The sequence below is a fragment of the Pseudomonas sp. SWRI92 genome (assembly GCF_014268685.1).
GTDB classification, from domain to species: domain Bacteria; phylum Pseudomonadota; class Gammaproteobacteria; order Pseudomonadales; family Pseudomonadaceae; genus Aquipseudomonas; species Aquipseudomonas marvdashtae.
The window spans coordinates 1-115343 of sequence record NZ_JABWQY010000006.1 but is presented as its reverse complement, the minus strand read 5'-3'; the positions used below and the strand labels follow the sequence as shown (position 1 = coordinate 115343).

Here is a 115343-nt window from a genome sequence, read left to right as displayed (position 1 = left end):
GTCGTAGCCGGCCGCACGCAACGTGCGTTCGGTCTCGGCGTCCATCGGAATCTTGCTTTCGCCTCCTGTGGCAGCCTGGCGTCGGCGGCTCTGGGCTTCGATCAGCGCGCCGATGCTGTGTTGGCCGTCACCGATCACTTCCGCCGGTCGCCGGATGGCCGCTGCCACCACTTCAAAGCCGATCACCACGATTCGCAGGTCCAGCCCCTCATGGAAGCTTTCCAGCAGCACGCGGCTGTCGAATTTGCGCGCCGCTTCGATGGCGTCCTGTACCTCTTCGATAGTCCGAAGGTCCACCGCCACGCCCTGGCCTTGTTCACCGTCAAGCGGCTTGACCACCACGCGCTCGTGCTCATCGAGAAACGCCAGGTTGTCGTCGGCATTGCCCGCCAGCTGTTGGGCCGGCAAATTCAGGCCAGCGTTCTTCAACACTTTATGGGTCAGGCTCTTGTTCTGGCACAAGGTCATGCTGATGGCGCTGGTCAAGTCGCTCAGCGATTCCCGGCAGCGGATCCGTCGGCTGCCATGCACCAGGGTGAACAGCCCGGCCTCGGCATCATCCACCTGAACTTCGATGCCGCGACGGTGCGCCTCATCGACAATGATTCGCGCGTACGGATTGAATTCCGCCTCGGGACCAGGCCCGAGGAACAGCGGCTGGTTGATGCCGTTCTTGCGCTTGATGGCGAAGGTCGAGAGGTTGCGAAAGCCAAGTTTGGCGTAGAGGTTCTTCGCCAAGCGATTGTTGTGTAGCACTGACAGGTCGAGGTAGCTCAAGCCTCGGCTCATGAAGTGCTCGATAAGATGACGCACCAGCACTTCGCCAACACCGGGGCGCGAGCACTGCGGGTCCACCGCCAGGCACCAGAGGCTGCTGCCGTTTTCCGGGTCATTGAAGGCCTTCTGGTGATTGAGGCCCATGACGCTGCCGATCACCGCGCCGCTGTCGTCGTCTTCGGCCAGCCAGTACACCGGGCCGCCCTGATGGCGCGGGGTCAATCGCTGGGGATCAATGGGCAGCATACCGCGGGCCTGGTAAAGCTGGTTGATGGCTTGCCAGTCGGAATCGCCCTGGGCCCGGCGAATCCGAAAACCGCGAAACACCCGTGTGGCTTGTCGGTAGTCACTGAACCACAGGCGCAGGGTGTCCGACGGGTCGAGGAACAGGTGCGCCGGTTCCAGCCCGAGCACTTGCTGGGGCGCGGCGACGTACAGGGCAATGTCGCGTTCGCCGGGTTGTTCGTTGAGCAGTTCCAGGGCCAGGCTCGCCGGGTCCGGGAAGGTATGGCCGATCAGCAATCGGCCCCAGCCACAGTGCACCGCGATCGGGTCGGCGCCCAGCTCGCTGCCGTCTTCGGCCAGGCGTGCTTGCAGGCGTTCATAGGACGGTGGCTGGCCGCGCAACAGTCGTTGGTTGTGAAGGGTCGGGTGGGGTTTCATGATTTCAGATTCCTTGCTCGCTGAGCCACAGGTTCAGCGCCGCCAATTGCCACAGCCTCGAACCGCGCAGGGGCGTCAGCTGGCCATTGGGGTCGGTCAACAAACGGTCGAGCATGGTCGGGTTGAACAAGCCACGATCCTGGCTCGGATCCAGCAGCAACTCACGAACCCAGGCCAGCGTGTTGCCTTCCAGATGCTTGAGGCCCGGCACCGGGAAATAGCCTTTCTTGCGGTCGATAACCTCGCTCGGAATCACCCGGCGAGCTGCTTCCTTGAGCACGTGCTTGCCGCCATCGGGCAGCTTGAATTCAGCTGGCACTCGGGCTGAAAGCTCCACCAGCCGGTAGTCGAGGAACGGCGTGCGCGCTTCCAGGCCCCAGGCCATGGTCATGTTGTCCACGCGTTTGACCGGGTCGTCCACCAGCATCACGGTGCTGTCCAGGCGCAGGGCCTTGTCGACTGCGGCATCGGCGCCCGGTTGGGCGAAATGTTCCTTGACGAAGTCACCGGCCGCGTCGTTGGCCGTCAGCCATTTGGGCTGCACGGTAGCGGCGTACTCTTCGTAGCTGCGGTCGAAGAAGGCCGCGCGATAGGCGGCATACGGGTCGCTGGCGCCGTCCACTTGGGGATACCAGTGATAACCGGCGAACAGTTCGTCGGCGCCCTGGCCGCTTTGCACCACTTTGCAATGCTTGGCCACTTCCCGCGACAGCAGGTAGAAGGCGATGCAATCGTGGCTGACCATCGGCTCGCTCATGGCGCGGAATGCCGCGGGCAGTTGTTCGATGATTTCTTTTTCATCGATGCGCAACTGGTGGTGCCGGGTGCCGTAGTGCTTGGCGATCAAATCCGAATACTGGAACTCGTCACCGCGCTCGCCGCCGGCGTCCTGGAAGCCGATGGAGAATGTGGACAGGTCTTCGACGCCCACTTCGCGCAACAAGCCCACAAGCATGCTCGAATCCACGCCGCCGGAGAGCAACACGCCGACATCGACGGCGGCGCGCTGGCGAATGGCAACGGCTTCGCGGGTGCTGTCGAGCACGCGCTCGATCCAGTCTTCCAGCTTCAGATTCTGCTCGTCGGCGCGTGGGCCGTAGGGCAGCGTCCACCAGGTTTTCTGCTCCGTGGTGCCATCCGCTTCGATGCGCATCCACGTCGCGGGCGGCAGTTTCTCGATGCCCGCCAACAGGGTGCGCGGCGCCGGGACGACGGCATGGAAATTCAGATAATGATTGAGGGCTACCGGGTCGAGCACCGGATTGATGTCACCGCCCTTGAGCAGCGCTGGCAAAGCCGAGGCAAAGCGCAGGCGTTGGCCGTTACGCGACAGGTACAGCGGCTTCACGCCGAGACGGTCGCGGGCGATGAACAGCCGCTTGGCGTCGCGTTCCCAGATGGCGAAGGCAAACATGCCGTTGAGCTTGGGCAGCAGGGCTTCGCCCCAGGCGTGATAACCCTTGAGCAGCACTTCGGTGTCGCCGCTGGAATGGAAGGTGTAGCCCAGGCCTTCGAGTTCGGCGCGCAGTTCCGGGTAGTTGTAGATCGCACCGTTGAATGCCAGTGACAGGCCCGATTGATTGTCGATCATCGGCTGCGCCGAGCCGTCGGAGAGGTCCATGATCTTCAGGCGACGATGGCCGAGGGCAATCGGTCCCTGGCTATGGAACCCCCACGCGTCGGGGCCGCGAGGGGCCAAGTGATGGGTGATTCGCTCTACGGCCGCAAGGTCCGCAGGTTGTTGATCGAAACGTAACTCTCCAGCTAATCCGCACATAAGTCCTTACCGGTTTTTCCGTTGGGGAGGGGTCAAGCCGTACACGCCAGAAGGGCGGGTACTCTGAAACTGACCGGTGGGATTGCTGTGAGTTTTATATCGATGCGTTATAAGCCGACGGATGGGGCGGGGTTGTGTCAGGCCTTGCCCCGAATCAACGCCCGTAGCGCAAATCGGTTCGGATGGCAGGCTTCGGCCACGCTTCGTGGCAGTGGCAGCGGTTCGTTGTCCAGCCAGGCGGCGATCAGTTCGCCCGACAGCGGTGCGCTGACCAAGCCCCGTGAGCCGTGGCCGCTGTTGACGTACAGGCCATCGAGCCAAGGGCATGGATGGTCCGGCACTTGGCGGGCATCCTTGGCCAGGGCGCAATACGTTTCGGTGAACGCCCCGAGATCGGCCAGCGGCCCGACAATCGGCAGGTAGTCCGGACTGGTGCAGCGAAACGCCGCACGGCCTTCGAGGTGTTCAGGATCCAAGGCGCTGGCGTCCAGGCGATCCATCAGGTCGAGGGAGATCTCTTCGAGCATTTGCAGATTGCCGGCGTGCTCGGCGGCGGTGGGGATCAGGTCGTCATTCTTGAAGTCGAAGCTGGCGCCCAGGGTATGCTCGCCCATGCGCGGCGGGGCCACGTAACCTTCGGCGCAGACCACCGTCGCCAGGCTTTGACTGCGGGTGGTTTGGGGCAGGCGGGTGATTTGTCCGCGAATGCGCTTGAGGGGCAGTTCGGCGGCCGGTGCGAAGCGTTTGATTTCGGCGGCGCTGGCGAGGATTACCACCGGGGCGCTGGCGACGCAACGTTGCCCATCCCAGGCCTGCCACTGGTCGTCGACACGCCGCAGTTCCAGTACCTCATGGTGTGCAAGCAAGGCAATCGCCGAGTCCGCGGCTTGCCAGCGACACAAGGCTGGCGGATGAACCCAGCCGCCCTCGGGATAAAACAGGCCGCCACAGGCCAGGCCGATACCGGACTGCGCCTGCGCCTCGGTGCGATCGAGGATCTTCAGCAGGTCGGTTGGGAACGCGTCGGCCAGTTGCGCCTGGCGCTCGGCTTCCTTGTCGTTGAAGGCCAATTGCAGGACGCCGCAACTGTCCCAGTCAACGCCTCGCTGCAAGTGTTCCAGCAAGCGACGGGTGTAGCCGAAACCGCTGAGGATCATCTGCGACAACGCCGTGCCGTGGGCCGACAGCTTGAGGTACAACACGCCCTGGGGATTGCCGGACGCTTCCTCGGCCAACCCGGCGTGGCGTTCCAGCAAGGTCACCTGCCAGCCACGGGCCGCGAGACTCGCCGCGCTGGCGCAACCGGCCAGGCCGCCGCCAATCACCAAGGCCCGGCGCTCGCCGGCATGGGGAGCGGGGCGGGCGTACCAGGGTTTGGCCAGCGCTGGCGCCGGTACTTGCTCCGGCCAACCGAGGAACACGCCGCGAAGAATCTCCCATTTATGACCGATGCCCGGCGTGCGCTTCATCTTGAAGCCCGCCGCGTTCAGCCGGCGCCGTACCCAACCGGTGCTTGTAAAGGTGCTGAGGGTCGCTCCGGGTGCCGCCAGCCGCGCCAATTCGGCGAACAGCTCGGCGGTCCACATCTCGGGGTTTTTCGCTGGCGCGAAACCGTCGAGGAACCAGGCATCGATTGGCCCGTCCAGTTGCGGCAGTTGTTCCAGGGCATCGCCAACCAACAAGGTCAGCGTCACTCGACCGTTCGCCAGGGTCATGCGTTGGAAACCCTGGTGAATCGCGACGTACTGCCCAAGCAACTGGTCAGCCTGGCGCTTGAGCTCTGGCCATAAAGCCAGGGCCCGACGCAGGTCCTCGGGCCTCAAGGGGAATTTCTCGACGCTGACAAAATGCAGCCGCGCCCCGGCCGGTGCGCATTGTTCGAACAGCTGCCAGGCACAAAGAAAATTCAGCCCAGTGCCGAATCCTGTTTCGCCAATCACCAGTCGCCCGCCTTCTGGCAGCGCGGTAAAGCGCTCGGCCAGGTTGTTCTGCGCAAGGAACACGTAGCGGGTTTCTTCCAGGCCCGACCGGTCGGAGAAATACACGTCGTCGAAGACCCGGGAACGGGGGAGCCCCTGATTGTCCCAGTCGAGTTGTGCGTGGTGCTGGATAGGCGTCATGACAGGCTCGGTGAAAACGAAGGCGCCATTCTAGCCGATCGGACTGTCGATCGTTCCCTACGCTCCGCGTGTGAATGAAACCCGGGACGCTCTGCGCCCCAAAAAGCCGAACGCGGAGCGTCCGTAGAGGCATTCCCACGCGGAGCGTTGGAACGATCACTGCACAGGGGGGTGTCCAATCCGCTAGTCTTGCCCCCATTCCTGGAAGGAGCTGCCCATGTTCGAGTCCGCTGAAATCGGTCACGTCGTTGATAAAGAAACCTTTGAGGCCGAAGAGCCGGCGCTGCGCGAGGCGCTGCTCGAAGCGCAGTTCGAACTGCACCAACAGGGCCGCTTTCCGGTCATCGTCCTGATCAACGGCATCGAAGGCGCGGGCAAGGGCGAGACGGTGAAGTTGCTCAACGAGTGGATGGACCCTCGCCTGATCGAAGTGCGTACCTTCGACCAGCAGACTGACGAAGAACTGGCGCGGCCACCGGCCTGGCGCTACTGGCGGATGCTGCCGGCCAAGGGGCGCATGGGGATTTTCTTCGGCAATTGGTACAGCCAGATGCTGCAAGGGCGGGTGCACGGCGAGTTCAAGGACCCGCGACTCGACCAGGCGATCAACGGCGCCGAACGCCTGGAGAAAATGCTCTGCGACGAAGGGGCGCTGATCTTCAAGTTCTGGTTCCACCTGTCCAAGAAACAGATGAAGGCCCGCCTGAAAAGCCTCAAGGACGACCCGCTGCACAGTTGGCGCATCAGCCCATTGGACTGGCAGCAGTCACAGACCTACGACAAGTTCGTCAAATACGGTGAGCGAGTACTGCGCCGTACCAGTCGCGATTACGCGCCATGGCATGTGATCGCCGGCGCCGATGCTTGTTACCGCAGCCTCGCGGTCGGTCGCATCCTGCTCGAAGGGCTGCGCCAGGCGCTGGACCGGTCGAAGATCAAGCCGGAAAAGGTCAACGTGGCGCCGCTGCCGGCGCTGGACGGCCAGGTGACGTTGATTGACAGCCTGGACATGACGCTGCGCCTGGATAAACCCGATTACGAAGAACAATTGATCACCGAGCAGGCGCGGTTCGCCGGTTTGCTGCGCGACAAACGCATGCGCCGGCATGCGCTGGTGGCAGTGTTCGAGGGCAACGACGCGGCGGGCAAGGGCGGCGCGATTCGCCGGGTCGCGGCGGCGCTCGATCCGCGCCAGTACAGCATCGTACCGATTGCCGCGCCCACCGAGGAAGAAAGGGCCCACCCCTACATGTGGCGCTTTTGGCGGCACATTCCGGCGCGGGGCAAGTTCACCATGTTCGACCGCTCGTGGTACGGGCGGGTGCTGGTGGAGCGGGTCGAGGGCTTCTGCAGCCGCGCCGATTGGTTGCGAGCCTACGGTGAGATCAACGATTTCGAGGAACAACTGGCCGACGCCGGCGTGGTGGTGGTCAAGTTCTGGTTGGCCATCGACAAGGAGACGCAGTTGGAGCGTTTCCAGGAGCGCGAGGAAATCCCCTTCAAGCGCTTCAAGATCACCGAGGACGACTGGCGCAACCGCGACAAGTGGGATGCCTATCGCTCGGCGGTCTGCGACATGGTCGATCGCACCAGCACTGAAATTTCGCCATGGACCCTGGTGGAAGCCAACGACAAGCGTTGGGCTCGGGTCAAAGTCTTGCGCACCCTCAACGAGGCGCTGGAGGCCGCGTTCGAGCGCTCGGCCAAACAGGCGCGCAAAAAGAAATAGCCCGATGGGCACGCATACGCGGGGTGAATGATTGTCGCGTTCGGTTATGCAGTGGATCTATTCTCGAATCCACTCTTAACCGATAACAACAATGAGGTGCCGCCATGCGTGAAGTGGTGATCGTCGACAGTGTACGGACGGGTCTGGCCAAGTCCTTTCGCGGCAAGTTCAACATGACCCGTCCGGATGACATGGCGGCGCATTGTGTCAACGCGCTGCTGGCGCGTAACGACATCGACCCGGCCAGCGTCGAGGACTGCATCGTCGGCGCCGGTTCCAACGAAGGCGCCCAGGGCTTCAACATCGGCCGTAACGTGGCGGTGCTCTCACAACTGGGCACCGGCACGGCCGGAATGACCCTCAACCGTTTCTGTTCCTCAGGCCTGCAGGCCATTGCGATTGCGGCCAACCAGATTGCGTCCGGCTGCAGCGAGATCATCGTCGCCGGCGGGGTCGAATCCATCAGCCTGACGATGAAGAGCGTCAATACCGACAACCTGGTCAATCCATTGCTCAAGGAGCAGGTGCCGGGCATTTATTTCCCCATGGGCCAGACCGCCGAAATCGTTGCGCGTCGCTATCAGGTCAGCCGCGAACAGCAGGACCGCTACGCCTTGCAGAGCCAGCAACGCACGGCCAGGGCACAGGCGCAGGGGCTGTTCGGTGACGAAATCGTGCCGATGACGGTGAAGTACCGAGTCGAGGACAAGAACACCGGAGCGGTGCAAATACTCGATGGCGTGGTTGATCGTGATGACTGCAACCGCCCCGATACCACCTATGAAAGCCTGGCGGGTTTGAAACCGGTGTTCGCCGAGGACGGCTCGGTCACTGCGGGCAACTCTTCGCAATTGTCCGACGGCGCCTCGATGACATTGGTGATGAGCCTGGAAAAAGCCCTGGCGCTGGGCCTCAAGCCGAAGGCGTTTTTCCGTGGCTTTACCGTGGCCGGTTGCGAGCCGGACGAGATGGGCATCGGCCCGGTATTTTCGGTGCCCAAGTTGCTCAAGGCCAAGGGCTTGCAGATCGGCGACATCGACCTGTGGGAACTCAACGAGGCGTTTGCATCCCAGTGCCTCTACAGCCGTAACCGGTTGGAAATCGACAACGAGAAATACAACGTCAACGGCGGCTCAATCTCCATTGGCCACCCGTTCGGCATGACCGGCTCGCGGCAAGTCGGGCATCTGGTGCGTGAGCTGCAACGGCGCAACCTGCGCTACGGCGTCGTGACCATGTGCGTGGGCGGCGGGATGGGGGCGACGGGGTTGTTCGAGGCGGTTAGATAGCCGCTGCTTCCAACGGCTCTTGTGGCGAGGGAGCTCGCTCCCGCTCGGCTGCGAAGCAGCCGTCAATTGGTCGATAGGTGCTGCTGGACAACCGCCGGGCCGTTTTGCGGCCCGGCGGGAGCAAGCTCCCTTGCCACGGGATTTTCAGTGACCTTGGCCAGTTGCATCATTCGCTGGATATAAGCCGCTATTTCCTGTTCCGCAGCTTCGCGGCTTTCGAACGGGCCCTCCTGGGTGCCTTCGCGGGTACTGAAGTAAAACTCGCCATTAATCCGACAGATCCGGTCACTGCGGAAAATCGTCTCCGGGGCGTCGGTATCCTGCGCGCGCGTTCCAGGCATTTCGGTCTCCATAGGTGCTGCGTAGTCGTTTCAGTTGAGCATATGTGGAGTCCTCGATTCGCGCCTGCCCAGCCGATCGACGGCTGCGACCCGTACAATCCCGTCCACGGCGAAGACCTAATTGTCCCTGTGTCGCCGAGCGATCCGAGCCTAGAATGGGCGTTCATGTCTTGGCTTCGAGGGTTGCATGCACATATCGTCCGGTCGCTGGGTCTACGGGCTTTTTCTCGCCTTGCTGACCGCCCTGCTGTGGGGAATCCTGCCGATCAAGCTCAAGCAAGTGCTGCAAGTGATGGATCCGGTCACGGTCACCTGGTTTCGGCTGTCGGTGTCTGGGGGCCTGCTGTTCATCTATCTGGCGGCGACCCGACGCTTGCCCAGCCGCAAAGTGCTCGGTCCGCGTGGCGGTTGGCTGGTGGCGATGGCGGTGTTGGGGCTGGTGGGTAACTACGTCCTGTACCTGATGGGCTTGAACCGCTTGAGCCCCGGCACCGCGCAACTGGTGGTGCAAATGGGCCCGATCATGCTGCTGGTCGCCAGCCTGTTTGTGTTCAAGGAGCGTTTCAGCGTAGGGCAGGGCATCGGCTTGCTGGTGCTGCTGATCGGTTTCGCGCTGTTCTTCAACCAGCGCCTTGTCGAGCTGTTGACGTCCTTGAGCGACTACACCGCCGGCGTCTTGCTGGTGCTGCTGGCCTCGACCGTGTGGACGTTCTATGCCCTCGGCCAGAAGCAGCTGTTGACGGTATGGAATTCGTTGCAGGTGATGATGGTGATCTACCTGTTCTGCGCGCTGTTGCTCACGCCCTGGGTGCACCCGTTGGAGGCGTTGCAACTGAGCCCCTTGCAAGGCTGGCTGTTGCTCGCTTGTTGCCTCAACACCCTGATCGCTTATGGCGCGTTTGCCGAGGCGCTGGCCCATTGGGAGGCCTCGCGAGTCAGCGCGACCCTGGCGATTACGCCGCTGGTGACGTTCGCCGCCGTGGCAATGGCTGCCTGGTGGTGGCCGGACTATGTGCATGCCGAGCAGATCAATCTGCTGGGGTATGGCGGGGCGGTATTGGTGGTGCTGGGCTCGGCGCTGGTTGCGCTGGGTCCATCGCTGGTCGCCGGGCTCAGGGCCCGGCGCGAGCGGATGGTTGCAGGACGATAGAACGCCTGATGATCGTTCCCACGCAGGGCGCGGGAACGAACTCATTAACCAGCAAGACTCAGCCTTGGCTACCGGCCTCCAGCATGTTCTCCGGCCTGACCCAGGCATCGAATTCTTCATCGGTCAGATACCCCAGCTGCAACGCAGCTTCACGTAGAGTCAGCCCTTCGCCGTAGGCTTTCTTGGCGATTTCGGCGGATTTGTCGTAGCCGATGTGCGGGTTCAGTGCCGTCACCAGCATCAATCCACGCTCCAGGTGCGCCGCCATCTGCTCGGCATCCGGTTCGAGGCCGGCGATGCAGTGCTGCTGGAAGTTGCTGCAGCCGTCAGCCAGCAGGCGGATCGATTGCAGCAGGTTGTGGATGATCACCGGTTTGAACACGTTCAACTGCAAGTGACCCTGGCTGGCGGCGAAACCGATCGTCACGTCGTTGCCCAGTACCTGGCAAGCCAGCATTGACAAGGCTTCGCACTGAGTCGGGTTGACCTTGCCGGGCATGATCGAACTGCCGGGTTCGTTGGCCGGCAGCTTCACTTCGGCAAAACCGGCGCGAGGCCCGGAGCCCAGCAGGCGCAGGTCGTTGGCGATTTTCATCAAGGTCACGGCCAGGGTTTTCAGCGCGCCGGACAGCGTGGTCAGCGGCTCATGGCCGGCCAGCGCGGCGAACTTGTTCGGCGCGGTGACGAACGGCAAGCCTGACAACGCCGCCAATTCAGCGGCAATCGCTTCGCCGAAGCCATGGGGCGAATTGAGCCCGGTGCCCACCGCGGTGCCGCCCTGGGCCAGTTCGCAGACCGCCGGCAAGGCCGCGCGGATCGCCCGTTCGGCGTAGTCGAGCTGGGCAATGAACGCGGACAGTTCCTGGCCGAAGGTGATTGGCGTGGCATCCATCATGTGGGTGCGACCGGTCTTGACCAGCTTCATATGACGCGCCGCCAATTCCGCGAGGCCGCCAGACAATTCACTGATGGCCGGCAACAACTGCTGGTGCACGGCCTGGGCAGCGGCGATGTGCATGGCGGTGGGGAAACAATCGTTGGAGCTCTGCGAGCGGTTGACGTGGTCGTTGGGGTGCACCGGGCTCTTGCCGCCTCGCGGGTTGCCCGCCAGCTCGTTGGCTCGCCCGGCGATCACCTCGTTGACGTTCATGTTGCTCTGGGTCCCGCTGCCGGTCTGCCAGACCACCAGCGGGAACTGATCGTCATGCTGGCCGGCCAACACCTCGTCGGCTGCCTGTTCGATCAAACGGGCGATGTCGGCGGGCAGGTCGCCATTGCGGTCGTTGACCCTGGCGGCGGCTTTCTTGACCAGCGCCAAGGCATGCAGCACCGACAGCGGCATGCGTTCATCGCCGATGGCAAAATTGATCATGGAGCGCTGTGTCTGGGCGCCCCAATAGGCTTCATCCGGGACTTCAACCTGGCCAAGGCTGTCGGTTTCGATACGGCTCATCGGGTCAAACTCCTGTTGGTCTGAATGCGCAGTTTAGGCCCAGACGGGCGACATGGGTTCCCTCAATCTAGGAAGGGACGGTTCGGTCCGTCAATCGGGCCCTCCGAGGAACGGGGTTGAGCCCCGGCGTTTTTTAGGCGCAGAATGGTCGCCCTTGGGGTTTTGCCTCGCCTGTTAGATAAGGAAACTCGATGACCCGTCTTCGTGCCATCTGTACCGCAGTTGCTCTGGTGTGTGCCAGCGGCCCTGTTCTTGCCGATACCGCCAGCCACAACGCCAGTGCCGAAGCGTTCCTGACCCTGGCGCACGCCGACAAGCTGGGTACCCCGGTCTACATGCAAGTCCAGCAGATGTTCGCCCAGCGCTTTGAACAGACCAAGGCCCCTGAGTCGAAAAAAGCCACCCTCGAGACTTACCAGGCCAAGGCCAACGCCGCGCTCGACCAGGCCATCGGCTGGAACAAGCTCAAGCCGGACATGGTCAAGCTCTACACCAGCAATTTCAGCGAGTCCGAGCTCAAGGACCTGGTGTCGTTCTACCAGTCGCCCCTGGGCAAGAAAGTCCTGGAGAAGATGCCTCAGCTGACTCAGCAATCGGCACAACTGACCCAGGCCAAGCTGGAAAGCGCGGTGCCGGTGGTCAACAAGCTGCTGGCGGACATGACCGCCGAGCTCGAGCCAAAAGCCGCCGCCCCGGCCAAGAAAAAGCCATAAGCGGAGCCCTGGCATGAGCATGCAACAACGCATCGAATCGACCCTCGGGCTGCTGCAGCCCGAGCACCTGCAAGTGTTGGACGAAAGCCACATGCACAGCCGTGGGCAAGAAACCCACTTCAAGGCCGTGGTGGTCAGCCAGCAGTTCGAAGGGCTCAACCGGGTCAAGCGTCACCAGAAGGTCTACGGCACGCTCGGCGAGCTGATGGGTGAATTCCATGCCTTGGCGCTGCACACCTACACGCCTGAAGAATGGGCGCAAATCGACGCAGCCCCGGCTTCGCCGACCTGTGCCGGTGGCAGCAAGCACTGATTGCAGGGCGAAAAAGCTTTTGTGGCGAGGGAGCTTGCTCCCGCTGGGTCGCGAAGCGGCCCCAAGCCAATCAGCGCGGTGTTTCAGGCTGATCCAATCAGCTTTTTGGGGCTGCTGCGCACCCCAGCGGGAGCAAGCTCCCTCGCCACAAAGGCTCTCGCTCCTAAAGCCAGCATGTTTTTGCTAGAATCCGCAACGCGCCGCTCACCCGGCGCGTTTTTTTTCGCATCCGGTTCACCCCTTACGAGGGTAGCCACCTGGAGAAATACCCATGACACCACCGATTGTCGTGGCGGCACTGTATAAGTTCGTCACCCTGGAAGATTACGTCGAGCTGCGCGAGCCCCTGCTCAAGGCGATGCTCGACAACGGCATCAAAGGCACCCTGCTGATTGCCGAGGAAGGCATCAACGGCACGGTTTCCGGCACCCGCGAGGGGATCGACGGGTTGATGGCCTGGCTCAAGAACGATCCGCGCATGGACGACATCGACCACAAAGAGTCGTACTGCGACGAGCAGCCGTTCTACCGCACCAAGGTCAAGCTCAAGAAAGAAATCGTCACCCTCGGCGTGGAAGGCGTGGACCCGAACAAGCGGGTCGGCACCTATGTCGAGCCGCAGGACTGGAACGCGCTGATCAATGATCCGGAAGTCTTGCTGATCGACACCCGCAACGATTACGAAGTGGCGATCGGCACCTTTGAAGGTGCCGTCGATCCGAAGACCACCAGCTTCCGCGAATTCCCCGAGTACATCAAAGCCAACTTCGACCCGGCCAAGCACAAGAAAGTCGCCATGTTCTGCACCGGGGGCATTCGTTGCGAGAAGGCTTCGAGCTACATGCTTGGCCAAGGATTCGACGAGGTCTATCATCTCAAGGGCGGCATCCTGAAATACCTCGAAGAGGTGCCTCAGGAAGAAACCAAATGGCGCGGTGACTGCTTTGTGTTCGACAACCGCGTAACCGTGCGTCATGACCTCAGCGAAGGCGACTACGATCAATGCCATGCCTGCCGGACCCCGGTGAGCGTGGAGGATCGCGAGTCGCAACACTATGTGCCGGGCATCAGCTGCCCGCATTGCTGGGATAAGTTGAGCGAGAAGACCCGTCGCAGCGCCATCGACCGGCAAAAGCAGATCGAATTGGCCAAGGCACGCAACATGCCCCATCCGATCGGCTACAACTACAAGCAATCATCTTCCGAGGCTTGAGCCATGGCGTCGCGCCTGCTGTATGTAATGGACCCGATGTGTTCGTGGTGCTGGGGCTTCGCGCCAGTGGCCGAGGCGCTGGCCGAGCAGGCCCAGGCCGCAGGCGTGGAATTGCACTTGGTCGTGGGCGGCTTGCGCACCGGCAGCGGTTCGGCCCTGGAGCCGACGACCCGGCGCTATATTCTTGAACATTGGCAGGCGGTCACCGAGGCCACCGGCCAGCCGTTCAAGCTTGAGGGCGCGCTGCCGGACGGCTTCGTCTACGACACCGAACCCGCGTGTCGGGCGCTGGTGACGGCGCGCAGCCTGGCGCCGGACCTGGCCTGGAAGCTGTTGAAGCTGATCCAGCAGGCCTTTTATGAGCAAGGCCGTGACGTGACCCACGCCAGCGTCCTGGTGGAACTGGCCGAGCAGGCCGGTTTGCCCCGCATTGAGTTCGCCGCGGCATTCGACCGCGCCGAACAACATGCAGCCACGGCCGCCGATTTCACCTGGGTACAAGATTTGGGCATTGCCGGGTTTCCCACGCTGCTGGCCGAGCGTGACGGTCAGTTGGCCTTGCTGACCAACGGCTACCAACCCCTGGACCAATTGTCGCCGTTGCTCGGGCGTTGGCTGGAGCGCGCGGCCTGTGCCTGACCTGCCCGATGATGGCGCACCGGCCACGCGCCGCATCGATCGCTTGAGCTGGGCGGAAATTCGTCGTCTGTCCCTCACGCACAAGAAAGCCCTGTGGATCGCCAACGGCGTCGCCGTGCTGGCGACGTTGTGCAGCGTACCGATCCCGCTGCTGTTACCGCTGCTGGTCGACGAAGTGCTGCTGGGCCATGGCGATGCGGCTCTGAAAATCATGAACAATGCACTGCCGACAGCCTGGCAAAGCGCGGCCGGTTACATCGGGCTGATGCTGCTGGTGACGTTGATGCTGCGGTGCGGCGCGCTGCTCTTCAACGTCTTGCAGGCCCGGTTGTTCGCCAGTCTGGCCAAGGACATTGTCTATCGCATCCGCATTCGGCTGATCGAGCGTCTCAAGCGTATTTCCCTCGGTGAATATGAAAGCCTGGGCAGCGGTACGGTGACCACGCACCTGGTCACCGACCTGGACACCCTCGACAAGTTCGTCGGCGAAACCCTCAGTCGGTTCCTGGTTGCCATGCTCACGCTGGTGGGCACCGCCGGCATCCTGATGTGGATGCATTGGAAGCTGGCGTTGCTGATCCTGTTGTTCAATCCCTTGGTGATCTACGCCACGGTGCAGCTGGGCAAACGGGTCAAGCACCTGAAGAAACTGGAAAATGACAGCACCTCGCGCTTCACCCAGGCCCTGACCGAAACCCTGGACGCTATTCAGGAAGTGCGGGCCGGCAACCGCCAGGGATTCTTCCTCGGCCGACTGGGGATGCGCGCCCGGGAAGTGCGCGACTACGCGGTGAATTCGCAGTGGAAAACCGATGCCTCGAACCGTGCCAGCGGTTTGCTGTTCCAGTTTGGTATCGATATTTTCCGCGCCGCGGCCATGCTCACCGTGCTGTTTTCCGACCTGTCCGTCGGCCAGATGCTCGCGGTGTTCAGTTACCTGTGGTTCATGATCGGTCCGGTGGAACAACTGCTGAATCTGCAATATGCCTACTACGCGGCATCAGGTGCCTTGAACCGCATCAATGAACTGCTGGCCCGGGCCGACGAGCCGCAGTACCGCGGCGGCGTCAACCCGTTCAAGGGGCGCGACACCGTCGGCATCGACATCCAAGGGCTCAGGTTCGGCTATGGCGAGGAAATGGTGCTCAATCAACTGAACCTGTCCATTTCGCCGGGGGAGAAGGTCGCGATCGTCGGCGCCAGTGGCGGCGGCAAGAGCACCTTGGTGCAACTGTTGCTGGGCCTGTATACGCCGCAGGCTGGCAGCATCCGGTTCGGCGGCGCGACCCAGCAGGAAATCGGCCTGGAAACCATCCGGGAAAATGTCGCGGTGGTGCTGCAGCATCCTGCGCTGTTCAACGACACGGTGCGCGCCAATCTGTCCATGGGCCGCGATTGCAGCGACGAGGCTTGTTGGCGAGCACTGGGAATCGCTCAGCTCGAAGAGACGGTGCGTGCGCTGCCGCAGGGCTTGGAAAGTATTGTCGGGCGTTCCGGCGTCAGGCTGTCGGGCGGGCAGCGCCAACGACTGGCCATCGCCCGAATGGTCTTGGCCGAGCCGCGAGTGGTGATCCTCGACGAAGCCACCTCGGCGTTGGACGCCGCCACGGAATACAACCTTCATCAGGCACTGGCGCGGTTCCTGAGTGGACGCACGACGTTGATCATTGCGCACCGGTTATCCGCGGTGAAACAGGCTGACCGTGTATTGGTGTTCGACGGCGGACAAATCGCCGAAGACGGCGACCACCAGCAGCTGATTGCCGATGGTGGTTTGTACGCCAGGCTTTATGGGCATTTGCAGCGGCACTGATTGCCTGGAATGTGAGCCGGTTGAAGCGCGTGCTTCAGCTCTCAAGGTTGACGGCGTTTACCCCATGTAACGTTCAACGAATCTGCTCCACGCGAATGACCGAATTCCTTCATGACGATTGCACAGGAATCGCACGGAGGCAGCGTCGTGGCAATGGTCATTGAACGGATATCTGCGTTATTGGGATATTTTTCACGGACGAAACCGACCAGCTTGCTTTCGCTGTCAGCAGAGGTCACTTGACCCAGTATGTCCGAGCGACTCGAATGTGGTATCGATAACACCCTGTTATCTTGGCCGATTGAAAGGGACGTGGGCACAATGGGGCCCGCAATATCATCCACGTTAAAGTAGTTGGTTCCATTGACTTCTACTTGTCTAGCGTTGGAACGGAACAAGGGTAAACGCCGAGTGAAATCTTTGACGCCGGAGACGCTGACATAGACTTCGGTTTTCCCTGAAGCAAGGATAAGGTGGGCGATTGCTATATTTTTTTTATAACTTGGAAGTATACCCGTTAGCTCTTTCATGGCCTCGTTTATAGAAAGGGATTCTTTTTTAAAGAGTGCGCCGAAAACGGAAGTGGTCATGTTCGTTACCTGCCATGGGGCGGATGTGGCGGGTCTCCATAAGGCGGTGCCGTTGGGTAGTTCGACTGCAATCATTCTCGTGCGATTATCAAATAGAAGTGCTTCGGCAGGGGAGGTGTCGACTTTTATCCATTTCATGTTTTTGGGCGGGTCTGGGGTGACGCCGATAGGGATTGAGACCTCGTCCATGTTTTTCAGCGCTTGTTCAACTTTTTCTATACCGTGTACCCGTGCGGCATTGTTTGCATTGAGTGAACCGTCATAGATTCGTTTCAACTCCGCTCCGTATCCTTCTTCCCACGCACTGGGCTCCTGTTTTAGCAGTTTCAATGTTTTGGTGTCATTCGTGGCGGAGAGTCTAAATGCGTAGTAGTTGTCATTTAGCCGGGTGAAGATGTAATTGAATTTCTCATCGAGAGAGGGCACGATGATTGCCCCGATTCGATGGGCGTCGTTGATACCCTCTGCGGTGCCGGTGACCCTGATGCCGGCATATATACCCGTCTGGAATTCTATCGTTACGTCTATTGTTAGCTTAGGTTTGGGGATTCTGGTAGGCAGGTAGATCCATTCTGGTTTACCTGTATATCTGATGTGCGTGCCATTTTTGAATTCGTATATCTTTCCTTGATAATTGAATATGGCTCTATCTCTAATTCTCGCTGGTTCGACGAGAACGTCGCCAAACCAGGGTGCCCAGCTCTTTTCTGAACTGACCGTTCCCAGGGCAGGACGCTCGGCGACATCGCCGGTCAGTGAGTAAAAAGTGCAAGTTTTATCTAGCGGCATGGCAATTTCCTAAAGTTTTTAGTGATGTCCAAGGTGTCGACCCTGCGCAGGGCGCCATCTTCCAATCGATAAGGAACGTCATCCAAATAGAAGGTCCGGCTACCGTCGACTTCCAGCACTTCTTTCACGCGAGTATTGTCAGGAATCTTGAAGAGGCTATCGGTTTCGGTTCTGCCCAACAGGTCGTATCGGGAGGGGCCAAACGACAACCCGGAACGTTCAGCCGTCAGGGTAGGTCCGTAGGGTTTGGTGGACAAAGGGTCGACAAAGCGAAAGTCGGATTTGCCGTGGGAGGCGATATTGCGCACCGGGGCATCTTCAATTTCATAGACCGTGGCCAGTCGATCTTTTGTCGACAGAGGACGCCATCGGCCCGGATCGGTCGCTTGAGGCACGCCTTTCAAAAGGTCGTATTGACCTGCTCGGCCGCTTAATTTCTTGAGGCTGAGATAACCTTTTTTGCTGAGTCTGAACAGGCCCAGGCCGCCCCCCTTGAGCAGCGAGGGAATACCGTCCAGTGGATTCAAGGTGGAATTGAGGAGAACGCCTACTTTTTGTGCAAGCGAAGGCAGTTTTTTTGTGAGGGTAAGTTTGCCCCCTGCTCTGATTATCTTCATGGAACCGGACGCAAATTTCCCAAACGGAAATACGAAGGCTGCGAGGTCTAAGGTTAAACCCAATAAACCTTCATTTATTTTCTTTCGTTTGCCTGAACTCAGGTTCTCTATGCTGTCCCAGAATGGAATGAATGATTTTATTACGCTTATTACCCCGTCAAGATTCGCCTGTTGGCGTTCAAATTTGGTTTGGCCGTAACAGGTGCGGCGCAACTCCGTTTCGTCAATAAAAAGGAGGCGGTCGGCAATATGTTTGGCGATCGACTGGATGGACGTTGATTCCAAGGTAGTAGGTGTAATGTGGGGGAGATCACTGTTCATTAATCTACCCAACGTGCCACCCATCTGGTCCATGATAGCTTGGCATTGCATATCTTTTTCGGGAACTGTTCCGTTGACGTGAGCGTTCCAATCAAAAGGTAGCTCTGTATTTTTATCTTGGAACGACCCAAAAAAGCCGGGGCGAATTTGTTCGGCAAGATTCATCTGCACTGCAAACGTTGTAGTGACGCCGATATGGTGCGGCATGATATCCAGCCGGGGACGAATGACACCCGCTCGCGGCAATAGTTCGTAGTACCTTGCCTTGCCGTCGTAAGTTGCTTCTAAAATAAAGCCGCAGCGAGCGCGCAGGGGTAACGTTTCCTCTGCGACTCCAATCACGCCGCCGATATCACCCGTGGGTTGTCTGAGGCTGTATAGCTTGACGATGCCGTACTCCAATGCCCGTCGATCAATCAAAGGAAGCGACGCGAGTTGGTGAATGATCAATCGCTGGTAGGCGCCGCTAATTAGCTTGATGTAATCCTTGAAGCGGGTGTCGAATATGTTTTTTATATTTGGCAGTGCTTTTCCTTTGAGCCCGCGACCGAAAAGATTGGTATTTACTGTGCCCGCTTCGGACAGGGTTAACCACGCCGAAGATGGCGGGTTGATGTACCATTTTGCCTTGCTCAACTCTCCAGAGGCATAGATATCAACAAGCGAATAATAGTGGTCGATTGGCGGTCCGCTTTTCCATGTACCACTCCCGGTAGAGAATGCGGAGGCCTCTTTCTCCAGTTTCCATTCCGTCAAGAAACGGCTATGTCCAAGTAGCTTGGTCAGCTCAAGTGTCGCGATCTCCAGTCTGTCGGGCGGACGTTTGTCGAGATCGGTGATAGCACTACTCAATTGAGTAATAGCCTCATCGAGTTTTTGCATCACCTTTTCGAGGGTCTGCACCGAGTAGTCTGCATCGGTACGTTCAGGAACGAAGCCATTGGTGATCGCCCAGTCCAGAGCGGGTTGAAGTCTGGTCAGGGAGGCAAGTTTTAGATCTTCGGCGTTGCCTTCATCCATGTATTCGGCGGGCAGGTCAATCAGTTGCTGAACGCTCAATCGTTGCAGCAGCGTTGGATCAAGGGTGTTGGCAAGCTGGACGCCATGGACAAAGTTGACCCAGACAGTCGAGCTCCGGTAGGGCAGTTCCGAGGGAATGTCCAGGATCTGGAAGTCCAGGGGAAACGATGAGCGATACAAACAGGCCAGCAGGACGGATTCATTCACCGATGAAGCGCGTTTCGAAGTAAGTAGATGCGACTCGAACGCCAGCCATATCGCTTCGTAGCTCTTGCCCCAATTGGAGGGTGCCTGCCATTGATAGCCGGCGATAGCGCCATCTTGCTCGGGTTTCCCTGCCCGCAACCAAAGATCAATGGCTTTGACCAGCAATTTGATTCGCACGCTTGGAGCACTGTCTTCGCCGTGATTACCGCCGTACCATTCCAAGGCTCGCAACAGGGCTTCCGTCAACGCCTCAGCTTCTTCTGACAACAGGATTTTTTCGAGATAAAACGATGGTTTCGCTCGTAGGTCCTGGATCGTCAGGCTGGCTATGTCTATCGAACTGAGGTGGGCCAGTAATGATGTGCGAAGTTGGGGAAGGCGTTCACGCATCGTTTCCATGATCAGATCGTCGACGGACTTGTCCTCGACGGCGCAGCCGTGACCCAGTCCGTCGAGACGGAATGCATCGCCCAGTCCCAGTGAATGACGGGCGCGCTTTTCTTCCAGTGCCTGGATCGCGGCTTCGCATTGTTGATCATCCAGCGGATCGGGGAGCGGGATCCCGTAGAACCAGGCCATTCTTGCGAACGTAACCTCGCCATTCTGACGAATCTGGCCTCCAAGTTTTAGAACGGCTTTTTCAATACTGGAAAGCCACCCGTCCCATACGGGATTCTTGCCAAGCGGAATTGCAATGGTGACTTCGCTGTCGCTCGACTGTGTTTCGTAGACGGCTTTTCCGTCTTTCAACGTGACGGTTAAACGGTGCGGTGAGGCTCCTACTGTTTTGCACGATGCCCGGTAGTCTTCATTTTGCGCCAACGCTTGTAGCGAGCGCTGTCCGGTCTCGTCCTCCAAGTACATCGGAGAACAACGCTTTGGTTTTATCAAGGTATTGGCAAGCTTCTCGGGGGATGTGTTTCGGATCAGCGAAAGCAAAGAATCGTAGTCGCCCAACAAGCCTTGATATTTTTCGTCAGGGGACGGGACCGGGCCCAGTGATGAGGCCATTGGCGGGTCGAGAGTGAGTAGTGATGACATATCCATGGTTCTCGGTGGTTAATACGGGCCCCCGTTAGCGATCATTCGCAATGTCAGGGGGAAGTATCAAAGCACTCCGAAAAAAATGGTTGTGGTACATATGTATATCGCGGCAAAACTATCGGGGCGCGAGTGTCCAAAGGCGCTGCTGATCCTTCTCTTGCGCCAGGTCCGTGGGGTTGCAGGGCAGCAAATAAATGTGCCGCCTCTTGCGGGGAACCGCTGCGCCTCCTAGTCTTGCTGGGATGACCGGCGTCAACGCCGATCGCTGCTATCTGTGCAAGGGACCTCATGAAGCAAAAGCGGACGCTCGGAACGCCACGGTTGTTGGGCATCGTCTGGCCCTTTATTGCTGTTGTGCTATTTCAAGCATTGCTTGGGGGGGTCAGCCTTTACGTATTGTCTGCGGTTCGCGGTTACGTGGCGGGGGAGAGCCTTTGGTCCAAGGGCCAGAAAGACGCCATCTATTATCTCAATCTCTACGCCGACAGCCGTGACGAGGCGATTTTTCGCAAGTATCAACAAGCCATCGCCGTACCCGAGGGCGGACATGATTTGCGCGTTGCCCTGGACCGCGATCCGCCGGATCTCGAAGCGGCACGGACCGGGATTCTTCAAGGTGGCAACCATCCGGACGACGTGTCCAGCCTGATCTGGCTGTACCTCAATTTTCGCCATTTCAGTTACCTGGAAGAAGCCATCGATTTATGGACGGTTGGCGATGGCTACCTGACCGAACTGGATAATGTCGCCCGGCAGATGCATCGCAGCATCACGGCGGGAGAGGTCTCGGACGCCGATGTCCGCGGCTGGAAAGCGCAGATTTTCGCGATCAACGATTCCGTCACGCCGGCTGCCAAGGCGTTCAGCGATGCGCTGGGCGAAGGGTCGCGTTTCATCCTGCGCCTGTTGCTGGTGACCAATTTCGCCACGGCCTTGGGGCTGATCGTCCTGGCACTGCTGCGCACGCATAAGTTGTTGGCCCAGCGACAAGTCTTCGCCAATGCGCTGCAATTGGAGAAGGAGCGGGCGCAAATCACCCTGCAATCGATCGGCGACGGTGTGATCACCACGGACGTCGACGGCGCCATCGCCTACATGAACCCCGCTGCCGAAGCGATGACCCATTGGAAAGCCGAGCATGCGGCGGGGCTGCCCCTGGCGGCGCTGTTCAATTTGCTCGACGACAACGCCCAGACCGAGGGGCTGACGCTGATCGAACACATCCTCAGCGGGCGACTTGGCGGCGGTAGCGAACATTCCAAGCTGATCCAGAGGCTCGACGGCAGCACCGTCTCGGTCACGCTGGTGGGGGCGCCGATCCGCCATGCCGGCAAGGTCAGCGGCGCGGTGCTGGTGCTGCATGACATGACCCAGGAGCGCCAGTACATCGCCAACCTGTCATGGCAGGCCACGCACGATGCCCTGACCGGCCTGGCAAACCGCCGCGAATTCGAATACCGCCTCGAACAGGCCCTGCATAACCTGACGCGCCAAATCGGGCGCCACGCCTTGATGTTCCTCGACCTGGACCAGTTCAAGTTGGTCAACGACACCTGTGGCCACGCGGCGGGTGATGAACTGTTGCGGCATATTTGTGCCTTGCTGCAATCGGGGCTGAGGGAAAACGACACGTTGGCCCGACTGGGTGGCGATGAGTTCGGCATTTTGTTGGAAAACTGCGCGCCGGAGGCTGCGGAAAAAATCGCGGAAGGCCTGCGCCAGACCGTGCAGAACCTGCATTTTGTCTGGAAAGGCCGGCCATTCGTAACCACCGTCAGCATCGGTCTGGTGCACATATCCCAGAGCCCGACGACGCTGGAAGCATCCCTGCGCGCTGCGGACATGGCGTGCTACATGGCCAAGGAGAAGGGCCGGAACCGGGTCCAGGTCTACCATGCCGACGATTCGGAACTGTCCCTGCGGTTCGGCGAAATGGCTTGGGTCCAACGCCTGCACATGGCGTTGGAGGAAAATCGTTTCTGTCTCTACGCCCAGGAAATTGCCGCGCTGGGCCCGGGTGACCATGGCGGCGGACACATTGAGATCCTGCTGCGCCTGCATGACGAGGCGGGCCGGATGATCCTGCCGGACAGTTTCATTCCAGCCGCGGAGCGTTATGGCCTGATGACTTCGCTGGACCGTTGGGTGGTGGAGAATGTCTTCAAGATCATTCGCCAATGCCTGAATGAACCGCGACAGGGGCCGTTGGCCATGTGTGCGATTAATCTGTCAGGCACAACTATAGGAGATCAGGCGTTCCTGGACTTCCTGCGTAAACAGTTTGCGGCATACTCCATCCCCCCAGAAATGATTTGTTTTGAAATTACCGAGACCAGCGCAATTTCAAATTTGGGCAGCGCGATTCGATTTATCAATGAACTCAAAGGTTTGGGCTGTTATTTTTCGCTGGATGACTTTTGCGCCGGAATGTCTTCGTTCGCTTACTTGAAACATTTACCTGTAGACTTCTTGAAGATCGATGGGAGTTTCGTAAAGGATATGCTGGACGACCCGATTAACCGGGCAATGGTCGAAGTGATCAATCACATCGGCCATGTCATGGGTAAGCGTACGATTGCCGAGTTTGTAGAAACGGCACAGATCGAACAGGCGCTGTTGGAGATCGGGGTGGATTTCGCTCAGGGGTATGTTATCGAGCGGCCACAGATGTTTACCTGTGACACCTTGCAATGCCGGCCGGCCAGGCCTCAACCGTTGTTATTCAAGGCCCCCGGCACGTTCCGCTGAAACTCTCGTTGGTCCGCAGAAAATCACAATCAAAAGGAGCCCGACAGTGATCGAGACATTCAACCGAACAGGCCCGCTCATGGACGCTGAAAGCTATCCAAAATGGGCACAACAGCTCATTGCCGATTGCAGCGAGAGCAAGCGCCGGGTTGTCGAACACGAGCTGTATCAACGCATGCGCGATAACAAGCTCAGCGCCAAGACCATGCGCCACTACCTTATCGGTGGTTGGCCGGTCGTTGAACAGTTCGCTTTATACATGGCACAGAACCTCACCAAGACACGCTTCGCCCGCCATCCCGGCGAGGACATGGCGCGTCGCTGGCTGATGCGCAACATTCGTGTCGAACTCAATCACGCCGACTACTGGGTGAACTGGAGCGCAGCCCATGGCGTGACGCTCGAGGACCTGCAAGCACAGCAGGTGCCGCCCGAACTGCACGCACTGAGTCATTGGTGCTGGCACACCAGCTCGGCGGACTCGCTGATCGTGGCCATCGCTGCGACCAACTATGCCATCGAGGGCGCGACCGGGGAGTGGTCGGCGCTGGTGTGTTCCAACGGAGTCTATGCGTCGGCATTCGCCGAGGAAGACCGCAAGCGAGCCATGAAGTGGCTGAAGATGCACGCCCAATATGACGACGCTCATCCGTGGGAAGCGTTGGAAATCATCTGCACGCTGGCGGGCATGAACCCGAGCAAGGCGCTGCAAATGGAACTGCGCCAGGCCGTGTGCAAAAGCTACGACTACATGTACCTGTTCCTGGAGCGATGCATGCAGCTGGAGCAATCGGAAGCTGCCGGAAAACCTTCGGCCGCTCGTGAGCGTCTGGCGTTAGCCGGAAGCTGATCCCCCGATAGCGTCACCCCTGTGGAAGCGAGCAACCTCGCTACCACAGGGGAGACGCGCTCCCATCAAACCAGGTCGACTGTCAGCCCGCCATAGCCAGACGGTTGCGCCCCTCACGCTTGGCCACATACAACGCACTGTCAGCCCGACGCAACAGGCTCTCGGCTGACTCGGCCGGCAGCAACGTCGAGCATCCCAGGCTGACCGTCAATTCGATCCTCGTGCCAGCAGCAAAGTAATCCTGCGCTTGAGCTGCGAAACGCAGCCGTTCACCGACCAGGGCCGCGGCATCCCGGCTGGTGTTTGCCAGCAGGATCAAGAACTCTTCGCCACCAAACCTGAACACCATGTCCACGTTGCGCAACTGATGCTTGATCGAGTCGGCAACGGCCTTGAGCACTTCGTCGCCGACGCCATGCCCGTGGCTGTCGTTGACGCGCTTGAAATGGTCGATGTCCAGCATCAACAGCGACAGCGGTTGCATGTGACGCCTGGCCATGTCGATTTCGCGTTCCAGCGTCTGGTCCATGGCGATGCGGTTGCCCGTACCGGTCAGCGGGTCGCGCAGGGCGCTCTGGGTGGCGGCGCGATAGAGCAAGGCGTTGCGCAGCGGAAAGAACAGCGTCGACAGTATCGACTCCAGTTCGCTCTGTTCCGACTCGGCGAAGCGTTGATTGCGGCGAAATACCAGTTCACCCAAGTGCTCGCCTTCATGGCTGAGGTTATAGGTGAGCTTGTGATGCCCGCGCTGACCGAACTCCAGGCGCAGATCACTGGGATTGTGCTGGTAGGTCAAGGCATCCAGAGGCACCAGCCGTTGAACTTCGCGGAAGAACAGGCCGAGGATTCTTTGTGGCTCCAGGCTTGTCTGCAACTGTTGACCCAACTGTTGGCGCAATTGGGACGGGCTGACGGGTCGCGCCACGAGCGGCGATGGCTGGGCAAAACCCAGGCGCTGCAACTTGGCGCTGTCGAAGTCAATCGCCTTGGTCTGTGTGGGCGTTTTCATATGGCTTGAGGCCCCTGAACTGAATCGATCCTGGCCGGCGGGGTGAAGCGGCTTTTAGCTGCGCGTCGTACTGATCCGTCAGTCCCGTAGGACATTGAGTTGAGTTTAGTCCGCTTTCCCTGGCGGGCGTGTCCCATCTCGATGTCCACTACTCGCCGGACATGGCGTGTTTGAAAGGATTAGAGCGAAAGTCGTGCCATTCGGTTCATCTATTAAAAAACCGTCGGCGAATCAAGAATTTGCGATCAAAAACCGACGCTGGGAGGGGGGAAGTGTGGCGGAGGCTTGGCGTTTCGCCTGGGTGTCGCCTCGAAGGAGGGCGCGTCGCGACGGTAAATCGCCGCGACGCGGGAATGGCCGTTATTGCGCGTTGAACGCCTGGCCGTTGACGCCGAGGCTGTCCGGGCCCATCAGGTACAAGTACACCGGCATGATGTCCTCGGGCGTCGGGTTGTTGAGTGGATTCTCTCCGGGATAGGCCTGGGCGCGCATGCTGGTGCGGGTGGCGCCGGGGTTGATGGTGTTGGAGCGCACCGGCGCGACCGTGTCGACTTCGTCGGCCAGCGTCTGCATCAGCCCCTCGGTGGCAAACTTGGACACGCCATAGGCGCCCCAATAGGCCCGGCCCTTGCGCCCGACGCTGCTGGAGGTGAACACCACGGACGCATCCTTGGACAGCTTGAGCAATGGCAGCAAGGTGCTGGTGAGCATGAACATGGCGTTGACGTTGACTTGCATCACCCGCATGAAATTCTCACCGGACAACTGCTCCAGCGGCGTGCGCGGGCCAATGATCGAGGCGTTGTGCAGCAGGCCGTCCAGATGACCGAATTCGGTCTCGATCATCGCGGCCAGTTCATCGTACTGATGGGGCAGGGCAGTTTCGAGATTGAAGGGGATCACCGCCGGCTGCGGATGACCGGCCGCCTCGATTTCATCGTAGACCTGGGTCAGGTTGGCCTCGGTCTTGCCCAGCAACAGCACGGTAGCGCCGTGGGCTGCGTAAGCCTTGGCGGCAGCTGCCCCGATACCGCGACCGGCGCCGGTGACCAGGATAATCCGGCCTTCGAGCAGGTCGGGACGGGCGGAGTAATCAAACATAAAAAACCTCACGAAACAGAACAAATGCGTGGTGATGCGCAATTGTGGCGAGGGGATTTATCCCCGTTGGGGTGCGAAGCTCCCCCAAAAAAGTATCTGCCACCGCGGGGTAACAGTGGACCACAGGGGGGCGCTTCGCACCCCAGCGGGGATAAATCCCCTCGCCACAAGAGCGGTATCGCAGAAGTCAGGTCAGCAACTGCACAACGCGTTATCCAGCACTTCGCGCAGCGCCAAAGGATGGTCGATCACTACATCCGCGCCCCAGTGCTTAGGGTTGTCGTCCGGGTGGATGTAACCGTAGGTCACCGCACAGGTCTTGGTGCCGGCGCTGCGACCGGACTCGATGTCGCGCAGGTCATCACCGACGAACAGCACGCTGGCCGGGTCCAGGTCGAGCAGTTTGCACGCCAGGATCAGCGGCTCGGGATCTGGCTTGCTGTTTTTCACATGGTCGGGACAGACCAGCACCTTCGAACGCTCGGCCAAACCCAGTTGCTGCATGATCGGTTCGGCGAAACGCACCGGCTTGTTGGTGACCACGCCCCAGATCAGGTTGGCCGCTTCGATGTCGGCGAGCACCTCGGCCATGCCGTCGAACAGATGGCTATGGACCGCGCATCCCTTGAGGTAGCGGTCGAGGAATTCCTGGCGCAGCTCCTCGAAGCCCGGCGACTCCGGGTCCATGGAAAACGTCACCGCGACCATCGCCCGGGCCCCGCCGGAAATCTCGTCGCGGATGTGCTGCGTGTTCATGGGGGGAAGGCCACGGTCGGCGCGCATGGCCTGGCAGATGGCGATGAAGTCTGGCGCGGTGTCGAGCAGCGTGCCGTCCATGTCGAAGAGAACCGCTTTGAGACGCATCGAGTTATTCCTCGCGCAGGGTCTGGATCATGTAGTTGACATCAACGTCGGCGGCCAGCTTGTAGTGCTTGGTCAGCGGGTTGTAAGTCAGGCCGATGATGTCCTTGACGGTCAGCCCGGCCATGCGGCTCCAGGCGCCCAGTTCGGAAGGACGGATGAATTTCTTGAAGTCATGGGTGCCGCGCGGCAGCAGCTTCATGATGTATTCGGCGCCGATGATTGCGAACAGGTACGCCTTCGGGTTGCGGTTGATGGTGGAGAAGAATACCTGGCCGCCGGGCTTGACCATCTGGAAGCAGGCCCGGATCACCGAGGAGGGGTCTGGCACGTGTTCGAGCATCTCCAGGCACGTGACCACGTCGAATTGCCCGGGCATTTCTTCGGCGAGGGCTTCGGCGGTGGTCTGCCGGTATTCCACGCTGACGCCGGATTCCAGTTGATGCAGTTGCGCAACCGCCAGGGGTGCCTCGCCCATGTCGATGCCCATCACGGTAGCGCCGCGCAAGGCCATGGCTTCGCTGAGGATGCCGCCACCACAGCCGACGTCGAGGACTTTCTTGCCGGCCAGGCTGACCCGCTCGTCGATCCAGTTGACCCGCAGCGGGTTGATGTCGTGCAGCGGTTTGAATTCGCTCTCGCGGTCCCACCAGCGATGGGCCAGGGCTTCGAATTTGGCAATTTCAGCGTGGTCGACGTTGCTCATGTGCAGATCCTCGAAAAACTTGAAAAATCGGGTACCCGAGCCTTGGCTCAAGGGTGTGTCATTCGTTCTGGCCACTGACGCGGCGTCCCCAGGCCTGGGCCGTGGCGATCAGTTGCGACTCGTCCATGCGCGTCAGGCGGCCATCCTCCAGCAGTTGCTTGCCGGCCACCCACAGGTGTTTTACGCAATGGCGGCCCGTGGCATAGATCAACTGCGAAACCGGGTCATAGATCGGTTGCTGGGCCAGGCCGGACAGGTCGAAGGCCACCAGGTCGGCGGCCTTGCCGACCTCCAGCGAACCGACCGTCGCTTCGATGCCCAGCGCCCGGGCGCCATTGAGCGTGGCCATGCGCAGCGCCCGGTGGGCGTCCAGGGCCGTGGCCGAACCGGCGACAGCTTTCGCCAGCAGCGCGGCGGTGCGGGTTTCACCGAGCAGGTCCAGGTCATTGTTGCTCGCCGCGCCGTCGGTGCCGACCGCCACGTTGACGCCAGCCTGCCACAGGCGTTCCACCGGGCAGAAACCGCTGGCCAGCTTCAGATTTGATTCCGGACAATGGATCACGCTGCAGTTGTTTTCTACCAGCAGCGCCTGGTCCTCGTCGCTGACCTGGGTCATGTGCACCGCCTGGAAGCGCGGTCCCAGCAGGCCCAGTCGCGCCAACCGAGCCATCGGCCGCTCGCCGGTGTTATCCACAGCCTGCTGCACTTCGAAGGCGGTTTCGTGAACGTGCATGTGAATGGCCGCGTCCAGTTCCTCGGCGATCACGCGGATTTTCTCCAGGTTCTCGTCGCCCACGGTATACGGGGCGTGAGGGCCGAATGCGACTTTGATCCGCGGATGGTGCTTGAGGTCGCCAAACAACTCGATGCCCTGACGAATGGCTTCGTCGGCGCTGGCGGCGCCGGGGATCGGGAAGTCGAGGATCGGGATGGCGATCTGCGCGCGGATGCCACTGTTATGCACGCGTTCGCTGGCAACCTTGGGGTAGAAGTACATGTCGGAGAAACAGGTGATGCCGCCCTGGATCTGCTCGGCGATCGCCAAGTCGGTGCCGTCGCGGACGAAGTCCTCGTCGACCCATTTACCCTCGGCGGGCCAGATGTGTTTTTCGAGCCAGGTCATCAGCGGCAGGTCGTCTGCCAGACCGCGAAACAGCGTCATCGCCGCATGGCCATGGGCGTTGACCAGGCCCGGGCCGAGCAGCATGCCCGGCAGCTCGCGGACTTCAGCGGCCGCGCACTCCAGGGCTTCGGCCCGTGGACCGATGAACACGATGCAACCGTCGCGAATGCCCAAGCCGTGATCCTTGAGCACGATACCGGCGGGTTCGACAGGCACCAACCAGGTCGGCAGCAATAATAAGTCGAGCGCAACGGCAGGCTTGGGCATCGTGGAACGGTTCCATGGGTTATAAAGGATGGCGAAGTATACCCGAGCGTCTTCGCGGAGGGATCGCTATAATCGGCGGCTTTTGTTCATGAGTGCGGGGTGAAGGATGCGCGATCGACTGTTGGCTGCGGAGAAGGTGAAGGCCATCGATTGGCGTGATGGCGCTCTTTATCTGCTGGATCAGCGTGTTTTGCCGTTCGAGGAAAACTGGATCGCCTACACCAGTGCCGCCGGCGTGGCCGAGGCCATTCGTTCGATGGTGGTGCGCGGCGCGCCGGCCATCGGCATCAGCGCCGCCTATGGCGTGGTGTTGGCGGCACGGGCGCGAGTGGCCGAGGGTGGCGACTGGCAAGCGGCGCTGGAAATCGACTTTGCCTTGCTGGCCGACTCGCGGCCGACGGCGGTGAACCTGTTCTGGGCGCTGGACCGGATGCGCGATCGCTTGGCGCGTTTGAAAGAACACGCCGAACCGCTGGCCGCCCTTGAAGCCGAAGCCATCGCAATCCACGAAAGCGACCGCGAGGCCAATCTGACGATGGCGCAGCTGGGCGTCGACCTGATCCGCAAGCACCAGGGCAACGCCCAGGCCATCCTGACCCATTGCAACACTGGCGCCCTGGCGACCGGCGGCTTTGGTACCGCCCTCGGGGTGATTCGCGGTGCGTTCCTCGAAGGCATGGTCGAGCGTGTCTACGCCGACGAAACCCGCCCGTGGCTGCAAGGCTCGCGCCTCACGGCGTGGGAACTGGCCAACGAAGGCATTCCGGTGACGCTCAATGCCGACTCCGCCGCCGCCCACATCATGAAAACCAAGGGCGTGACCTGGGTCATCGTCGGTGCCGACCGCATCACCGCCAATGGCGACGTGGCGAACAAGATCGGCACCTACCAGTTGGCGGTCTGCGCCATGCACCACGGCGTGCGCTTCATGGTGGTGGCGCCGAGCTCGACCATCGATATGAACCTGGCCAGCGGTGACGATATCCCGATCGAAGAGCGTGACGGCCGCGAGCTGCTGGAAGTCGGCGGCAAGCGGGTCGGGGCAGATGCCGATGCCTTCAATCCGGTGTTCGACGTGACCCCGGCGGACTTGATCGATGCGATCGTGACGGAGAAGGGCATCGTCGAGCGGCCAGACGCCGCGAAAATGGCACAACTCATGTGTCGCAAGCGCTTGCATTGAGGCATTTGCGTTGCCCGTCGGAGCATCGTCGCGAGCAAGCTCGCGAGGGTGCTCGCAAAGGCAGCAAATGAGCTGCAATCGTGCCACGAAACTGCATTCGCAGCGCTTCTAAGCCTCTCTCGTCCAATATCAGCCTGTCATCGGTCAACTAACTACGCACCATGCGCATCTGGGGGATAGGTGCGTGGCGGCTCTTGTGATAACATCCGGCGGTTTCCAGGGCTGCCTCGCGAGGTGGCCTTTACTGCGCAGATCCATGGCATAACTCGTTGATTTGTCGTAAGTCGCTGCACGGCACTTGTCCTGCAGCGGCGAGCTTCGTTCGTCCCATCTGGACGTGACGAGGTTTCACCAGAAAAAGGAATCAGGCTTCTCATGGGCGAACTGGCCAAAGAAATCCTCCCGGTCAATATCGAAGACGAGCTGAAACAGTCCTACCTCGACTACGCAATGAGCGTAATCGTCGGGCGGGCGCTGCCGGATGCGCGCGATGGCTTGAAGCCCGTGCACCGGCGCGTGCTGTTCGCGATGAGCGAGCTGGGCAACGACTTCAACAAGCCGTACAAGAAATCCGCCCGTGTCGTCGGCGACGTGATCGGTAAGTATCACCCCCACGGCGACACTGCCGTGTACGACACCATCGTCCGGATGGCGCAGCCGTTCTCCCTGCGCTACCTGCTGGTCGACGGCCAGGGCAACTTCGGTTCGGTGGACGGCGACAACGCCGCGGCCATGCGATACACCGAAGTGCGCATGACCAAGCTGGCCCACGAGCTGCTTGCTGACCTGCACAAGGAAACCGTGGACTGGGTGCCGAACTACGACGGCACCGAGATGATCCCGGCGGTCATGCCGACGCGTATCCCGAACCTGCTCGTCAACGGCTCCAGCGGTATCGCCGTGGGCATGGCGACCAACATCCCGCCGCACAACCTCGGTGAAGTCATCGACGGTTGCCTGGCCCTCATCGACAATCCCGAGCTGTCCATCGATGAGCTGATGCAATACATCCCCGGCCCCGATTTCCCGACGGCCGCGATCATCAACGGTCGCGCCGGCATCATCGAGGCTTATCGCACCGGTCGCGGTCGCATCTACATGCGCGCCCGTTCGACCATCGAGGACATCGACAAGGTCGGTGGCCGCCAGCAGATCGTCATCACCGAACTGCCGTACCAGCTGAACAAGGCCCGCCTGATCGAGAAGATCGCCGAGCTGGTAAAAGAGAAGAAGCTCGAAGGCATCACCGAGCTGCGTGACGAGTCCGATAAGGACGGCATGCGCGTCGTGATCGAGCTGCGCCGTGGCGAAGTGCCGGAGGTGATCCTCAACAACCTCTACGCCCAGACCCAGCTGCAAGCGGTGTTCGGTATCAACATCGTCGCGCTGATCGACGGCCGTCCGCGGATCCTGAACCTCAAGGACCTGCTGGAAGCCTTCGTGCGTCACCGTCGCGAAGTGGTGACCCGTCGTACCGTATTCGAGCTGCGCAAGGCCCGCGAGCGAGGCCACATTCTCGAAGGCCAGGCCGTTGCCTTGTCGAACATCGACCCGGTGATCGCCCTGATCAAGGCCTCGCCAACCCCGTCGGAAGCCAAGGAAGCGCTGATCAGCACGCCTTGGGAGTCCTCGGCAGTGGTGGCGATGGTCGAACGTGCCGGCGCCGATTCGTGCCGTCCCGAGAACCTCGATCCGCAATACGGCCTGCGCGAAGGCAAGTACTTCCTGTCGCCGGAACAGGCGCAAGCCATTCTCGAATTGCGCCTGCACCGTTTGACCGGCCTGGAGCACGAGAAGCTGCTGGCCGAGTACCAGGAGATCCTCAACCAGATCGGCGAGCTGATCCGCATCCTCAACAGCGCCACGCGCCTGATGGAAGTGATCCGCGAAGAACTGGAAGTGATCCGCGCCGAATACGGCGACGTGCGCCGCACCGAGATTCTCGATGCGCGCCTGGACCTGACCCTGGGTGACATGATCCCGGAAGAAGAACGCGTGGTGACCATTTCCCACGGCGGCTACGCCAAGACCCAACCGCTGGCGGCCTACCAGGCCCAGCGTCGCGGCGGCAAAGGCAAGTCGGCCACCGGCGTCAAGGACGAGGACTACATCGCTCACCTGCTGGTCGCCAACAGCCACACCACGCTGCTGCTGTTCTCCAGCAAGGGCAAGGTGTACTGGCTCAAGACCTACGAAATCCCTGAGGCGTCCCGTGCGGCTCGCGGTCGTCCGTTGGTCAACCTGTTGCCGCTGGACAGTGACGAATACATCACCACCATGCTGCCAGTGGAGGAATACACCGAAGGTCACTTCATCTTCATGGCCACCGCCAAGGGCACCGTGAAGAAGACCCCGCTGGAATCCTTCAGCCGCCAGCGCAGTGTTGGCCTGATCGCCCTGGAGCTGGACGAAGGCGACGTGCTGATTTCCGCTGCCATCACCGACGGCGAGCGTGAAGTCATGTTGTTCTCCGACGGCGGCAAGGTCACGCGCTTCAAGGAATCCGATGTCCGCGCCATGGGCCGTACCGCCCGTGGTGTGCGTGGCATGCGCCTGCCGGAAGGGCAGAAGCTGATTTCCATGCTGATCCCGGAAGAAGGCAGCCAGATCCTCACCGCTTCGGCCCGTGGTTATGGCAAGCGCACGGCCATCAGCGAGTTCCCTGAGTACAAGCGTGGCGGCCAAGGCGTGATTGCAATGGTCAGCAACGACCGTAACGGCCGATTGGTCGGCGCGGTCCAGGTGCTCGATGGCGAGGAGATCATGTTGATTTCCGACCAGGGCACCCTGGTGCGTACGCGTGTGGCTGAAGTGTCGAGCCTGGGGCGTAACACCCAGGGCGTGACGCTGATCAAACTCGCCAGCGACGAAACGCTGGTCGGGCTTGAGCGGGTCCAGGAGCCGTCGGAAGTCGAAGGCGAAGCGCTGGAAGGCGAGGAGTTCGACGGTACTCTTGCTACCGACGTTGACGACATGACCGGCGACCAACCGCTCGACGCTGCCGCAGACGAAGAAGAACCGCAGGACTAAGCGGACATGCAGGGGGCGGATGAAGATTCGCCCCCTTGTTGTTTGTCCCGTTTGAAAATTTGCGACACTGCACAGGATCGTTCCCACGCTCTGCGTGGGAATGCCGCTCGGGACGCTCCGCGTCCCATGACGCAGAGCGTCATTGGATGCATTCCCACGCAGAGCGTGGGAACGATCATCCGCAGACCAAAAGATTGATGTGACCACCAGATCAGAGCGAGATTGGATGTGAGCAAGAGAGCCTATAACTTCTGTGCCGGCCCGGCGGCGCTTCCTGAAGCGGTCCTGAAGCGTGCCCAGGGTGAACTTCTCGACTGGCATGGCAAGGGCCTGTCCGTCATGGAGATGAGCCATCGCAGCGATGAGTTCGTGTCCATCGCCACCAAGGCCGAGCAGGACTTGCGTGATCTGCTGAACATCCCGTCCAACTACAAAGTGCTGTTCCTGCAAGGCGGCGCCAGCCAGCAGTTCGCGCAGATCCCGTTGAACCTGCTGCCGGAAAGCGGCAAGGCCGACTACATCGACACCGGCATCTGGTCGCAGAAAGCCATCGAGGAAGCGTCGCGCTACGGTCACGTCAACGTCGCGGCCAGCGCCAAGCCCTACGATTATTTCGCCATCCCCGGCCAGAATGAGTGGAGCTTGTCCAAGGACGCGGCCTACGTTCACTACGCGCCAAACGAAACCATTGGCGGCCTGGAATTCAACTGGATCCCGGAAACCGGTGACGTGCCGTTGGTGGCCGACATGTCTTCGGACATTCTCTCGCGTCCTGTGGATATCTCCCGTTTCGGCATGATCTACGCCGGCGCGCAGAAAAACATCGGTCCGAGCGGCATCCTGGTCAGCATCATTCGCGAAGACCTGCTCGGTCGCGCCCGTTCCCTGTGCCCGACCATGCTCAACTACAAGGTCGCTGCCGACAACGGCTCGATGTACAACACCCCGCCGACCCTGGCCTGGTACCTCTCGGGCCTGGTGTTCGAGTGGCTGAAAGAGCAGGGCGGTGTCGAAGCCATCGGCAAGCTCAACGAAGTGAAGCAGCGCACGCTGTATGACTTCATTGACGCCAGCGGCCTCTACAGCAACCCGATCAACAAATCCGACCGTTCGTGGATGAACGTGCCGTTCCGCCTGGCTGACGATCGTCTCGACAAGCCGTTCCTGGCCGGTGCCGACGAGCGCGGCCTGCTGAATCTCAAGGGCCACCGCTCGGTCGGTGGCATGCGCGCCTCCATCTACAACGCCGTCGACATCAACGCCGTCAATGCGTTGATCGCCTACATGGCAGAGTTCGAGAAGGAACATGGCTGATGTCTGAGCAAGAACTCAAGGCGCTGCGCCTGCGCATCGACGCCCTGGACGAGAAAGTCCTGGAGCTGATCAGCGAGCGCGCACGCTGCGCCCAGGAAGTCGCCCGGGTGAAAATGGCTTCGTTGGCCGAAGGCGAAGTGCCGGTATTCTATCGCCCTGAGCGCGAGGCCCAAGTGCTCAAGCGCGTCATGGAACGCAACAAGGGACCGCTGGGCAACGAAGAGATGGCGCGGCTGTTTCGCGAAATCATGTCCTCGTGCCTGGCCCTTGAGCAGCCGCTGAAAGTCGCCTACCTGGGCCCGGAAGGCACCTTCACCCAGGCAGCGGCCATGAAGCACTTCGGCCACGCGGTGATCAGCAAGCCGATGGCCGCCATCGACGAAGTCTTCCGCGAAGTGGCGGCCGGCGCGGTGAATTTTGGCGTGGTGCCGGTGGAAAACTCCACCGAAGGCGCGGTCAACCACACGCTGGACAGCTTCCTTGAGCACGACATGGTGATCTGTGGCGAAGTCGAGCTGCGCATCCACCATCACCTGTTGGTCGGCGAGAACACCAAGACCGACAGCATCAGCCGCATCTATTCCCACGCCCAGTCCCTGGCCCAGTGCCGCAAGTGGCTGGACGCCCATTACCCGAACGTCGAGCGCGTGGCGGTTTCGAGCAACGCCGAAGCGGCCAAGCGGGTCAAGGGCGAGTGGAACTCAGCGGCGATTGCCGGCGACATGGCCGCCGGCCTCTACGGGCTGACGCGCCTGGCCGAGAAAATCGAGGACCGTCCGGACAACTCCACGCGGTTCCTGATGATCGGCAGCCAGGAAGTACCGCCAACCGGCGACGACAAGACTTCGATCATCGTCTCCATGAGCAACAAGCCTGGCGCGCTTCATGAGCTGCTGGTGCCGTTCCACGACAATGGCATCGACCTGACACGGATCGAGACCCGTCCGTCGCGCAGCGGTAAATGGACCTACGTGTTCTTCATCGATTTCGTCGGCCACCACCGCGATCCGCTGGTAAAAGGTGTGCTGGAGAAAATCAGTCAGGAAGCAGTGGCACTCAAGGTGCTGGGTTCCTACCCCAAGGCAGTTCTTTAAGGGCGGATAGCTAATGAGTGGCAACTTCCTCGCACTGGCTCAGCCAGGCGTGCAACAACTCTCGCCTTACGTTCCAGGCAAGCCTGTGGACGAACTGGCCCGCGAGCTGGACCTCGACCCGGCCAGCATCGTCAAGTTGGCGAGTAACGAAAATCCGCTGGGCGCGAGCCCCAAGGCGCTCGCGGCGATCCGCGACGAGTTGGCCGAGCTGACCCGTTATCCCGACGGTAACGGTTTTGCGCTGAAAAGCCTGCTGGCCGAGCGCTGCGGCGTCGAGCTGAACCAGGTAACCCTGGGCAACGGTTCCAACGATATTCTTGAGTTGGTCGCCCGTGCCTACCTGGCACCGGGCCTCAACGCCGTGTTCAGTGAACACGCATTTGCCGTCTATCCAATCGCCACCCAGGCTGTCGGTGCTGACGCCCATGTGGTTCCGGCCAAGGATTGGGGACACGATCTGCCTGCCATGCTGGCGGCCATCGACGCCAATACCCGCGTGGTCTTCATCGCCAACCCGAACAACCCGACCGGCACCTGGTTCGGTGCCCAGGCGCTGGATGACTTTCTACAGGACGTGCCCGAGCACGTGCTGGTAGTGCTGGACGAGGCCTACATCGAATACGCCGAAGGCAGCGACTTGCCCGATGGCCTGGATTTCCTCGCGGCCTACCCGAACCTGCTGGTCTCGCGCACCTTTTCCAAGGCTTATGGCCTGGCCTCGCTGCGGGTCGGCTACGGCTTGTCCACGGCGGTGGTGGCCGACGTGCTGAACCGCGTGCGCCAACCGTTCAACGTCAACAGCTTCGCCCTGGCCGCCGCTTGTGCGGCAATGCAGGACGAGGCCTACCTGGCTGAAAGTCGCCGCTTGAACGAGGCCGGCATGCAGCAGCTGGAAGCCGGTTTTCGCGAACTGGGCCTGAGCTGGATCCCCTCCAAGGGCAACTTCATCTGCGTCGATCTGGGCCGTGTCGCGGCGCCAATCTTCCAGGGCTTGCTGCGCGAGGGCGTGATTGTGCGTCCGGTGGCCAACTACGGCATGCCGAACCACCTGCGTATCACCATTGGCCTGCCAGCGGAAAACAGCCGTTTCCTCGAGGCGTTGAGCAAGGTCCTGGCTCGTGGTTGATGTCACCTCGCTGCAACCTGCGGCACCTATGATCGGTCGCCTGGTGGTGGTCGGCCTGGGATTGATCGGTGGTTCGTTCGCCAAGGGCCTGCGTGAAAGCGGGCTGTGCCGTGAAGTCGTCGGCGTCGACCTTGATCCGCACTCGCGCAAGCTGGCGGTAGAGTTGGGCGTGGTCGACCGCTGTGAAGACGATTTGCTGAGCGCTTGCCAAGGCGCGGACGTGATCCAGCTGGCGGTGCCGATCCTCGCCATGGAGAAACTGCTCGCCCGCTTGGCCGGCATGGACCTGGGGCAGGCGATTCTCACCGATGTCGGCAGCGCCAAGGGCAATGTCGTGCGCGCGGCCACCGAGGCATTTGGCGGCATGCCGGCGCGTTTCGTGCCCGGTCATCCGATTGCCGGTTCCGAGCAGAGCGGGGTGGAAGCGTCCAATGCCGAGCTGTTTCGTCGTCACAAAGTCATACTGACGCCGCTGGAACAGACCGATCCGGCGGCGCTGGCGGTGGTGGACCGCTTGTGGCGCGAGCTGGGTGCCGATGTCGAGCACATGCAGGTCGAGCGACACGACGAAGTCTTGGCCGCCACCAGTCATTTGCCGCACCTGTTGGCGTTCGGCCTGGTGGATTCATTGGCCAAACGCAATGAAAATCTTGAGATCTTCCGTTACGCTGCCGGCGGTTTCCGCGATTTCACGAGAATCGCGGGAAGTGACCCGGTCATGTGGCACGACATCTTCCTCGCCAACCGCGAAGCTGTCCTGCGCACACTCGATACATTTCGCAGCGATCTCGACGCCTTGCGCGACGCGGTCGATGCAGGGGACGGGCACCAATTGCTGGGCGTTTTCACACGCGCCAGGGTGGCCCGCGAGCATTTCAGTAAAATCCTGGCCCGTCGGGCCTATGTGGACGCTATGAACTCCAACGATCTGATTTTCCTGGCACAACCTGGTGGCTCCTTGAGTGGGCGGATTCGTGTACCGGGCGATAAATCGATTTCCCACCGCTCGATCATGCTCGGCTCCCTGGCTGAAGGCGTGACCGAGGTGGAAGGTTTCCTCGAGGGCGAAGATGCCCTGGCGACGCTGCAAGCGTTCCGCGACATGGGCGTGGTCATCGAAGGACCGCACCACGGTCGAGTGACGATTCATGGTGTCGGCCTGCACGGCCTCAAACCCGCGCCGGGCCCGATCTACCTGGGCAATTCCGGCACCTCGATGCGCCTGTTGTCCGGCCTGCTGGCCGCCCAGGATTTCGACAGCACCTTGACCGGCGATGCCTCGCTGTCCAAGCGTCCGATGAACCGCGTTGCCAACCCGTTGCGGGAAATGGGCGCGGTGATCGAGACGGCCGCCGAAGGTCGTCCACCGATGACCATTCGCGGTGGTAACAAGCTCAAGGGCTTGACCTACACCATGCCGATGGCCAGTGCCCAAGTGAAATCCTGCCTGCTGCTGGCCGGCCTCTATGCCGAGGGCAAGACCACTGTCACCGAGCCGGCCCCGACCCGCGACCACACCGAGCGCATGCTGCGTGGTTTTGGTTATCCGGTCACGGTCGAAGGCGCCACGGCGTCCGTCGAGTCAGGTAATAAGCTGACCGCGACCCACATCGAAGTGCCGGGCGATATCTCATCCTCGGCATTCTTCCTGGTGGCGGCGTCGATTGCCGAAGGCTCCGACCTGGTACTTGAACACGTTGGCATCAACCCGACCCGTACCGGCGTGATCGACATCCTGCGCCTGATGGGCGCCGACATCACCCTGGAAAACCAGCGGGAAGTCGGCGGTGAGCCGGTGGCTGACTTGCGCGTAAGAGCGGCTAAACTCAAGGGTATCGAGATTCCCGAGGCGCTGGTTCCGCTGGCAATCGACGAATTCCCGGTGCTGTTCGTGGCGGCTGCGTGCGCGCAAGGCCGCACCGTACTGACTGGCGCCGAAGAGCTGCGGGTCAAGGAATCGGATCGCATCCAGGTGATGGCGGACGGCCTGCTGGCGCTTGGCGTCAAATGTGAACCGACGCCGGACGGCATCATCATCGACGGCGGCCAGATTGGCGGCGGCGAAGTCCATGGGCACGGCGACCATCGCATCGCCATGGCATTCAGTGTTGCGTCCCTGCGCGCCAATGCGCCGATCCGCATCCATGATTGCGCCAACGTCGCCACGTCGTTCCCGAACTTCCTGGCGCTTTGCGCACAGGTTGGTATTCGAGTAGCACAAGAGGCACAGTCGTGAACATCAAGGCACCGGTCATCACCATCGATGGCCCAAGCGGCTCGGGCAAAGGCACCATCGCCGGCATGCTGGCCAAGCAATTGGGCTGGAATCTGCTCGATTCCGGTGCCCTGTACCGTTTGCTGGCCTTCGCCGCCGCCAACCATGGCGTCGACCTGACCAACGAGGAGTTGCTCAAGGCACTGGCCGCGCACCTGGACGTGCAGTTCATTGCGGCCACTGATGGCCAGTTGCAACGGATCATCCTGGAAGGTGATGAAGTCAGCGACGTCATCCGCACCGAAAGCGTCGGCGCCGGGGCTTCCCAGGTTGCCGCGCTGCCGGCGGTGCGCGAAGCGTTGCTGCAGCGCCAGCGGGCATTCCAGGAACCGCCGGGCCTGGTGGCTGATGGCCGGGACATGGGCACGGTGGTGTTTACCGATGCGCCGCTAAAGATCTTCCTCACTGCCAGTGCCGAGGAGCGGGCTCGCCGCCGTTATTTGCAGTTGAAGGGCAAAGGCGAGGATGTTAGTCTGTCGAGTCTGCTAGATGAGATCCGTGCACGCGACGAGCGTGATACCCAGCGCGCAGTAGCCCCGCTAAAGCCGGCGGCCGATGCGATACAGCTGGATTCCACGGAGTTGTCCATCGATCAGGTGCTGCAACGCATCATGAGCGAGATCGCACTCCGCGATATCGCCGGGTGACAGGAAGCTCCGCAGGGGACCAGTCATAGTCCTGCGGCGCTTCTTTTATATGAAACTAACCCACATCGTCTGGGGTGTGGAGATGGGCGTTTACTTCGCCCTAATCAACAGGAATTAAAATGAGCGAAAGCTTTGCGGAACTCTTTGAAGAAAGCTTGAAAACCCTGAACCTTCAGGCAGGCTCCATCATCACCGGCGTCATCGTTGATATCGATTACCAAGCTCGCTGGGTAACCGTCCACGCTGGTCTGAAGTCTGAAGCGCTGATCCCGCTTGAGCAGTTCTACAACGACGCTGGCGAACTGAACATCAACGTCGGTGACGAAGTTCACGTGGCGCTGGACTCGGTTGAAGACGGCTTTGGTGAAACCAAGCTGTCCCGTGAAAAAGCCAAGCGTGCCGAGTGCTGGATCGTTCTGGAAGCGGCCTTCGCAGCTGAGGAAGTGGTCAAGGGCGTTATCAACGGTAAGGTTAAGGGCGGCTTCACTGTCGACGTTAACGGCATCCGTGCGTTCCTGCCAGGTTCCCTGGTTGACGTCCGTCCAGTGCGCGACACCACGCACCTGGAAGGCAAAGAGCTGGAATTCAAGGTCATCAAGCTGGACCAGAAGCGCAACAACGTTGTCGTTTCCCGTCGCAGTGTCCTGGAAGCCGAGAACTCCGCCGAGCGTGAAGCTCTGCTGGAATCGCTGCAGGAAGGCCAGCAGGTCAAGGGTATCGTCAAGAACCTCACCGATTACGGCGCATTCGTCGATCTGGGTGGCGTCGATGGCCTGCTGCACATCACCGACATGGCCTGGAAGCGTATCAAGCATCCTTCGGAAATCGTCAACGTTGGCGACGAGATCGATGTCAAGGTTCTGAAGTACGATCGCGAACGCAATCGTGTTTCCCTGGGCCTCAAGCAACTGGGTGAAGATCCATGGGTCGCTATCAAAGCCCGTTACCCAGAAGGCACCCGCGTCACCGCTCGTGTTACCAACCTGACCGACTACGGCTGCTTCGCTGAGCTGGAAGAAGGCGTTGAAGGCCTGGTACACGTTTCCGAAATGGACTGGACCAACAAGAACATCCACCCTTCGAAAGTCGTACAAGTCGGCGACGAAGTGGAAGTCATGGTTCTGGACATCGACGAAGAGCGTCGTCGTATCTCCCTCGGCATCAAGCAGTGCAAGTCCAACCCATGGGAAGACTTCTCTGGCCAGTTCAACAAGGGCGATAAAATCTCCGGCACCATCAAGTCGATCACCGATTTCGGTATCTTCATTGGTCTGGACGGCGGCATCGACGGCCTGGTTCACCTGTCCGACATCTCCTGGAACGAAGTGGGCGAAGAAGCCGTACGCCGTTTCAAGAAGGGCGACGAGCTGGACACCGTTATCCTGTCGGTTGACCCAGAGCGCGAGCGCATCTCCCTGGGCATCAAGCAACTGGAAAGCGATCCGTTCTCCGAGTACGTCTCGGTTAACGACAAGGGCGCTATCGTGACCGGTACCGTGAAAGAAGTTGACGCCAAAGGCGCCATCATCGTTCTGGCCGACGACATCGAAGCTACCCTGAAAGCCTCCGAAATCAGCCGTGACCGCGTTGAAGACGCGCGCAACGTTCTGAAAGAAGGCCAGGAAGTTGAAGCCAAAATCATCAGCGTTGATCGCAAGAGCCGCGTAATCCAGCTCTCGATCAAGTCGAAAGACGATGCTGAAGAGAAAGAAGCCATCCAGAGCCTGAAAGCAGCTCCGGAAGGCGAAGCAGCTGACACCACTATGGCGGCACTGCTGCGTCAAGCAATGGCCAAACAGAACTGAGTTCTGCTTGATCATTAAAAAGGGCGACTTCGGTCGCCCTTTTTTGTGGCTGCGATTTTTCAAGCTTTGCGAGGTGAGCTACTTTCGCTGGGCTTTCCAGGCGATGCGAAACCACCGATCAGCCGGGTTGTCTCTTTTATGAAGCAGATCAAAAACATTCGAGGCAGCATCTGTCTCTCATTATAAGGATCTGAATGAATAAGCTCTTACTAGCAGCGATTGTCCTGATGCTGGCAGGCTGCGCAACCAGCGCCAAGACCCACGCGGTGCGTGGCGTCAGCGGCATCGAGATCGATTGCTCAGGGTTGGGCTCCGGTTGGGAGAAGTGCCACAAGCGCGCGGCCAAGGAGTGCAAGGGCGCAGGCTACAGGGTGATAACCCGGTCCGATGACGCAAAGGACGAGGACCAATATCCCTTCGGCTTCAATCCGGCGGGTTACCTCACCCGCACAATGCTGGTCATGTGCCGCTAGTCGGCTGAATCTCTACTGCCTGCACAGAAAAGGGGCATCAGGGCGCGCGGTAGATATGTCAATAGTTGGGCTGTTCAAATTCCTCCGGGCATGCTAAAACCTTTGAAGCGATTTTCCTAGCTGCTTGAAAAAGAAGGGAAAAACATGACGAAGTCGGAGTTGATCGAACGAATTGTCACCCATCAAGGACTGCTCTCGTCCAAGGATGTGGAGCTGGCCATCAAGACCATGCTTGAACAAATGTCCCAATGCCTGGCAACCGGAGATCGTATCGAAATCCGTGGGTTCGGCAGCTTCTCCCTGCATTACCGCGCCCCGCGTGTTGGCCGTAACCCAAAGACCGGCCAATCCGTCAGCCTCGATGGCAAATTTGTCCCACATTTCAAACCGGGCAAAGAGCTTCGCGATCGCGTGAATGAGGAGGAGGGCGATGAGCTCTGACGCAACCCCCAGGAAAGAGGTGTCCATGCGGAACTTTAGGCGCGTTGCGTTTGTCGTACTTGCGGTGCTCGTGGCTTCAGCTATCGTACTGTTCGTACTTGAAAACAATCAGCCTGTCGCGCTGTTGTTCTTGGGATGGTCGGCACCGCAACTTCCTGTTTCGGTTTTTTTGTTGCTGGCGCTCCTCTCTGGAATGATCATTGGCCCCCTGTTGGCGTGGTTCGCCGGGAGAGGTCGGCGACTGAAATAAAGGACGTGTGAGCCCAGTAGTCTCGGAGTAAGGATCACTGCCGCAATTTTCTGACTATGGGTGTGTGTTTTTGTATCTAATAAATCCTATACAAACGACCGTCGTGTCCGCCGGGGACTTGCCCGTCTTACCTTTTAATGCGTCCAGCCTGTCTGTAAGCGCAAAGCTGAGAAAAGGGAGCGAGGCTATCCATGCAAGATAATCGTATTGCAGTGCGCGACGACGATGAAATCGACCTCATTGCCCTTGCGCGCGGTCTTTGGGCGCAAAAGTGGTTGATCATCGCCATTACCCTTTTGGTCACTGCTGGCGCAGCCGCCTACGCGTTCCTCAGCAAACCTGTCTATGAAGCAAAGCTTTTTATCATGCCGCCCACTCAGAACGGTATTGCTGAGTTGAACTATGGCCGTGGTAAAAGCACCGAACTCGAAACTTATTCCATCAAACATGTTTACGAGGTGTTTGCTCGTAACCTACAAGGCGAATCCCTTCGCCAGACCTTCTTTAACGAAATCTACCTCCCCTCGCTCGATGAGTCCCAGCGAAAGGGCGCGCTCGATCGCCTGTATGACCGGTTCTCGCGAGAGCTGGTGGTCAAGGGGCCAGGCAAGGATACCCCTGATCGTTTCTCGGTCACGGTTCAAAGCGGCGATCCGGTAAAGGCTACCGAATGGGCCAAGGCCTACGTAGCGCGGGCTAGTCAGGCGGCCGAGTCGGAGCTGATCAAGAACGTCACGACCGAGGCCTCCGTGAGAGCTCGTAATCTGGAGCAGCGTATCGTCAGCTTGCGTGAGACTGCGCAGCGGATACGCGAGGACCGGATTCAACAGCTGCGTGAAGCACTGAAAATCGCTGAGGCGATTGGTTTGACTACGCCAACTATCAACTCTTCCGCTGCGGTGGATATTACGGTTGATACCGGCAGCAAGATGGATTACCAGCGCGGCAGTAAGGCATTGGCTGCTGAAATTCAGACGTTGGAGTCCAGGGCGTCGGATGATGCGTTTATATCGGATCTGCGGACGTTGCAGATGCGGTATAACTTTTATCGTAAGTTGAATATTGATGCTGAGTTGATTTCGGTTTATCGGCAGGATGGTAGTGTTGAGGTTCCGGAGAGTCCGGTTAAGCCTAGAAAGAGCTTAATCTTAGTGTTGGGGGTCTTGACAGGGCTTCTATCGGGCGGATTTTTCGCCTTGATCCGGTTCGTGTCGACCCGAAATCAGGAAGAGTTACTAGGTGAGCAGATAAATCGTGGTTGAACGGTACTCCATCGGCGTGAGCCATGACTGGTAGTTGTCGGTCATAAAAGCGAGTGCCTCCTGTTCATTTTTATCGAGCCTGCCGCATTGGGTGCTAGTCCCATGCAGACAGGTTTTTTTATGTGTATGAAAAAAATCTACATATCATTAGACGACTGCGGCTTCGGGGAGCTTGACGGCTGGTTGGCTACTAATTTTAACGTGTTGCGCGTTAGTCTGGTGCCCTTTGATAGGTTTGGAGCTCAACCTGTTGATCGCGCCGGCGCTTATATCCTATATCAAAAAATGAGCTGCCCGGAGAAAACGGGCACCGACTACCAATGATGGCCATTGGCAAGTATCAGCGCCCGGGCGCTTAAGTGGATAGCCCTAAAGCCATTTTGCTCAAGAGCAGGCATAATATGCTCAGGCTGATTGTCTCTCCAGCATGGCCGCCATGCTGATAGACGCTTTGTCTCTGGCTATGGAAGGGGATGAGCAAAGTCATTTGGCTGATCAATGTGTTGAATCACCAACAGCAGATCAGTGTGCCGTTGGCCGATATTGTCCTGTAGTCACGGAATCACAAAGATGGAAACGATAGACAGCTGGGTGAATGCATTCTCAGGAAACCGACGGTGAAATCTTGGGCGGTAGCGTGCCAAAGGCCTAACACAGGGATGAAAGGTGCTTCTCATCCGGCAGCTATCAGGTACGAACGTGAATAGACCAACTTAATGTTCGCTCGAAATTTATTACAGCTTTCTAATATTGCAATTCGTGGCTTGACGCTTGTCAGTAAATTTTTGCTGATCTTCTTTCTTGCTCGATTCCTTGAGCCCGCTGAGCTGGGTATCTACGGTTTATTGGCTGCCACAGTTGGCTACTCTCTGTATTTGCTCGGGTTCGATTTCTATACCTATAGCACTCGTGAACTGCTTAAGCGCGAGCGTCACGAGTGGGGCGGGCTACTCAAGGCCCAAGCAGCGTTGACCTTGGTGCTCTACGTCATTTTTTTGCCGCTGCTGAGTTTGGTTTTTATCAAAGGCTTGCTCCCGATGAAGATTGTCGGCTGGTTCTTCGTTTTACTAATACTTGAGCATCTGACTCAGGAATTGGGTCGTTTGCTGATTGCGGTTTCGGATCAACTTTTTGCGAGCCTGGTACTGTTCTTTCGCTCAGGAGTCTGGGCCGTCCTGATCACGGGATTGATGTTCGTTGAACCTGGCACACGAAATCTAGACATGGTATTTGGCGCTTGGACGCTGGGATCGGCGACAGCGCTTTTGCTGGGTATACACCGCATCAAACGCATGGGACTATCTGGTTGGCGACAAGATATTGACTGGACGTGGATCATCAAGGGACTAAAGGTAGCGTCAGCGTTGCTGATTGCGACCTTGGCCGTTCGGGGGGTCTTCACCCTGGACCGCTACTGGTTCCAAGACCTTGCAGGATTGGACGTGCTGGGTGCATATGTCTTGTTCATGGGCGTCAGTATGGCGTTGATGTCATTTCTGGATGCAGGTGTATTTACATTTATCTATCCAGGGTTGATCAGCGCGTACCAGCGGCGCGATCCAATCGGTTTTCATCAAGGTATGCGCGGGTTATTGTGGCAGACCGTTGGTCTTTGCGGCGCCTTTTCGGCAGTCGCACTGATTACGATAGGTCCATTGCTGGCTTGGCTGGGCAAGCCACTTTACAGTGAGCAGCAGGGGCTTTTCGTCTGGATCCTTTTCGCTACGGTGCTCTACGCCCTGGGCATGATTCCCCACTATGGGTTATATGCCCAAGGCCGAGATAAGCCGATCATTCATAGCCACCTAGCCAGTTTGATCATTTTCGTTCTGGCGACTTGGAATTTTGCGCAAACTTTGCCTCATCTCGCGGTGCCGCTAGGGCTGTGTGTCAGCTTCTTTGTCGTTCTGTGCTGGAAGACGTGGAGCTTCTATCGCCTCACCCCGGTACCTTACCGTTTTTTCCAATCCTGACTTTGTGCAGGAAGCAACCAAGGGACGCGTCAATGTTCACCAATAAAACCATTCTCATCACCGGTGGCACCGGCTCTTTTGGTAACACGTTTGTACCAATGACCCTAGCCAAATACAACCCGAAAAAGATCATCATCTTCTCCCGAGATGAAATGAAACAATGGGATATGGCGAAAAAATTCGAAGGTGATTCCCGCGTTCGATTCTTCATCGGCGACGTCCGCGACAAGGAGCGCTTGTACCGGGCCTTGGACGGTGTTGATTATGTGGTTCACGCAGCGGCGACCAAGATAGTGCCGACTGCGGAGTACAATCCCTTCGAGTGCATCAAGACCAATATCAATGGCGCCATGAACCTGATCGATGCCTGTATCGACAAAGGCATCAAGCGCGTTGTTGCGTTGTCCACCGACAAGGCCAGCAGCCCGATCAACCTGTACGGCGCTACCAAGTTGGCGTCCGATAAGTTGTTCGTCGCCGGTAACTCCTACGCTGGCGGGCATGAAACCCGCATGGCAGTAGTACGTTATGGCAACGTGATGGGGTCGCGCGGATCGGTCATTCCGTTCTTCATGTCGATCAAGGACAAAGGGGAATTACCGATCACGGATGAGCGCATGACCCGTTTCATGATCTCTTTGGAAGAGGGCGTTGAGCTGGTTTGGCATGCCTTCGAAGACATGGAAGGCGGCGAAATCTATGTGAAGAAGATCCCATCAATGAAAGTGACGGATCTAGCTCGTGTCGTTGCACCTGAAGCTACTCAGAAGATCGTTGGCATTCGTCCCGGCGAAAAACTGCATGAACAGATGATCAGCGCTGAAGATTCCTACTACACGTACGAGTATCCTGAGCACTTTAAGATTCTGCCGGTTATTAACGAATGGGCAACCTGCCCTAAGCGCATCAAAGACGGCAAAAAGGTCGCTGAAGGCTTCGTCTACGCCAGTGACAACAACACTGAGTGGATGAGCGACGAAGAGCTGAAAAGTTGGATCACCCTTAACGAAACCAAGATCGGGAGTATTTAATACATGATCCCGTACGGTCGCCAGGATATAACCCAAGCTGACATTGATGCGGTGGTTGGGGTGTTGCAATCCGACTTTCTCACCCAAGGCCCGATGGTGCCGCGCTTCGAGCAGCAGGTTGCCCGGCATGTCGGAGCCAGCCATGCGCTGGCGGTGAACAGCGCGACGTCCGCGTTGCATATCGCTTGTCTTGCACTGGGGTTGGGTACTGGTGATCGTTTATGGACAAGCCCTGTAACCTTCGTGGCTTCTGCCAACTGCGGTCTTTATTGCGGCGCGCAGGTTGACTTCGTTGATATCGATTCACGCAGCTACAACCTTTGCCCGCTGGCGCTGGAGCGCAAGTTGGAGCAGGCGGAGCGGGAGGGTGCGCTGCCCAAAATTGTCGTGGTGGTCCATCTCTGCGGTCAGCCCTGCGACATGCAAGCAATTCACGAGTTGGCGAAGCGCTATGGGTTCAAAGTCATTGAGGATGCCTCTCATGCTATCGGTGGCAAATATCGAGGCGAATTTATCGGAAATGGGAAATACAGCGACATCACTGTATTCAGTTTTCATCCGGTAAAAATCATTACCACTGCCGAAGGCGGCATGGTGTTGACCAACAATACTGAGCTGGCTAATAAAATGGCTCTGCTACGTAGCCACGGCATTACCCGCGATGCTCAACAAATGACTCAGTCGGATGGTCCCTGGTATTACCAGCAGATTGATTTGGGGTTCAACTACCGAATGACCGAACTGCAGGCTGCCTTGGGCGTTAGTCAGATGGAGCGTCTGGACCAATACGTCGGCCGCCGCCATCAGTTAGCTGCGCGTTACGACGATTTGTTGGCGACATTGCCAGTCACTGTCCCTTGGCAACACGCTGACAGCTATTCGGGTCTGCATCTTTATGTGATTCGTTTGCAATTGGATAAAATCAGTAAGACCCACCGCCAGGTATTTGAATCGCTGCGTGAGCAAGAAATTGGCGTTAACCTGCATTACATTCCGGTTCACACTCAGCCTTACTACGCGCAGATGGGCTTCAAGCCTGAGGATTTCCCAGTGGCGTTAGCGTACTACCGCGAGGCAATTAGCATCCCAATGTTCCAGACAATGAGTGACGAACAGCAGGATCAGGTAGTAGCCGCTATCGCCAAGGCTTTGCATCAATGAAATTGGCCGTCATTCCTGCCAGAGGTGGCAGCAAGCGCATACCGCGGAAAAATATCAAAATATTCTGCGGGAAGCCCATGATTGCCTGGTCAATCGAAGCCGCATTGCAAAGCGGGTGCTTTGATCAAGTCATTGTCTCTACCGACGATCAGGGAATAGCAGAAGTCGCTCGCCAATACGGAGCCAGTGTTCCGTTTATGCGTCCTGCGGAATTATCAGATGATTACACCGGAACCATACCGGTGATTCAGCACGCCATCGAATGCTGCAGGGCTGATGGGTTTGATGCTCGCCAAGTATGCTGTTTGTATGCAACCGCACCGTTCGTTAGTCCTGAAGATTTGCGTCGTGGTTTGGATATCCTTGAACAAACCGGTAGCCAGTACGCATTTTCGGTGACCAGTTACGCATTTCCGATACAGCGGGCGATCCGCTTGACAGAAGCGGGGCGTGTTGAAATGTTCAGCCCTGAACATTTCAGCACCCGTTCTCAAGACCTTGAATGCAGCTATCACGACGCCGGCCAATTTTACTGGGGACAGGCAAGCGGCTGGCTGGAAGGGAAAATGATCTTCAGCCCTGAATCCAGTGCGGTTTTATTACCGCGTCACCGCGTGCAGGATATCGATACACCCGAAGACTGGACTCGAGCCGAATGGTTGTACAAAGCTTTTCAAGCTGAGTCAAGTCAGCGGTGAACGGAATGAAGGTTGTATTCCGGGCTGATGCTTCGCTGCAAATTGGCAGTGGGCACGTCATGCGTTGCTTGACGCTAGCTGAAGCTCTTCGGGCAGAGGGGGCTGATTGCCACTTTATTTGTCGGGAGCACCCGGGGAATTTGCTAGCTTTTATTAGTGATAAAGGTTTTATCGCTCATAAATTGCCAGTTGAAACAGATGTTAAATACGATGAACAAAAAAAAATAAGTGGCGTTTTTATACACGATCATTGGCTAGGCGCGACGCAAGAGCAAGATGCACTTGCAAGCGGGTCGATACTTGAGTTGCTAAAGCCTGACTGGCTCATTGTTGACCATTATGCTTTAAATGTGTGCTGGGAGAAAAATGCTAAGCAGTTTTGCCGGAAACTTATGGTTATTGATGACTTGGCTGACCGTCAACACCTCTGTGATTTGTTACTCGACCAGAATTTGGGGCGACAACCCTTAGACTATGCCCCGCTTGTCCCTTTGGATTGTGAACTATTAACTGGTCCGGCCTATGCCTTGCTACGCTCCGAGTTTTCCGAACTGCGGAGTTATAGCTTGGAGCGTCGTACGACACCAAACCTGAAAAACTTGTTGATCACAATGGGAGGGGTTGATGAGAACAATGCGACAGGGCTGGTTCTGAACGCATTGAAGGCGACTCTATTACCAGAGGATGTCCATATAACTGTCGTAATGGGTGCGGCTGCACCTTGGTTGGCAAATGTACAATGCCTGGCAAAGGAGATTCCTTATCCAACTGAGGTCGTTTTTAATATCAGCGACATGGCCAAAAGGATGGCAGCCAGCGACTTAGCGATTGGTGCCGCAGGTAGTACGTCATGGGAGCGATGTTGCCTAGGGTTGCCAAGTTTAATGGTTGTTCTTGCCGATAATCAGTCCCGAATCGGAGATGCATTGCATAGCAGCGGCGCGGCTATTTTGTTGGGGTGTCATGATGCAATTGATTTCTGTGCGAATATAAAAGCGACAATCGAGAGCTTTGCAAAAAATAAGGAAATGCAAAAGCGTATCAGCTCTGCGGCTGCAAATGTTACTGATGGTACAGGGTGTATGGCCGTAGTTACTCGCATCAAAGAAAGAAGTTGACTATGAAGATTACTATTTTGTGCAATTCGGAAAAGCATCCAGTAAATTTTATGTTGAGGCGTTGGATTGAGAGCTACGGACCACTGCATGATATTGCTTTAGTGAGAAGTAGATCTGAGTTAATCGGCGGCGATTTATTATTTCTTATTTCCTGCGCCGAGATAATTAGATTAGAAGAACGTGAAAAATTTCAAAAGGTATTGGTAATCCACGCGAGTGATTTACCTAGAGGTCGTGGGTGGAGCCCTCACGTATGGGCTATTATTGAAGGTGCTCGAGAAATAACCGTGACTTTGTTAGAGGCTGAGGATAAGGTCGATAGTGGCCATATATGGAATAAGTTAAGAGTTGAGATTCCGAAGCATGCTTTATGTCATGAAATAAATGAATCGCTGTTTGCCGCTGAATATGAGTTGATGAGTTTCGCCGTGGAGCAGTTTCATTGTGTAAGACCGACTCCGCAAACTGATATGGCGCCAACATATTATTCCCGGCGGGTGCCGAAAGATAGTGAGTTGGATCCAGAGAGTAGCATAGCTAGTCAGTTTGATCTAATTCGAGTGAGTGATCCTGAACGATTTCCAGCATTTTTTAATATGCATGGCCATACCTATAAACTGACGATAGAGAAAATTTCGAAATGAATAAAATTATTTCAATTAATGGCCAAAAAATCGGAAGTGATTTTCCTCCTTATATTATCGCGGAAATGTCGGCAAATCATAATGGCCGTTTAGATGTTGCCTTCAAAATTATTGAGATGGCAAAGAAAGCTGGCGCTGACGCTTTAAAGATTCAAACCTACCGCCCTGATACCATTACGCTAAACTCCGATGCTCCAGATTTTCAGATCAGGGGAGGGTTGTGGGATGGCAAGACTCTGTATGAGCTTTATGAGTGGGCTCATACTCCTTGGGAATGGCACGGACGGCTCTTTGACTATGCCCGAAAATTAGATCTAACAATTTTTAGCTCACCCTTCGATAACACGGCAGTTGATTTTCTTGAGGATCTGAATGCACCGGCTTATAAGATTGCCTCTTTTGAAGCCGTTGATTTGGAACTTATTAAATATGTAGCCAGTACCGGTAAGCCTATGATTATTTCCACTGGGATGGCTGACGCCGAAGAGATAGCAGAAGCTATTGAGGCTGCGCGTGAAGGTGGGTGTAAGGAGCTGGCGATACTTCATTGTGTAAGTGGTTATCCTGCCCCAGCAGCTGATTACAATCTGCATACTATACCTGACATGATCAAGCGTCATGGATTAGTAACGGGCTTATCCGACCATACCTTGGATAACACTACGGCGATAACCAGTGTTGCGCTGGGAGCTTCAATCATCGAAAAACATTTCACTCTTGATCGGAGCGGTGGTGGCCCCGACGACAGTTTTTCACTTGAGCCTGCAGAACTGGTAGCTTTGTGTCGGGATAGTAAGATTGCATGGGCTGCGCTTGGGAAGGTTGATTACGGTCGGAAGTCTAGCGAACAAGGGAATGTGCAGTTTCGGCGATCCCTGTATTTCATTAAAGCTTTGAAAGCTGGGGATGTTGTTACACCTGACTCAATCCGAAGCGTCAGACCTGGATTTGGTTTGCCTCCTAAAATTATGAAAGAACTGCTTGGCCGCGAACTCTCGGTCGATGTAGATGTAAACACTGCTGTTACTTGGGATGTTTTTAGAGACAACCGAGAATAATTGGCGATCATCGGTGTTGGGGAGTGGTGCAATGAATATACTGTTGTTGTCAAATGGAGCGCCTGGCTACCATCGATTCTTTAATGCGCTCATGCAATTGTTCAGTTCGGATGGCCATCAGTTTTCAGTTGCGGTTGATAGTGAGTTTTCAAAAGATCAAAATAATTTAGGCGAGTTGGGATGTGAAGTTTACGAGTTCTCATCTTTTTTTTCCGCGCATCTTACGGATCATATGTTGCTTGCCCGCTATTCTGACTGTAACTTAAATTCAGCGTTGCTTTCGGATTATGAGAGAGCGGAGACCTACAAGATAGCTGGGGGGCGCGATCTGCAGTTTTATGAGCGTCTTAAAAGTGCTTTGTTGAGTTTTTTTGAGAAGGTGATCTTGGGTGGCGAGATAAGTTTAGTTGTATATGAAGGTGTGTCTAATGCCTTTGCTCATTTTGCTTATTTTGTTTGTGTTAAACATGGTGTTTCTTATAAAGGGCTCATGGGTTCAAGATTGCCGGGACGCTTTGTAATCACAGATGATCCTTGTGCTGAGTCTAAAAAAATCGAAAATATTATGTCCGATATATCCTCCGGGCGGCTGTTGGTTGATAAAAGCGTCAAAGATTGGTGTGAGCAGTATCTTGATAATATAGAAAATCTAACGCCGGACTATATGAGCTTTAATCGCCTTGATAAGGTAGATATTTTTAAACGCTATTTTAATATGGAGAAGCTACGTAAGTTATTTAGAATTATTCGACATCTTAATGATGATCACAAGCATTCGTTTCAAATTGGCAACCCTTTAAAACATTCATTTCAGATGTTTAAGCGGAATTTTTATCGGAAACTAAAGGTTGGATTCGTCGCTCGCTACTATCTAAAGCCTGTCCCTCTGGATCGTTTTTTCTTGTATCCATTACATTTTCATCCCGAAGCTTCTACTTCGATATTGGCTGGTGCATATTTGAATGAATATGAGGTCATAAGGAACATCGCGTTTAATCTTCCGCAGGGAACAGTTCTATATGTTAAAGACCATATGAGTGCCTTTGCTTTTCCAGAACTTAAGTTCTATAAGAAACTAGCTGCACTTCCGAATGTCAAATTATTGGCGCCCGACGCGCCTACAAAAACACTAATTAAAAATTCAGAAGCGGTAATTACTCTTACAAGTACCGTTGGTTATGAGGCGCTTTTATTGGATAAGAAAGTTTATCTGTTTGGTCGTGTGTTTTATGAGTTTCACCCTGATGTAATTCGTATTGAAAATCCAACTCAGATTTTTGATTTGTTAACCAAAGGGAAGGCTGAAAATATGACCGTTGGGCGCGAGTACAATCTTGATTTTTTAGCTGCTTTTTATTTGTATACGCGGACGGGTCGGTTAAATTTAATGGCTTCTCAAAAAGAGGCTATCGATTCGGCGAAAAATATTTATCCCGAGATATGTCTCTAGCGGTAAGGTGCTCTTGTGGAGGCTTATATGGTTTTCAGTCTGTTGGGTGTTTAGTGGTTGTTATGATGGCTATGTTCTTTAGTCGTTAAGGATTGTTTTCACCAACGACTGCTCGGATGTGTGTTGCTATTTGGGCAACGGTGTATGTCGCCTAAGGATTGTCGTAGTTTTTTTTGTTTTGTTTTTTGTTGCGTTTTGTACTCTGGATAGTTCTGGAAATGCTTTTCGCTCCGGTTATTTCCTTTTTGTAAGGAGCGGGGTGCTGAAAAAGAGTGGTTTGATTTTATTGAGGTGGTGGCTTTGATATTTTATGATGGTGTTATATATAAGTTGCAAGCCGGTGGCGGTATCTCGGTTCTGTTTAACGAACTTATATCTCGCATGCCCGTCGGAAGCTATGAGTTGAATGTGAGTATGAGTTGTAAAAGTTTCGACCGATATAGGTCGGTCAGGACCGGCCCGGGATATGATATATTTCATTCGACTTATTATAGGCTGCCGGTAGAGCGTTCCTGCTCAGTCGTTACAACAGTGCATGATTATACTTATGAGCGTTACTCCTCTGGTTTGCGGCGAGTAGTGCATTCGTGGCAAAAAAACAAGGCGATAAAGGGATCAGATAAAATTATTTGTGTGTCTGAAAGCACGCGCCGTGATCTTCTGGAGTTTTCCGGTTTGCGCGCTGATGATAACGTAGTTGTGATTCATAATGGTGTGTCGGATGCATATTATCCACTGGAAGACGTCTCGCTAGGCCCTCAGGTTCTTTTTGTAGGTGCGAGAGCAGGATATAAGAACTTCACTAATGCTGTCCTAGCTCTTGAAGGTTTAAGCGGGGTTAAACTTTTGTGCGTTGGTGGGGGGCAATTTGATGCTGACGAGCTTGATATGCTGGAGCGCATAGTTCCAGGGCGTTATTCTCACGCTGGATATTTGACGAATGAACAACTTAATCTAGAATACAATCGTTCCATTTGTTTGGTTTACCCATCTCTGTATGAGGGGTTCGGTATTCCTGTTTTGGAGGCTATGCGCGCAGGCTGTCCTGTCGTTGCGGTTAATTCATCTTCAATACCTGAGGTTGCGGGAGACGCCGCAATACTATTGGAGTGTGGTGAAGTCGAGGAGATGCGTAGTGCTATCGAGTTCTTCTGTGTGACAGATAATCGCAGTGACTTTGTTGGCCGTGGTAGAATTCAGGCTGAGAAATTCAGCTGGGATGAGACTTTTAATAAGACCCTTGCAGTTTATGAAGAGCTGTTAGGGCAGAAAATATGGAATTAATCTAATGAAAAAAGCCCTTATTACTGGAGTGACTGGTCAGGACGGTTCATATCTTGCCGAGCTCCTGCTCGAAAAAGGCTACGAAGTCCATGGAATCAAACGCCGTGCTTCTTCCTTCAACACCCAACGAGTCGATCATATCTACCAAGATCCGCATGTAGATGACCGCAATTTTGTCCTCCATTATGGCGACCTGAGCGATTCCTCGAACCTCACCCGAATCATCAAAGAAGTTCAGCCGGATGAGGTCTACAATCTAGGGGCCCAGTCTCACGTTGCGGTGAGTTTCGAGTCTCCTGAATACACCGCTGATGTCGATGCGATGGGCACCTTACGGATTCTTGAAGCTATTCGCTTGTTGGGGTTGGAGAAAAAAACCCGTTTCTATCAAGCATCTACTTCTGAGTTGTATGGTCTTGTGCAGGAGACTCCGCAAAGGGAAACGACTCCTTTCTACCCTCGTTCCCCCTATGCCGTGGCAAAACTGTATGCTTACTGGATCACAGTGAATTACCGCGAAGCCTATGGCATGTACGCCTGTAACGGAATCTTGTTCAACCATGAGTCCCCACGTCGTGGCGAGACTTTTGTAACACGCAAGGTTACCCGAGCCCTGGCGAATATCTCTCAGGGACTGGAGCAGTGTCTGTTTTTGGGCAACATGGACGCATTGCGCGACTGGGGGCATGCTAAGGACTACGTACGCATGCAGTGGATGATGCTCCAACAGGACCAACCGGAAGATTATGTAATCGCCACAGGTGTTCAATACTCGGTGCGTGAATTCGTGCGTTGGTCCGCAGCTGAGCTGGGGATCTCCCTGCGCTTTGAAGGCGAGGGTGTAGAAGAGCGCGGTGTGGTCGAGCGCATTGATGGCGAGTTGGCACCGGCATTGAATGTCGGGGACGTAATAGTCCGTGTCGACCCGCGTTATTTCAGGCCTGCCGAGGTTGAAACCTTGCTGGGTGATCCGAGCAAAGCCAAGAAGAACCTTGGTTGGGTACCGGAAATCACTGTGCAGGAAATGTGTGCCGAAATGGTCCGTGAAGACCTCAAGGCCGCTCGGCGCCATGCCTTGCTTAAACAGCACGGTCATGAAGTTCCGGTCGCTGTGGAGAATTGATAATGTCCCGCGAATTGAACCAGAACATTTTTGTCGCCGGCCACCGGGGTATGGTCGGCTCGGCCATTGTGCGTCGCCTCCGAGCCCTGGGTTATCGTTCCATTCTTTGCGCTGGACGGGATGAGCTGAATCTGCTGGACCTGCAGGCGGTGCGCGCCTACTTCGCCGTGCATCACGTTGATCAAGTGTATCTGGCGGCGGCCAAAGTGGGAGGTATTCACGCTAACAATAGGTTTCCCGCAGACTTCATCTACGACAACTTGATGATTCAGGCGAACGTGATTCAGGCGGCCCACGCGTCGGACGTTCAGCGGCTGTTATTTCTTGGGTCTTCCTGCATCTACCCCAAACATGCGGCTCAGCCTATGAAGGAAGATGCGTTGTTGACAGGGATTTTGGAGCCGACCAACGAGCCCTATGCGATCGCCAAGATTGCCGGGATCAAGTTGTGCGAGAGCTATAATCGCCAACATGGACGTGACTACCGCAGTGTTATGCCAACCAATCTTTACGGGCCTAATGACAATTTCCACCCAGAAAACAGCCATGTGATTCCGGCATTGCTTCGCCGCTTCCATGAGGCCGTGCAGGCCGATCAGGCCGAAGTGGTTATTTGGGGCAGCGGTGATCCGATGCGTGAGTTTCTGCATGTTGATGATATGGCAGCGGCCTGTGTACATGTGATGGAGCTTGATGCTGCTACTTATCAGGCAAATACCCTACCGATGCTGTCGCACATTAACGTAGGGACTGGTAAAGACTGTACGATTCGCGAGCTTGCGCAGACCATCGCCAAAGTCACCGGCTTTAAGGGGCAGCTGTCTTTTGATGCAAGCAAGCCTGATGGTTCTCCGCGCAAGTTGATGGATGTCTCGCGACTAGGTGCGCTGGGATGGCAGGCGACGGTAGATCTAGAGGAAGGGCTGGGCGATGCTTATCGGTGGTTTGTGGAGCATCGGCTGGAAGCGAGGAATTAATGCGCTGTGAGCTGGCTTAATCAGGCTATAGTTGTAATAAGCCTATGAATCTAATGAACTTAACAGCCACATAGATAGCAGCAGCAAAGGACGATTTTGTATGTTTCTTCCAGTAATTATGGCCGGTGGCTCGGGGTCTCGCCTCTGGCCGCTGTCTCGCCAGCTCAATCCCAAGCAATTTTTGCCTTTGGTTGATTCAGAACAATCATTGCTCCAGGCAACCATTACGCGTCTGGAAGGGCTTGATCATCATCTGCCGATACTGATCTGCAACGAGCAGCACCGCTTTCTCGCCGCTGAACAGTTACGCCAGCTGAACATGGAGCGAGCTCGGATTTTGCTGGAGCCGGTAGGACGGAATACCGCCCCGGCGATCGCGTTGGCGGCGTTACAAGCCACCGCTCTTGGCGATGATCCGATTCTGCTGGTATTGGCCGCGGATCATCTTATTCAGGATGTTGAAGCTTTCCACTGCAGTATTCGTCATGCGTTTGTCCTGGCTGAGGCCGGTAAGCTGGTTACGTTTGCGATCGTACCGACCCACCCTGAGGTTGGTTTTGGCTATCTGGAAAAAGGAGATGCGCTTGGCTGCGGTGGGTTCGTCGTCAACCGATTTGTAGAGAAGCCCGACTCAGCCACAGCGCAAATGTACCTGGACAGTGGCCAATATTTTTGGAACAGCGGGATGTTCATGTTCCAGGCCAGTCGTTATCTGCAGGAGCTTGAACGTTTTGCACCGGATATTCTGCGTGCCTGCCAGACTTCTTTTAAGAATGCACAACAGGATATGCATTTTACCAGGGTCGATCTTGAGGCTTTTACTGCCTGTCCCGAGAATTCTATTGACTATGCGGTGATGGAGCGCACCGCTGATGCTGTCATGGTGCCGCTCGATGCAGGCTGGAGTGATGTAGGGTCATGGTCGGCTCTTTGGGATACGGGTGACAAGACAGCTGACGGCAATGTATTCAAGGGCGACGTCATTACCGACCGCACGAGCGGTAGTTATGTGCATGCCACCCATCGGCTTGTAGCGACTATCGGGGTTGATAATCTCGTGATCGTCGAAACTAAGGATGCGGTGCTTGTAGCCTGTAAGGACCATGTGCATGACGTAAAGAAAATTGTTGAGCAGCTGAAGAATTGTAAACGCTCTGAATATGCCAGCCATCGTGAAGTGTATCGTCCGTGGGGCGTTTACGACTCGGTCGATAATGGCCTGCGTTATCAAGTCAAACGCATTACCGTTAATCCAGGTGCCAAGCTGTCGGTGCAGATGCATCATCATCGTGCGGAACACTGGATAGTAGTCAGTGGAACGGCGCGAGTAACTAACGGGGATAAAACCTATTTGGTGACGGAAAATCAGTCGACCTATATACCTATCGGCCAGGTCCATGCGTTGGAAAATCCGGGGGTCATTCCTTTAGAGTTGATTGAAGTGCAGTCAGGTACGTATCTGGGCGAAGATGACATTGTTCGCTTTGAAGACAGATATGGTCGTGTAAAGGAATGATGGCTTGAAAATTTCAATTATCACTGTGTCCTATAACAGCGCGGCGACAATCCGTGACACTATTGAATCGGTCTTGTCTCAGAGTTATAGAAATATTGAGTACATTGTTGTGGATGGTGCCTCCAAGGACGCGACCTTGGCTATCGTTAACGAGTACACCGACAGGATTGAAAAAATCGTCAGTGAACCCGATAAAGGCATCTACGATGCAATGAATAAGGGTATAGCGCTCGCCACAGGGGATGTGATCGGAATCCTGAATTCTGATGATTTTTTTGAAGCTGATGATGTGATTTACTCTGTTGTGAAAACGTTCGCCTCCTCTCCAGAGAGTCAACTGGTCTTTGGCGACATTGTGTTTGTAAGCGCTGATGACCTGAATACAGTGACCCGTTTTTATAGCGCTGGACATTTTCGTCCATGGAAGCTCCGTTTTGGTTGGATGCCGCCTCATCCGGCAACATTTGTCCGAGCTGAAGCTTACAGAAAAATAGGCCCATATTCCTTGGAATATAAAATTTCTGCGGATTATGAGATGTTTGTTCGTTTATTAATGGTTCATGCATTCAATTTTGCGCGGCTTGAGAAGGTATTGGTTCGTATGCGCGCCGGCGGCGTCAGTACTTCAGGTGTCAGGAGCAGTCTCCATCTGAACAAGGAAATTGTTCAAGCTTGTCGTAGGAATGGTGTTTACACCAACCTTCTGATGGTGCTAAGCAAAATTCCCTTCAAGTTGTTTGAATATATCCGGCGTCCGAAAGGTTCCGTCAAATGACTCACGTACTAGTGACGGGAGGAACCGGGTTTGTTGGGGCTGCTCTGGCTGAAAAAATCAAACGCGATGGGCGGTTTGAAGTCAGCGTCTCTGTTCGTGATAAACGACAATTGCCTGGTGTTCATACCTGCTCTGTATCGGGTCTGGACGGTGGAACTTCTTGGTCGACAGCGCTCGAAGGTATAGATGTGGTGGTCCACACCGCCGCGCGTGTTCATGTAATGCGGGAATCTTTAAGTGATCCGTTGACCGAGTTCAGGAAGGTTAACGTCGAAGGGACGCTGAATCTCGCTCGCCAAGCTGCCGCTTCAGGTGTAAAGCGATTTGTTTTCCTGAGTTCGATTAAGGTGAATGGTGAGGGCACCGAGTTGGGAAAACCTTACAAGCCGGATGATATTCCACATCCACTTGATCCTTACGGCGTTTCAAAAATGGAAGCCGAGAAGGCGCTGTTTGGTCTGACGGAAGAAGTACAGATGGACGTCGTCGTGATTCGACCTGTTCTGGTTTACGGTCCTGGAGTCAAAGCGAACTTCCTCAGCATGATACGTTGGCTTGATAAAGGGGTTCCGCTGCCCTTGGGAGCCATTCATAACGCTCGCAGCCTGGTTGCCTTGGACAATCTTGTTAGCTTGATTGTGACGTGTGTGGATCATCCCGCGGCGGCTGATCAGATCTTTCTTGTCAGCGACGGCGAGGATCTATCTACCACCCAGTTATTAGCTCGAATTTCGCAGATGCTGAAAAAGCCTTCCCGCTTGATTCCAGTGCCCCCTTGGGCGCTTGATTTTGTTGCACGCTTGTTCAAGCGAGGTGATTTTTCAAAGCGTCTATGCGGTTCGCTTCAGGTGGATATCAGTAAAACACGCTCGTTGTTGAACTGGTCTCCAGAAGTCAGTGTTGATCAAGGACTGGCCAAAACAATCAGTCATTTTGTGGAACAGGGCAAATAATGGTCTGGCAAGGTTTAGTAGTCATAATAGCCGTATCTTTTTTGACAACCTGGCTGCTGCGCCGTTATGCATTGGCCCGAAGCATCATCGATATTCCCAACGCCCGCAGCTCACATACTGTGCCAACCCCTCGCGGTGGCGGTGTGGCAATTGTCCTGAGCTTCCTATTAGCATTGCCCTTATTGGCGATTGCCGATTTTGTACCGTGGCGGACCATGTGGGCCATGTTGGGAGCTGGCACGGGCATCGCGATGCTTGGTTTTCTTGACGATCATGGGCATATCGCGGCCCGATGGCGTTTGCTCGGGCACTTTGCTGCTTCTCTATGGGCGTTGTACTGGCTGGGGGGCTTACCGGCCCTTACATTCTTCGGCTTTAAGCTTGAATTGGCTTGGCTGGGACATCTTCTTGCCGCTTTTTACCTAGTTTGGCTGCTCAACCTCTACAACTTCATGGACGGCATCGACGGTATTGCAAGTGTCGAGGCGATTTGCACATGCCTTGGTGCCTGCCTGTTGTACTGGCTGGCGGGTTTTGACGGCTTGATAGCTGCCCCCTTGGTACTGGCAATAGCAGTAGTGGGTTTTCTGTACTGGAATTTTCCTCCCGCACGGATTTTCATGGGAGACGCGGGCAGCGGTTTTCTCGGCATCATCCTCGGTCTGATGTCGTTGCAGGCAGCTTGGAGTTCACCCAAGCTGCTTTGGGTCTGGCTGATTTTGCTCGGTGTCTTTGTTGTCGATGCCACTGTAACGTTGATAAGACGCTTGTTGCGAGGTGACAAAGTTTATGAGGCTCATCGCAGCCACGCCTATCAGTTTGCTTCGCGTCAATACGGTCGCCACCTTCCTGTAACTTTGGCGGTGGTTGCGATCAATCTGTTTTGGTTGCTGCCTGTCGCTGGCTTTGTTGTGTTGTGGGATTTGGACGGCGCGGTGGCTCTGGTGCTGGCTTATGTCCCGCTGGTGGTGCTGGCGGTCAAGTTTCATGCAGGCGAGCTTGAAAAAATCTAATCTCAGTGGGGGCGCTTTTTTTAAATTTATTTTCAAACGCTCGATGATGTAACTGCGCACATCAGGACGAATTTTGTTTAGACGCAGGCGAAGGTGGACGAAGGGTATATGGATAGATTAAGAACAACCATGCTGGGGTTGCCAAGGCATCGCAAGCGCGCAATCCAGGTCGCCGCCGATATTGTTCTGGTGTGGGCCGCTCTTTGGCTGGCGTTTGTCGTTCGATTGGGTATCGAGGCAGTGGCCAGTCCGATTGAAACGCATCTTTGGCTGTTCGCATCCGCTCCCGTCATAGCCATCCCGATCTTCATCCGCTTTGGCATGTATCGAGCCGTCATGCGTTATTTCGGTAATGACGCGCTGATCACCATCTGCAAAGCCGTGAGCCTTTCAGCCCTGCTGCTTGCCCTGGTCGTGTTTTGGTACAGTAACCATAAGACTGTTGTGCCTCGTTCGATCATCTTCAACTACTGGTGGTTGAGCATGATCATGCTCGGCGGTTTGCGCCTAATGATGCGTCAGTACTTTCTGGGGGACTGGTTTACTACCGCGCAATATGTTCCTTTCGCCAATCGAGATGATGGTCTGCCGAGAGTGGCTATTTACGGGGCGGGGGCCGCCGGGAATCAGCTTGTGGCGGCCTTACGTATGGGGCGGGTGATGCGTCCTGTGGCGTTCATAGACGACGACAGCAGTATTGCTGATCGCGTGATTGCTGGACTGCATGTCTATAATCCCAAGCACATCCAGCAGATGATCGATACCACCGGTGCGCAGGAGATTTTGCTTGCTGTTCCTTCCTCTTCTCGAGGTCGGCGTCGTGAGATATTGACGTTGCTTGAGGGCTTCCCTCTGCACGTACGCAGTGTGCCAGGGTTTATGGATTTGGCCAGCGGGCGAGTCAAAGTCGATGACATCCAAGAAGTGGATATTGCGGATCTTCTAGGGCGTGATCCGGTGCCTGCTCAAGGGGATTTGCTTGAGCATTGCATCACCGGTCATTCGGTCCTAGTCACCGGAGCGGGCGGCTCGATAGGGTCTGAGCTTTGCCGGCAAATCTTGGCGCTGAAACCGACCACATTGCTTTTGTTCGAGCATAGCGAATTCAATCTTTACAGCATCCTTTCCGAGCTTGAGCCACGTATTGCCCGTGAATCCTTGTCAGTCCGCTTGCTACCGATTCTTGGTTCGGTGCGGAACCAGGATAAACTTCTTGATGTGATGAAGAGCTGGCATGTCGATACGGTTTATCATGCAGCCGCCTATAAACACGTCCCGATGGTTGAGCACAATATTGCCGAGGGTGTGCTGAACAATGTGATCGGCACGCTGAATACCGCGCAAGCGGCGTTGAAGGCCGGCGTATCGAATTTTGTATTGATCTCCACCGACAAGGCCGTGCGTCCGACCAACGTCATGGGCAGCACCAAGCGGCTTGCGGAGTTGACGTTACAGGCCCTGAGCCGTGAACTGGCGCCAGTATTGTTCGGCGATAAAGCCAACGTATCCATGGTGAACAAGACGCGGTTCACCATGGTTCGGTTCGGCAATGTATTAGGCTCGTCCGGTTCGGTTATTCCGCTGTTCCATAAACAGATCAAGGCCGGCGGGCCGCTGACTGTTACCCATCCGAAAATTACCCGTTACTTCATGACTATTCCCGAGGCCGCTCAATTGGTTATCCAGGCTGGCTCCATGGGGTTGGGTGGGGATGTGTTTGTACTGGACATGGGAGAGCCGGTGAAGATTGTCGAGCTTGCCGAGAAGATGATTCACCTGTCTGGTTTGAGCATCCGGTCCGAAAAGAACCCCCATGGTGATATTTCAGTCGAATTCACGGGTCTTCGTCCTGGTGAAAAGCTTTACGAAGAATTGCTGATTGGTGATAACGTCGTCGCCACCTCGCACCCTATGATCATGAGTGCCAACGAAGATCATCTGCCTTGGGATGTGCTCAAGGCCCGTTTGAGGGAGCTGCTGACAGCCATCGAACTGGATGATTATGGACGGGTCCGTCAGTTGCTGCGTGATACCGTCAGTGGTTACGCCCCGGATGGGGAGATTGTCGACTGGATTTACCAGCAACGCCGTCTCGATCCCTAGTTGTTACACATGCTGTAATGTACACACTTTTGACAGTGCCTCATCATCGCCTAAGTTTGGAAAGCAGCTTCGGAAAGCTGCTCCTTTCTTAACGATGTCATGGAGCGTCACTTATGCGTACAAGCTATTTTTACTCTCTGGTTATCGCCTTGCTGACCAGCGCCTCTATTGCTTCTATCGCTGCACCTGCCGTTAAACCGCAGGCGCCGGTTACGCCGCAGGTCATGGATGTGGCGGCCAAACCACAGAGCGCCAAGGTCGATCTCAATGTGGCAAATGCCGTTACTCTGCAGCATGAGCTGTCCGGGGTGGGTGAGGCGAAGGCGAAGGCGATTGTTGCGTACCGTGAGAGTAACGGTGCCTTCTCTTCGGTGGAGGAATTACTGGAGGTCAAGGGCATTGGCAAGGCAATTCTGGACAAGAATCGTGACAAGCTGGAAGTGAACTAAGGCAAAGGGAATCGAGAGGCTGGTCGTGATGACTGGCCTTTTTGCGGTTGGTCTTGAAGAATATAAGCGTTCCATGAGCTGTTACCGCGACAACTTCATAGCATCTGATTCGGATGTTGTGCTCCCGATTCCCTCCGGAGCCCTGATGATCCGACGCCAAGGTCAAAAAAGTGCATCTCTATCCCTGGCCCGTGGGCTTCCGAAAACCCATCGACTGCTCGCCGCGTTGGTCGAGCTGGACATCAAAGTGCGGTGGTCGCCCGTGTTTTTTCGTCTCCCTTAACAAGTCCCGCAACCGGGTGAATATCTTGTGTCGGAGCGCAACGGCTTCTTGCCTTTGGCTCAAGCGCCTCGAATCCGAACGCCTTAAAAATGTCCCCCAATTCCAGGCGATCATGCTGACGGTCCAGGAATCAACTGGTTACTTCACGGCTTTGGACCTTGGCGCAAGCGCCCTCATCATGTTTTGACCCCACGCTACGTTGCCTGACCCGGAAAATGCGGTCCATGGTTTCCCCGCCCGACGATCTTCTTGATGATCCTGTTTTGCTCAGGCAACTGCTGCTTTAGACACTCAGCCTCTGAGAAGAAGTAGCCCAAGCTTATCAAGCCCACATCGTCGACCTTAACGAACAGATCAGATCGCTGCTAGACTGCTTGTTCGGGCGCAAATCCGAATAGACTGTCAAGCCAATACGCCGCAACGGGCACCGTTCAACGAGCCCGAAAGCGAACCAATGCCGCTCGTTGATGGCCCTGACGAAGAAGCCGTTGCGCCGACGGCGCGCCTTGGCAAACGCACGCAGTTATCGGCCGATCTGACGCGTATTAAATCATTTATGAACTGCGCGAACACGAACTGACCGGTGACTGCGGTTGCAGTGAAGATGCTATCGGCAAAGACACCCGCAACTGGATATCGTGCCGAAGCAGGCCCGGACGATCAAACACATCCACAACGGTTACAGTTGCGGGGTTGTAAAACTGCACCGGTCATAGCTGACAAGCCTGCCAACTGATCGAAAATAGTGGCCGGCCCCAGCGTACTGGCTATCTCCCCAAAGCGTGAGCGCGAGGATGTCGCGATCCTTTTCGCTTGCGGTAACTTTTACCAGACGAAAAATGCCCGCTGGTGGCGCCCGTTCAAAGGGGCGCTAATTTCTTTCTATCGATGAGCCGTAGAGGCCTCTCGCGCAAATTTCTCTACAAATGGAACCAATTTCATTGCGATACGTTCACTCGCAAAGTTTGAAACATGATCCGAATAGCTATAGAGAAGCCTCCCCTCGGAGGATGCCTTGCATAATCTCTCTTTCATATCGCACAGCAAATCAAGCCCATCAAAAATCTTAACTGTATCGGGGAACTTCAATGCGATTTCATCAAGCAAATCTCTATATTTCTTTGACTGTGCTAAGTGCTCATCATAGGGAATCGAGCATTCTGGTAACTGGCCCAATCCCATCAAACTGTTAATTGAATCGAGAGATGTAACTCTAGAAATGCATTTTTTCGGGTCCTTTAGCGCCGGATTGTCAACCATGATTACTACCCGTTTGTTTGTTTTTTCCAGAAGCCTTACTGCTCCTTCCAAACCTTCTCGCGCCACTTCATAGTTGCGACTTTCGGGAAGATCTTGGATTGAGTAAGTAGTCTGTAGATTGAACAGATTTCTGGTTGCTACAATCATAACGACGACTTTGATTTTATTGTCACTTGCGAGTCTATTAAGCGCAGTCTTGGCGAGAGGCTGAAACTTTGCGTAGATTTTATGATCACTTATGATAGGGGCAGGTGCTCCGTCTGGGCCATTTCCTCCGAGGACAACCCAATAGCCTTGCGGCGAATTATATCGGAATATTCCCCCCGTCATTGCTGCCGCTTTGCTGTCCCCCAAAATCGCAAACTCAGCGTCGCCACGCTTGTCACTTATGCAAAATGGGAATTTTTTTGACTCTTCTTCTCCCAAACCACAACCCTTTTGCATGTAGCTTTGGCCCGAAGGATTGTTTTCGAATACGGGGTTGATTTTTACAACAGTCCTTCCGTTTATACCATCCACTCTATAGGTTAAAATGCCCGCACACCCTACCACGGCTATAACCGCCAGCAGCACAACGGGCTTTGCCATTGAGCTAACATGAAGTCTAAGTGGAATTTCCACAAATTTATAGGTCAGCCAGGCCGCCAAGATGCTAATGGCCAAGCAAAACCACAATGCAAATATACTATCAGAGTCTGGATTTAAGACTCTGTAGTAAGCGAGTATTGGCCAATGCCACAGATATAATGGGTAGCTAATTAATCCAACATACACCATGAGCTTTGCTGACAGAATGTTTTTGTTTAGCCAGGCATCGCCGCCAGCTGCGATTAACAATGCAGTCCCAAACACTGGCGCCAATGCGATCCATCCAGGGAACTCAGACTTACCGCTAATCGTAATGGCTGAAATAGTTATAAGGCCGATGCCGACTATGGAAAAACTATTGGTTAGATTTCTATCCTTGAAGATCCAGTTGATTTTATAGTCGTTTATACAGGCGTAAGCAAGCAGGGCGCCAATCAGAAGCTCCCATAATCTAGTGTGAGTCATAAAAAACGTATGGATTGGGGCCGATCTAATGCCGAAAATATTTGCACTGAAGGAAGTTAGCGAAAAAATAATAATAACAAAAAATAAGTTGAGCTTTAGTCGCCAAGCTATCCACATAGCTAGCGGAAAGAATAAATAAAATTGCTCCTCTACCGCAAGCGACCAAAGATGCATTAAAGGCTTAAGCTCGGAAGAGATATCAAAATAACCGGACTCCCTCCAGAGTACGATATTTTCATAAAACCAAGTGCCAGCAGACGTGTGCAAGCCAAGCTGTTTAAATTCTCCGGGCAGGAGAGAAACCCATCCAAACAAATAAACACTAACCACCACAATCAAAAGTGCAGGAAATATCCTGTTTATTCGGTGGGCGTAGAAGTCTGTAAAGCTGAAAGTGTCAGACTTTAGCCCTTTTATTATGATTGCCGAAATCAGATAGCCGGAGATTACAAAAAATATATCGACGCCTATGAAACCACCTGGAAAGGCGGAAGGGAACGCGTGGAATAAAATCACCGACAAGATAGCTAGCGCTCGGAGTCCATCGATGTCAGGCCTATAGTTTTTGTTATTGGTGCCATGCTTTTCTTGATTTATACTCTCTGTGAATGCCCCCATTCTTGCCTACCGCCTCTCTTCTCAAAAGGATGGATTATAGGCCAAAAGACGCCAAATCGCTTCGCTTGTGTGGACCCTGCAACACTTTTCGACTGAACCGAGTGGAATGATCGGTGTTTTCGCCCATCGCTCGGCCAGCCGGCCAGTGCCCCAGCCAAATGTCTGGATACGAAGGCGCGTACAGGGCATGATTGCCCATTTCCAGACGGCAATACTCAGGAAACGGACACGATGCGCCTAGCCTTCAGAATTCCACAAACTTTCTACACCTTGGTTGCCCTAATGTTTTTTTTAGGGGCCATTTCTCTATCGTCACTCTTCCATAACGAAGAGAAACCGCTGATCCGGATTGCAGTGCAGGCGGTAATATTTTTGATCATAATGCTTATTGTCTTTTCCGCGGGCCCCAAATCTCTGAGGGACACACTTTGGGGCTTGCCCGTGACGGCGCTGCTATCGGCGATCACCAACAGTCAGTATCCGCTGCATTTGTTTCTATTGACGCTCGTGTGCTTAATCTTGATCCGCAGATCCGAGCGCCGAGATACAGATCAGTGGGCTTATGCTGCATGGGTTGGCGCCATAATTGGGCTATTGATAAATATTGCGTTAGGCGATCTCGGGGTTGCCGAAAGCAAATTTTATTATGTAATAACTAGCGATACAACCAAAAACTCCTTAGGTTTTTACAATCCGAACATAGCTGCAATGCTTGCGGCTAGTACGGTTATATTCAGTAGTCTTGCGAAGAGGCGTCTAGCCTGGATTTTCTCCGTCGTTATCTTCGCTTACGTGCTTAGTGAAACGTACGCACGAACGGCAGCGATAATTCTGGCGATATATTATCTAAATATTATAATTGTCTATCGGCTATCAAGTGGCATCAAACGAGCGGTTGCTGTATTTATACCGCTCCTTAGTCTGTTTGTCGTGGCATTCATTATGTTTATGGAGCTTGCACCGGACCTCACGCAGACAGAGGCGTTTGGATTAATAGATAGGACTTTAAGTTATCGGCTGTCTCTGGCTGTGCCTCACTTGGAAGATGCCGCGCTATTCTTTCCAGGCGAAGCTCCGCGAAATATGGATTTCGCTCTGGCTAATATCATTATTGTCTTCGGGGGCGTACCCCTGATGGTATTCCTTGTTCTTTCTACCGTTGTATCCATGGTAATGAGAAAGGACCATATTAATTTCTATTTAATGTGCAGCATGATTTGTTTTTCCTCCTTGTTTTCTGAGAATATTGCGTACATATACATGCCTGTCGGGTTGTTATTCGCGGCCCCTTTTGCTTATGTAATTCATCATTTTTCAACTGCCGCAGCAGCTGTCCGCGCAAGGTCGCCAGAGCCCTTCCGATTACCGACCGGCCAAGCCCGAGATGCGCCATAGCGCCCGTACGAAGGTTATCGCGACTATTTAATGGCCGATGATTACGCTGGTATACGCTTTCTGCGCTTAGGCTGGCGTCGAGCGTTTAGATTATAGAACCCATGTGCAGCGCCAGCTTGTTGAGACGCAGAATTTTGCCGACAGAAAATAGTGTACCGGTCTTGATCTCGTTTAAAACGTGGTAGGTGAAAACCTGACTCGACGCATTAGTGATGGGTCAGACCAACAACGAAGAAAGGTTTAAGTTTGTCTACATTCATACATTTGAGCGCCACGATGTCGCGAGTTGCTTCACCTTTCTCGAATATGATTTCAAGGTGCGAGCGCTCAGTTGCTCCAAGGGCGAGCTCTTTCGCAGGTGCATGCCGGGAGCGTCGATGAAGGCGATGCGGAGGATGGTAAACACGATCAAATATTTGTGTTCCATTGATTCACAACTGATGGTCTGAAGTTTTTTTTCTCGCAGATACAACGCTGTGGACGAATCGAAATACTACGGTAAATTTGGGTGTAGAAATTCACCTATCGATGGCGGACCTGTTGCAATCGCGTCTGTTCAAATGGATGAAGAGCGAAATACCGAATCTCAATACGTTAAGTGGAGCATTATCTGCGTTTTGTTCGAAGGGAAGCCTGGAGCTGTTCGCGATCGGTATTTGCCACCTGCATCGAATTTGCGACCAAGAGTCATCTGACGGGAGACTGTCACGTACGGTTTTTAAGCAGCCGAGCGGTGAAGTACCCCTCGACTGACTCGACTCAGCGATGCGCCCAAAGGCGCTAGGGCCAGTGCTACACGTCAGCGGTTGGTCGAGACGGCTAAAGCCAACGACAGATTCCCCATGCGTGGCTGTCAGAGGCCGAGCGTAGGGAAACTCGAAGTCTTGACGGCGCGTTATAAATAGTTATGAGATTGGCATAAAAACTGATTACCTAACGCCAACCGATTGTTCAGCAATCCAAGGCCCCACCCCATGACCAACCCCCTTTCCCTAGCCGACCAAATCACCCTCGAACTCCGCGCCGACATCATCGGCGGTCGGCTCATCCCGGGCATGGCGCTGATCGAAAACAACCTGGTCTGCGCGTACAACGCATCCCGCAACACCATCCGTGAGGCATTGCACCGTCTGGGTCAGGAAGGACTCACCCGTTACGTTCGAAACAAAGGGGTCATGGTCCGCAGGCTGGACGTCGCTGACGTCCGGGATTTGTTCAAGGTCCGGCGCACGTTGGAGCTACAGGCCATTCTTACTAGCAAGCCGCTGAGCGAGTACCAGTCCGACCGAATGCTCGAAGCCTTGGAGGCTGCGGATCTGGCTCGGGAGCGTGAGGACTGGCGTGCTGTCGGTACCTATGGCTTGGCGTTTCATCAGCATGTCGTTGGCTTGATGCGCAGTCCTATGCTCGATGAGTTTTTCACCAATGTGGTCGCGCAGCTACGCTTGGTGTTTTGTTCCGCTCCTGATGAGGCGCGTTTCCAGGCGCCGTGGCTGGCCCGTGATCGGCAGATCCACGAATGGCTGGCCGAAGGCGACAAGCTTGCGGCCCATGAGGGCATGAGCCTTTATCTCGACGATTCCGAGCAGTTGCTTTTGCACTTGCTGACTTCCGCTAACGCCCACTGATCAAAGGACCCGCCGCCATGTACAAAGACTACCCAGCCGCCTACCAGGTCAGCAAAGGTTCCGCCCTTCAAGTGGACAAACCCTTCTACGACCGCATCCGCACCGCTCAAGACAAGCGCACGCTGATCGAGCAGTTCGAGGTCCCCATCCGCACTGGCCGCGCCTGGCATGTACCGGCAGGGCATGTCTTCCGCGTGACCACGCCGGTGGGGCCGCAAGTGGGGGACTTCAATGTCTGGAATGCTCACGATCCACGTGAGCGGCTTTGGGCGGCGCGTACGCGGCAGCTTCAGGGCGCGCATGTCAGCACTTATGATCGGCTGTGGTCGAACCTGCCATTTCTGCGACCGTTGGTGACGATCACCGATGACAGTTTGGCCGGTTATGGGATCGATGAGCATGGCGGGCGTTTGCATGATTTGTTGGGGACGCGGTGTGATCCGTATGTGAACAAGATGCTGACCGGCGAGGATTTCCATCATCACTGCCACTCGAACCTGACCCGTGCGGTGTTACCTCATGGTTTGACTGAGTTTGATGTGCACGATGTGCTGAATATCTTCCAGTGCACTGGGTTGAATCATGACGACATGTATTTCATGAAGGCTTGCCCGGCGCAGAAGGGCGATTACCTGGAGTTTTTTGCCGAGATTGATTTGCTCTGCGCGTTATCGACTTGCCCTGGCGGAGATTTGTCGTTGGCGATGTGGGGGCCGGATGCGCAGGATCCGCTTAGCGTTTGTCGTCCGCTGGGGGTGGAGATTTATCGGTTGGAGGATTCATTGCTGCAGGGCTGGAGTCAGCCGGAGCGGGCGGCGTACAAGGGGCAGCATGGGTTGCATATTGCCAAGGCGGATTGGGAGAAGTAACAGCGGGCGGCGGTTCTGATAACCCACGCACGATTAGCCAGACACACCGCGTCAGCAGGGTTGGGGCTGCTGCGCAGCCCAGCGGGGATAAATCCCCTCGCCACAAGGGCGCCGCGCAGCAGGCAGGTCAGCGGTCCTTGGCTTCTTTCGCATCCATTTCCGCGTTACGTTCGGCTACGCGTTTGCGCTGTTCTTCTGTCAGTTCCACCTTGTGGGCAGTGTCGCGCAGCATCATCAAGCCACCCACGATCGAGCCGATGGCGACGATCAGGATTAACCAGGCATACCAGGGCATAGGGCTCTCCTTGAGAGTGCAACGGTCAGTCGAACATTCGCTAACCGTTGCACTTACCACTTATGAGCGAAGGCTGTTCGCAGTGGTTCCATACTACGCCCGTTAGGCCGATTTCACCTTATAGCCCGGTCAACATTGCATCGGCCGGAGCGTCTGCGCGCAGCTGGGCGGTCAGGACGAAGTATACGAAACCGACTGCCATGAAGCCGAGGAAAATCAGGCCGATCAGGGCGTTGAACCAGGCCATCGCTACCAGGCAGACCACGGCGAGGACCAGGGCGATGCCCGGCACGATGGGGTAGCCGGGGGCGCGGAAGGTGCGCTCGAGGTTGGGTTCGGTTTTGCGCAACTTGAACAGGCTGAGCATGCTCATGATGTACATGACGATGGCGCCGAATACGGCCATGGTGATCATCGCCGCGGTCAGGGTCATGCCGCCGAGGTTGATCAGGCCGTCGCTGTAGATGGCGGCGATGCCGATCAGGCCGCCGGCGATGATCGCGCGGTGCGGGGTCTGGAAGCGTGACAGTTTGGCGAGGGAGGCGGGCAGGTAGCCGGCGCGGGCCAAGGCGAAGAACTGGCGCGAGTAGCCGAGGATGATGCCGTGGAAGCTCGCCACCAGGCCGAACAGGCCAATCCACACCAGCATGTGCAACCAGCCGGAGCTTTCGCCGACCACGGTTTTCATGGCTTGCGGCAGCGGGTCGTTGATGTTGGAAAGGGTGCGCCAATCACCGACGCCGCCGGCAAAAAACATTACGCCCATGGCCAGGAATACCAAAGTCAGGATGCCGCTGATATAGGCCTTGGGGATCGTGCGTTTCGGGTCCTTGGCTTCTTCGGCGGCCATGGCCGCGCCTTCGATGGCGAGGAAGAACCAGATCGCGAAGGGGATCGCCGCGAACATCCCGGCGATGGCCGGCGGGCCGAACACGTCGGAACCGGCCCAGCCGTTCAGGGCGAAGCTGCTGAAGCTGAACGCCGGCGCGACGACGCCCATGAATACCAGCAGCTCGGCCACCGCAAGCACGCAGACGACCAGTTCGAAGGTCGCCGCCAGTTTCACCCCGAGGATGTTCAGGCCCATGAACACGATATAGGCACCGACGGCGGCGTGTTTCGGGTCGAGCGCCGGGAATTGCACGTTCAAGTAGGCGCCGATCGCCAGTGCAATCGCTGGTGGGGCGAAGACAAATTCGATCAAGGTTGCCAGCCCGGCAATCAAGCCACCTTTTTCGCCAAAGGCCCGACGGCTGTAGGCGAACGGCCCGCCGGCATGGGGAATCGCGGTGGTCAGCTCGGTGAAGCTGAAGATGAAACAGGTGTACATGGCCGCGACCATGAACGACGTCACCAGGAAGCCCAGCGTCCCGGCCACGCCCCAGCCGTAGCTCCAGCCGAAGTATTCCCCGGAAATCACCAGCCCGACGGCGATGCCCCATAAGTGCAGGGTGCCCAGGGTGGGTTTGAGTTGTGTGTTCATCGGTGGCTCCCCTCGATAAGTAGCAAAAGCGCTGGGGAGGGCCCGTGCAGTGGGCGTGCCAGTGTGGTTCGGGCGGTCGTAATGGGCGAAATCGTGTCGTATCGGGGATGTTGGCTACCGGATGGCTTGGTTTTTTGCTCCAGTTCAGAGCGTGGTTGTCGAAATCGGCCTCATCGCGAGCAGGCCAGCCGAGCCAATCGGGAGCGATTTTTTTACAGTTTCTTTATCCCCCAACCCCTTCCTCGATCTCGTCCCTTTACACCCTTCCTGCCGACAATCACCACACGCGGCAAGACGCCGTACCACGGAGAAATCCCATGAGTGTTCTGGACGGGGTGTCGCTGCTGCTGGCAGTGGCGCTGTTCATTTATCTACTGGTTGCGCTGTTGCGCGCGGACCGGAGTTAGGAGCGGCTATGCACGGTTATGACTTCGGCCTGATCCTTGGCTTTTTCGCGCTGGTGCTGATTCCGGCACCGTTCCTGGGGCGCTTTTATTATCGGGTGATGGAAGGCCAGCGCACGTGGCTTTCTCCGGTCCTTGGTCCGGTGGAGCGCGGTTGTTATCGCGTGTCGGGCGTCGATGCCAGCGCAGAGCAGAGTTGGCAGAAATACACCTTGGCCTTGCTCGCCTTCAACTTGGCGGGGTTCGTATTGTTGTTCGCGATCCTGTTGCTGCAGGGACATTTGCCCCTTAATGCCGAACAGTTGCCCGGCATGGAGTGGACCCAGGCCTTCAACACCGCCGTCAGTTTCATGACCAACACCAATTGGCAGTCCTACAGCGGCGAAGCGTCGCTCAGTTACTTGAGCCAGATGGTCGGCCTGACGGTGCAGAATTTCGTCAGCGCCGCCACCGGCCTGGCCGTGCTGGTGGCGCTGTGTCGCGGAATCGGGCGCAAGTCCGCCTCGACCCTCGGCAACTTCTGGGTCGACATGACCCGTGCCACGCTCTACGGATTGCTGCCGCTGTGTCTGTTGCTGGCGCTGTTCTTGGTCTGGCAGGGCGTGCCGCAAGCCCTCGCGCATTACGTGCACGGGGTGACGATGCAGGGCGTGGACCAGGTGATTCCCCTCGGCCCGGCGGCCAGTCAGATCGCGATCAAGCAACTGGGCACCAATGGCGGCGGTTTCTTCGGCGTCAACTCGGCGCATCCGTTCGAGAACCCGACGGCCTGGAGCAATCTGTTCGAAGTGGCTTCGATCATCCTGATCCCGGCAGCGCTGGTGTTCACCTTCGGGCATTACGTCAAGGATCTGCGCCAGAGCCGGGCGATCATCGCCTGCATGCTCGCGCTGTTCCTCATCGGCGGTGCGACTTCGCTATGGGCCGAGTTGCAGCCTAATCCGACCCTCGACATCGCGGCCGTTGAACAAGCCGCACCGCTGGAAGGAAAGGAAGCGCGTTTCGGCACCACCGCCACGGTGCTCTGGTCGGTGACCACCACGGCGGCGTCCAATGGCTCGGTCAACGCCATGCACGACAGCCTCAACCCGTTGAGCGGCATGGTGGCGTTGATGAACATGATGGTCGGCGAAGTGATCTTCGGCGGCGTCGGCGCCGGGCTCTACGGGATGCTGCTGAACGTGCTGATCGCGGTGTTCCTCGCTGGGTTGATGATCGGTCGCACACCGGAATACCTGGGCAAGAAGCTCGGTGCCCGGGAAGTGCAGTTGCTGGTGGTGACGCTGCTGGTGATGCCGGTGAGCGTGCTGGTGTTGGGCGCCATCGCTGCCAGCCTGCCGGGGCCGGCTGCCGCGGTGAGCAATCCCGGTGCCCACGGTTTCAGCCAGTTGCTCTACGCCTACACCTCGGCGGGGGCGAACAACGGTTCGGCATTCGCCGGTTTCGGCGCCAACACGCCGTTTCATAACTTGATGCTGGGCCTGGGCATGTTGATCGGCCGGTTCGGCTACATCCTGCCGGTGCTGGCGTTGGCCGGCAGCCTGGCGATGAAGAAAGCCGCACCCATCGGCCAGAACAGCTTTCCCACCCACGGCCCGCTGTTCGTGACCCTGCTGACCGTGACCATCCTGTTGGTGGGCGGCCTGACCTTCCTGCCGACCCTGGCACTGGGCCCGATTGCCGAACACCTGAGCCTGGGTTTCTGAGGAATTGATGATGAACATGCCGATGAGCAAGACCGTCGTCGCCAAGACGCCGGAGCAACCGAAAACCAATATGTCGGCGCTGTGGCGTCCGGCGTTGGTGCAAGCCTTCGTCAAGCTCGACCCGCGCCAATTGCACCGCGCGCCGGTGATGCTGGTGGTGGAACTGACCGCGATCCTCACCACGGTGCTCTGCTTTATTCCCGACAACGCCGTGCCGACCTTCGTCGCCGCGCAAATCGCGCTGTGGCTGTGGTTCACCGTGCTGTTTGCCAACTTCGCCGAAGCCTTGGCCGAAGGGCGCGGCAAGGCCCGTGCCGACAGCCTCAAGGCCGGCAGCGAAGGCTTGAGCGCTCGCCGTCAGGTTGCGCAGGGTTTCGAAGTGATACCTGCCACCCGCCTGCGCAAAGGTGATGTGGTGCGCGTTGCGGCGGGGGAGATGATTCCCGGCGACGGTGAAGTGATCGAAGGCATCGCGGCGGTCAATGAGGCGGCGATTACCGGGGAGTCGGCGCCGGTCATCCGCGAATCCGGCGGTGATCGCTCGGCCGTCACCGGCAATACGCGGCTGGTGTCGGACTGGCTCCTGGTGCGCATCACCAGCAACCCCGGCGAGTCCACCCTGGATCGCATGATCGCCCTGGTCGAAGGCGCCAAGCGTCAGAAAACACCCAACGAAGTGGCGCTGGATATCCTGCTGATCGGCTTGACGCTGATCTTCCTGCTGGTGGTGGTGACGCTGCAACCGTTCGCGCATTTCGCCAACGGCAGCTTGCCGTTGGTGTTTCTCGTGGCGCTGTTGGTGACGTTGATTCCGACCACCATAGGCGGCCTGCTCTCGGCCATCGGCATCGCCGGGATGGATCGGCTGGTGCGCCTGAACGTCATCGCCAAGTCCGGCCGCGCGGTCGAGGCGGCGGGGGATGTGCACGTGCTGATGCTGGACAAGACCGGCACCATTACGTTTGGCAACCGTCGGTGCTCGGCGGTTTATGCAGCGCCAGGGGTGAGCGCGAAGGAGTTGGCCGAAGGCGCGCTGTTCGCCTCGTTGGCCGATGACACGGCGGAGGGCAAGTCCATCGTCGAGTTCTTGCGCGGCTTGCATTCGCAGCCCGAGCCAGCGGCGCAGTTGCTCACTGCCGTGCCGTTCAGCGCCGAGACTCGGTTGTCCGGTGTCGATTACCAGGGCCGTGCCTATCGCAAGGGTGCGGTGGATTCACTGTTGAGTTTCATCGGTCTGCCTCGCGCTGAATTGCCGGCGGCTCTGGCGCGGGAAATCGACAAGATCGCCCAGAGCGGCGGGACTCCCTTGCTGGTTTGCGTGGACGGCAAACTGCTCGGTGCCATCCATCTCAAGGACGTGGTCAAGCCCGGCATCCGCGAACGCTTTGCCGAGCTGCGCAAGTTGGGGATCCGCACCGTCATGGTCACCGGCGACAACCCGCTGACCGCCGCCGCCATCGCGGCCGAGGCGGGTGTCGACGACGTGCTGGCCGAGGCCACGCCGGAGAAAAAACTGGCGCGCATTCGCCTTGAGCAGAACGATGGCCGGCTGGTCGCCATGTGCGGCGACGGCGCCAACGACGCCCCGGCCCTGGCCCAGGCCGATGTCGGCATGGCAATGAACGACGGCACCCAGGCGGCGCGCGAAGCGGCCAACATGGTCGACCTCGACAGCGATCCGACCAAGCTGCTGGACGTGGTGCAGATCGGCAAGGAGTTGCTGGTGACGCGTGGGGCGCTGACGACGTTTTCCATTGCCAACGACATCGCCAAGTATTTCGCGATCCTGCCGGCGCTGTTCGCCTCGATTTATCCACAGCTCGGCGTGCTCAACGTCATGCACCTGGCCAGCCCGCAGAGCGCAATCCTCTCGGCCATCGTTTTCAACGCCTTGATCATCGTCGTGCTGATTCCCCTGGCCCTGCGCGGCGTGCGCGTGCAAGCGGCGAGCGCGGCGGCGTTGCTGCGACGCAATCTGTTGATTTATGGCCTGGGCGGAATCGCCGTGCCGTTCGTGGGGATCAAGGCAATTGACCTGCTGCTGACGGGATTGGGGTTGGTTTGAGCGAAGGAACGCTGGCCCTTGTGGCGAGGGGATTTATCCCCGCTGGTCTGCGCAGCAGACCCAAGATTGTTACCGCGGTAATCAGACACGACGATGAAGGATGTTTTGGGCTGCTCCGCAACCCAGCGGGGATAAATCCCCTCGCCACAGATGTGTCCACTCACAGATGTGTTTTCAATTGAGGAGTTCTAGATGTTTACTCTGATTCGCCCGGCCCTGAGCCTGTTACTACTGATGACCCTTATCACCGGCGTCGCCTACCCCTTGCTGGTCACCGGCGTGGCGCAACTCGCCTTCCCGGACCAGGCCAACGGCAGCCTGGTCCATGACGCCGACGGCAAGGTTCGCGGCTCTCGGTTGATCGCCCAGGATTTTGTCGGCGATGGCTGGTTTCATCCGCGTCCCTCGGCGGGCGCCTTCGCCACGGTGGCCAGCGGCGCGAGCAACTTTTCGCCGAGCAATCCGGCATTGGCCGCGCGGGTGAGCGCTGATGCCCAAGCGCTGCAAGTGCCCGGCCAGGGACCGGTGCCGCTGGCGCTGCTCACCACCTCCGGCAGCGGGCTGGATCCGCACTTGCCTCCGGCCGCGATTGCCTATCAACTGGCGCGTGTCGCGGCGGCCAGGAACCTGCCGGTCTCGACGTTGCAGCAGTTGCTCGATAGCCACATCGAGCGGCCCTTGGTCGGGCCGCCCGTGGTGAATGTGCTGGCGCTGAACCTGGCGTTGGAAAAACTCTGACCCGATGGCAGGGTGTTTTGATCAAACCTGGAAGAGACCCGCAGCATGAGCGACTCCGGCCGTGCCGATGCACTGTTAGCCAACCTGCCGCGCCACGACCGTGGTCGCCTCAAGGTTTTCCTCGGCGCCGCCCCGGGCGTCGGCAAGACCTACGCCATGCTGCAAGCGGCCCACGCCCGGTTGCGTCAGGGCACGGAGGTTGTTGCCGGTGTCGTCGAGACCCACGGGCGTGCCGAGACCGAAGCCCTGTTGAATGGCCTGGCACAGCAGCCGCTGGTGCGTTCGGAATATCGCGGGGTGATGCTTGAGGAAATGGACCTCGACGGCCTGCTCGCGGCCCACCCGAGCCTGGTCCTGGTGGATGAACTGGCCCACAGCAACGCACCGGGCAGTCGCCATGCCAAGCGTTGGCAGGACATCCAGGAGTTGCTCGCCGCCGGCATCGATGTCTACACCACCGTCAACGTCCAGCACTTGGAAAGCCTCAACGATCAGGTGCGCGGCATCACCGGCGTGCAGGTGCGTGAAACGCTGCCGGACTGGGTCTTGCAGGAGGCCGATGAGTTGTTGCTGATCGACCTGCCGCCGCGCGAACTGCTCGAGCGTCTGCGCGAGGGCAAGGTCTACGTGCCGGAGCAGGCCCGCGCCGCGATCGATGCGTTTTTCACCCAGACCAACCTCACTGCGTTGCGCGAACTGGCCATGCAGACCGCCGCCGCGCAAGTGGACAACGACTTGGCCCAGGGCTATCGGCAATTGGGCCAGTCGGCTCCGGCGGTGCGGGGCCGATTGTTGGTGGGCGTGGACGGCGACCTTCAGGCCGAACGGCTGGTGCGCCACGCCAGCCGCGTCGCCCAGCGTCGGCATTTGCCCTGGAGCGTGGTGCATGTGGACAACGGCGACGCCCAAGACGAGTCATCCCGCCAGCGTCTGCAAAGCGCGCAGCAACTGGCCGAACGCCTCGGCGGCGAGGTGGTGTCGCTGCGCGCCGGGGAGGTCGCCAAGACCTTGATCCAACACGCTGCACAACGTCGTGCGACGTTGGTGTTGGTCGGCCAGTCCCGGCGGCGTTTGCGCAGGCGACTGTTTGGCGGCGGCCTGGCCTCGCGATTGTTGCGCGATGCCCGTGGCTTGGAAATCAACGTGCTGGACAGCGACGAAACGCCTGCGCCCGCTCGCCTGCGCCCGAGCACCGCCCAGAGTGGATTCGACTACGCGCTGGCGCTGGTGGCAACGGCGACTGCCAGCGCGCTGGCCTGGGGAGTCTCCGGGTGGCTGGCGCTGCCCAACATCTCTTTGGTGTTTCTGATGGCGGTGCTGCTGGTGGCGGTACGCAGCAGCCTCGGCCCGGCATTGGCCTGTGCAGCGCTGTCGTTCCTGGCCTATGACTTCCTGTTCATCCCGCCGAATTTCTCCCTGACGATCCAACGCGAAGAGGACGTGCTGACGCTGGTGTTCTTCCTGCTGATGGCCGCCCTGACCGGTAACCTCGCGGCTCGTCAGCGTCGTCAATTGCAGGCCCTGCGCGACACCCAGCAGGAAACTGGCGAGTTGCTCGACCTGTCGCGCAAACTGACCGCCGCGACCGATCGCCAAGCCGTGATCAGCGCCGCCGTGCTGCACCTCAACAGCGAGGACGATCTGCAACTGTGCCTGCTCAACCGCGACGGCCAGCACGGATGGAACGTCGAGACCGCCGAACCGTTGACGTTCACCGAGGCCGAGCGCGCCGCCGCCGACTGGTCCTGGCAACACGATCAACCGGCCGGCGCCGGCACCGCCACGTTGCCGTCCGGCCGTTGGTGGTGGTGGCCGTTGTCGACGGAAGGCGGCCCGCTGGGCCTGTTGGGCATTTGCCCCAAGGACGGCAAGCCGTTGAGTGGTCAACGCCGACGTTTGCTGGCGGCCCTCAGCCAGCCGCTCGCCCAGGCCCTGGCGCGGGCGCAGTTGGCGCAAGACCTGGAAGCGGCGCGCCTGCATGGCGAAACCGAACAGCTGCGCAGCGCCTTGCTGGCCTCCGTCTCCCATGACCTGCGCACACCGCTGACGTCCATGCGCGGCAGCATCGACAGCCTGTTGGCGCTGGGCGAAGCGATTCCGCTGGAGGATCGCCGCGAGCTGCTCGAAGGCACCCGCGACGAGGCCGAGCGCCTGGATCGTTATATCCAGAACCTGCTCGACATGACCCGCCTCGGCCATGGCGCACTGAAACTTGCCCGCGATTGGGTTTCACCGGCCGATATCGTCGCCAGTGCCTTGCACCGGCTTCGGGCGGTGCTGGCGCCGCTGGCGGTCGGCATCGAGGTGCCCGCCGACTTGCCGTTGCTGCATGTCCACGCGGCGCTGATCGAACAGGCCCTGGTCAATGTGTTGGAAAACGCCGCGCGGTTTTCCCCCGCTCACGGACGGCTGCTGCTCACCGCTGGGGCGAAGGAGGATGAGGTTTTTTTTGCCGTGGCCGACGAAGGTCCAGGCATTCCGGAGCCAGAGCGCGAGAAAATCTTCGACATGTTCTACACCGCTGCGCGCGGTGATCGAGGCGGGCAGGGCACCGGGCTGGGCTTGGCGATTTGCCAGGGCATGGTCGGTGCCCATGGCGGGCGGATCAGCGTGGCTGACGGCCTCGACGGTCGCGGCACCTGCATCACTTTGCACCTGCCCTTGCAGGCACAACCGGGCATGGACGATGAAGCCTGAACGGCGCTGCGTTATGCTCTCGCCACTTGACTGTGATGAACGGACCCCATGAGCCAGAGCGCGACCCTTTTGGTCATCGATGACGAACCGCAGATCCGCAAATTCCTGCGCATCAGCCTGGCCTCACAAGGCTATAAGGTGCTCGAAGCCGACACCGGCGCCGCGGGCCTGGCCCAGGCGGCGCTGAACAAGCCCGACCTGTTGGTGCTCGACCTGGGCCTGCCGGACATGGACGGCCAGCAAGTGCTGCGCGAGTTTCGTCAATGGTCGACGGCGCCCGTCCTGGTGCTCTCGGTGCGCGCCAGCGAGGCGCAGAAAGTCGAGGCGCTGGACAACGGCGCGAATGACTACGTGACCAAGCCGTTTGGCATCCAGGAATTTCTGGCCCGCGTGCGCGCGCTGTTGCGCCAGGCACCGGCAGGCGAGGCCCAGGAAGCGGCGCTGACGTTCGGCGCGCTGACCGTGGACCTGGCCTATCGCCGGGTGTTGCTGGACGGCACCGAAGTGGCCCTGACCCGCAAGGAATACGCGGTGTTGGCGCAACTGGCCCGGCATCCGGGACGGGTCATCACCCAGCAGCAACTGCTCAAGGACATCTGGGGACCGACCCACGTCGAAGACAGCCATTACCTGCGCATCGTTGTCGGCCACCTGCGCCAGAAACTGGCCGACGATCCGACTCGGCCACGCTTCATCGTGACAGAGCCGGGGGTGGGGTATCGGTTGTTGGAAGAGGCGGGTGCTTAGTCCAAGCGCTTGAGTCAGTCACAGGAAGCCTGCTCAATTCTAGTTCTGCTCACGCTCATACCGATCCAAGGTATCGCTGGCAATCTCCCGCCCCAACGCGATCAGCTCCGGCGCCTTGTAGAACTCGAAGAACCGACACACCCGTTTTGGCACGTTGATCAGCACATCCGGCGGATAACCGGCAATCTTGTATTGCGCCAGCGAAGTCTGCATCACCTCGAAGCTCTGGTTGATCAAGTCCAGCAACGAGGCCGGCCCGACGTTATCGATGATGAACGAGCCGGTGGCGGATCTTGGCGCACCTTCGGTTTGCGGCGCGGCGGCCGGTTGCTGGCCCTCGGGCTCGGCGGATTCGATCCACGGGTTGATGTCGGCGGCCTCGGCCTTGAGGGCTTCCTGCTCCAACAGCAACAATTGCTCGGCTTGTTTGCGGCGAAACGGCAGCCGTGAACCCAGGGAGCTGACAAGGGTGTCGAAGCGCCGCCGGAACGCGGCGGGGCGCTGGATCACCGGCAGCTTGTATTGTTTCTGGTTGGTGGCATTGAGGTTGACCGCAATGATCAGGTCGCAATGGCTCGACACCACCGGCACGATCGGCAGCGGATTGAGCAGGCCGCCATCCACCAGCATGCGATTGCCTTGCATGACGGGGGTGAACAGGCTGGGAATCGCCGCCGAGGCCCGCATCGCCTGGTGCAGGCAGCCTTCCTGGAACCAGATTTCCTGCTGGTTGGTGAGGTCGGTGGCGACCGCGGTGTAGGGAATGCGCAGGTCTTCGATATTGAGTTCGCCGACAATCTTGCGGATTTGCCCGAAGACTTTTTCACCGCGAATTGCCCCGAGGCGGAAACTGACGTCCACCAACCGGAGCACGTCCAGGTAATCGAGGCTCTCGATCCAGTCGCGATAATCCTTGAGCTTGCCGGCGGCGTAGATCCCGCCCACGACGGCGCCCATGGAGCAACCGGCGATGCAGGCAATATCGTAGCCGCGTCGCTCGATTTCCTCGATCACTCCGATATGGGCATAGCCCCGGGCGCCGCCCGAGCCCAATACCAATGCGACACGTTTTGTCATGAGCTGGCCTCTTGTCGAACAGACACCAACAATGCACGCATCGAGGGCCAGGCTCAATCGTTGTGGCGCGGACGTCGTTTTTTGACACGCCGCGACGGCATATGCGTATGCTCCGTCCACACTTGAATATAGCGGTCGAGCCGAGGCACTTTTTGCCGGCGAAACCGTCTTACCAGCACGACTGTTTGACCTGACTTGAGGTGTTATCGATGAAAGCCCGGATCTGCCTGCCCTTGGTGGCATCCCTGATGGTTCTGGCCTTGGCCGGTTGTGCCGGCAAGACCGCTTACCGCGACAGTTGCGGCAGCCAGCTCGACAGCGCCTGGCGGGAACTGGACCTGGCCAAGGCCGAAGGTTTTGCCGGTACCGTCAGCTATTCCAAGGCCCTGTCGTTGCTGACCGGCGCCAAGACCCAGCAGCAATTCGAAGCGTTCGAAGGCTGCGCCAATAAAGCCGAGAAGGCGCGCTTCTACATTCGCGAATCCCGTGCGGGAAGGTGATAAAGGCAGCTGCAAGCTTTAAGCTTCAAGCTTCAAGAGGACGACCCACGCCGCTTCTCACTTGAAGCTTGAAGCTTGCAACTCGAAGCTGCGCACGGAGTAAGTCCCATGATTGATCGGCTGGTGGCCCGGATAGTGGGCCTGGAAGTTCGCTTGTTGGCCTGTCAGGCCCGCTTGAATGCCCAAACCGACAGCGAAGCATTGCACGACCTGCGGACCACGGTCCGGCGTTTGCGCAGCCTGCTTCGCCCGTTGCGCGGTTTGCCCGGTGTTGAACAGCTGGAAACAGCCGCGTCGGCGGTCGGCACCTTGACCACGCCGTTGCGCGATCGCGAAGTACTGGCGGCCTACCTTGAGCAGCACGGCAAGGTCGAGGCCGCGCAGCGGCGCCAGGTGCAAATGGCCGAAGCCTATCCCGCCGTAGCCAGCAGCCAGGAATTGGCGCATTTGTTGATGATCCTCGACGCGTTCCCGCGCTTCATCCGCGCCGCCCAGCGCCAGGGTTTGCTCGCGGGCTTGCGCAAACGCATCGAAAAACGCCTCGACAAGCAATGGAAGAAACTCGGCGAGGCCTTGCGCGATCCGGCCCATGACCGCCACCGACTGCGCCTGCTGATCAAGCGCGTGCGCTACGCCATCGAAGCCTATCCCGAACTCGATCGTTTGCCGAAAGCGGCCATGCCCCGACTCAAATCCGCCCAAGGCGCGCTGGGCGACTGGCACGATTGCTGGCAATGGCTGGCGCGGGCCGAGCAGGAACACGACCTGCAATCCTGCGTACCCGTCTGGCGGATCACCATGGAGAAGGCCGAGGCCAAGTCCGATCGGGTGCTCGATAAACTCATCGCCAGTTGCTTCGATAAATCCTGAATCGAAAAAAAACAGCCCTGCGCGAGCTCGCTCGCGCAAGGACTGATGGTGGGATTCGAGGTTTACGGCTTTTCTGTCAGTCTCTTTGGCCGGAATGAGCGCTGTACTGCCCGCCCGGGATAGTTAAGATCCTTCATCGTTTTCCCTGTCTTCGAGGTAGCCATGCGCTTTTCCGATTTGATCGACACCGTGCGCCATCAGCCAGATGCCGTGACGATCCCGCCTGAATGGGGCCAGGGACGTGCCAGTTTTGGCGGCCTGGTGGCGGCGCTGCAATACGAGGCGATGCGTGCGCGCGTTCCGGCGGATCGCCCGGTTCGTTCGCTGGCGATTACCTTTGTCGGCCCGGTCGCGCCCGACGTGCCGGTGAGTTTCCAAGTCGACGTATTGCGTGAAGGCAAGGCCGTCAGCCAAGTGTTGGGGCGCGCCGTGCAGGACGGGCAGGTGGTGACGATCATCCAGGGCAGTTTTGGCGCGTCACGATCCTCGGTCGTGGCGGTGCAGGCTGATCCCGCGCCGCAATTCAAGGCTGTCGAACAGTGCCAGGAGTTGCCCTATATCAAAGGCGCCACCCCAGAGTTCATGCGGCACCTGGCAATGCGCTGGAGTGTCGGCGGATTACCCTTCACCGGCAATAAATCCCGCAGCATGGGCGGCTGGGTGCGTTTGCGCGGTGATGTGAAAGAAGAGCCGCTGGACGAGGGCCACATCCTGGCACTGGTGGACGCCTGGCCGCCGGCCTTGTTGCCGCACCTCACGCAAATGGCACCCGGTAGCACGCTCACCTGGACCATCGAGTTCGTCCAGCCGCTGCTGGAGCTGACTACGCTAGATTGGTGCCAGTACCTGGCCGAGATCGAACATGCCCAAGACGGTTATGGCCATGTCGCGGCGAAATTCTGGAGTGCCGACGGTCGTCTGATCGCCATGAGCCGGCAGACAGTAACGATTTTCGGCTGAGGCGTTGCGGCGATTCAGTGACGGTGGCGTTCCCGCCAGGCGCGCCACCAGCCACCGCTGAGGAAAAATCGAGGAAAGGTCAGGAATTGTTCCACCAGCAGGCGCGACATTGCGTCCTTGCGGTCGCTGAACGGCTCGGATGCCTGTTTTTCCAGGCTATGGCCGTGGCGCTGCAACCCCAGCGCGGCGAGCAGCCCGATCACGCCGATGGCGACATCACCCAGGCTCAGGCTGAAGACGCCCGATACGATCAGTAGAAAGGCAATGATGAACAGCGGCACCGCGATCAGGTGCAGGACCAGGTTGGTCGGATGGCGATGATTCTCGGGGTAGGCGCGCCATTGCCAGGCCGGAAGGTTGGGGTGACGTTTGCCCATGATGCTGTTCCTTGAGTCCGTGAAGTCCGAATAACCCAAGAATAGGCCGGGCCGGGCAGGGCGGCGAATCGCGGTTGACTATCGCAACGATAGGCGGCTATAGCGTATTTATGTCGACGACTGCTTTTGTGGTTATGTTGACTGCTCTTGTGGCGAGGGAGCTTGCTCCCGCTGGGCCGCGAAGCGGACCCAAACAGCAGGTGCGGTGTGTCAGGCTAAATGAGTATTCTCTTGAGGGGCTGCTGCGCAGCCCAGCGGGAGCAAGCTCCCTCGCCACAAAGGCAGAATGTCTAAAGCTTGAGTTGCCCGATCGCCCTGTTTAACGCCCCCGCCAGCGTCGCCAGTTCATGGCTGGTGGTGGCTGAGTCCACGGTCTGGCGCACGGTGTTTTCGGTCACGTCGCGAATACTCACCACCGCTCGGTTCATTTCTTCGGCGACATGGCTTTGCTGCTCGGCTGCGACAGCAATCTGAGTGTTGCTCTCGCGCATCTGCGCCACTGCTTCAGTGATCTGCGCCAACGCGTCACCAGCCTCGCACGCCTGTTGCACGCAATCGTCGGCCTTGAGCGAACTCTCTTGCATGAAATCCACCGCGTCGCGGGTTCCTGCCTGCAACGCCGACACCATCGTGGTGATTTCATCGGTCGAGGCTTGGACCCGCTTGGCCAGGTTGCGGACCTCATCGGCCACCACGGCAAAACCCCGGCCCATTTCCCCGGCCCGCGCCGCTTCGATGGCGGCATTGAGGGCCAGCAGGTTGGTTTGCTCGGCGATGCTGTGGATCACGCTGACCACACTGTTGATCTTCTGGCTGTCTTCGGCCAGCCGCTGGATCATCTCGGCGGTCTGCTGCACGCCGGTGGACAATCCGGTAATTGACTGCTGTACGCGGCTGACGACTTCGCGGCCGTTGCCGGCCAGCGTGTCGGTGGTTTTCGACAGATCGCGGGTGGCGCCGGCGTGCTGGGCGATGTGATAAACCGTGGCGGACATCTCGTTGATCGCGGTGGCGGCCTGGTCGGTCTCGCTCTGCTGGCCGAGCATGCCTTGGCGCACGTCGTTCATGCTCGATGCCAGGCGCGCCGCGCCGCTGTCCAGTTGCCGAGCGGTGCTGGCAACGGTGTCGACCACGCGCTGGTAACCCGCCTGCATCGCGTTGAACGCCGCGGCCATCTGGCCCACTTCGTCCCGGCAGGCCAAAGGCACGCGGGCGGACAGGTCGCCGGTCTTCTCCACATGCAGCATCACGTCTTTCAAGGTGTTGAGCTGACTGAGCAGAAAGCGGATCAATAATTGCGACGCACCGAGCATCGCCAGCATCAGCACAAACACCGCCACTGCATATTGACTGAAGCGTTCGCCGAACACCTGGCCCAGGCTCACGCCTCGGACCTGCTGTTCAAGGTGCATGGCATAGAGCACTAACAGCAACGTTGTGACAAAGGCGACCGCATTGACCGCCCAGAATTTATACTTCAGCGAGATATTGCTAAGCCAGGCACCCATGGAAGGTCTTCTCTGATAGCGGAAACAGCATTGGCAAGGTGCCAGTATTGTGCAGCTATCCAGGTGCCGGGGTTTTGATGTGGGTCAACGGACAAGGGATTCGGTTTATTCGCTAAGGGCGGGCAAGCCGAAAAACGCCCGGGCGCAAGCTGTGCTGTGGGCCGCCAGGTCTTCCTGGGTTTCGCCCCGGTGCAGGGCCACTTCCCGCAGGACTTCCGTCAGGTAGGCTGGCTCATTGCGACCGTTCTTGGGTTTGGGCCGCAGCGTGCGCGGCAGCAGGTAGGGGGCGTCGCTTTCGAGCATGAGCCGGCCGCGGCGGATTTCCCGCACCAATGGGTGCAGGTGCGTGCCTCGGCGTTCGTCACAGATCCAGCCGGTGATACCGATATGCAAGTCCAGATCGAGATAGCTGAACAGCGCTTTCTTCTCACCGGTAAAACAATGCACCACGGCGGCAGGCAACTGGTCGCGAAAGTCCCGGAGTATCTCCAGCAAGCGTTGGTCGGCGTCGCGCTCGTGGAGAAAGACCGGCAATTGCAACTCCACCGCGAGGGCGAGGTGTTCTTCCAGGACTTTTTCCTGCTGCGGACGGGGGGAGAAATCGCGATTGAAATCCAACCCGCATTCACCCACCGCGCGGACACGATTGTGCTTGAGCAGATCTTTCAAATGCCTGGCGCTGTCGGCCGTCCAATCGCTTGCGCTGTGGGGATGAATGCCGGCCGTGGAAAATAACCGATCGCCTTGCGCGTCAAGCTGCTGGCAGAGTTCAAGGGCCTGTTCGCTGCCCTCGATGCTGGTGCCGGTCAATACCAGTTGGCAGACCCCGGCTTCATAGGCGCGCTCGAGCACCGCCTGGTGTTTGTCGGCGAAACTGGGGTTGGTCAGGTTGACGCCGATATCGATGAGTTGCATGGTGCTACCTCGGCCCAAAGGCCGCCCAGCATATCAGAGCTGTAGATTTATAAGAAAAGCCAAGAACTACAATGAGTTGCGGCTGTCTGTTGAGGCCACGAGACGGGTCGGGGTGGTGTCGCTGCCATCGTTGTGCCAGTCTTTCGCACTTTTCAGCGCCCAAGGTGCTCTGTTTTGTCCGGTCCAGCCTCGGTTTTCCACAGGATGGCTCGGCAATACCCATTCGGAGAGTGGATGACACGTCCCCAGGTGTTGCTTTTGCTATGTGGTTCGTTGCTGTTGCCGATGCCGGCCGAGGCGCGGCTGCCCGGTCCGGTGCAGGTGGTGGCGCCGGGCACGGTGCGCGACCTGGCGCAAATCCGCAGCAGCCGGGTCTTGAAAGTATTGGTCAACCAGAGCCGCAACAGTTCCGGTGAAGTTCAGGGCCAACCCATCGGCGTCGAATATCATCGGTTGCGGGCTTTCGAACAATACCTCAACGGGCATGCCCGGGATGGCCAGGAAATCACCCTCAAGATCATTCCCAAGGCCAAGGATCAATTGCTTGGCGCCTTGCAGCGTGGGGAAGGGGACCTGGTGGCGCCAGGCGAGTTGCTTGAGCCGCAACCTGGCCATGCGGTGAGCGCCAGTGATCCGATCCGCACCGATGTGCCCTTGCTGTTAGTGGGCATCAAGGGTGAGAAGCGCTACACGCGCGTGGAACAACTGTCCGGCAAGACATTGGCCCTGCCCAACGGCAGTGCGGCGGGCGACGCCGTCAGCCAGATCAACCAGAAGCTGGCGCTGCTCAAGCTGCAGCCCGTCAAGATCGAGTGGGTCGATCCTACCCTGGCGGTAGAGGATGTATTGGAGATGGTCCAGGGCGGGATTTTCCACCTGACCATCGTCGAGCAGCCCATCGCCGAACGCTGGGGCAAGATTCTTCCCAAGCTGCGTTTCGACCGGCAGCTGCTGATTGGCGAGCCAAGCGACGAATATTGGTTCGTACACCGCGACGCCGCGATGCTGCGGGCGAGTATCGATCGATTCCTCGCCGGCTATAAGGCCCCGTCCAACCCGGATGCCGCCTTCCTGCGTATCTACCGCCGCTTGTATCAAGTTCACTATCCGTTGGCCCGGGCCAATCGCCAGCGCCTGGAGAAACTCCGCCCGGTGCTGCAAAAGCATGCCCAGGCCCAGGGCATGGACTGGCTCAACCTGGCGGCGCTGGCGTTCAAGGAGTCGGCCCTGCAACCCAACGCGCGCAGCGGCAGCGGCCCGACGGGCCTGATGCAGATCACGCCGTCCGCGGCCCAGCGGGTCGGGGTCAATGACATCCAGAACCTCGACGCCAATGTGCAGGCCGGCGCCAAGTACCTGGCGATGATCCGCCGCAAGTTTTTCGCCAGCCCCAAGCTCAACGAGCGCGAACGCATGGCGTTTGTCCTGGCTGCCTACAACATGGGGCCCGAGCGGGTCCAGGGTATGCGCGCCGAGGCTCGGCGGCGGGGCTTGAACCCCAACCAGTGGTTTTTCCAGGTCGAGCGCATCGCCATGGAGCAGGTGGGAATGGGCGCGGTCAGCTACGTTAATAGTGTGAACAAGTACTATCTGGCCTTTGACCGCGAGCGGGAATCGCTGGAGCCCCAGGGCCAAGCGGTGGTCGTGCGGAAATAATCAAATAAACCGATTGTTATGGCGGAATATTTGCGCTTTTTCCATTGGCTTATTTGATTAATATGGCGTCCAACCCCACCTTACCAAGGAATGCACCATGAGCACGTTCGTCAACAAAGTTCTCTTTTCCCGCGCTGGCTACGGCCTGACGGTCCTGCGCATCGTTGTCGGGATCATCTTTGCCGCCCACGGCTCGCAGAAACTGTTCGGCCTGTTTGGTGGTTATGGCTTGGCGGGTACGGCACAGTGGATGGAAAGCATCGGCCTGACGCCGGGGTATCTGATGGCGACACTGGCGGGCGGCACCGAATTCTTTGCCGGACTTGCACTGATCATCGGCCTGCTGACGCGTCCAGCGGCGCTGGGTCTGGCGATTCTGTCGCTGGTGGCGATTTTCTCCGTGCACATCGGCAATGGTTTGTTCATGGCCAACAACGGTTATGAGTTTGCCTTGGCTTTGCTGGCCGGTAGCATCGCGGTGTTGATCGAGGGGGCGGGCAAGCTGTCCATCGATAACGCCATCGCCCACTGATTACCTGCTTGAATCATCGAAGGCCCGTCTTGTACGGGCCTTTTTTATGGAACTCGATTCTTGACACTGGCCAGTCAGCTTCTCTAGGATGCCGCTTATGCGCCGATTTAAACAGCTACTTGCGGGGCGCCAGGTGACTCATTGCAGTTGCCGTCAGAAGCCGGTAATCCAGGCTTCGAAATACCGCTAAAGCGCTGGTTCGGTGTTGCCTCTCACCTGCCATGCAGACTTTTGAGGCAGAGACACGACACAATGAACGCACCCAGCCCCCTTGTACGTCTTGCGCCAATCACGGCGAATCTTGTCCAACGCAATCCGAAAATTCTCCTGGGCGGTAGCCATCAGCCGACGCTGTTGCGTTATCTGGACGGCTGGCCGCGACGCAGTCATGGGCCCGCAGCCTTCCTGATCCAGTTCGTCGAAGACGGTGAGTCGCTGGCGCGTTTTGCCAATGACAGCTTCGACCTGGCCGTCATCCAATCCCCCAGTGCCGCGGACGCTCCTGAAATGATCCGCCACCTGACCCGTGTGGCGCGGCAGGGGTTGATCACCCGTCGTTGAGGTTTTTCAGTCTTTGGCCATGGCCCTGAACTGGTTGGCATGCACGCAATTGATCACGATATTGCTGCGGGTCGACCAGTCGGTATTGATGATATGGAAGCGTTGGATGTAGCTGTTGATATCCTTGGATTCGAACCAGGCGTCTACTTTGTCGCTGAAATCGTCGGGAACGAATAGGCCCGTGTATTTAGCGCATTGAATCGCGCGAAGCGCATAAGGTCTTTTAGGTTGGGCGCTGACATCATCCATAAACTCTTTCAACGTTGACGTTGAAATATAATCTTTGCCAATCCATTGTTGCTCAACACCCGGCCAATAGTCGTCGTCGCCGCGGTTACTGTTGTAAGAGATCACCACGGTACGCTCAGGAGCTTCCTGTCGAAGTTCCGCCAGTGTCATAGGTCTGAAGGCATAAGGGATGAGACGTGCACCGATCATCTGATTGATCAATTGCTGCAGTTCTTCATGCGAGGAATCAGTAAAGTTTTTGAATTGATGAAAATTCAAAATAATGATTTCGTTCCTTCGGGCTGGCTCGGCGTAAAAAGCGTTCAGGACCCCGAGCACGTCGTCTGCAATGGTTCGGCCAGACGAGGTCAGGTGGTACAACTGGAAACGTCGTGGGTGACCGACGGGCTGGCTGGGAAACAGTTCTACCCGCAAATCGATCACCCTGAACCCCCGATTGATCTGATCGCGTATCGGTACGTCTTGGGTGATTTCATTGGGCAGTAAAAATTTCGGCGCTTCTTTGTCGGAACCGGAGTCGTGGGTGCCGGGAAGTATCAGTTCATCTATACGGAGTTTGTAAATGCCGGGCGTGCTGCCCATCCAGCGATCGGGAGTGCTCATGATATTCATCCTTGAATGTTAATTCGGAAATTGAAGTGCGCCGTGTTGGCGCACTTTCAAGTTCTAGAAAAAAAGCGCTGTGGTCAAATTGAAGAAGTTGACAGCCTGTGTCAGGCAGGAAGAATTTCAACTTCTTTTAGAAGTTGAGTTGTTATAAGTATTCAATATGTGTGATGTACATCAGTTGCGCCCCGGCAGGAGTTTGAACGGTCACCTCGGCGTCCAGGGCCTTGCCAATCAACGCCCGTGCCAGGGGTGAGTCGATGCTGATCAGGTTCTGTTTCAAATCCAACTCGTCGGGGCCGACGATGCGATAGCGGGACTCGTTGCCGTCCTCATCCTCTACCGTAACCCAGGCGCCAAAATAGACCTTGTTTGGGTCGCTGGGCTTTTCGCTGACGATCTTGAGCGCTTCGAGGCGCTTGGTGAGAAAGCGCACGCGACTGTCGATTTCCCGAAGCATTTTCTTGCCATAGGTGTATTCGGCATTTTCCGAACGATCGCCTTGGGCCGCCGCTTCACTGACCGACTGGGTCACCTGGGGGCGGCGTACATGCCAAAGCTCATGCAGTTCAGCGCGCATCCGCGCTTCCCCTTCGGGGGTAATCAGCGCGGTGCCGGCGGTGCGGGGAGGACGATAGCGGCTCATGGCAACTTCTTGTCAGGGCAAAGCCGCCAGTCTATCAACCCTCGCGCAACACTGTCAGGGGGCTGGCGTTGAGCGCTCGGCGGGTGCCGAACACGCCTGCCGCACCAATCAGCAATGCGCCTACCAGTGGCAATATCAACAGCCACGGATGCGGATGCCAGGGTAGATCGAAGGCATACCGGTAGAGCACGAGGCTCACCAGTTCCGACCCCAGTGCCGCGAGCAGACCGCTGACCGCCCCGAGCAGGCCGAATTCGATGCGCCGGGCCTTGATCAGCAACTTCCGCTCGGCACCCAGGGCACGTAGCAGCGCGCCTTGGCGAATCCTCTCGTCGAGAGTGGCCTGCAAGCCCGAGAACAGCACGGCCATTCCCGCCGCCAGTACGAACAGCAATACATATTCCACCGCCAGCGTTACCTGGGCGAGGATGCTGCGCAGTTGTTCGAGCAGGGCTTCGACTTGCAGGATTGTCACGGCCGGGAAGGCCCGGGACAGGTCGACGATCTGCTGGTCGTGGCCGGCCGCCAGATAGAAACTGGTGAGGTAAGTGGCGGGCAGGTCCTTCAACGTTCCTGGCTGGAAAATCATGAAGAAGTTTGGCTGGAAGTTGTCCCAGTTGATCTCCCGCAGGCTGGTGACCTTCGCTTCCCGATTCAGTCCACCGACACTGAACACCAGGCGGTCGCCCAACTTGATCTTGAGATTGTCGGCGACCTTGCCTTCCACCGAGACACCTGGGATATCGTCCGGCGGTTGCTGCGGCCACCAGCTCCCAGCCGTGACGACATTGCCCGCCGGCAGGTCCGCCGCCCAGGTCAGGCTCAGGTCACGCTGCAATGCGCGGTCGCCGGCCGAGTCCTTGGTGACGAATTCCTTGGCCGGCTCGCCATTGATGCTGATGAGCCGTCCCGGTACCACGGGGTACAGTGGAGCCGACTGCGCCGACAATTCCATCAGCTTGTCGCTGAACGCCTGCTTGTCGTTGGGCAGGATGTTCAAGGCGAAGTAATTCGGGGCGTTTTTCGGCAGTTGGTTCTGCCAGGTATCCAGCAACTCGCCGCGCAGCAGCGCGATCAGGGCCATCGACAACAGGATCAGGCCGAACGCCAGGGCCTGGCCAGCCGCCGCCAAGGGATGACGCAGCAACTGGCCCAATCCCAGCCGCCAGGGCAATGAGGCGCGAGCCAACATCCGGCGCAGGCTTTGCAGCAGCAAGAGCAGCAGCCCGCCAAGCACCAGCGCCGCAATCACGCCGCCGCCGAGCAGGGCGAAGGTCAGCACCAGGTCCAGGCTCAAGCGCCACATGATCAGTCCGAGCGCACCCAATGCGGCCCCGTAGACGACCCAGGTACTCGAGGGGATCGGCAGCATGTCCCGGCGCAGCACCCGCAGCGGCGGCACCCGACCCAGCGCGGCCAGCGGTGGCAAGGCGAAACCCGCCAATGCCACCAGCCCGGTGCCGATCCCGGCGATTGCCGGCAACAGGCCGCCCGGCGGCACGGTGGTGGGCAACAGGTCATGCAGCAAGGCGAACAGCCCCAGCTGCGCGATCCAGCCGAGCAGGGCGCCGCTGATACTGGCCAGCAGGCCCAGCACGGTCAGTTGCAGGCTGAACAGCACCATGGTTTCGCGGCGGGACAGGCCAAGGCAGCGCAGCAGCGCACTGGCGTCGAAGCGTCGCGTGGCGAAACGGTTGGCGGAGAGGGCGACGGCCACGCCGGACAGCAACACGGCCACCAGGCTGGCCATGTTCAGGTAGCGCTCGGCCTTGCCCAAGGCGCCGCCGATCTGGCGGTTGCCGTCGCGGGCATCTTGCAGGCGCTGGTTGGGTTCAAGGCCAGGCTTGATCAGGTCGCGATAGGTTTGCAGTGCCGGCGCCGGGCCTCGCCACAGGTCGCGATAGCTGACGCGGCTGCCGGGTTGCACCACGCCCGTGGCATCCAGATCCTTGAGGTTGATCAGCACGCGGGGGGTCAGGCTGTAGAAGTTGCCGGCGCGATCCGGTTCGTAAGTCAGCACCCGGCTCAGGCGAAGCGTCTGGTTGCCGACATCGATGCTGTCACCGATCTTCAGCTCCAGCGCCGTCAGCAGGCGAGCTTCGACCCAGGCCTCCCCCGGAGCGGGGCGCCCGCCCGTTTCTTCCTGGCCGAAGGGCGCCGGGGCGCTTTTCAGTTCGCCACGCAACGGATAGATGTCATCGGCTGCCTTGACGCTGGACAGCTGGATACCGTTGTCGGTGGCGACAACGCTGGAAAATTCCACCACCCGGGCGTGTTCCAGGCCTAGGTCGATGCCGCTGCGGATCTGTTCCGGGCGGGCAGGGGAACTGCCTTCGAGCAGCAGGTCGGCGCCGAGGAATTCAGTGGCGCGCATCATCATCGCGCCGTTGAGCCGGGCGCCGAAGTAGCCGATGGCGGTGCTCGCCGCCACCGCCACCAACAGGGCGAAGAACAGCACGCGCAGTTCGCCGGCGCGGGCATCGCGCAGCAACTGGCGGACGGCAAGACTGAACAGGCGCAACAGGGGCAAGCGTGCCATCAAGGCTCCAGGGGCGCGACCATCTGGCCGGCTTCAAGTCGGATCAGGCGCCGGCAGCGATGGGCCAGGCGTTCGTCGTGGGTCACCAGAACCAGCGTCGTGCCGCGTTCCTTGTTCAGCTCGAACAGAAGGTCGCTGATGCGTTCGCCGGTGTGGCTGTCGAGGTTGCCGGTCGGCTCGTCGGCGAACAGCACGTCGGGTTCGGCGGCAAAGGCGCGGGCGATGGCGACGCGCTGTTGCTCGCCGCCGGAGAGCTGGCGTGGCGAGTGGGTCAGCCGCTGGCCGAGGCCGACTCGTTGCAACAGTTGCGTGGCGCGTTCCCGGGCGTCCTTGCGGCCGTCCAGCTCCAGCGGGAGCATGACGTTTTCCAGTGCATTGAGGCTGTCGAGCAGTTGGAACGACTGGAAGACAAACCCGACATGTTCAGCGCGGACCCGGGCTCGCTGGTCCTCGTCCAGTGCGCTGAGGGCCTGGCCGGCAAGTATCACTTCACCGCTGCTGGGCAGGTCGAGGCCGGCCAGCAGGCCAAGGAGCGTGGATTTGCCGGAACCGGACGCGCCGACGATGGCCAGGCTGTCGCCCTGGTTCAGTTCCAGGCTGAGTTCGTGCAGGATGGTCAGTTCACCTTCCGCGCTGGGTACCACTTTGCTAAGGTCCGTCGCGGTGAGAATGCTTGAGCCCATGGAGAATCCGATGCGTGTGTGGTTTTTGAGTGCCGGCCTGGCCTTGATGTGCATGGTCCAGAACGCAGCGGCGGGTACTGTCCTGATCGTTGGCGATAGTATCAGCGCGGCTTTCGGCCTGGATACCCGCCAAGGCTGGGTGTCGTTGCTTGACCAACGGCTCAAGGCCGAGGGTTTCGACGATAAAGTGGTCAATGCGTCTATCAGTGGCGACACCAGCGCGGGAGGCCTGGCGCGCCTGCCGACGCTGCTTGCAGCCCATAAGCCGGACCTGGTGATCCTGGAACTGGGGGGCAACGATGGCCTGCGCGGACAGCCGCCAACACAATTGCAACAAAACCTTGCAGCGATGATCGACAGCTCCCGTGCCAGCGGTGCCAAGGTGCTTTTGCTGGGCATGCAGTTGCCCCCCAATTATGGACGGCGCTACACCGAAGCCTTCGCCCGGGTCTACAGCACCTTGGCCGAAGAGAAGAACGTGCCGCTGGTGCCGTTTTTTCTCAAGGACGTCGGGGGTATACCCGGGATGATGCAGGGGGACGGATTGCACCCGTCCGTCGCGGCCCAGGGCAAGTTGCTGGAAAATGTCTGGCCGGCGCTGAAACCGCTGCTTTGACGCTTTTCTACAGGCGGTGTTTCGGCTAATGTGGCGCCCCCGATTTGGAGCCCCCGATGCCGCGTCCCGCCTGGTCCCTGTTTGCCTACCAACTGATCGAGCCTGACGAGCAGTTGGACCTGTTCGCCTGCCAGGAAGTGCGGGTTCATCTGGTGACCCGGCAGTTGGAACTTGGCGGCTCGGCCGACCGGACCCTTTGCGGCAGCCTTTTGCCGGCCCAGCCACGCTGGTCGGCGGTCGATCGCAAGATATTCCAGGACCATCGCCTCTGTTCGTTGTGCCGGGCGATCCTCGAATCACAGAAGCGTGGCACTTCGCCGATCTGGCCGGAGCTGCGGTTCGAGTTGTAACCCCCCTCGCTTCCCCGGGATCTGATTTCAGTTCCCGGACCTGCTGCGCATCGGACGCCTCGGCGCCGCTCTCCCCGAACTCACGGGCGGCAGTGTACAATCGTCGCTTCACACCCTCTGTTCGATCTGCGAAGGATTTCCCGGATGTTGCCGCGCTTGCCTGCCGTCGCCCGCTGCCTGTCTCTTGCCGCCCTGTGTATGGCTGGGCCCGTTGCCGCATTGGAGTTGCCCCTGCCACCGCCGGGTGAAGACATTGTCGGCCAGGTGCAAGTCATCAAGGCCAAGTACGAAGACACCTTCGCGGACCTGGGCACCACCTACGACCTGGGCTACACCGAGATGGTCGCCGCCAACCCTGGGGTCGATCCGTGGTTGCCGGGCGCTGGCACTGAAATTGTCTTGCCGACCCGTTTCATCCTGCCGCCGGGCCCGCGCGAAGGCATCGTGATCAACCTCGCCGAATACCGCCTCTACTATTTCCCCAAGGGTCGGAACGTCGTCTACACCTTCCCGTTGGGGATCGGTCGTGAAGGTTGGGGCTCGCCTATTGCCCACACCAGCATCATCGCCAAGACGCCGAACCCGACCTGGACTCCTCCGGCGTCGATCAAGGCCGAACATGCCGCCGATGGCGATCCGTTGCCCAATGTCGTGCCGGCCGGTCCCGATAACCCGCTGGGCCCGTTCAAGTTCACCCTGGGGACGCCGGGCTACCTGATCCACGGTTCGAACAAGAAGTTCGGCATTGGCATGCGCACCAGCCACGGCTGCTTCCGGATGTTCAATAACAACGTGCTGGAAATGGCCGGCATGGTGCCGGTGGGCACGTCGGTGCGAATCATCAACGACCCGTACAAGTTGGGCGTGAGCGGCGGCAAGGTGTATCTGGAAGCGCATACGCCGCTGGACGACAAGGGCAACCCGTCCGTGGTGGACAAGCACACGGCGGTCATCAACGCGATGCTCAAGCGTGAAGACATCACCAGCAACCAGCGCATGAACTGGGACGTGGTGCGTGACGTAGTGGCTGCCGAAGACGGCTTGCCGGTAGAGGTTGCTGTTCCGAACACTTCGGCCCCGATGGTTTCCAGCGCGCCGATCGACCTCACGCAATAGCCTGTGTGAAAGCAACCCGCCGACGTCTCACGAGGTCGGCGGGTTTTTTATCGCCGGTAAAACGCCGGGCAATAAAAAAGCCGACCCAGTGATGGGTCGGCTCGATAACAATCCCGAAGGACTATTACTTGCGGCTAGCTTTTTCCAGCATGCGCAGAGCACGCTCGTTAGCTTCGTCAGCAGTCTGTTGTGCTTTTTGAGCAGCAGCCAGAGCTTCATCAGCTTTACGGTAAGCTTCGTCTGCACGAGCTTGGGAGCGAGCTGCTGCGTCTTCGGTAGCAGTCAGACGTGCTTCGGTTTCTTTCGATGCGCTGCTGCAACCGGTAGCCAGAACTGCGGCCAGGGCCAGAGCAGAGAATTTCAGAACGTTGTTCATCGTGTTCCCCTTCAAGGACTTTCTATTTAGTGACTGTCTCCCCAGAGTGAGGAGTTAGCCGGCGTACATACTACTCATTACTTGTAGTAAGTAAACTGACGTAGCGCAAGAAGCAAAAAAATTGTAGGCGGTGATTGTTTTTCAGGCAACTTTTCTGAGTGCTGTTTAAAAAACACACAGCCGCAACCGCCAGAATGGAGCGCGTGGTTGAAGAAAAGTTCCGTTGACGCGCTAACTCCCCCGAGCACACTAAAGTCGCTGCTTATTGATTCTCCTGGACTTTTGCTCATTTTTTGCGCAGCCATCCAAGCATCTTTTATTGCTGCAGACGGTGACTTTAACAACCGGCGCTCGTCTCAAGACTCAACAACTGGCGATGTTCAGCTATTGCGCCTTGACCGACTACCGCGTGAAAGTGACGCTCAATCGATAAACCCGTCGGGGTTTATCCCTTCAGTGACAGGCGTGCCTTGAGCATTTGCGTCATTGGTGCCTACTATTCACGACGTGCTCGGGTTTGAGCGATTGGTTTTTTTGCGCTCGGTGACCAGACAGGCACGGGGTGGCGTAGATGTTCCTTCGCCGGAAAAACATCGGTAAGGTAGGGGTCAGCATTCAGACCCGCGAGGAGTAGTGATGAGCGAGGCGGTTTCCATCCACCATGACCAGGCTGGTCATCAGTTCGAGACCATTGTGGACGGTCATCGTGCCTATCTGACCTACATGGACCTGGGCAAGCAGACCCTGGACATCTATCGCACGTTCGTGCCGAACGCGCTGCGTGGCAGGGGGATTGCTGCGAAGTTGACCGAAGAGGCGCTCAAGTACGCCGAGGAAATGGGCTACACGGTGATCCCGTCCTGCTCCTATGTGGAGCGTTACATGGAGCGTCACCAGCGGCACGCGGCGAAGCTCTGAAACGTTTGGATCGCACAAAAAAACGCCGGACTGAAAAGCCCGGCGTTTTTTTATGCGTGCAATTCGCCGATCAGCTGCGCTGACGCTTTGGCAGCACGTCCTTGAGCTTGGCGTGCATGCCGCGCAAGGTCTTCTCGGTCGCGCTCCAGTCGATGCAGGCATCGGTGATGGAGACGCCGTACTGCAAATCTGCGAGGTCTTTCGGGATTGCCTGGCAGCCCCAGTTCAGATGACTTTCGACCATCAGGCCGATGATCGACTGGTTGCCCTCCAGGATCTGGTTGGCGACGTTCTCCATCACCAGCGGTTGCAGCGCCGGATCCTTGTTGGAGTTTGCGTGGCTGCAATCGACCATGATGTTCGGCTTGATCTTCGCCTTGTTCAGGGCCTGTTCGCACAACGCGACGCTGACCGAATCATAGTTCGGCTTGCCGTTGCCGCCGCGCAGCACCACGTGGCCGTAGGCGTTGCCCTTGGTCGTCACGATCGACACGCCGCCTTCCTGGTTGATACCCAGGAAACGATGCGGGCTGGAAACCGACTGCAAGGCGTTGATCGCCACGGTGAGGCCGCCGTCGGTGCCGTTCTTGAAGCCCACGGCCGACGACAGGCCAGAGGCCATTTCGCGGTGGGTCTGGGATTCGGTGGTGCGCGCGCCAATGGCGGACCAACTGATCAAATCCTGCAAATATTGCGGCGAGATCGGGTCGAGGGCCTCGGTCGCGGTGGGCAGGCCCATCTCGGCCAGGTCCAGCAGCAACTGGCGACCAATGTGCAGGCCGTCCTGGATCTTGAAGGAGTCGTCCAGGTACGGGTCGTTGATCAGGCCTTTCCAGCCGACGGTAGTCCGAGGCTTCTCGAAATACACGCGCATCACCAGGTACAAGGTGTCGGAAACTTCCGCCGCGAGCACTTTCAGGCGCTCGGCATATTCGTGGGCAGCCTTGATGTCATGGATCGAGCAGGGCCCGATGACGACGAACAGGCGGTGGTCGGTGCCGTCGAGAATGTTGCGGATGACTTCCCGGCCCTTGGTCACGGTGCGCAGGGCAGCGTCGCTCAGGGGGATATCACGCTTGAGCTGGTCAGGCGTGATGAGGGTCTCGTTGGAGGCGACGTTAAGGTCATTGATCGGTAAATCAGCCATCGTGTTACTCGTCAGGTCACGGGTGCCGGCCGCCAGCGATTCCCCGCGCGGCGGTGCACAGCGGATTTAAGCGCGTCGGGGAGCCGAACCTTAGCGCGTTAGGAGGTGGCTCGACAATGGGCAGGGGCCGGTTTAATTGTGGCAAGCAAGCTCCCTGGCCACGGGCGGCAGGTCTTGTGTAATGATGCGCAGGGATTGTTCAACGGGGGAGTTGCATGATGCAGGCAGGCGCAACAACCAGGATCGGCATGATCGGCACCGGGGCGATTGGCGGGTTCTATGGCGTCATGCTGGCGCGGGCCGGCTACGACGTGCACTTTCTATTGCGCAGCGAATTTGCCGCCGTGGCCGAACGCGGTTTGCGGGTCGCCAGCGAAGTTCATGGGGCGCTGACCCTCGACCCGGTCCAGGCGTATCGCTCGGCAGCCGATATGCCGCCTTGCGACTGGTTGCTGGTCGGTGCCAAGACCACCAGCAATGCCGACCTGGCCCCGGCCATCATCCAGGCTGCCGCTGCTGGCGCAAAAGTCCTGCTGTTGCAGAACGGCCTCGATGTCGAGGACGAACTGCGACCGCTATTGCCCGATTCGCTGCACTTGTTGGGCGGCCTGTGCCTGGTCTGCGTGCATCGCGTCGGCCCCGGCGTCGTCGCCCACCAGGCCCTCGGCGCGGTCAACATCGGTTACCACAGCGGTCCTGGCCGGGATCAGGCCGAACGCATGGCGATTGTCGAAGAGGGCGCTGGGCTGTTCCGTACCGCCGGTATCGACTCCCAGGCCATGGCCGACCTGCAACAGGCCCGTTGGCAGAAGTTGGTGTGGAACGTACCGTACAACGGTCTTTCGGTGCTGCTGGGCGCCAGCACCACGCCGTTGATGGCTGACGACCACAGCCGCGGGCTGATCCAGGCGCTGATGGAGGAGGTGGTACGCGGCGCGCGGGCCTGTGGTCATCATATTGCGCCGGGTTACGCCGAATATCTGTTCACCATGACCGAGAAGATGCCCGACTACTGGCCGAGCATGTACCACGATTATTCCCACAAGCGACCGCTGGAGTTGGATGCGATCTATGGCCGGCCGTTGGCTGCGGCCAAGGCGGCAGGATGCGAACTGCCGAAAATCGAAGCCTTGTATCAGGCGCTGGCGTTTTTGGATCGCCACAACGCTGATGGCGAAAGAGGGAAACATGGCCAATAACATTGATGACAAGCTGGTGCTGGCAATTTCCTCGCGGGCCTTGTTCGACTTGAGCGAAAGCCACAAGGTCTACCTGGCGAGTGGTGTCGAGGCCTATCGGCAATACCAGATCGAGCATGAAGACGAAGTCCTGGCACCTGGTGACGCTTTCGCCCTGGTGCAGAAATTGCTCAACCTCAACCAGCACCTCGGGCGTGCCCGGGTCGAAGTCATCCTGGTTTCGCGCAACAGCGCCGACACTGGCCTGCGTGTGTTCAATTCGATTCATCACTATGGCCTGGCGATTTCCCGCGCAGCATTCGTCGGCGGTCGCAGCCCTTACCCTTATCTGAAGGCGTTCGGCTGCGACCTGTTCCTGTCCACTCACGCCGAAGACGTGCGCAGCGCCCTTGAGGCCGGATTCGCGGCGGCGACCATCCTGTCGGGCGGTGCCAGCCGTGCGGCCAGCGAGGAATTGCGCATCGCCTTCGACGGCGATGCGGTGCTGTTCTCCGATGAGTCGGAACGCGTCTATCAGGCTGGCGGCCTGGAGGCATTCCAGGCCAGTGAACGACAGGCTGCGCGCGAGCCGCTGCGAGGTGGACCGTTCAAGGGGTTCCTGGCGGCGCTCAATGCGTTGCAGCGCGAATTTCCCGAAGACGCCTGCCCGATCCGCACGGCGCTGGTCACCGCCCGTTCCGCACCGGCCCACGAACGGGTGATCCGTACCTTGCGTGAGTGGGATATTCGCCTGGATGAGTCGCTGTTCCTCGGGGGGCTGACCAAATCCGCGTTCCTCGAAGCCTTTGCCGCCGACGTGTTTTTCGACGACCAGACCGGTCATTGCGAACTGGCCCGGGAAGTGGTCGCCACTGGGCACGTGCCCCATGGCATCAGTAACGAAGTGAAGCTCTGACTGGCCGCTGTCCGGGCGTTACGTCGCACGTCGAACTCCTCGGGGCGCTGCTAAGCTGAATCAATCTCCGCCATCCTGGCACTCGAGGAGGTCACATGATTCGTTCGATGCTGTACGCCACGGACCTGGGCCTTTATGCCCCTTATGTGATGCAGCATGCCTTGGCGTTGGCACGGACGTTTGCAGCCGAGTTGTATGTGGTGCATGCGGTGGAACCGATGGGGCTGTTCGCCGAGTCGGTGTTGCAGAGCTATCTGGACGAGCAGGCGTTGAACGAATTCCATCGTCAGGGTCTGAGTACGGTGATGGCCAATATCGAGCAGCAGGTGCTCGACAGTTTTCGTGAAGAACTGGGGGAGGGCCAGCAAGACTTGAAGCTGATCAAATCGGTCAGGGTGTTTCAGGGTGATCCTTCCCAGGTCATTCTCGAACAGGCGGCAAAACTCTCCGTCGATTTGCTCATCGTTGGCAGCCATTGTCAGGGCGCAAGCGGCGAAACCCCTTTGGGCAGGACCGCCGCACGGGTTTTGCAGTTGTCCCGTGTGCCGGTGTACCTGGTGCCGCTGGTGCAGCGTCGGCGTCAGGGAGATGCTTGAGGCTAAATGATGGCCTTTTATAAAAAGTTCTAGATTTCTTTGTGCAACCATTCATATAGTTATATGCCGTCGCTGATGCCCGTCGCATCCAACTGCTTTGAGGGATACATATGAAGCTTCAACAACTGCGCTACATCTGGGAAGTGGCGCACCACGACCTCAACGTTTCCGCTACCGCCCAAAGCCTCTACACGTCGCAACCTGGCATCAGCAAACAGATCCGCCTGTTGGAAGACGAACTGGGCGTCGAAGTCTTCGCCCGCAGCGGCAAGCACCTGACCCGCGTGACCCCGGCCGGTGAGCGCATCATCACCACGGCTGGCGAGATCCTGCGCAAGGTCGAAAGCATCAAGCAGATCGCCCAGGAATTCTCCAACGAGAAAAAAGGCACCCTGTCGATCGCGACCACCCATACCCAGGCTCGTTATGCCCTGCCGCCGGTAATCAGCAATTTCATCAAGCAATACCCGGACGTGGCGCTGCACATGCACCAGGGGTCGCCGATGCAGATCGCCGAAATGGCCGCCGACGGCACCGTGGATTTCGCCATCGCGACCGAGGCCCTGGAGTTGTTCGGCGATCTGGTGATGATGCCGTGCTATCGCTGGAACCGCTGCGTGGTCGTGCCCCACGGGCATCCGTTGACCAAGCTGCCGAAGCTGACCCTCGAGGCCTTGGCCGAATACCCGATCGTGACGTATGTATTCGGTTTCACCGGTCGTTCCAAGCTCGACGAAGCCTTCAGCCATCGTGGCCTGACGCCGAAAGTGGTGTTTACCGCCGCCGACGCCGACGTGATCAAGACCTATGTGCGCCTCGGGCTGGGCGTGGGCATCGTGGCGAAAATGGCCGTCGACACCAAACTCGACAATGACCTGGTGGTATTGGATGCCAGCGAGTTGTTCGAATCCAGCGTGACCAAGATCGGTTTCCGCCGTGGCACGTTCCTGCGGGGGTTCATGTGCGACTTCATCGAGAAGTTCGCCCCGCACCTGACCCGTGAAGTCATGGCCAAGGCCATCCAGTGCCACAACAAGCAGGAACTTGAAGAGCTGTTCGACGGCGTCGAACTGCCAGTGCATTGACCGACGTCTAGATAGCCTCGGTGACAGCGAACTGTTGCCGGGCGCCCGCCACGACGATCTCCACTTCATCCCCTTCGAATTTGCCCAGCAGGCTGCGCCCCAGCGGCGAGCGAGGGGTGATGACGGTGATCGGTTGTCCCACCAGCGAGACCTTCAGTCCCGCCGCGTCAGGTCCCAGGAACAGCCATTGCTGGCGGCCCTCGTCATCCTCCAACCCGATCAATGTGCCGACCTCGATTCCGCGTCGTTCGTCGTACGGCCTTAGCGTCAGGTTCTGGCAGAGGCTGAGCGACTGGCGGATCTCCTCGACGCGCCTGGCTTGGCCGGCGGCAAGATAAGACGCTTCGAGGCCCAGGGTGTCGTACTTGTTTTCGGCAATGTTTTCTTCGTGGGTCGCGGTTTCGTAGGCGGTTTGCGCGGCGCGCTCGGCGATGTCGAGGTCAATCTTGAGCTTGTCGAGAATCAATTGGTGGACGGTTGGTTTGTTCATGATCATTCGCAAAATTGCAGGACGTTGGTGCGGCTTTTTTCGCTCGGCGCGTTCTGGTCCTGTTGCAGCCAGAACTGGCATTTGGGATTGGACAGGTTGCGAGGGTTGCTTCGAACCTGGTCAAGCGCCTGGCGTTGCTCGTTCCTTTGCAGGTTCTGCTGATATTGCTCGAACATCGGCGTAGGCGGCTCGGGTGCCGGCTGAACTGCCGGCGGTTGCGCCAGTTGCTGCACAGCGGCCGCCACCGGGGCGAGTTGCTCATCGAATAGAAACTTCGACAACAGCCATCCCGTCAACACGATGGCAAGGAAGCCCAGCCACAGGCCCAAGGCGATACTGACGGTCAATTGCAAGGCGGTAAGGCGCGACGAGGAATGGTCGGGCATGTCTGCTTCCTGGCTGAACACGGGATAGGCGGCAATTGTCGCATGAAGATTAATCGCCGTCGGCTCTTCTGCATCGACGTTGCAATGCGGGACAATCGGGTTTTGCCACAGGGAGTCGGGAATGACCGTGCGTTGGGATATTTTTTGCACCGTCGTCGATAACTTTGGCGACATCGGCGTCACCTGGCGCCTGGCGCGGCAATTGGTGGCTGAGCACCGATGCGCGGTGCGCCTATGGGTCGATGACTTGCGAGCCTTCGAGCGGCTGTGCCCGGCCATTGATATCACGCTTTCCGAGCAATGGCAGGAGGGCGTGCAGGTGCGCCATTGGCCCAAGGACTGGCTCGATACCGAGGCCGCCGAGGTGGTGATCGCCGCGTTCGCCTGCCAGTTGCCCAGCGCCTATATGGATGCGATGGCCGAGCGTGAGGTAACGCCGCTGTGGATGAATCTCGATTATCTGAGCGCCGAGGACTGGGTGATCGGTTGTCATGGCCTGCCATCGGTCAAGTACAAGCACGTGCAGAAATATTTCTTTTTCCCCGGCTTCCAGGCAGGCACCGGTGGCCTGCTGCGCGAGGAGGGCTTGCTGGAGCGTCGCCGGCAATTTCAGCAGGACGACGTGGCGCAGCGAATTTTCCTGCAAGGGTTGGGCGTCGACCGGGCTCCAGATGCGCGCCTGATCTCGTTGTTTGCCTATGAAAACACAGGCTTGGCGAGTTGGTTCGACACGATGGCGGCCGGGGCCGAGGCGTTTCACGTGCTGGTCCCGGAAGGGCGGGTGCTGGCGGATGTCCGGCGCTGGCTGGGTGACGAGGGCGTTGAGGTTGGTGCGGTGCATCGGCGCGGAGCCCTGACGGTACAGGTTCTGCCGTTCATCCGGCAGGATCAGTACGATCAGTTGTTATGGTGTTGCGACTTCAACGCCGTGCGCGGTGAAGACTCTTTCGTGCGCGCCCAATGGGCCGCCCGGCCAATGCTCTGGCACATCTATCAGCAGGAAGAAGACGTCCATCTGGAAAAGCTCGAAGCGTTTCTGCGGTTATATACCGAGGGGCTCTGCGGGCCTGCGGAAAAAGCGATCAGCGGTCTCTGGCGGGCGTGGAATGCCGGCCAGGACATGACCGGACATTGGAAATCGGTCTGCGAACAACGCCAGGAACTGGCCGAACACGCCCAGGCGTGGTGTCTGGAACAAGCCTCGCGAGCCGATCTTGCCACGGCGCTGGTGAAGTTTTACCGAAATTGGATATGATACGCGGCCTAGATTTTTGTAAATCCCATCCAAATTCGGATATTCGCAATGAAAACTGGTAAAGAACTGAAACCCGGGACCGTGATCCGTCTCGAAAACGATCCTTGGCTGGTTCAGAAAGCTGAGTTCACCAAGTCGGGTCGTAACAGCGCGATCATGAAGACTAAGCTGAAGAACCTGCTGACCGGTTACAAGACCGAGATCGTCTACAGCGCCGACGACAAACTGGACGATGTGATCCTCGACCGCAAAGAAGCGACCCTGTCCTTCATCAGCGGCGACACCTACACGTTCATGGACACCACTGACTACACCATGTACGAGCTGAACGCCGAAGACATCGAAAGCGTTCTGCCGTTCATCGAAGAAGGCATGACTGACGTCTGCGAAGCCGTGTTCTTCGAAGAGCGCCTGGTTTCCGTAGAACTGCCGACCACCATCGTGCGTCAGGTTGACTACACCGAAGGCTCCGCTCGCGGTGACACTTCCGGCAAGGTGATGAAGCCTGCCAAACTGAAGAACGGTACCGAGCTGTCGGTTGCTGACTTCATCGAAATCGGCGACATGATCGAGATCGATACCCGCGAAGGCGGTTCCTACAAAGGCCGCGCTAAGTAAGCGAAGTCTTTTGTACGAAAAAGCCCGACCATTGAGTCGGGCTTTTTTATTTCTGCTTTCCACCTGCTTCCTGTTACTTCAGGTGCTGCTTGAGCTCCTGGGATGCCTGCAACATCGCCGAACGCACCGCTGGCACCTGGCTCACCACGTTGAGCAAACCATAGTCGTGAATCATGCCGTTGTAGCGCACGGCTGTGACCGGCACGCCGGCCGCGTCCAGTTTGCGGGCGTAGGCTTCGCCTTCGTCGCGCAGCACGTCAGCTTCGGCGGTCTGTACCAGCGCCGGCGGCAGGCCCTTGAGCTGCGCGGTGGTGGCTCGCAGCGGTGAGGCATAGATCTCGTTACGCTGGCCGGCGTCGGTGGTGTAGTTGTCCCAGAACCACTTCATCATGTTCTTGCTGAGGAAGTGCCCTTCGGCGAACTGGTTGTAGGACGCCGTCTCGAAGTTGGCGTCGGTCACCGGCCACAACAGGGCCTGGAAGCGAATCGCTGGCGTGCCCTTGTCCTTGGCCATCAGGGCCACGACTGCCGCCATGTTGCCGCCGACGCTGTTACCCGCTACAGCCAGGCGCTTGCCATCGACGTTGATTTCCTTGCCGTGCTCAGCCACCCATTTGGTTGCGGCGTAGGCTTGGTTGATCGCCACCGGGTAATGCGCCTCGGGCGACGGCGTGTAGTTGACGAATACCGCGACGGCACCCGAACCCGCCACCAGATCCCGAACCAGCCGTTCGTGGGTCGGGAAATCCCCCAAGACCCAGCCACCGCCGTGGAAGAACATGAACACCGGCAGCTCACCCTTGACCCCGGCCGGACGAACAATCGTCAGGCTGATCGGCTGGCCATCGACCTGGATGGTTTTCTCGCTGACGTCGGCCTTGGGCAGGGTCAATTTGACCCCGGCCTGGGCGCCGACCAGTACGGCGCGGGCGTCCTTGGGCGACAGTTGTTCCAATGGCTTGCCGGTCCCGGCATTCAGCGCATCGAGAAACGCCTGGGTGTTGTGTTCGACGATGCCGTCGGCGAAGGCGCTGCTGACGCTCAGGGCGAGAAGGGTGCCGGTCAGGGCTTTGGTGATGGTGTTCATGTGAGTCTCCTTGAATTTCGGTCCGGGTTCGGGGTTAGACGGTGACGTGCAGGCGCACATCAACATTGCCGCGGGTGGCGTTGGAGTACGGGCAAACCTGGTGCACCGCATCTACCTGTTTTGCGCTAAATGTTTGTGCGCTAAGTAGGTGTGAGAAGAATGTAATGCGCAAATAGTTTGTGCGCAATATATATTTTCGAGGCAATTCCGAATGCACCACCTGGAAAGGCTTGGAGGCCTTGATCTAGAGCGGTTAAGGCAGGCTGTATTTTTTTTGAAGGCGGTGTTTGAGCAGGTGGATCATGAATCCGGGAAGGAAGGTGCAGGCGCCTCCGCAAGCATGCTCGCTCTGCGGAGGGCTGGTGTGCCTTTGATCAGAGGCTGTCTTGCAGATGCCCGCGCAGTTCTTGCAGGTCACGTTGCAGCTTTTTCAATTGCTCCAGCGTCTGGCCACTGGCGGCGAGGATGCATTGCGGAATATCCAGGGCCTTCTTCTGCAGGGCGCGACCTTGTTCGGTGAGTTCGACGATGACCACGCGCTCATCCTCGCGGCTACGGGTGCGGCTCAACAGGCCTTCGGCCTCTAGGCGCTTGAGCAGCGGCGTCAGCGAGCCCGGGTCGGTGAGCAGGCGGTTGCTGATTTCGCCGACGGTCAAACCATCTTTTTCCCACAACACCATCATGGCCAAATATTGCGGGTAGGTCAGGCCCAGCGCCTGGAGCAGCGGCTTATAGACCTTGGTCATCAACAGTGACGTTGAATGCAGCGCGAAACAAACCTGGTTATCCAATAACAGGGCTTCGCAAGGGTCGGGAGTGTCGCGTTGGGTGTTCATGGCGGAAACCTTTCATCAATGATGCTATGAATCTAGCGGACGAACCTTTAATGCACCAGATAATTCTGATGTCCTGCTCAGGCGTTTCATTTCCTCGTTAACGCCAACTGCGTAGGATAGGCGCCCTGATAAACGGGGGGAGTCGTCTGTGATTGAGGTCGTGCAATATTTGCTGTTGGGCGCCGCGCTGGGCACGTTGGGGGGATTGTTCGGAATCGGCGGTGGACTGATCGCCATTCCGGTGCTGGGCGTATGGTTTGGCCTGGACCAGCAGATTGCCCAAGGCACGGCATTGGTGATGGTGGTTCCCAATGTGATGCTGGCGCTGTGGCGTTACCACCAACGCAATCGCATTGAGTTGCGCCATGTGTTGCCGTTGGCGTCCATGGGGTTCTGTTTCGCGTGGCTCGGCTCTATCTGGGCTGTAGGCATTGACGCAGAGAGCATGCGGATTGGCTTCGTGGTGTTCCTGATTGTTCTGGCGGCCTACAACCTTATCCGAATGTTCGCCGCGACGGCGCCGGCTTCGGCACAGATGCGTCATGGCTGGCCATGGCTCGGTGTGCTAGGAGCAGCGTCGGGGACAATGGGCGGGCTGTTCGGCGTTGGCGGGGCCGTTGTCGCCACGCCGATTCTTACCAGCGTATTCGGTACAAGCCAAGTGGTCGCGCAAGGCCTGTCCCTGTCTCTGGCGCTGCCGAGCACGGGCGTGACGCTCGCCACCTATGCGTTTCACCATGAGGTGGACTGGTGGATCGGGCTGCCGCTGGCGGTCGGCGGGTTGATGAGCATCAGTTGGGGCGTCAAGGTCGCCCACGCCTTGCCAGAGCGATTGCTGCGTGGGCTGTTCTGCGGTTTCCTGGTGCTGTGCGCGGTGTTGCTCGTCTTTAAAGTTTGAAACCTTCGACGATGTGCTCGGCCAGGCATTCAGTGATTGGCGACGGGTTGTGCAGGTTGCGGATCAGCATGATGCTGGCTTCGGGCAGCTCCGGCAGGTTCTCGGCCTCGCCGAGCACGCGCATGTCAGGTGTCAGCAGGCTTTCCAATTGCGCGGTAATCGCCAGGCCCGCGCCGACCACCGCCATGAGCGCTGAAAGGCTCGAGCTGTTGTACGCCACGCGATAATCGCGGCCCATGGCATCCAGCGCATTGCAGGCCCATTGTCGACAGAAACAATCACTGTTGAACATCGCCAGCGGCAGCGGTGTTTGTTCATGGACGTTGAAACAGGCGGCTTCGGCCCAGACAAAACGCTCCTTGCGCAGCAACTGGCCAATTTCATCGCCTGGCTTGCGGGTGACGATGGACAGGTCCAGGTCCTGGCGCAGCAACAACTGCTTGGACGACTCGCAGTGCACCTCGATTTCGATCAGCGGATAAAACTGGGCGAAGCGCTGCAGGATTCCCGGCAGGAAGCGCATCACATAATCGTCCGGCGTGCCGATGCGCACGGTACCGACCATGTGCGGTTCGCGCAGGGTATTGAACACTTCGCTGTGCAGCTTGAGGATCCGCCGGGCATAACCCAATAAGACCTGGCCTTCAGCGGTGAGCTTGACCTGCCGTCCGTCGCGCTCGAACAGGCGGCGCTGCAACACGTCCTCCTCGAGGCGCTTCATCTGCATGCTGACGGCGGACTGCGTGCGGTTGACCAGCTCGCCGGCGCGGGTAAAGCCGCCCTGGTCGGCGATGGCGACGAAGGTACGCAGCACTTCCGTATCGATGCTCGGGTAACTCGACAATTGATCAATCTCCGAGATGTATTGCATAAGAAACATTCGTTGGATTGATCTTAGCCTCGGCGCGAGACTAGAGCCATACCCAACGGAGGACATCACGATGAAAGGTCAAAAAGGTTATCTACTGATCGATAAATTCTCATCCCACGGTTTTTCGCTCGGCGCGCTGTTGCACAAGTTTAGCCGCTGGTACGAATTGCACCACGAGCGCGAATTGCTGGCTTCGATGAGCGACGAGGCGCTCAAGGACATCGGCATCAGCCGTGCAGATGTGGAAAAGGAAGTGGTTCGGCCATTCTGGGATGACCCGATGCACAAATGAGCCATCCTTCCCTACACAAACCGCTCAATGGTGAGGTAGGTTGCGAGCAGACAAGGAGATCTCCATGCCCGCGACTCTGTCCTTTACCCTCAAACAGGCCCGGCGCCTGGCGTTGGCCGCCCAAGGATTCAATGGGCGGTTACCGCCAGCTTCGGTGCAAGCCTCCCACGTCAATCGCTTGATTGGACGTCTTGGCGTGCTGCAAATCGATTCAGTCAATGCACTGGTGCGCTCGCATTACCTCCCGCTGTTCTCACGTCTCGGTCCCTACCAACGCGTTTTGCTCGACCAGGCCGCCTGGAGCCAGGGACGCCGCCGCACGCTATTTGAATACTGGGGCCACGAAGCGTCGCTGCTGCCGATGTCGATGTACCCGCTGATGCGCTGGCGCATGGATCGGGCGGCCCGTGGCGAAGGTGTCTATCAGCAGCTGGCGCGTTTCGGCCAGGAGCGCCAGGACGTGATTCGCCGGGTGCTGCAGTCGGTTCGTGAACAAGGTGCGATTGGCGCGGGCAGCTTGTCCACGCGCCAGGAAAAGGCTGGTCCCTGGTGGGATTGGAGCGCCGAGAAACACGCGTTGGAGTGGCTGTTTGCGGCCGGCGAAGTGACAGTGGCGGGGCGGCGTGGCTTCGAGCGGCTGTATGACTTGCCGGAGCGGGTGCTGCCGGACTCGATTTTGCAGTTGCCGCAGCCGGACGAAGCCCAGGCCCAACGCGCTTTGCTCCTGCACGCGGTGGATGCCCTGGGCATCGGCACCGAAAAAGATCTGCGCGACTACTTCCGCCTCGGTCCGGCCGAGAGCCGTGCGCGGCTGGCCGAACTGGAAGAGACCGGTGAGCTGGTGCGCTGCCAAGTCCAGGAATGGAAGCAGCCGGCCTGGTGTCGACCGACTGCGACAGTTCCTCGCAAGCTGGCAGCCAGTGCGCTGCTCTCGCCGTTCGATTCGTTGGTCTGGGAGCGCAGTCGCACCGAGCGCTTGTTCGACTTCCGTTATCGCCTGGAAATCTACACGCCGGAGCACAAGCGAGTGTATGGCTATTACGTACTGCCGTTCCTGCACAACGAGCGGATCGCGGCGCGGCTGGACCTGCGGGCGGAGCGGGCCCTGAGTCGCCTGGCGGTGCATGCCGTGCACGAAGAAGAGCCTGGGCTGGACGAAGAGGGCATGCAGGCGCTGGCGCTGAATTTGCGGCGCATGGCCGATTGGTTGGGGTTGGAGCGGGTCCAGCTCAACTGCCGGCGGGACGGGGGCGTTCGATTGGCCAGAGCCTTGACGCAGGTCGGCAGCGCTTGAGTGGGCGCTATCGCGAATGTGCTCGCGATAGCGGTTTGATAGGCAATGAAGCGCCTAGCGCTTGACCTGCTTCAAAGTCTCGGCGATCAGGAAGGCCAACTCCAGCGACTGGTCGGCGTTCATCCGTGGATCGCAGTGGGTGTGGTAGCGGTCCGACAGGCCGTCCTCGGTGATCGGTCGCGCGCCACCGATGCATTCGGTGACGTTCTGCCCCGTCATCTCGATATGAATGCCGCCGGCATAGGTGCCTTCGGCTTCATGGACCTGGAAGAACTGCTTCACTTCGCCAAGAATCTGCGCGAAATCCCGGGTCTTGTAGCCGCTGCTGGCCTTGATGGTGTTGCCGTGCATCGGGTCGGAGCTCCACAGCACTTGCTTGCCCTCACGCTGCACGGCGCGCAACAGCGGTGGCAGGTGCTCACCCACCTTGGTGGCGCCCATCCGCGCGATGAGGTTCAACCGACCGGGGTCATTGTCCGGGTTGAGCACATCGATCAGGCGGATCAGGTCGTCAGGGTTCATGCTTGGGCCGACCTTGACGCCGATCGGGTTGTTCACCCCGCGCAGGAATTCGACGTGGGCACCGTCCAATTGGCGGGTACGGTCGCCGATCCACAACATATGGGCCGAGCAGTCGTAATAGTCATTGGTCAGGCTGTCACGGCGCACGAAGGCCTCTTCGTAATTGAGCAGCAGCGCTTCGTGGGCGGTGAAGAAACTGGTTTCGCGCAATTGCGGCGAACTGTCCATGCCGCAGGCGCGCATGAACGCCAGGGTTTCATCGATGCGGTCGGCCAGGTGGCTGTATTTTTCCGCCAGGGCCGAGTTGGCGATGAAGTCCAGGTTCCATTTGTGCACCTGGTGCAGATCGGCAAAACCGCCTTGGGCAAAGGCCCGCAGCAGGTTCAAGGTGGCGGTGGACTGGTGGTAGGACTGCAGCAACCGCTCCGGGTCCGGTACGCGGCTTTTTTCGTCGAAACCGATACCGTTGACGATGTCGCCCCGGTAGGCCGGCAGGGTCACGCCATCGATCGTTTCATCGTTGGCCGAGCGCGGCTTGGCGAACTGCCCGGCCATGCGCCCGACCTTGACCACCGGGCAGCCGGCGGCAAAGGTCATGACGATCGCCATCTGCAAGAGCACCTTGAAGGTGTCGCGGATCTTCGCCGCCGAGAATTCGGCAAAGCTTTCGGCGCAGTCGCCGCCTTGCAGCAGGAACGCCCGGCCCTGGGTCACCTCGGCGAACTGACGGCGCAACTCCCGGGCTTCACCGGCAAACACCAGTGGCGGATAACTGGCCAGGGTCTGCTCCACCTGCAACAGGTGCGCGGCGTCGGGGTAGCGGGGTTGTTGCTGGATCGGCAGGGCGCGCCAGCTGTCAGGGCTCCAGGGTTGGCTCATCATGATCTCTAGGTGATTTACGCTCGGACGGCCATGTTATCAGCAAATTAGTGCGTGACCTGTTCCGGTTGCTTCGCCGACAATCGCGCCTTTGCCCCGTATGCGTGGGCTCAAGCCGGCCCGGCAACCACAGGAGATGAAATGACAGAGGAGCGCGTCGAGCATTTGCTCGCCGAGGTGCATGACCAGTTCGGCATGATTCGCGTGTTCGAGGTGGCCGACTACCGGTTTCTCGAATTTGGCGACGCCATCGAGCAGAGCTGCGTGTTCACGGCCGATCCGAGCTGGCTCGAATATGACTACACCCGCGCCATGCTCATCGGTGCGTTGTGTCACGAGCGGCCGGAGAGTGCGCTGTTCCTGGGCTTGGGCGCCGGTACGCTGACCCAGGCTTGCCTCAAGTTCCTGCCATTGGAGGACGTCGAGGCCATCGAGCTGCGGCCCGATGTGCCGCGCCTGGCTATCGAATACCTGGGGCTGGACGACGATCCGCGATTGTACATCCGCGTCGGCGATGCCTTGGAGCTGCTCGAAACGGCGGAGCCGGCGGACTTGATCTTCGTCGACCTTTATACCGATGTCGGTCCCGGTGTCGGGCATCTGGCGTGGGGTTTCCTGGAAAACTGTCAAAAACGCCTCAATCCGGGCGGCTGGCTGGTGATCAACCAATGGGCCACCGACGATGGCAAGCCCCTGGGCGCGGCGCTGTTGCGCGGCCTGTACCATCGGCACTATTGGGAATTGCCGGTGAAGGAGGGCAACGTGATCCTGATCGTGCCGGCGGATCTCGATCAGGAACTGGATAGGGACGCACTGATATCCCGAGCCGAAGGGCTGGCGCCGCGATTGGGCTATTCGTTGCAGTCGTTGATCAAGGCCATTCGCCCGGCGACGTGATCAGCGAAGCCAAACCCTTATGACGAGTGAGTTCCCCTGTGGCGAGGGAGCTTGCTCCCGCTGGGTCGCGAAGCGGCCCCCTTCGATTTCAGATATCAACCCAAGCGTCTGCTTCGCAGCCGAGCGGGAGCAAGCTCCCTCGCCACAAGGGCGAAGCCGTCTGGAGATGAATCGTTTTAGCTGGCGGCCCAAGGCCTTTTGGCAGAGAGCCCCATAACGGGGTTTGCCGATAAAAAAAGCTCCCTTTTTGGGCAAATTCCGGTATAGTGCGCGCCGGCCTTTAGCCGGGCCGCGTCAAGGTAGCGCAATTCTCCGAAGTCAGCTTCGGTTGCATGTCCGCACAACGGATGCTTCCAAGACGTTCTTTATTCATTCATTCGTTTTCGCAAATCCCCGCCGACAAAGCAGCCAGGGCGACTCTTGAGTCTCAACACGGCATGCGCAGCTTTGGAGCATGGGTCTTTGCGGATGCACTTAGAGGCAGACCCATGACCCAGGAAACCGGCGGCTTCGCCGCTTTTAATCTCAACCCGAACATTCTTGCAGCCGTCATTGCGACCGGCTATGAAGAACCTTCGGCGATTCAGCAGCAATCGATCCCGATCATCATGGCCGGCCACGACATGATTGGCCAGGCGCAAACCGGTACGGGTAAAACCGCTGCGTTCGCCCTGCCGATCCTGCATCGCATCGATCCTGCCAAGCGCGAGCCGCAAGCCCTGATCCTGGCGCCAACCCGTGAGTTGGCGCTGCAAGTAGCAACCGCTTTCGAAACCTACTCCAAGCAGATGCCTGGCGTTACCGTTGTGGCCGTTTACGGCGGCGCCCCGATGGGCCCACAACTGAAAGCCATCCGTAATGGCGCGCAGATCGTTGTCGCCACCCCGGGTCGCCTGTGCGACCACCTGCGTCGTGACGAAAAAGTCCTGGCTACCGTGAACCACCTGGTTCTCGACGAAGCCGACGAAATGCTCAAGCTGGGCTTCATGGATGACCTGGAAGTCATCTTCAAGTCCCTGCCGGCAACTCGCCAGACCGTATTGTTCTCGGCCACCCTGCCGCAATCGATCCGTGCCATTGCCGAGCGCCACCTGCGCGATCCGCAACACGTGAAGATCCAGACCAAGACCCAGACCGTCACCGCGATCGAACAGGCTCACCTGCTGGTTCACGCTGACCAGAAGACTTCCGCCGTTCTCAGCTTGCTGGAAGTGGAAGACTTCGACGCCCTGATCATGTTCGTGCGCACCAAGCAAGCGACCCTGGACCTGGCCAGCGCCCTGGAAGCCAAAGGCTACAAAGCCGCTGCGCTGAACGGTGACATTGCCCAGAACCAACGTGAGCGCGTGATCGACTCCCTCAAGGATGGCCGCCTGGACATCGTTGTGGCGACCGACGTTGCTGCCCGTGGCCTGGACGTTCCGCGCATCACCCACGTGTTCAACGTGGACATGCCGTACGATCCGGAATCCTACGTGCACCGTATCGGCCGTACCGGCCGTGCGGGTCGCGAAGGCCGTGCGCTGCTGCTGGTCACCCCGCGTGAACGCCGCATGCTGCAAGTGATCGAGCGTGTCACCGGGCAGAAGGTCGCTGAAGTCCGCCTGCCGGACGCCCAGGCCGTTCTCGATGCCCGCATCAAGAAACTGACCAACAGCCTGTCGCCACTGGTGGCTGACGCCGAGTCGACCCACGGTGATCTGCTCGATCGCCTGACCGCCGACATCGGTTGCACTCCACGTGCCCTGGCCGCTGCGCTGCTGCGCAAGGCCACCAACGGTCAGGCGCTGACCCTGGCCGCGATCGAGAAGGAACGTCCGCTGGTGCCGAACAACGCACCGCGTGGCGATCGTCCAGAGCGTACCGGTGATCGTCCGGACCGTGGTGATCGCGAGCGTCGCGCGCCGATCCCGCTGGCCGAAGGTCGTGCGCGCTGCCGCACCGCGCTGGGTGCTCGTGACGGCATTGCCGCCAAGAACCTGCTGGGCGCCATTCTCAACGAAGGTGGCCTGGCCCGCGAAGCCATCGGTCGCATCCAGGTGCGTGACAGCTTCAGCCTGGTGGAATTGCCGGAAGATGGCCTGGAGAAGTTGTTGACCAAGCTCAAGGACACTCGTGTGGCCGGCAAGCAGCTCAAACTGCGCCGTTACCGCGAGGATTGATCAGCCTGCGGGTTGATTGATCGAGCATAAAAATCCCCGACTGGTTCGGGGATTTTTTTGCGTGCGCCAGGCATGGCGCGTTGCGCGTAAGCGCAACCAGCTTGGCTGTGGTGGCCACGCTGGTGACTTGGAGGTGCAAGTCCTCTACACACCCGGCAAGGGGAAGTGT

Annotated in this window: 100 protein-coding genes and 3 pseudogenes (1 of these 103 running past the window's edge); 71 read left to right on the top strand and 32 right to left on the bottom strand. The window is 58.2% G+C overall.

What is annotated here, in order from left to right; all coding sequences use genetic code 11:
- From ngg to mnmC, 3 genes are all read right to left on the bottom strand, one after another.
- On the bottom strand, nucleotides 1-1440 hold the 5' portion of the coding sequence (ngg, locus tag HU762_RS12290) for an N-acetylglutaminylglutamine synthetase (RefSeq protein ID WP_186637097.1). 306 nt of this gene lie to the left of the window's left edge; only the first 1440 of its 1746 coding nucleotides appear in the window; its start codon is at nucleotides 1438-1440; its stop codon lies off the left edge, out of view.
- Between the two features lie 4 nt (nucleotides 1441-1444).
- A complete protein-coding gene (locus HU762_RS12285; protein ID WP_186637094.1) occupies nucleotides 1445-3217 on the bottom strand; it encodes an N-acetylglutaminylglutamine amidotransferase in 1773 nt (590 codons plus the stop codon).
- Nucleotides 3218-3354: 137 nt separating this feature from the next.
- Nucleotides 3355-5337, bottom strand: coding sequence for a bifunctional tRNA (5-methylaminomethyl-2-thiouridine)(34)-methyltransferase MnmD/FAD-dependent 5-carboxymethylaminomethyl-2-thiouridine(34) oxidoreductase MnmC (gene mnmC / locus HU762_RS12280; RefSeq protein WP_186637092.1), 1983 nt, complete (start codon nucleotides 5335-5337; stop codon nucleotides 3355-3357).
- A 217-nt stretch (nucleotides 5338-5554) separates the two neighbouring features.
- On the opposite strand from mnmC, the gene pap reads away from it, so the two are divergent.
- Together pap and HU762_RS12270 are read left to right on the top strand one after the other, a co-directional pair.
- Nucleotides 5555-7066, top strand: a complete 1512-nt coding sequence (gene pap, locus HU762_RS12275; protein ID WP_186637090.1) for a polyphosphate:AMP phosphotransferase — start codon at nucleotides 5555-5557, stop codon at nucleotides 7064-7066.
- Between the two features lie 104 nt (nucleotides 7067-7170).
- Entirely contained in the window at nucleotides 7171-8355 is a 1185-nt protein-coding gene (locus HU762_RS12270) for a thiolase family protein (protein ID WP_186637088.1), read from the top strand.
- Between the two features lie 152 nt (nucleotides 8356-8507).
- On the opposite strand, the pseudogene HU762_RS12265 reads toward HU762_RS12270, so the two are convergent.
- Nucleotides 8508-8696, bottom strand: a pseudogene (locus HU762_RS12265) (DUF6316 family protein); the annotation flags it as partial.
- A gap of 187 nt (nucleotides 8697-8883) precedes the next feature.
- Between HU762_RS12265 and HU762_RS12260 the strand changes: the two are divergent.
- Nucleotides 8884-9846, top strand: coding sequence for a DMT family transporter (locus HU762_RS12260; protein WP_186610474.1), 963 nt, complete (start codon nucleotides 8884-8886; stop codon nucleotides 9844-9846).
- A 58-nt stretch (nucleotides 9847-9904) separates the two neighbouring features.
- Here HU762_RS12260 and HU762_RS12255 read toward each other — a convergent pair whose 3' ends face one another.
- Nucleotides 9905-11299: a class II fumarate hydratase gene (locus tag HU762_RS12255; RefSeq protein ID WP_186637086.1), complete on the bottom strand. Its 1395-nt coding sequence runs from the start codon at nucleotides 11297-11299 to the stop codon at nucleotides 9905-9907.
- A gap of 191 nt (nucleotides 11300-11490) precedes the next feature.
- Between HU762_RS12255 and HU762_RS12250 the strand changes: the two genes are divergently transcribed.
- The 5 genes from HU762_RS12250 (at nucleotide 11491) to HU762_RS12230 (ending at nucleotide 15990) form a co-directional block, all read left to right on the top strand.
- Nucleotides 11491-12012 (top strand): DUF2059 domain-containing protein, encoded by a 522-nt coding sequence (locus tag HU762_RS12250; RefSeq protein ID WP_030141033.1) that lies wholly within the window; start codon nucleotides 11491-11493, stop codon nucleotides 12010-12012.
- 13 nt (nucleotides 12013-12025) lie between these two features.
- Nucleotides 12026-12325 carry a BolA family protein gene (locus HU762_RS12245; protein ID WP_186637084.1) on the top strand — a complete coding sequence of 100 codons (300 nt, stop codon included), beginning with the start codon at nucleotides 12026-12028 and terminating at the stop codon, nucleotides 12323-12325.
- A 271-nt stretch (nucleotides 12326-12596) separates the two neighbouring features.
- Nucleotides 12597-13538 carry a rhodanese-related sulfurtransferase gene (locus HU762_RS12240; RefSeq protein WP_186637082.1) on the top strand — a complete coding sequence of 314 codons (942 nt, stop codon included), beginning with the start codon at nucleotides 12597-12599 and terminating at the stop codon, nucleotides 13536-13538.
- A gap of 36 nt (nucleotides 13539-13574) precedes the next feature.
- Nucleotides 13575-14177 carry a DsbA family protein gene (locus tag HU762_RS12235; RefSeq protein ID WP_186637399.1) on the top strand — a complete coding sequence of 201 codons (603 nt, stop codon included), beginning with the start codon at nucleotides 13575-13577 and terminating at the stop codon, nucleotides 14175-14177.
- Nucleotides 14170-15990 carry an ATP-binding cassette domain-containing protein gene (locus tag HU762_RS12230; RefSeq protein ID WP_186637080.1) on the top strand — a complete coding sequence of 607 codons (1821 nt, stop codon included), beginning with the start codon at nucleotides 14170-14172 and terminating at the stop codon, nucleotides 15988-15990. The genes HU762_RS12235 and HU762_RS12230 overlap by 8 nt, the downstream gene beginning before the upstream one ends.
- A gap of 41 nt (nucleotides 15991-16031) precedes the next feature.
- On the opposite strand, the gene HU762_RS12225 is transcribed toward HU762_RS12230, so the two are convergent.
- Entirely contained in the window at nucleotides 16032-17369 is a 1338-nt protein-coding gene (locus HU762_RS12225; protein WP_186637078.1) for a deaminase domain-containing protein, read from the bottom strand.
- Nucleotides 17360-20581 carry a hypothetical protein gene (locus HU762_RS12220; protein WP_186637074.1) on the bottom strand — a complete coding sequence of 1074 codons (3222 nt, stop codon included), beginning with the start codon at nucleotides 20579-20581 and terminating at the stop codon, nucleotides 17360-17362. Before HU762_RS12220 ends, HU762_RS12225 begins: the two co-directional genes overlap by 10 nt.
- 285 nt (nucleotides 20582-20866) lie before the next feature.
- On the opposite strand from HU762_RS12220, the gene HU762_RS12215 reads away from it, so the two are divergent.
- Nucleotides 20867-23326, top strand: coding sequence for an EAL domain-containing protein (locus tag HU762_RS12215; RefSeq protein ID WP_186637072.1), 2460 nt, complete (start codon nucleotides 20867-20869; stop codon nucleotides 23324-23326).
- Between the two features lie 46 nt (nucleotides 23327-23372).
- The gene (locus HU762_RS12210) at nucleotides 23373-24176 is read left to right on the top strand and encodes an iron-containing redox enzyme family protein (protein WP_186637070.1); all 804 of its coding nucleotides are present in this window, start codon (nucleotides 23373-23375) and stop codon (nucleotides 24174-24176) included.
- 82 nt (nucleotides 24177-24258) lie between these two features.
- Here the strand turns inward: HU762_RS12210 and HU762_RS12205 are convergent, their stop codons facing one another.
- The 5 genes from HU762_RS12205 to HU762_RS12185 form a co-directional block, all read right to left on the bottom strand.
- Nucleotides 24259-25185, bottom strand: coding sequence for a GGDEF domain-containing protein (locus HU762_RS12205; protein WP_186637068.1), 927 nt, complete (start codon nucleotides 25183-25185; stop codon nucleotides 24259-24261).
- Between the two features lie 360 nt (nucleotides 25186-25545).
- Nucleotides 25546-26286, bottom strand: a complete 741-nt coding sequence (locus HU762_RS12200; RefSeq protein WP_186637066.1) for a YciK family oxidoreductase — start codon at nucleotides 26284-26286, stop codon at nucleotides 25546-25548.
- 192 nt (nucleotides 26287-26478) lie between these two features.
- On the bottom strand, nucleotides 26479-27150 hold the full coding sequence (gene mupP / locus HU762_RS12195) for an N-acetylmuramic acid 6-phosphate phosphatase MupP (RefSeq protein ID WP_186637064.1): 672 nt from the start codon (nucleotides 27148-27150) through the stop codon (nucleotides 26479-26481).
- Between the two features lie 4 nt (nucleotides 27151-27154).
- Nucleotides 27155-27853: a bifunctional 2-polyprenyl-6-hydroxyphenol methylase/3-demethylubiquinol 3-O-methyltransferase UbiG gene (ubiG, locus tag HU762_RS12190; protein WP_186610487.1), complete on the bottom strand. Its 699-nt coding sequence runs from the start codon at nucleotides 27851-27853 to the stop codon at nucleotides 27155-27157.
- A gap of 58 nt (nucleotides 27854-27911) precedes the next feature.
- The gene (locus HU762_RS12185) at nucleotides 27912-29243 is read right to left on the bottom strand and encodes a TRZ/ATZ family hydrolase (RefSeq protein ID WP_186637062.1); all 1332 of its coding nucleotides are present in this window, start codon (nucleotides 29241-29243) and stop codon (nucleotides 27912-27914) included.
- A gap of 106 nt (nucleotides 29244-29349) precedes the next feature.
- Between HU762_RS12185 and mtnA the strand changes: the two genes are divergently transcribed.
- The 31 genes and pseudogenes from mtnA to HU762_RS26730 all read left to right on the top strand — a co-directional run.
- Nucleotides 29350-30426 carry an S-methyl-5-thioribose-1-phosphate isomerase gene (mtnA, locus tag HU762_RS12180; protein WP_186637060.1) on the top strand — a complete coding sequence of 359 codons (1077 nt, stop codon included), beginning with the start codon at nucleotides 29350-29352 and terminating at the stop codon, nucleotides 30424-30426.
- Between the two features lie 375 nt (nucleotides 30427-30801).
- Nucleotides 30802-33456, top strand: a complete 2655-nt coding sequence (gyrA, locus tag HU762_RS12175; RefSeq protein WP_186637058.1) for a DNA gyrase subunit A — start codon at nucleotides 30802-30804, stop codon at nucleotides 33454-33456.
- A 228-nt stretch (nucleotides 33457-33684) separates the two neighbouring features.
- Entirely contained in the window at nucleotides 33685-34770 is a 1086-nt protein-coding gene (gene serC, locus HU762_RS12170) for a 3-phosphoserine/phosphohydroxythreonine transaminase (RefSeq protein WP_186637055.1), read from the top strand.
- Nucleotides 34770-35864 carry a prephenate dehydratase gene (gene pheA, locus HU762_RS12165; RefSeq protein WP_003199233.1) on the top strand — a complete coding sequence of 365 codons (1095 nt, stop codon included), beginning with the start codon at nucleotides 34770-34772 and terminating at the stop codon, nucleotides 35862-35864. The genes serC and pheA overlap by 1 nt, the downstream gene beginning before the upstream one ends.
- 13 nt (nucleotides 35865-35877) lie before the next feature.
- A complete protein-coding gene (hisC, locus tag HU762_RS12160; protein WP_186637053.1) occupies nucleotides 35878-36990 on the top strand; it encodes a histidinol-phosphate transaminase in 1113 nt (370 codons plus the stop codon).
- A gap of 28 nt (nucleotides 36991-37018) precedes the next feature.
- Nucleotides 37019-39226 (top strand): bifunctional prephenate dehydrogenase/3-phosphoshikimate 1-carboxyvinyltransferase, encoded by a 2208-nt coding sequence (locus tag HU762_RS12155; protein ID WP_238340381.1) that lies wholly within the window; start codon nucleotides 37019-37021, stop codon nucleotides 39224-39226.
- Entirely contained in the window at nucleotides 39223-39912 is a 690-nt protein-coding gene (gene cmk / locus HU762_RS12150) for a (d)CMP kinase (protein ID WP_030141014.1), read from the top strand. Before HU762_RS12155 ends, cmk begins: the two co-directional genes overlap by 4 nt.
- Before the next feature lie 119 nt (nucleotides 39913-40031).
- Nucleotides 40032-41717 carry a 30S ribosomal protein S1 gene (gene rpsA / locus HU762_RS12145; RefSeq protein WP_016770920.1) on the top strand — a complete coding sequence of 562 codons (1686 nt, stop codon included), beginning with the start codon at nucleotides 40032-40034 and terminating at the stop codon, nucleotides 41715-41717.
- Between the two features lie 194 nt (nucleotides 41718-41911).
- On the top strand, nucleotides 41912-42190 hold the full coding sequence (locus tag HU762_RS12140; protein ID WP_186637047.1) for a hypothetical protein: 279 nt from the start codon (nucleotides 41912-41914) through the stop codon (nucleotides 42188-42190).
- A gap of 144 nt (nucleotides 42191-42334) precedes the next feature.
- On the top strand, nucleotides 42335-42631 hold the full coding sequence (gene ihfB / locus HU762_RS12135) for an integration host factor subunit beta (protein WP_003199243.1): 297 nt from the start codon (nucleotides 42335-42337) through the stop codon (nucleotides 42629-42631).
- A 25-nt stretch (nucleotides 42632-42656) separates the two neighbouring features.
- Nucleotides 42657-42881 carry a LapA family protein gene (locus tag HU762_RS12130; protein ID WP_186637393.1) on the top strand — a complete coding sequence of 75 codons (225 nt, stop codon included), beginning with the start codon at nucleotides 42657-42659 and terminating at the stop codon, nucleotides 42879-42881.
- A 191-nt stretch (nucleotides 42882-43072) separates the two neighbouring features.
- Nucleotides 43073-44143, top strand: a complete 1071-nt coding sequence (locus tag HU762_RS12125; RefSeq protein WP_186637044.1) for a Wzz/FepE/Etk N-terminal domain-containing protein — start codon at nucleotides 43073-43075, stop codon at nucleotides 44141-44143.
- 126 nt (nucleotides 44144-44269) lie between these two features.
- Complete coding sequence (locus HU762_RS12120) at nucleotides 44270-44467, top strand: hypothetical protein (RefSeq protein ID WP_186637042.1); 198 nt, start codon at nucleotides 44270-44272, stop codon at nucleotides 44465-44467.
- 392 nt (nucleotides 44468-44859) lie between these two features.
- A complete protein-coding gene (locus tag HU762_RS12115) occupies nucleotides 44860-46116 on the top strand; it encodes a hypothetical protein (RefSeq protein WP_186637039.1) in 1257 nt (418 codons plus the stop codon).
- Nucleotides 46117-46148: 32 nt separating this feature from the next.
- Entirely contained in the window at nucleotides 46149-47147 is a 999-nt protein-coding gene (gene pseB / locus HU762_RS12110; RefSeq protein ID WP_186637035.1) for a UDP-N-acetylglucosamine 4,6-dehydratase (inverting), read from the top strand.
- Nucleotides 47148-47150: 3 nt separating this feature from the next.
- Complete coding sequence (gene pseC / locus HU762_RS12105) at nucleotides 47151-48308, top strand: UDP-4-amino-4,6-dideoxy-N-acetyl-beta-L-altrosamine transaminase (RefSeq protein ID WP_186637032.1); 1158 nt, start codon at nucleotides 47151-47153, stop codon at nucleotides 48306-48308.
- On the top strand, nucleotides 48305-49006 hold the full coding sequence (pseF, locus tag HU762_RS12100; RefSeq protein ID WP_186637024.1) for a pseudaminic acid cytidylyltransferase: 702 nt from the start codon (nucleotides 48305-48307) through the stop codon (nucleotides 49004-49006). Before pseC ends, pseF begins: the two co-directional genes overlap by 4 nt.
- Nucleotides 49007-49011: 5 nt before the next feature.
- Nucleotides 49012-50124, top strand: coding sequence for a UDP-2,4-diacetamido-2,4,6-trideoxy-beta-L-altropyranose hydrolase (gene pseG, locus HU762_RS12095; protein ID WP_186637018.1), 1113 nt, complete (start codon nucleotides 49012-49014; stop codon nucleotides 50122-50124).
- A gap of 2 nt (nucleotides 50125-50126) precedes the next feature.
- Entirely contained in the window at nucleotides 50127-50768 is a 642-nt protein-coding gene (locus HU762_RS12090; RefSeq protein WP_186637009.1) for a formyltransferase family protein, read from the top strand.
- On the top strand, nucleotides 50765-51826 hold the full coding sequence (gene pseI / locus HU762_RS12085; RefSeq protein WP_186637006.1) for a pseudaminic acid synthase: 1062 nt from the start codon (nucleotides 50765-50767) through the stop codon (nucleotides 51824-51826). Before HU762_RS12090 ends, pseI begins: the two co-directional genes overlap by 4 nt.
- Before the next feature lie 31 nt (nucleotides 51827-51857).
- A complete protein-coding gene (locus HU762_RS12080; protein ID WP_186637003.1) occupies nucleotides 51858-53276 on the top strand; it encodes a hypothetical protein in 1419 nt (472 codons plus the stop codon).
- Nucleotides 53277-53657: 381 nt separating this feature from the next.
- The gene (locus HU762_RS12075; protein WP_346656869.1) at nucleotides 53658-54560 is read left to right on the top strand and encodes a glycosyltransferase family 1 protein; all 903 of its coding nucleotides are present in this window, start codon (nucleotides 53658-53660) and stop codon (nucleotides 54558-54560) included.
- 4 nt (nucleotides 54561-54564) lie between these two features.
- Nucleotides 54565-55683 carry a GDP-mannose 4,6-dehydratase gene (gmd, locus tag HU762_RS12070; RefSeq protein ID WP_186636999.1) on the top strand — a complete coding sequence of 373 codons (1119 nt, stop codon included), beginning with the start codon at nucleotides 54565-54567 and terminating at the stop codon, nucleotides 55681-55683.
- Between the two features lie 2 nt (nucleotides 55684-55685).
- Nucleotides 55686-56660, top strand: coding sequence for a GDP-L-fucose synthase (locus tag HU762_RS12065; RefSeq protein ID WP_186636997.1), 975 nt, complete (start codon nucleotides 55686-55688; stop codon nucleotides 56658-56660).
- Between the two features lie 100 nt (nucleotides 56661-56760).
- Entirely contained in the window at nucleotides 56761-58176 is a 1416-nt protein-coding gene (locus HU762_RS12060; protein ID WP_186636995.1) for a mannose-1-phosphate guanylyltransferase/mannose-6-phosphate isomerase, read from the top strand.
- A 4-nt stretch (nucleotides 58177-58180) separates the two neighbouring features.
- Complete coding sequence (locus HU762_RS12055) at nucleotides 58181-58951, top strand: glycosyltransferase family 2 protein (protein WP_186636994.1); 771 nt, start codon at nucleotides 58181-58183, stop codon at nucleotides 58949-58951.
- A complete protein-coding gene (locus HU762_RS12050; protein ID WP_186636992.1) occupies nucleotides 58948-59904 on the top strand; it encodes an SDR family oxidoreductase in 957 nt (318 codons plus the stop codon). Before HU762_RS12055 ends, HU762_RS12050 begins: the two co-directional genes overlap by 4 nt.
- Nucleotides 59904-60917 carry a glycosyltransferase family 4 protein gene (locus HU762_RS12045; protein WP_186636989.1) on the top strand — a complete coding sequence of 338 codons (1014 nt, stop codon included), beginning with the start codon at nucleotides 59904-59906 and terminating at the stop codon, nucleotides 60915-60917. The genes HU762_RS12050 and HU762_RS12045 overlap by 1 nt, the downstream gene beginning before the upstream one ends.
- 108 nt (nucleotides 60918-61025) lie before the next feature.
- Nucleotides 61026-63020, top strand: a complete 1995-nt coding sequence (locus HU762_RS12040; protein ID WP_186636986.1) for a nucleoside-diphosphate sugar epimerase/dehydratase — start codon at nucleotides 61026-61028, stop codon at nucleotides 63018-63020.
- A gap of 113 nt (nucleotides 63021-63133) precedes the next feature.
- A complete protein-coding gene (locus HU762_RS12035) occupies nucleotides 63134-63469 on the top strand; it encodes a helix-hairpin-helix domain-containing protein (protein WP_186636983.1) in 336 nt (111 codons plus the stop codon).
- A gap of 507 nt (nucleotides 63470-63976) precedes the next feature.
- Nucleotides 63977-64485: pseudogene (locus HU762_RS26730) on the top strand (IS66 family transposase); the annotation flags it as partial.
- A gap of 149 nt (nucleotides 64486-64634) precedes the next feature.
- Here HU762_RS26730 and HU762_RS12025 read toward each other — a convergent pair.
- Nucleotides 64635-66683 (bottom strand): acyltransferase family protein, encoded by a 2049-nt coding sequence (locus tag HU762_RS12025; RefSeq protein ID WP_186636977.1) that lies wholly within the window; start codon nucleotides 66681-66683, stop codon nucleotides 64635-64637.
- 231 nt (nucleotides 66684-66914) lie between these two features.
- Between HU762_RS12025 and HU762_RS12020 the strand changes: the two genes are divergently transcribed.
- The 3 genes from HU762_RS12020 to HU762_RS12010 all read left to right on the top strand — a co-directional run bounded on the left by HU762_RS12020 (nucleotide 66915) and on the right by HU762_RS12010 (nucleotide 70575).
- Complete coding sequence (locus HU762_RS12020; protein WP_186636974.1) at nucleotides 66915-68078, top strand: hypothetical protein; 1164 nt, start codon at nucleotides 66915-66917, stop codon at nucleotides 68076-68078.
- A gap of 974 nt (nucleotides 68079-69052) precedes the next feature.
- The gene (locus HU762_RS12015; protein ID WP_186636971.1) at nucleotides 69053-69706 is read left to right on the top strand and encodes a GntR family transcriptional regulator; all 654 of its coding nucleotides are present in this window, start codon (nucleotides 69053-69055) and stop codon (nucleotides 69704-69706) included.
- A 17-nt stretch (nucleotides 69707-69723) separates the two neighbouring features.
- Complete coding sequence (locus HU762_RS12010; protein WP_186636969.1) at nucleotides 69724-70575, top strand: DUF1989 domain-containing protein; 852 nt, start codon at nucleotides 69724-69726, stop codon at nucleotides 70573-70575.
- 127 nt (nucleotides 70576-70702) lie between these two features.
- Here HU762_RS12010 and HU762_RS12005 read toward each other — a convergent pair whose 3' ends face one another.
- Both HU762_RS12005 and eat read right to left on the bottom strand, forming a co-directional pair.
- Complete coding sequence (locus tag HU762_RS12005; protein WP_186636967.1) at nucleotides 70703-70870, bottom strand: DUF2897 family protein; 168 nt, start codon at nucleotides 70868-70870, stop codon at nucleotides 70703-70705.
- 118 nt (nucleotides 70871-70988) lie between these two features.
- A complete protein-coding gene (gene eat / locus HU762_RS12000) occupies nucleotides 70989-72353 on the bottom strand; it encodes an ethanolamine permease (protein ID WP_186636958.1) in 1365 nt (454 codons plus the stop codon).
- A 317-nt stretch (nucleotides 72354-72670) separates the two neighbouring features.
- On the opposite strand from eat, the gene kdpF reads away from it, so the two are divergent.
- From kdpF to HU762_RS11970, 6 genes are all read left to right on the top strand, one after another.
- Nucleotides 72671-72760 (top strand): K(+)-transporting ATPase subunit F, encoded by a 90-nt coding sequence (kdpF, locus tag HU762_RS11995; protein WP_053155116.1) that lies wholly within the window; start codon nucleotides 72671-72673, stop codon nucleotides 72758-72760.
- Between the two features lie 8 nt (nucleotides 72761-72768).
- Entirely contained in the window at nucleotides 72769-74463 is a 1695-nt protein-coding gene (gene kdpA / locus HU762_RS11990; RefSeq protein WP_186636955.1) for a potassium-transporting ATPase subunit KdpA, read from the top strand.
- 10 nt (nucleotides 74464-74473) lie between these two features.
- Nucleotides 74474-76528: a potassium-transporting ATPase subunit KdpB gene (gene kdpB, locus HU762_RS11985; protein ID WP_186636952.1), complete on the top strand. Its 2055-nt coding sequence runs from the start codon at nucleotides 74474-74476 to the stop codon at nucleotides 76526-76528.
- Between the two features lie 192 nt (nucleotides 76529-76720).
- Nucleotides 76721-77266, top strand: a complete 546-nt coding sequence (kdpC, locus tag HU762_RS11980) for a potassium-transporting ATPase subunit KdpC (protein WP_186636949.1) — start codon at nucleotides 76721-76723, stop codon at nucleotides 77264-77266.
- A gap of 45 nt (nucleotides 77267-77311) precedes the next feature.
- Complete coding sequence (locus HU762_RS11975) at nucleotides 77312-79963, top strand: sensor histidine kinase KdpD (protein WP_186636946.1); 2652 nt, start codon at nucleotides 77312-77314, stop codon at nucleotides 79961-79963.
- 48 nt (nucleotides 79964-80011) lie between these two features.
- Complete coding sequence (locus HU762_RS11970; RefSeq protein WP_186636943.1) at nucleotides 80012-80710, top strand: response regulator; 699 nt, start codon at nucleotides 80012-80014, stop codon at nucleotides 80708-80710.
- A gap of 39 nt (nucleotides 80711-80749) precedes the next feature.
- On the opposite strand, the gene HU762_RS11965 is transcribed toward HU762_RS11970, so the two are convergent.
- Nucleotides 80750-81787: a patatin-like phospholipase family protein gene (locus HU762_RS11965; protein WP_186636938.1), complete on the bottom strand. Its 1038-nt coding sequence runs from the start codon at nucleotides 81785-81787 to the stop codon at nucleotides 80750-80752.
- Between the two features lie 209 nt (nucleotides 81788-81996).
- Here HU762_RS11965 and HU762_RS11960 point away from each other — a divergent pair, with 209 nt between their 5' ends.
- The 3 genes from HU762_RS11960 (at nucleotide 81997) to HU762_RS11950 (ending at nucleotide 84117) form a co-directional block, all read left to right on the top strand.
- On the top strand, nucleotides 81997-82287 hold the full coding sequence (locus tag HU762_RS11960) for a hypothetical protein (protein ID WP_186636932.1): 291 nt from the start codon (nucleotides 81997-81999) through the stop codon (nucleotides 82285-82287).
- 108 nt (nucleotides 82288-82395) lie between these two features.
- Nucleotides 82396-83157, top strand: coding sequence for a CHAD domain-containing protein (locus tag HU762_RS11955; protein WP_186636931.1), 762 nt, complete (start codon nucleotides 82396-82398; stop codon nucleotides 83155-83157).
- A gap of 162 nt (nucleotides 83158-83319) precedes the next feature.
- Nucleotides 83320-84117 carry a thioesterase family protein gene (locus HU762_RS11950; RefSeq protein WP_186610521.1) on the top strand — a complete coding sequence of 266 codons (798 nt, stop codon included), beginning with the start codon at nucleotides 83320-83322 and terminating at the stop codon, nucleotides 84115-84117.
- 14 nt (nucleotides 84118-84131) lie between these two features.
- Here the strand turns inward: HU762_RS11950 and HU762_RS11945 are convergent, their stop codons facing one another.
- From HU762_RS11945 to HU762_RS11935, 3 genes are all read right to left on the bottom strand, one after another.
- Entirely contained in the window at nucleotides 84132-84494 is a 363-nt protein-coding gene (locus HU762_RS11945) for an Mpo1-like protein (protein ID WP_186636930.1), read from the bottom strand.
- A gap of 290 nt (nucleotides 84495-84784) precedes the next feature.
- A complete protein-coding gene (locus tag HU762_RS11940) occupies nucleotides 84785-86002 on the bottom strand; it encodes a methyl-accepting chemotaxis protein (RefSeq protein WP_186636928.1) in 1218 nt (405 codons plus the stop codon).
- A 105-nt stretch (nucleotides 86003-86107) separates the two neighbouring features.
- Nucleotides 86108-86917 carry a TatD family hydrolase gene (locus tag HU762_RS11935; protein WP_186636926.1) on the bottom strand — a complete coding sequence of 270 codons (810 nt, stop codon included), beginning with the start codon at nucleotides 86915-86917 and terminating at the stop codon, nucleotides 86108-86110.
- A 234-nt stretch (nucleotides 86918-87151) separates the two neighbouring features.
- Here HU762_RS11935 and HU762_RS11930 point away from each other — a divergent pair, with 234 nt between their 5' ends.
- From HU762_RS11930 to HU762_RS11920, 3 genes are all read left to right on the top strand, one after another.
- Nucleotides 87152-88573: a transglycosylase SLT domain-containing protein gene (locus tag HU762_RS11930; protein WP_186636918.1), complete on the top strand. Its 1422-nt coding sequence runs from the start codon at nucleotides 87152-87154 to the stop codon at nucleotides 88571-88573.
- Nucleotides 88574-88670: 97 nt separating this feature from the next.
- Nucleotides 88671-89105, top strand: coding sequence for a DoxX family protein (locus HU762_RS11925; protein WP_186636912.1), 435 nt, complete (start codon nucleotides 88671-88673; stop codon nucleotides 89103-89105).
- A 252-nt stretch (nucleotides 89106-89357) separates the two neighbouring features.
- Nucleotides 89358-89666, top strand: coding sequence for a class I SAM-dependent methyltransferase (locus HU762_RS11920; RefSeq protein WP_186636910.1), 309 nt, complete (start codon nucleotides 89358-89360; stop codon nucleotides 89664-89666).
- Nucleotides 89667-89672: 6 nt separating this feature from the next.
- Here the strand turns inward: HU762_RS11920 and HU762_RS11915 are convergent, their stop codons facing one another.
- The 4 genes from HU762_RS11915 to HU762_RS11900 all read right to left on the bottom strand — a co-directional run bounded on the left by HU762_RS11915 (nucleotide 89673) and on the right by HU762_RS11900 (nucleotide 94389).
- Nucleotides 89673-90518: a hypothetical protein gene (locus tag HU762_RS11915; RefSeq protein WP_186636907.1), complete on the bottom strand. Its 846-nt coding sequence runs from the start codon at nucleotides 90516-90518 to the stop codon at nucleotides 89673-89675.
- 151 nt (nucleotides 90519-90669) lie between these two features.
- Nucleotides 90670-91167: a transcription elongation factor GreB gene (gene greB, locus HU762_RS11910; protein WP_186636905.1), complete on the bottom strand. Its 498-nt coding sequence runs from the start codon at nucleotides 91165-91167 to the stop codon at nucleotides 90670-90672.
- A 34-nt stretch (nucleotides 91168-91201) separates the two neighbouring features.
- Nucleotides 91202-93706 (bottom strand): ABC transporter permease, encoded by a 2505-nt coding sequence (locus HU762_RS11905; RefSeq protein WP_186636902.1) that lies wholly within the window; start codon nucleotides 93704-93706, stop codon nucleotides 91202-91204.
- The gene (locus HU762_RS11900; RefSeq protein ID WP_186636899.1) at nucleotides 93706-94389 is read right to left on the bottom strand and encodes an ABC transporter ATP-binding protein; all 684 of its coding nucleotides are present in this window, start codon (nucleotides 94387-94389) and stop codon (nucleotides 93706-93708) included. The genes HU762_RS11905 and HU762_RS11900 overlap by 1 nt, the downstream gene beginning before the upstream one ends.
- A gap of 10 nt (nucleotides 94390-94399) precedes the next feature.
- On the opposite strand from HU762_RS11900, the gene HU762_RS11895 reads away from it, so the two are divergent.
- The 3 genes from HU762_RS11895 to HU762_RS11885 all read left to right on the top strand — a co-directional run bounded on the left by HU762_RS11895 (nucleotide 94400) and on the right by HU762_RS11885 (nucleotide 96471).
- Nucleotides 94400-95005 (top strand): arylesterase, encoded by a 606-nt coding sequence (locus tag HU762_RS11895; protein ID WP_186610532.1) that lies wholly within the window; start codon nucleotides 94400-94402, stop codon nucleotides 95003-95005.
- Nucleotides 95006-95061: 56 nt separating this feature from the next.
- Nucleotides 95062-95355 (top strand): hypothetical protein, encoded by a 294-nt coding sequence (locus HU762_RS11890; RefSeq protein ID WP_047226351.1) that lies wholly within the window; start codon nucleotides 95062-95064, stop codon nucleotides 95353-95355.
- A gap of 144 nt (nucleotides 95356-95499) precedes the next feature.
- On the top strand, nucleotides 95500-96471 hold the full coding sequence (locus HU762_RS11885) for a L,D-transpeptidase family protein (RefSeq protein WP_186636897.1): 972 nt from the start codon (nucleotides 95500-95502) through the stop codon (nucleotides 96469-96471).
- A 124-nt stretch (nucleotides 96472-96595) separates the two neighbouring features.
- Here the strand turns inward: HU762_RS11885 and oprI are convergent, their stop codons facing one another.
- Nucleotides 96596-96847: an outer membrane lipoprotei OprI gene (gene oprI, locus HU762_RS11880; RefSeq protein ID WP_003183784.1), complete on the bottom strand. Its 252-nt coding sequence runs from the start codon at nucleotides 96845-96847 to the stop codon at nucleotides 96596-96598.
- A 636-nt stretch (nucleotides 96848-97483) separates the two neighbouring features.
- On the opposite strand from oprI, the gene HU762_RS11875 reads away from it, so the two are divergent.
- Entirely contained in the window at nucleotides 97484-97765 is a 282-nt protein-coding gene (locus HU762_RS11875) for a GNAT family N-acetyltransferase (RefSeq protein ID WP_186610534.1), read from the top strand.
- A gap of 70 nt (nucleotides 97766-97835) precedes the next feature.
- Here HU762_RS11875 and HU762_RS11870 read toward each other — a convergent pair whose 3' ends face one another.
- A complete protein-coding gene (locus HU762_RS11870; protein WP_186636896.1) occupies nucleotides 97836-98912 on the bottom strand; it encodes a 3-deoxy-7-phosphoheptulonate synthase in 1077 nt (358 codons plus the stop codon).
- Between the two features lie 218 nt (nucleotides 98913-99130).
- On the opposite strand from HU762_RS11870, the gene HU762_RS11865 reads away from it, so the two are divergent.
- From HU762_RS11865 to cysB, 4 genes are all read left to right on the top strand, one after another.
- Nucleotides 99131-100111 (top strand): putative 2-dehydropantoate 2-reductase, encoded by a 981-nt coding sequence (locus HU762_RS11865; protein WP_186637392.1) that lies wholly within the window; start codon nucleotides 99131-99133, stop codon nucleotides 100109-100111.
- The gene (locus HU762_RS11860) at nucleotides 100101-101006 is read left to right on the top strand and encodes a 5'-nucleotidase (RefSeq protein WP_186636895.1); all 906 of its coding nucleotides are present in this window, start codon (nucleotides 100101-100103) and stop codon (nucleotides 101004-101006) included. The genes HU762_RS11865 and HU762_RS11860 overlap by 11 nt, the downstream gene beginning before the upstream one ends.
- A gap of 95 nt (nucleotides 101007-101101) precedes the next feature.
- Nucleotides 101102-101602, top strand: coding sequence for a universal stress protein (locus HU762_RS11855; protein ID WP_186636894.1), 501 nt, complete (start codon nucleotides 101102-101104; stop codon nucleotides 101600-101602).
- 110 nt (nucleotides 101603-101712) lie between these two features.
- Nucleotides 101713-102687: an HTH-type transcriptional regulator CysB gene (gene cysB, locus HU762_RS11850; RefSeq protein WP_090284966.1), complete on the top strand. Its 975-nt coding sequence runs from the start codon at nucleotides 101713-101715 to the stop codon at nucleotides 102685-102687.
- 7 nt (nucleotides 102688-102694) lie between these two features.
- Here the strand turns inward: cysB and HU762_RS11845 are convergent, their stop codons facing one another.
- Both HU762_RS11845 and HU762_RS11840 read right to left on the bottom strand, forming a co-directional pair.
- Nucleotides 102695-103177, bottom strand: a complete 483-nt coding sequence (locus tag HU762_RS11845) for a GreA/GreB family elongation factor (RefSeq protein ID WP_186636893.1) — start codon at nucleotides 103175-103177, stop codon at nucleotides 102695-102697.
- Between the two features lie 2 nt (nucleotides 103178-103179).
- Nucleotides 103180-103563, bottom strand: coding sequence for a hypothetical protein (locus HU762_RS11840; protein ID WP_186636882.1), 384 nt, complete (start codon nucleotides 103561-103563; stop codon nucleotides 103180-103182).
- 121 nt (nucleotides 103564-103684) lie between these two features.
- Between HU762_RS11840 and earP the strand changes: the two genes are divergently transcribed.
- Both earP and HU762_RS11830 read left to right on the top strand, forming a co-directional pair.
- A complete protein-coding gene (gene earP / locus HU762_RS11835) occupies nucleotides 103685-104818 on the top strand; it encodes an elongation factor P maturation arginine rhamnosyltransferase EarP (RefSeq protein ID WP_186636879.1) in 1134 nt (377 codons plus the stop codon).
- Nucleotides 104819-104866: 48 nt separating this feature from the next.
- Entirely contained in the window at nucleotides 104867-105436 is a 570-nt protein-coding gene (locus HU762_RS11830) for an elongation factor P (RefSeq protein ID WP_003199385.1), read from the top strand.
- Nucleotides 105437-105509: 73 nt separating this feature from the next.
- Here HU762_RS11830 and HU762_RS11825 read toward each other — a convergent pair whose 3' ends face one another.
- The 3 genes and pseudogenes from HU762_RS11825 to HU762_RS11815 form a co-directional block, all read right to left on the bottom strand.
- Entirely contained in the window at nucleotides 105510-106523 is a 1014-nt protein-coding gene (locus HU762_RS11825) for an alpha/beta hydrolase (protein WP_186636874.1), read from the bottom strand.
- Between the two features lie 34 nt (nucleotides 106524-106557).
- Nucleotides 106558-106638, bottom strand: a pseudogene (locus tag HU762_RS11820) (organic hydroperoxide resistance protein); the annotation flags it as partial.
- Between the two features lie 259 nt (nucleotides 106639-106897).
- Complete coding sequence (locus HU762_RS11815) at nucleotides 106898-107359, bottom strand: MarR family transcriptional regulator (RefSeq protein ID WP_186636872.1); 462 nt, start codon at nucleotides 107357-107359, stop codon at nucleotides 106898-106900.
- A gap of 148 nt (nucleotides 107360-107507) precedes the next feature.
- On the opposite strand from HU762_RS11815, the gene HU762_RS11810 reads away from it, so the two are divergent.
- Complete coding sequence (locus tag HU762_RS11810; RefSeq protein WP_186636871.1) at nucleotides 107508-108257, top strand: sulfite exporter TauE/SafE family protein; 750 nt, start codon at nucleotides 107508-107510, stop codon at nucleotides 108255-108257.
- On the opposite strand, the gene HU762_RS11805 is transcribed toward HU762_RS11810, so the two are convergent.
- Entirely contained in the window at nucleotides 108247-109101 is an 855-nt protein-coding gene (locus HU762_RS11805) for a LysR substrate-binding domain-containing protein (RefSeq protein ID WP_030141879.1), read from the bottom strand. The genes HU762_RS11810 and HU762_RS11805 overlap by 11 nt on opposite strands.
- A gap of 97 nt (nucleotides 109102-109198) precedes the next feature.
- Here HU762_RS11805 and HU762_RS11800 point away from each other — a divergent pair, with 97 nt between their 5' ends.
- Both HU762_RS11800 and HU762_RS11795 read left to right on the top strand, forming a co-directional pair.
- The gene (locus HU762_RS11800) at nucleotides 109199-109420 is read left to right on the top strand and encodes a DUF1127 domain-containing protein (protein WP_186610545.1); all 222 of its coding nucleotides are present in this window, start codon (nucleotides 109199-109201) and stop codon (nucleotides 109418-109420) included.
- A gap of 64 nt (nucleotides 109421-109484) precedes the next feature.
- The gene (locus tag HU762_RS11795) at nucleotides 109485-110714 is read left to right on the top strand and encodes a winged helix-turn-helix domain-containing protein (protein ID WP_186636869.1); all 1230 of its coding nucleotides are present in this window, start codon (nucleotides 109485-109487) and stop codon (nucleotides 110712-110714) included.
- Between the two features lie 54 nt (nucleotides 110715-110768).
- Here HU762_RS11795 and HU762_RS11790 read toward each other — a convergent pair whose 3' ends face one another.
- A complete protein-coding gene (locus tag HU762_RS11790) occupies nucleotides 110769-112115 on the bottom strand; it encodes a 3-deoxy-7-phosphoheptulonate synthase class II (RefSeq protein ID WP_186636867.1) in 1347 nt (448 codons plus the stop codon).
- Nucleotides 112116-112256: 141 nt separating this feature from the next.
- On the opposite strand from HU762_RS11790, the gene HU762_RS11785 reads away from it, so the two are divergent.
- A complete protein-coding gene (locus HU762_RS11785; protein ID WP_186636865.1) occupies nucleotides 112257-113012 on the top strand; it encodes a spermidine synthase in 756 nt (251 codons plus the stop codon).
- Between the two features lie 488 nt (nucleotides 113013-113500).
- Nucleotides 113501-115174, top strand: a complete 1674-nt coding sequence (locus HU762_RS11780) for a DEAD/DEAH box helicase (protein ID WP_186636863.1) — start codon at nucleotides 113501-113503, stop codon at nucleotides 115172-115174.
- Nucleotides 115175-115343: the final 169 nt, after the last annotated feature.

Bases quoted from the DNA above. Each gene is read 5' to 3' on its own strand.
- HU762_RS12235 (WP_186637399.1), top strand. From the start codon at position 13,575: ATGTGTTCGTGGTGCTGGGGCTTCGCGCCAGTGGCCGAGGCGCTGGCC.
- HU762_RS12200 (WP_186637066.1), bottom strand. From the start codon at position 26,286: ATGTTTGATTACTCCGCCCGTCCCGACCTGCTCGAAGGCCGGATTATC.
- HU762_RS11915 (WP_186636907.1), bottom strand. From the start codon at position 90,518: ATGAGCACTCCCGATCGCTGGATGGGCAGCACGCCCGGCATTTACAAA.
- HU762_RS11845 (WP_186636893.1), bottom strand. From the start codon at position 103,177: ATGAACAAACCAACCGTCCACCAATTGATTCTCGACAAGCTCAAGATT.
- HU762_RS12065 (WP_186636997.1), top strand. From the start codon at position 55,686: ATGTCCCGCGAATTGAACCAGAACATTTTTGTCGCCGGCCACCGGGGT.
- HU762_RS12035 (WP_186636983.1), top strand. From the start codon at position 63,134: ATGCGTACAAGCTATTTTTACTCTCTGGTTATCGCCTTGCTGACCAGC.
- HU762_RS11900 (WP_186636899.1), bottom strand. From the start codon at position 94,389: ATGGGCTCAAGCATTCTCACCGCGACGGACCTTAGCAAAGTGGTACCC.
- HU762_RS12025 (WP_186636977.1), bottom strand. From the start codon at position 66,683: ATGGGGGCATTCACAGAGAGTATAAATCAAGAAAAGCATGGCACCAAT.
- HU762_RS12285 (WP_186637094.1), bottom strand. From the start codon at position 3,217: ATGTGCGGATTAGCTGGAGAGTTACGTTTCGATCAACAACCTGCGGAC.
- pseI (WP_186637006.1), top strand. From the start codon at position 50,765: ATGAATAAAATTATTTCAATTAATGGCCAAAAAATCGGAAGTGATTTT.
- HU762_RS11860 (WP_186636895.1), top strand. From the start codon at position 100,101: ATGGCCAATAACATTGATGACAAGCTGGTGCTGGCAATTTCCTCGCGG.
- HU762_RS12215 (WP_186637072.1), top strand. From the start codon at position 20,867: ATGAAGCAAAAGCGGACGCTCGGAACGCCACGGTTGTTGGGCATCGTC.
- pseC (WP_186637032.1), top strand. From the start codon at position 47,151: ATGATCCCGTACGGTCGCCAGGATATAACCCAAGCTGACATTGATGCG.
- HU762_RS11830 (WP_003199385.1), top strand. From the start codon at position 104,867: ATGAAAACTGGTAAAGAACTGAAACCCGGGACCGTGATCCGTCTCGAA.
- mupP (WP_186637064.1), bottom strand. From the start codon at position 27,150: ATGCGTCTCAAAGCGGTTCTCTTCGACATGGACGGCACGCTGCTCGAC.
- kdpF (WP_053155116.1), top strand. From the start codon at position 72,671: ATGAGTGTTCTGGACGGGGTGTCGCTGCTGCTGGCAGTGGCGCTGTTC.
- HU762_RS11945 (WP_186636930.1), bottom strand. From the start codon at position 84,494: ATGGGCAAACGTCACCCCAACCTTCCGGCCTGGCAATGGCGCGCCTAC.
- HU762_RS12005 (WP_186636967.1), bottom strand. From the start codon at position 70,870: ATGCCCTGGTATGCCTGGTTAATCCTGATCGTCGCCATCGGCTCGATC.
- HU762_RS11975 (WP_186636946.1), top strand. From the start codon at position 77,312: ATGAGCGACTCCGGCCGTGCCGATGCACTGTTAGCCAACCTGCCGCGC.
- HU762_RS12245 (WP_186637084.1), top strand. From the start codon at position 12,026: ATGAGCATGCAACAACGCATCGAATCGACCCTCGGGCTGCTGCAGCCC.
- HU762_RS12040 (WP_186636986.1), top strand. From the start codon at position 61,026: ATGGATAGATTAAGAACAACCATGCTGGGGTTGCCAAGGCATCGCAAG.
- HU762_RS11970 (WP_186636943.1), top strand. From the start codon at position 80,012: ATGAGCCAGAGCGCGACCCTTTTGGTCATCGATGACGAACCGCAGATC.
- HU762_RS12130 (WP_186637393.1), top strand. From the start codon at position 42,657: ATGCGGAACTTTAGGCGCGTTGCGTTTGTCGTACTTGCGGTGCTCGTG.
- HU762_RS11800 (WP_186610545.1), top strand. From the start codon at position 109,199: ATGAAAGGTCAAAAAGGTTATCTACTGATCGATAAATTCTCATCCCAC.
- eat (WP_186636958.1), bottom strand. From the start codon at position 72,353: ATGAACACACAACTCAAACCCACCCTGGGCACCCTGCACTTATGGGGC.
- HU762_RS12125 (WP_186637044.1), top strand. From the start codon at position 43,073: ATGCAAGATAATCGTATTGCAGTGCGCGACGACGATGAAATCGACCTC.
- oprI (WP_003183784.1), bottom strand. From the start codon at position 96,847: ATGAACAACGTTCTGAAATTCTCTGCTCTGGCCCTGGCCGCAGTTCTG.
- pseB (WP_186637035.1), top strand. From the start codon at position 46,149: ATGTTCACCAATAAAACCATTCTCATCACCGGTGGCACCGGCTCTTTT.
- mtnA (WP_186637060.1), top strand. From the start codon at position 29,350: ATGCGCGATCGACTGTTGGCTGCGGAGAAGGTGAAGGCCATCGATTGG.
- HU762_RS12075 (WP_346656869.1), top strand. From the start codon at position 53,658: ATGCCCGTCGGAAGCTATGAGTTGAATGTGAGTATGAGTTGTAAAAGT.
- HU762_RS11825 (WP_186636874.1), bottom strand. From the start codon at position 106,523: ATGAACACCATCACCAAAGCCCTGACCGGCACCCTTCTCGCCCTGAGC.
- HU762_RS12010 (WP_186636969.1), top strand. From the start codon at position 69,724: ATGTACAAAGACTACCCAGCCGCCTACCAGGTCAGCAAAGGTTCCGCC.
- HU762_RS12250 (WP_030141033.1), top strand. From the start codon at position 11,491: ATGACCCGTCTTCGTGCCATCTGTACCGCAGTTGCTCTGGTGTGTGCC.
- kdpA (WP_186636955.1), top strand. From the start codon at position 72,769: ATGCACGGTTATGACTTCGGCCTGATCCTTGGCTTTTTCGCGCTGGTG.
- HU762_RS12045 (WP_186636989.1), top strand. From the start codon at position 59,904: ATGGTCTGGCAAGGTTTAGTAGTCATAATAGCCGTATCTTTTTTGACA.
- HU762_RS12090 (WP_186637009.1), top strand. From the start codon at position 50,127: ATGAAGATTACTATTTTGTGCAATTCGGAAAAGCATCCAGTAAATTTT.
- pheA (WP_003199233.1), top strand. From the start codon at position 34,770: ATGTCTGAGCAAGAACTCAAGGCGCTGCGCCTGCGCATCGACGCCCTG.
- HU762_RS12220 (WP_186637074.1), bottom strand. From the start codon at position 20,581: ATGGATATGTCATCACTACTCACTCTCGACCCGCCAATGGCCTCATCA.
- HU762_RS11890 (WP_047226351.1), top strand. From the start codon at position 95,062: ATGCCGCGTCCCGCCTGGTCCCTGTTTGCCTACCAACTGATCGAGCCT.
- HU762_RS12270 (WP_186637088.1), top strand. From the start codon at position 7,171: ATGCGTGAAGTGGTGATCGTCGACAGTGTACGGACGGGTCTGGCCAAG.
- HU762_RS12205 (WP_186637068.1), bottom strand. From the start codon at position 25,185: ATGAAAACGCCCACACAGACCAAGGCGATTGACTTCGACAGCGCCAAG.
- HU762_RS12240 (WP_186637082.1), top strand. From the start codon at position 12,597: ATGACACCACCGATTGTCGTGGCGGCACTGTATAAGTTCGTCACCCTG.
- kdpC (WP_186636949.1), top strand. From the start codon at position 76,721: ATGTTTACTCTGATTCGCCCGGCCCTGAGCCTGTTACTACTGATGACC.
- HU762_RS12060 (WP_186636995.1), top strand. From the start codon at position 56,761: ATGTTTCTTCCAGTAATTATGGCCGGTGGCTCGGGGTCTCGCCTCTGG.
- HU762_RS11870 (WP_186636896.1), bottom strand. From the start codon at position 98,912: ATGGCTGATTTACCGATCAATGACCTTAACGTCGCCTCCAACGAGACC.
- cysB (WP_090284966.1), top strand. From the start codon at position 101,713: ATGAAGCTTCAACAACTGCGCTACATCTGGGAAGTGGCGCACCACGAC.
- HU762_RS12080 (WP_186637003.1), top strand. From the start codon at position 51,858: ATGAATATACTGTTGTTGTCAAATGGAGCGCCTGGCTACCATCGATTC.
- ihfB (WP_003199243.1), top strand. From the start codon at position 42,335: ATGACGAAGTCGGAGTTGATCGAACGAATTGTCACCCATCAAGGACTG.
- HU762_RS11930 (WP_186636918.1), top strand. From the start codon at position 87,152: ATGACACGTCCCCAGGTGTTGCTTTTGCTATGTGGTTCGTTGCTGTTG.
- HU762_RS11790 (WP_186636867.1), bottom strand. From the start codon at position 112,115: ATGAGCCAACCCTGGAGCCCTGACAGCTGGCGCGCCCTGCCGATCCAG.
- HU762_RS12115 (WP_186637039.1), top strand. From the start codon at position 44,860: ATGTTCGCTCGAAATTTATTACAGCTTTCTAATATTGCAATTCGTGGC.
- earP (WP_186636879.1), top strand. From the start codon at position 103,685: ATGACCGTGCGTTGGGATATTTTTTGCACCGTCGTCGATAACTTTGGC.
- gyrA (WP_186637058.1), top strand. From the start codon at position 30,802: ATGGGCGAACTGGCCAAAGAAATCCTCCCGGTCAATATCGAAGACGAG.
- HU762_RS11895 (WP_186610532.1), top strand. From the start codon at position 94,400: ATGCGTGTGTGGTTTTTGAGTGCCGGCCTGGCCTTGATGTGCATGGTC.
- HU762_RS12050 (WP_186636992.1), top strand. From the start codon at position 58,948: ATGACTCACGTACTAGTGACGGGAGGAACCGGGTTTGTTGGGGCTGCT.
- HU762_RS11935 (WP_186636926.1), bottom strand. From the start codon at position 86,917: ATGCAACTCATCGATATCGGCGTCAACCTGACCAACCCCAGTTTCGCC.
- HU762_RS11840 (WP_186636882.1), bottom strand. From the start codon at position 103,563: ATGCCCGACCATTCCTCGTCGCGCCTTACCGCCTTGCAATTGACCGTC.
- pseF (WP_186637024.1), top strand. From the start codon at position 48,305: ATGAAATTGGCCGTCATTCCTGCCAGAGGTGGCAGCAAGCGCATACCG.
- HU762_RS12020 (WP_186636974.1), top strand. From the start codon at position 66,915: ATGCGCCTAGCCTTCAGAATTCCACAAACTTTCTACACCTTGGTTGCC.
- gmd (WP_186636999.1), top strand. From the start codon at position 54,565: ATGAAAAAAGCCCTTATTACTGGAGTGACTGGTCAGGACGGTTCATAT.
- HU762_RS11875 (WP_186610534.1), top strand. From the start codon at position 97,484: ATGAGCGAGGCGGTTTCCATCCACCATGACCAGGCTGGTCATCAGTTC.
- HU762_RS11885 (WP_186636897.1), top strand. From the start codon at position 95,500: ATGTTGCCGCGCTTGCCTGCCGTCGCCCGCTGCCTGTCTCTTGCCGCC.
- HU762_RS12185 (WP_186637062.1), bottom strand. From the start codon at position 29,243: ATGCCCAAGCCTGCCGTTGCGCTCGACTTATTATTGCTGCCGACCTGG.
- HU762_RS12140 (WP_186637047.1), top strand. From the start codon at position 41,912: ATGAATAAGCTCTTACTAGCAGCGATTGTCCTGATGCTGGCAGGCTGC.
- mnmC (WP_186637092.1), bottom strand. From the start codon at position 5,337: ATGACGCCTATCCAGCACCACGCACAACTCGACTGGGACAATCAGGGG.
- HU762_RS11920 (WP_186636910.1), top strand. From the start codon at position 89,358: ATGAACGCACCCAGCCCCCTTGTACGTCTTGCGCCAATCACGGCGAAT.
- kdpB (WP_186636952.1), top strand. From the start codon at position 74,474: ATGAACATGCCGATGAGCAAGACCGTCGTCGCCAAGACGCCGGAGCAA.
- HU762_RS11925 (WP_186636912.1), top strand. From the start codon at position 88,671: ATGAGCACGTTCGTCAACAAAGTTCTCTTTTCCCGCGCTGGCTACGGC.
- HU762_RS11965 (WP_186636938.1), bottom strand. From the start codon at position 81,787: ATGACAAAACGTGTCGCATTGGTATTGGGCTCGGGCGGCGCCCGGGGC.
- ubiG (WP_186610487.1), bottom strand. From the start codon at position 27,853: ATGAGCAACGTCGACCACGCTGAAATTGCCAAATTCGAAGCCCTGGCC.
- greB (WP_186636905.1), bottom strand. From the start codon at position 91,167: ATGAGCCGCTATCGTCCTCCCCGCACCGCCGGCACCGCGCTGATTACC.
- HU762_RS11785 (WP_186636865.1), top strand. From the start codon at position 112,257: ATGACAGAGGAGCGCGTCGAGCATTTGCTCGCCGAGGTGCATGACCAG.
- HU762_RS11950 (WP_186610521.1), top strand. From the start codon at position 83,320: ATGCGCTTTTCCGATTTGATCGACACCGTGCGCCATCAGCCAGATGCC.
- HU762_RS11960 (WP_186636932.1), top strand. From the start codon at position 81,997: ATGAAAGCCCGGATCTGCCTGCCCTTGGTGGCATCCCTGATGGTTCTG.
- HU762_RS12120 (WP_186637042.1), top strand. From the start codon at position 44,270: ATGAAAAAAATCTACATATCATTAGACGACTGCGGCTTCGGGGAGCTT.
- pseG (WP_186637018.1), top strand. From the start codon at position 49,012: ATGAAGGTTGTATTCCGGGCTGATGCTTCGCTGCAAATTGGCAGTGGG.
- HU762_RS11795 (WP_186636869.1), top strand. From the start codon at position 109,485: ATGCCCGCGACTCTGTCCTTTACCCTCAAACAGGCCCGGCGCCTGGCG.
- HU762_RS11780 (WP_186636863.1), top strand. From the start codon at position 113,501: ATGACCCAGGAAACCGGCGGCTTCGCCGCTTTTAATCTCAACCCGAAC.
- HU762_RS12225 (WP_186637078.1), bottom strand. From the start codon at position 17,369: ATGCCGCTAGATAAAACTTGCACTTTTTACTCACTGACCGGCGATGTC.
- HU762_RS12015 (WP_186636971.1), top strand. From the start codon at position 69,053: ATGACCAACCCCCTTTCCCTAGCCGACCAAATCACCCTCGAACTCCGC.
- HU762_RS12255 (WP_186637086.1), bottom strand. From the start codon at position 11,299: ATGAGCCGTATCGAAACCGACAGCCTTGGCCAGGTTGAAGTCCCGGAT.
- HU762_RS11940 (WP_186636928.1), bottom strand. From the start codon at position 86,002: ATGGGTGCCTGGCTTAGCAATATCTCGCTGAAGTATAAATTCTGGGCG.
- pap (WP_186637090.1), top strand. From the start codon at position 5,555: ATGTTCGAGTCCGCTGAAATCGGTCACGTCGTTGATAAAGAAACCTTT.
- HU762_RS11955 (WP_186636931.1), top strand. From the start codon at position 82,396: ATGATTGATCGGCTGGTGGCCCGGATAGTGGGCCTGGAAGTTCGCTTG.
- HU762_RS11865 (WP_186637392.1), top strand. From the start codon at position 99,131: ATGCAGGCAGGCGCAACAACCAGGATCGGCATGATCGGCACCGGGGCG.
- HU762_RS12155 (WP_238340381.1), top strand. From the start codon at position 37,019: ATGATCGGTCGCCTGGTGGTGGTCGGCCTGGGATTGATCGGTGGTTCG.
- HU762_RS11815 (WP_186636872.1), bottom strand. From the start codon at position 107,359: ATGAACACCCAACGCGACACTCCCGACCCTTGCGAAGCCCTGTTATTG.
- HU762_RS12260 (WP_186610474.1), top strand. From the start codon at position 8,884: ATGCACATATCGTCCGGTCGCTGGGTCTACGGGCTTTTTCTCGCCTTG.
- HU762_RS11855 (WP_186636894.1), top strand. From the start codon at position 101,102: ATGATTCGTTCGATGCTGTACGCCACGGACCTGGGCCTTTATGCCCCT.
- HU762_RS11905 (WP_186636902.1), bottom strand. From the start codon at position 93,706: ATGGCACGCTTGCCCCTGTTGCGCCTGTTCAGTCTTGCCGTCCGCCAG.
- rpsA (WP_016770920.1), top strand. From the start codon at position 40,032: ATGAGCGAAAGCTTTGCGGAACTCTTTGAAGAAAGCTTGAAAACCCTG.
- hisC (WP_186637053.1), top strand. From the start codon at position 35,878: ATGAGTGGCAACTTCCTCGCACTGGCTCAGCCAGGCGTGCAACAACTC.